The following is a 114332-nucleotide window of genomic DNA, read 5'->3' as shown; positions in this document are numbered from 1 at the left end:
TCGCGCTCCAGGTAACCCTCGCCGCGCAGCACCGCCACGCCGAGCGCCTGCGCACCCGGCGGCAGGCCGGCGGCGATCCCGGCCAGCGTCCCACCCGTGCCGACCGCGCAGCAGACCACGTCCCGGGCGCCCAAGCCAGGCAGTTGGTCGGCCAGTTCCGCGGCCACCACTGCGGCCCCGCGCACCGCGGCCGCGTTCGACCCGCCCTCGGGCACCACGAAGTGCCCTGCCCGCCGCTCCTGCCGCCCGGAGGCGATCTCCCGGTAGACGGAACGCTCGACGAACTCCAGCACCATCCCGTCCCGTTCGGCCCGGGCCAGCGACCAGTTCCGCGGCATCCCCGCCAGCTCGGCCCCGCGAATCACCCCGACGCTCGCCAACCCGAGCGCCCGCGCCGCCGCGGCCACCGCCCGCACGTGCGTGGAGTACGCCCCGCCGTAGGTGAGCAATGCCCGGCAGCCGTCCGCAACCGCCCGCTCCAGGTTCGGCGCGAGCTTGCGCCACTTGTTGCCAGGCACCGTCGGATGCGCCAGGTCGTCCCGCTTCAGCCACAGCTCGACCCCTGCGGCAGCGAGCTCCGGATCGTCGACCACCGTCAACGGCGTGGGCAGGTCAGCGGGCATGAGCATCCACTCACCCTAGCCGGGGCCCGGGCGCGAGAGCCGGGGCCGGAAGCCCAGGCCCGGGGCCCGGGCACGAGGACCGGGGCCGGAAGCCCAGGCCCGGGGCCCGGGGGCCCGAAAGCCCAGGCCGGGAGGCCGGGGGCCCGGAAGGCCGGGCATGGGCCTGGGGGGCGGGCCCCGGCGTGGGCGGGCCCGGGGGCAGGGAGGCCGGGGGCCAGGAGGCCCGGAAGCCCGGACAGAAGCCCGGACATGGGGGGTGGGGTCCCAGGCGTGGGCTGGCCCCGGGCCCCGGGGGCCGGCGGGCGTCCGTCGGTCCCTGGCCGTCCTGCCGCGCAGGCGTCCTGTCAGAGCGTGCCGGGCGTCTTGCGGGTGGTGACGTTCATCCGGTTCCACGCGTTGGCCGTGAACACCAGGGCGATCAGCTGCGCCATTTCGCGCTCCTCGAAGTGCTTCGCCGCCTCCTCGTACACCTCGTCCGAGACGCCGGAGGGCAGCAGCGTGACCGCCTCCGCGAGGGCCAGCGCCGCCCGCTCCTTCTCGGTGAACAGGCTGGACTCCTCCCACGCCGTCAGCTGGTAGATCCGCTCCTCGCTCTCCCCGGCCTTCCGGGCGTCCACGGTGTGGTACCCGATGCAGTACGCGCACTTGTTGACCTGCGCGACCCGGATCTGCACCAGCTCCAGCAACTCCGGGTCCAGCCCCTCGCGGGCGGCCGCGTCGAGGGCCAGGACGGCCTTGAACACCTTGGGGGCGACGGCGGAGAAGTTCATGCGCTGCGGTACCTGAAACGTTGTCATGACTCAACCGTAGGGCGCCGATCGACCGAGGATAGGGTGCATTTCCGTGGCAGAAGCATGGGTCAATTCCTCGGTCGGATCCCCCTCCGGATCCCCGGTCGAGTCGTCGGCCGACTTCCCGTCCGTCGCGCCCGCCGGGCCGCTCGGCACCGACCTGTTCCTGGAGCTCTCCGGCCGCGGCAGTCGACGTGCCCAACTGATGCAGGCGTTGCGCGAGGCCGTCGACTCCGGGCGGCTCGCCCCCGGCACCCGCCTGCCCCCGTACCGCAGCCTCGCCCGCGACCTGGGCATCGCCCGCAACACGGTGGCGGACGCGTACGCCGAACTCGTCGCCGAGGGGCGGCTGTCGGCCCGCCAGGGCTCCGGTACCCGGGTCGCCCACCGGGCCGCACCGCTGCCCATCGGCCGGGACGCCCTCGTTCGCCGGACGGCCGCCCGGCCGGTCGTCCACGACCTGATGCCGTCCTCGCCCGACGCCTCGGCGTTTCCGCGCGCCGACTGGCTGGCCTCCGCCCGCCGGGCCGTCTCCGCCGCGCCCAACGACGCCTTCGGTGTCGGCGACCCGCGCGGGCGGCCCGAACTGCGTACCGCACTGGCCGAGTACCTGGCCCGCTCCCGCGGCGTCCGCACCGACCCCGACCGGATCGTGGTCTGCGCCGGCTTCGCCCACGCCTTGCGCCTGCTGGGCGGCATCCTGGACGGGCCCGTCGCGGTCGAGGCGTACGGTCTGGCCTTCCACCGCGGCCTGCTGGCGGAGGCGGGCCGCCGCACCCTCCCGATCGGCGTCGACCGGGCCGGGGCCCGCACCGCCGAGCTGGCCGCCACCGACGCACGGGCCGCCCTGCTCACGCCCGCCCACCAGTTCCCCACCGGCGGTCCGCTGCACGCCGAGCGCCGAGCCCTGGCGGTCGACTGGGCCCGCGCGCACGGCGGACTGCTGCTGGAGGACGATTACGACGGCGAGTTCCGCTACGACCGCCAGCCGATCGGCGCCGTCCAGGGCCTCGACCCCGAGCACGTGGTCTACCTCGGCTCCACCAGCAAGAGCCTCTCCCCCGCGCTGCGGCTCGGCTGGATGGTGCTGCCCGCTGCGCTGGTCGAGCCGGTGCTCGCCGCCAAGGGCGCCCGCGAGCTGACCTCCGGGGTGATCGACCAACTCACCCTGGCCGACTTCCTCGCCCACGGTGCCTACGACCGCCACCTGCGCCGGATGCGCCGCCGCTACCGCCACCGCCGCGACCTGATGGTCCGCACTCTGGCCGACCGCACCCCGGACATCCGGGTCAGCGGCATCGCCGCCGGGCTGCACGCCGTCCTCGAACTCCCCGAACACACCGAGCCGTTGGCCCTCGGCACCGCTCGCCGAATCGGCCTGGCCCTGGAGGGGCTGCGTGCCTACCGCCACCCCGACAGCACCATGCCACTCCTCGACGGCCTGGTGATCGGCTACGCCACCCCGCCCGACCACGCCTTCCCTGCCGCTCTGGACGCCCTCTGTCAGGCCCTCACCGCACTCCCCCGCGGATGATCGGCGGGCAGGAAGCGGTGCGGTGTGCCATCGACGAACGATCACGAGGTTTCTCCCTTCCACGAATCGGATGTGGCTGCGCGCAGCAGGGCGGCGATGCCGTTGAAGCCGCGACGCTCGGCGTGCTGGAGCGCCGTCACGCCGTCGGCGTCGGCGAGCTGCGGGTCGGCGCCCGCTGCGAGCAGCAGGCGGACGATCTCGGTGTGCGGACGGCCGCCGTCGCCGAGGATCACGGCCTCCAGCAGGGCCGTCCACCCCAGGCGGTTGACGTGGTCGACATCGAGGTCGGTCTCCGCCAACACCGCCTGCACGTAGGCGACATGGCCGCGCTCGGCGGCCGGTATCAGGCTGACGCCGCCGAACCGGTTGGTCAGCCCGAAATCCGGCCCGGCGACCAGCAGGGCCCGCATCATGGCGACACTGCCGGTGACGCCGGTGACCAGCCATGGGCTGTCCTTCCGATCGTCCTGCGCATCCGGATCCGCTCCCGCCGCGACCAGGAACTCGGCGACGGCCACCTGGTCGGCGAGCGCGGCCGTCAGCAGCGCCGTCCGCCCCTGCGGATCGCGCGCCTCCAGATTCGCGCCGGCGGCCAGGGCGGCCCTGACGGCGGCGACGTCGCCGGTGTGGGCAGCACCGAGCAGACGCTGGTCGATTGCGGTCGTCATCACGGTCCTCCTGAGGGACGGCAGATACAGCACGGAATGCCTCGACAGACACGGTGTGGGGCGAAAACCCGGTCCACCTGATATTTGCCCCGTCCCCCACCTCGATTCGTCGGCGAACCGGCCAGTGCTGGCGAGCTTTTCGGCTGACCCCGGCATCATCCGATCGGTCGATGCCGGCCGGAGCGGGGAAGAACGCCAGCGGCTCCGCAGGCCGCCGGGAGGAAGCACCGGGCCGGGCCGAGGGTTGGCCGAGCACAGATCAGGAGGGGTCGCCCTACCGGGCGAAAGCTGTGCAGACGCCGTACAACGGCCGCGCAATGTCCCCCGAAGGGTGAATCTCGGCGTGGGAGCAGGCCGTCCAACGCGCCGGTGCTCTACAGTTTCCGTGGCAGCCTGGGCGTTTCACCAGGTCAAGGGCCCCACCGACTGACGGTCGGTCAGCGGCCGAGGTAGGGCGGGTGGGACTCGAACCCACGACCAAGGGATTATGAGTCCCCTGCTCTAACCGGCTGAGCTACCGCCCCCCGACTCGACCCGCCGGGGCCGACACGCGGCCCGGCAGCAGTAGACGGCCCCTCAGGGACGCCCCCGGCAGCATAGCCGGTCGGTCACCCCTGGTGCGCGCCGGGGGCGCATCCGGGTCCGCCCGCTCCCGACCCTTCCGCGCCGCCCATTCGTGGCCCCGGTCGCACCCGTCCGGTGGACACTCCGACGAGTAGACAGCAGCGGAGAGGCGGCGGCACCACGCCGCGCGTGACGCATGATCATCGGGTCGGCGGCGGGCGGGAGCGGGCACCCTCGCCCCGCCGAGCACGGCCGGAACCGGGGCCGGCCACGGACGGCACTCGGCAGTCGCGCCCGGGCGCCCCGTGCCATCGGCTGCCACTGAACAGCCGGGTGTGGCGGTGTTCGCGCACGCCCTGGACGGCGACCGCTTCCGCACCATCTACGCTGTCGGCATCCCCGAAACCCGATCGCAACGACGGCGCGTTGCGTGATCGGCTCCGCCATGACACCTCCCGCACGGATCTGGCGTTCGCGAGAGCCACCACGTCAATGACGCCCCGCCAGGCGCCCGGCGGCCCGGTCACGCCCTGCCGTCGCGTTCCACGCGCGGGCGTCCCAGCGTTCCTGGCACCCAGTCGGGCGGCCCGCCGCCGAGGCGGTTGCCGGTGTCGTGCGGCCCCTGGTAGATCTTGCTGCATCCTCCGCCCGGCACCCCCGGGCGGGCCCGTCGAGCGGAAGCGAGTGACGGTGCCGCGCACCTCTCCCCGAACCGGCAGCGGCCCGGCCGCCGCGGCCTGTGCGCTGCTGCTCCTGCTGGGGGCGGCCGCGACCGGCTGCGATTCCGCCGGGCCGGACCGCGACCGTCCGACCGCCCGGCCCGCCCCCGCTGGTCCGCTGGGCAACCGGATCGGGCCGTTGTTCGTGGACGACATCGACGGCATGCGGGCGTGCACAGCCGCCGTGGTGCACAGCCGGAGCCACAACCTGCTGATCACCGCCGCCCACTGCGCGGCCCCGCACGGCATCCCGCTGGACGGCCTGGTGTTCGCGCCCGGCTACCGCGACCAGCGCGCCCCGTACGGGAGTTGGCCGGTCAACGCGGTGCTGGTGGACCCGCGCTGGGGGCCGGACGAGAACGAAGGGTACGACGTGGCGTTCCTCACCCTCGACGCGGTGCACGGCCGACAGATCGAGGACGTGATGGGCGCCTACACCCTCGCCACCGGGCTCGGCTTCGGGCTGAACGTCACCGTCACCGGCTACCCCAACAACGCCGTGTCCCCGATTACCTGCGAGGGCCTCACCACCTCGCGCAGCAACACCCAGCAGCGCTTCGACTGCTCCGGATTCACCGACGGCACCAGCGGCAGCCCCTGGGTGACCGAGCAGGGTCAGGTGGTCGGTGTCATAGGGGGTTACCAGCAGGGCGGGAACAGCCCGGAGGTCTCCTACAGCGTCGCGTTCGGCGACCGCCTCGCCGACCTCTACCGGCAGGCCGGCGGCGGCTGATCACCCCCAGGGTCACCGGGCGCGCCCCCGGGGCCCTGGGAAGCGCGGGAAAACACGAAAGCCCCTCGGTATCACCGAAGGGCCTTCGCTCTGTACTGATCACCGTGAAATCCGGTGAAGCTCCCCCAATTGGACTCGAACCAATAACCTGCCGATTAACAGTCGGCTGCTCTGCCAATTGAGCTATGGGGGACCGCGCTCCTCCAATTGGACTCGAACCAATAACCTGCCGATTAACAGTCGGCTGCTCTGCCAATTGAGCTATGGAGGATCGTGCTTCCGCCTCGCCCACCCCGGTCTCCGGATCTCCCCGGGGCCCACGGTGCTCGCTGCGGGACATACATTAGCGCACTCAGGGGGGTGTTCCGCCAATCGCTTTCGGCAGCGGCCTCCCCCACCTCGGCCGCGGGCCGGTCCGGCGTGCCCCGCGCGCGCCGCACGGTGCGGACGGGGATGCTGGTGCACGGTGGCTCCGGCTGGCCCGGACCCGCCACCGGCAGGGCGGTTCACGGCCCGGCCGGACGGGTAGACGCGGCACACAATCGCGCGGCGACGAAGGGTGGAACCAGGGCATGTGGAAGGTGTCGTTGATCGTGGGCATCGGGATCGGGTACGTCCTCGGTACCCGGGCCGGGCGGGAACGGTACGACCAGCTGGCCGGTGCGGCCCGCCAGCTGCGGGAGAACCCGCGGGTGCAGGAAGCGGCCGGCAAGGCCAAGCAGCAGGCGGGCGCGGTGGCCGGGAAGGCCGCCGGGGCGGTGGCCGACAAGGTCGGGGAGAAGCTGCCGAACGCGCTGACCGAACGCGTCCCGTACTTCGCGAAGCACCAGGGTGAGGACGACGGCTGGGGCACCGTCCGCCCCTGAGCATCCTGATCACGTCGTCCTGATCGCAGTGAACGTCTCCGGTCGGCACGGAACGCCTCCGACCAGGCACGGAGGGTCGGCGGTGGGGCTGGTTCCGGTACCGACTGGGCAACACTTGCGGCAGTCGGGCCCGCCCCGGCCGCCGACTGCGGCATGATCTCGGCATGGCCATCGTCGCGGGCATCGACAGCTCCACCACTCGCACCCGGATCGTCGCGTGCGACGCCGACACCGGCGCCGTGCTGCGGCAGGGCCGGGCCCCCCATCCGCTGCCCGAGGGCGATGACGCCCGCTCCACCGAGGTCGATCCGCAGACCTGGCTGCACTCGCTCGGCGACGCCGCCGCCGGGGGCCTGCTGGAGGGCGTCCGGGCGATCGGGGTGTCCGCCCAGCAGCACGGGCTGATCGGCCTGGACGCCGGCGGCGTGCTGGTGCGGCCCGCGCTGCTGTGGAACGACCCGCGCTCGGCGGGCTCGGCGGCCGCGCTGCTGGACGCGCTCGGCGGGGCGGAGCCCTGGGTGGAGGCGATCGGCGCGGTGCCGGGCCCCACGTACACCATCGCCAAGCTGCGCTGGCTGGCCGAATTCGAGCCGGTGTCGGCGCAGCGGATCGCCGAGGTGCTGCTGCCGCACGACTGGCTGGTCTCCCAGTTGCTGGGCGGTGCCCGGCGGCGCACCACGGACCGCGGCGACGCCTCCGGCACCGGCTACTGGTCGCCGATCACCGGCGAGTACCGGCAGGACCTGATCAAACTGGCGTTCGGCCACGAGCTGAAGGTCCCGGACGTGCTCGGCCCGGCCGAGCCCGCCGGGCACACCCCCGAGGGGCTGCTGATCTCGGCCGGCACCGGCGAGAACATGGCGGCCTCGCTGGGCCTCGGGCTGGGCCCGGGCGACGCGGTGGTGTCGCTGGGCGGCAACGGCACGATCTTCGCAGTGCACGACCGGGCGGTGGTCGACCCCTCCGGCCTGGTGTCCTCGTTCGCGGACGCCACCGGCCGGCACCTGCCGATGGTGGCGACGCTGAACGCCGCGCAGGTGCTGCGCTCCACGGCCGCGATGCTCGGCACCGACCTGGAGGGTCTGTCGGAGCTGGCCCTGCAGTCCTCGCCGGGCGCGTACGGGATGGTCTTCCTGCCCTACCTGGACGGCGAGCGCACCCCGAAGCTGCCGCAGGCGGCGGGCACCCTGACCGGGCTGCGGGCCGAGTCGATGGCGCCGCAGCACGTGGCGCGGGCCGCCGTCGAAGGCATGCTGTGCAACCTGGCCGAGGCGCTGGACGTGCTGCGCGGGCACGGCGTCGCGGTGAACCGGGTGTTCCTGCTGGGGACGGCCGGCCGGTTGCCCGCCGTGCAGCAGATAGCCCCGCTGGTGTTCGGGCTGCCCGTGGTGGTGCCGCCGCGCGGCGACCACGCGGCGCGCGGCGCGGCCCGCCAGGCCGCCTGGGCGCTCGCCGGGACGGCCGAGCCCCCGCACTGGGAACTGCCGGACGTCACCCTGCTCAACCCCGATCAGGAGCACGACCTGGCGGTCGGCAACGCGGTGCGCCAGCAGTACGCGGCGGTGCGCGAGCAGTTCCACCCGGAGACCGCCGCTACTTCCTGACGGACCGTCCGCACCAGCCCGTCGAAGCGTCGCTGAGGATGCGTCAGGCCCGGCGGGGTGGCAACGTTGGGGGCTCCACGACTGGAGGGACGGTTCGTCATGGCATTGCACAAGGGGCAGGGACACGAGCACGACGACCGTCGGCTGCCGTTCAGTCCGCTGCACGTACTGACCGACCCGCTGGGCGCGATGCAAGTGGCCCCGCCGCTGCACCAGCTGCCCAAGATCCCGATCCCGCCTTCCGTCGCGTACCAGCTGATCCACGACGAACTGATGCTGGACGGCAACGCCAAGCTCAACCTGGCGACCTTCGTCACCACGCAGATGGACGAATACGCGGACCGGCTGATGGGCGAGTGCCGCGACAAGAACATGATCGACAAGGACGAGTACCCGCAGACCGCGGAACTGGAGCGGCGCTGCGTGGCGATCCTCGCCGATCTGTGGCACGCACCCGATCCCGGTGCGGCGGTGGGCTGCTCCACCACCGGCTCCAGCGAGGCCTGCATGCTCGCCGGAATGGCGCTCAAGCGGCGCTGGATGCGCCGCAACGCCGACCGGTACGCGGCCGGGGCGCGGCCCAACCTGGTGATGGGCGTCAACGTGCAGGTCTGCTGGGAGAAGTTCTGCAACTTCTGGGAGGTCGAGGCGCGGCTGGTCCCGATGGAGGGCGACCGCTTCCACCTGACCGCCGATCAGGCCGTGGCGCACTGCGACGAAAACACCATCGGCGTGGTCGGCATCCTCGGCTCCACCTTCGACGGCTCGTACGAGCCGATCGCCGAGATCTGCGCCGCGCTGGACGGCCTCCAGCAGCGCACCGGGCTCGACATCCCGGTGCACGTGGACGCCGCGTCCGGCGGCATGGTCGCGCCGTTCCTCGACCCGGACCTGAGGTGGGACTTCCGGCTTCCCCGGGTGGCCTCGATCAACACGAGCGGTCACAAGTACGGACTGGTGTACCCCGGGGTCGGCTGGGCGCTGTGGCGGGACGGCGAGGCGCTACCCGAGGAGTTGGTGTTCAAGGTCAACTACCTGGGCGGCGACATGCCGACCTTCGCACTGAACTTCTCCCGGCCGGGCTCGGAGGTGGTCGCCCAGTACTACACCTTCCTGCGGCTCGGGCGCGCCGGGTTCCACGCGGTGCAGCAGGCCTGCCGGGACGTCGCCGAGTACCTGGCCGGGCAGATCGAGAAGCTCGGCCCGTTCCGGCTGATCACCCGGGGCGACCAGCTGCCGGTGTTCGCCTTCACCACGAACGGGGACGCCCCGTTCGACGTCTTCGACGTGTCCCGGCGACTGCGCGAACGCGGCTGGCAGGTCCCCGCGTACACCTTCCCGGAGGGACGGACCGATCTGGCGGTGCTGCGCGTGGTGTGCCGCAACGGGTTCACCCGGGACCTGGCGGACCTGCTGCTCAGCGACCTGCGGCGGCTGCTGCCCGAGCTGGAGCGCCAGCCCGCGCCGCTCAGCGAGCTGGGCATGCCGCAGCGCAGCGGGTTCCACCACTGACGGACCGCCGGGAGTCCGGTCAGTCCAGGTAGCCGCGGAGCTGGTCGGCGGAGGCGTGCTCGCGAAGTTTGCGGAGGGTCTTCGCCTCGATCTGCCGGATCCGCTCCCTGGTCACGCCGAACAGGTGGCCGATCTCCTCCAGGGTGCGGGGGCGGCCGTCGTCGAGGCCGTAGCGGAGCTGGACCACCTGGCGTTCGCGTTCGCCGAGGATGGCCAGCACCGCCTCCAGGTGCTCGCGCAGCAGCAGGAAGGCCGCGCTCTCCGGCGGCGAGGCGGCGTCGGCGTCCTCGATCAGGTCGCCGAGGGCCACGTCGTCCTCCTCGCCGACCGGGGTGTGCAGCGAGACCGGTTCCTGGGCCAGCCTGAGGATCTCCCGGACCCGCTCCGGCGGCAGTTGGAGCACCAGCCCGACCTCGGCGGCGGTCGGCTCCACGCCCCGCTCCTGCAGCAAGGCGCGCTGCACCCGCAGCACCCGGTTGATCAGCTCGACCACGTGCACCGGCACCCGGATGGTGCGGGCCTGGTCGGCGAGGGCGCGGCTCATCGCCTGACGTATCCACCAGGTCGCGTAGGTGGAGAACTTGTAGCCGCGGGCGTAGTCGAACTTCTCCACCGCCCGGATCAGCCCGAGGTTGCCCTCCTGGACCAGGTCGAGCAGGGTCAGGCCGCGGCCGACGTAGCGCTTGGCGACCGAGACCACCAGCCGCAGGTTGGCCTCGATCAGGCGGCGCTTGGCGATCCGGCCGAGCACGACCAGCCGGTCCAGGTCGTCGGTGAGCCGCTCGTCCCCGCCCGGGGTGGTGCGGTCGAGCGCCTCCTCGGCGAACAGGCCGGCCTCGATCTGGCAGGCCAGCTCGACCTCCTCGGCGGCCGTCAGCAGCCGGATCCGGCCGATCTCGCGCAGGTACTGCCGCAGCAGGTCGGCGGCCGGGCCGGCGCCCTCGTCCAGGGCGGCTTCCGGGGGCTCGTCGGCGAGGTCCTCGGCGGTGGGCTCGGTGTCGGGCTCCTGCGCGGCCTCGGCCTCACGGGCGCTTTCGGCCCCGGGGACGGGCTCGGTCTCGGCTCCGGAATTCGCCGGCCCGGGCTGTGGCTCGCTGGTGGGGAGTTGCGGGCCGGCCGGGCCGGGCCGGCGTGGGATCGCGGTGTCCCGGGCGGGGGCGGTCCGGTGCGGGCGGGCGACTGAGAGCTCCACGGGCATCCCTCCAGGGGCCGCGCGCGGCCTGGGGGTGCCGCGCCACACCGGAGGGGATACCCAGCCCGGCGGGCCCGGGCACCTGCGGGCGGCCGCGAGCCGGGCGAACGGCACCCGGCGCACGCACCGATGCCCCCGGGCGGGCGGGGGTGAGAGGGGTCCCGGGTGGTCGGGCGACGGCCAGAGGGTGGCGGTCAGAGGGCGGCGGCGCCGCGGGAACGCAGCTGCTGGCCGTACTGCTGCAGCGCCCACAACTCGCTCTGCACCGGGTGCAGTTCCTCGGCGGTGGCACGGTCGCCCAGCCGCCGCAGGTGGGCGCGCACCTCGTCGACCCGCCGGTCCACGGCCTGCAGGCGGAGCTTGACCAGGAACTCCCCCGCATACACCTCGTCGGCCTTGCGGCGGGAGCGGATCGGCTCCACGGTCAGTTCGGTGACCAGGCCGCGGACCTGGTCGTCCGGGCTGGCCTCGCGAACGGTGGCGGTGAAGTCCGGCAGGCTCGCGCCGTACGCGGCGCCGCCGGCCTGGCCGATGGCGCGCCGGACGGCCCGGTACGGCGGGGTGGGGAACTCGTCCTCGCCGTACTGGTCGAAGGCCGGGCTGACCAGGTCGGGGTGCTGCAGTGCGAGTTTGAGCAGCTCGCGCTCGACGAACTGCGCCGGGTCGCGCGGGTTGAGCCGGAACACCGGGCGCTCCGGACGGGCCGGCTGCTGTCCGGCGGGCTCGGGGCGGTGCAGCGGCCGGCGCTGGCCGTTCTGCTGGTTCTCCCGCTGCCAGCGGGCGAGTTGGGAGATCCGGCGGACCACGAACTGCTCGTCCAGGATGCCGACCATGCCGGCCAGCTGGACGGCGTACTCGTGCTGGATCGAGCGGTCCTTGATCTTGACGATGATGCCGGCGGCCTCTTCGAGCGCGGCGGCGCGGCCCTCCGCGGTGTCCACCCGGTGCCTGGCGACCGCCGAGCGAAGCGCGAACTCGAACAGCGGGACGGGGTTCTCGACCAGGCTGCGGACCGCCTCGTCGCCCTGGGCGAGGCGCAGCTCGCACGGGTCCATTCCGCCCGGGGTGATGGCGATGGAGGTGCGGGCGGCGAACTTCTGGTCGTCCTCGAAGGCACGCAGGGCGGCCTTCTGCCCGGCGGCATCACCGTCGAAGGTGAAGACCGTCTCACCGCGGTAGGTGGAGGTGTCCATCAGCAGCCGACGGATGATCTTGATGTGGTCCTCGCCGAACGCGGTGCCACAGGTGGCCACCGCCGTGGTGACGCCCGCCAGGTGACAGGCCATCACATCGGTGTAGCCCTCGACCACCACCGCCCGGCCGGACTTGGCGATCTCCTTGCGGGCCAGGTCGATGCCGTACAGGACGTTCGACTTCTTGTAGATCGGCGTCTCGGGGGTGTTCAGGTACTTCGGACCGTTGTCGTCCTCGCGCAGCCGGCGGGCGCCGAAGCCGACCACGTCGCCCGAACTGTCCCTGATCGGCCAGACCAGGCGGCCCCGGAAGCGGTCGATCAGGCCGCCGCGCTGCCCCTGCGAGGCCAGGCCGCCGACCGAGATCTCCTTGTCGGTGAAGCCGCGGCCGCGCAGGAACCGCACCAGGTGCTCCCAGCCGACCGGGGCGTAGCCCACCCCGAAGTGCTTGGCGGCGGCCTCGTCAAAACCGCGCTCGGCGAGGAAACGACGGCCGATCTCCGCCTCGGGGGTGGCCAGCTGCTCCTGGAACCAGGCGGCGGCGACCTTGTGCGCCTCGATCAGCCTGGTCCGCTCGCCCTGCTGGTGTCGGGGGCTGTAGCCACCCTCCTCGTAGCGCAGGGTGATGCCCGCCTGGGCGGCCATCCGCTCGACCGCCTCCGCGAACGAGCAGTGCTCGATCTTCATCAGGAAGGTGATCGTGTCGCCGGACTCACCGCAGCCGAAGCAGTGGAAGACACCCTTGCCCGGGTGCACGTAGAACGACGCGGACTTCTCGTCGTGGAACGGGCACACGCCCTTCAGCTGGGCGCCGCCGCCGTTGGCCAACTGCACGTAGTCGCCGACCACGGCGTCGATCGGCAGGGCGGCACGCACCGCCTGCACATCCTCGTCCCTGATCCTCCCGGCCACTGGGAAAGTCTACGGGAGCGCTCGGACGAACCGGCCGCCCGAAGCGGTCGTCCGAAGCGCTCGTTCGGGGCCGGGCTCAGCCGGTCAGCTTGGCGTGCAGGGCCAGGGCGGACGCGTCGGTCAGGGTGGCGATCTGGTCGATCACGGTGCGCAGCGCGGCGCGGTCGTCCTCGGCCTCCGCGTACTGGGCGGCGAACACCGGGTCCAGCCCGTCCGGGGCGGTGCGCAGCAGGGCGTCGGCGAGTTCGGCGATCACCACGCGCTGGCGGGAGCGCAGCTGGGCCTGCTCGTCGCGCTGCATCACGTACCGGACGGCGACCGCCTTGAGTACCGCGCACTCCAACCGGACCTCGCGCGGGACGACCAGCTCGGCGGCGTACCGGGTGAGCGGGCCGGGGCCGTAGCGGGCCCGGGTGGCCTGCTCGGCGGCCAGGCAGAACCGGCCGATCAGCTGGCTGGTGAGATCCTTGAGGCCGGCCCGGGCGCGGGCGGTGCCGTCGTACGAGGTGGGCCACCAGTCCTCGGACTGCAGGCGGTCGAGGGCCGCGCCGAACTCCTCCGGCCCGGTCTGCGGAGCGAACCGCTCGGCGGCCTTGAACAGCTCGGCCCGCTCCTGCGGGGCGCGCAGTGCCGCCGGGTCGATGTGGCCGGCCTGCAGGCCGTCCTCCACGTCGTGGGTGGAGTACGCGACGTCGTCGGACCAGTCCATCACGGTGGCCTCGAAGCACCGGCGGCCGTCCGGCGCGCCGGTGCGCATCCAGCGGAAGACCGGCAGGTCGTCGCCGTACACGCCGTACTTGGTGGAGGCGCGGTCTGTGGGGTGGCCGCCGCGCGCCCACGGGTACTTGGTGGCGGCGTCCAGCGCGGCCCGGGTCAGGTTGAGGCCGACACTGCGCCCGGGCCACGGGGAGAGCCGGACCTCGGGCTCGTCGAGCGGGGCGAAGCGCTTGGGCTCCAGCCTGGTCAGGATGCGCAGCGACTGGGCGTTGCCCTCGAACCCGCCGCAGGCCGCGGCGGCCTGGTCGAGCGCCTCCTCGCCGGTGTGGCCGAACGGCGGGTGGCCGATGTCGTGGGCCAGGCAGGCGGTCTCCACCAGATCCGGATCGCAGCCGAGCGCCGCGCCCAGCTCCCGGCCGACCTGCGCGCACTCCAGCGAGTGGGTGAGCCGGGTACGCGGGAAGTCGCTGCGCATCGGCGCGACCACCTGGGTCGTCCCGGCCAGGCGGCGCAGCGCGGCCGAGTGCAGCACCCGGGCGCGGTCACGCTGGAAGGCTGTGCGGCCGGGCCGCTTGTCGGGCTCGGGCACCCAGCGGGCCTCGGACTGCGGATCGTACGGAGTGGTGGTCTTCATATGTCAGTCACCGTACGCCGGGTGACGGACATTCGGACCGGCGCCGCGCGAACACCGGGCGCCGCCCAGGCAAATTGCAGAGACTTCTCTGCAAAGAGGTCTATGCAGAGAAGTCTCTGCACTCTAGTGTTGCCGTCATGAACGAGCACCGCCCCGAAGAACACCCCGCCACCCCCGCGCCGAAGGACGAGCCCCCGCGACGTCGACTCGACGCCAACAGCCTGCGCGGACTGGCCCATCCGCTGCGGATGCAGTTGCTGGACGAGCTCCGGTTGCACGGCCCCTCGACGTCCGCGCGGCTCGCCGAGCGCACCGGCGAGTCCACCGGCACCATCAGCTGGCACCTGCGGCACCTCGCGGAACACGGGTTCATCGAGGAGGAGACCGGCCGCGGCACCAAGCGGGAGCGCTGGTGGCGCGCCGTGCGCGGCGCGATCACGCTGACCGCCACCGACTTCGAGCAGGACCCCGGCGCCAAGGCGGCGGTCTCCGTCTACCAGGCGGAGAACCTGCGCCGTCAGTACCAGCGGGTCGCGGACTCGCTGGCCGCCGAGTGGGAGGGCGACTGGCGCAACGCGGGCCTCGTGAGCGACTGGAGCAACCTCCGCCTGACGCCCGCCCAGCTCCAGGCTCTCGGCGACGAACTGGCCGCCGTCGTCGCCCGTCACACCCCCGACCGGGACGCCGCCCTCGACCCCGAGGCGCGACCGGCCATCGTCCAGATCCAGGTACTGCCCCGAAAGGAACCCGACCGGCCATGACCTCGACCGCCTCCACCGAGTCCCACCCAGCCGAGCCGGTCGCGGAGCCGGTCGCTGCCGGGTCCTGTCGCCCGGGGTCCGCCTTAGCCGACCCGACCGACCGCCGCCGCGTCGGGCTGCTGCGGCGCCACCGCGACTTCCGGCTACTGTGGATCGGCGAGACCGCCAACAAGTACGGCTCCGCCGTCACCGGCCTGGCCCTGCCGCTGATCGCGGTCAGCACCCTGCACGCCAGCACCTTCCAGGTCGGCCTGCTCGGCGCGGCGGGCTGGCTGCCCTGGCTGCTGATCGGCCTGCCCGCCGGGGTGTGGGTGGACCGGCTGCGCGCCCGCCCGATCATGCTCACCGCGACCGCCGTCTCGCTGGTCCTGTACGCCACCGTCCCGCTGGCCGCCCTCGCCGGGGCGCTCACCCTGTGGCACCTGCTGGCCGTGGCGCTGCTCGCCGGGGCCGCCGGGGTGTTCTTCCAAACCGCGTACACCGCGTACCTGCCGCAGCTGCTCGACCCTGCGGACCAGCCCGAGGGCAACGCCAAACTGCACGGCAGCGCCTCCGCGGCGGGCATCGTCGGACTCGGCAGCGGCGGCCTGATCGCCCAGCTCGCCGGACCGGTCAACGGACTGCTCGCCAACACCGCGACGTTCCTGCTCTCGCTCTGGTGCACCGCCCGGATCGGCCACCGCGAGACCGGTCGCGCCGACCGGCCGCGCCGGGCGCTGCGCAAGGAGATCGGCGAAGGACTGCGGCTCCTCGGCTCCGACGTCTGGTTCCGTACCTTCGCCCTGTTCGGCGCCACCTCCAACCTGGTGCTGACGGGCTACCAGTCCCTGCTGGTGGTCTTCCTGATCCGCGAGGTCGGCATCGCCGAGGGCACCGTCGGCCTGCTGGTCGGTCTGGCCTCCACCGGCGGCATCGTCGGTGCGGCCTTCGCCCGCCGGGTCGCCGCCCGGCTCGGCACCTCCCGCGCCATGCTGATACTCGAACTCGTCCTGCCCGCCCTGACCGTCCTCATCCCGCTCACCGGTCGGGGCCTCGGACTGGGCTGGTACCTGATCGGCGGCTTCGGCGCCTCCGCAGGCGTCGTCGCGGGCAACGTCATCAAGTCGACCTTCCAGCAGCGCTACTGCCCGCCGGAGCTGCTCGGTCGGCTCTCCGCCAGCAGCGCGGTGCTCAACTTCGGCTCCATCCCGCTCGGCGCCGTACTGGCCGGCTTCCTCGGCACCCAGCTGGGCGTGCGCCCCGCGATGTGGCTGATGACCATCGGCGTACCGCTGGCAGCGCTGATCCTCTGGTGCTCCCCGATGCGCCGCGTCCGCGAACTGCCCACCGAGCGCCGACCGCTGGACACCGCCGACCGGCCCGCAACACCCGCCTGCGCGGGCTGACCTTCCCTCACCTCCCCGCATCTCCTCGCAGCGACCTGACGGATCGACGGTGGCAGCTGGTCAGTTCTTTGCCCGACCGGAAGCGGTCGGCTGACGGGGGATACGCGCGCAGCGGGTGGTCGGCGCGGGTGCCGTGGGTGCGACCGGCGCGACCTCGGGACGGGGGCTGCCGGTCTCCCCCGGAAGCTGCCCCCGCTGGATGGGCACCGCCGGCACGGCAGGCCCGGCAGGCGTGGCGGGCCCGGCGGGCGTGGCGGGCAGCGCCTGCGGGTTCCGCCCGCTGCACCGCCGGGCGGCTTCCCCTTCGGCCCCGTCCTCCTGCTGGCGCAGCATCATCGCCTCACCGTGTGCCAACGGCACCCCCGCCTCCTCGGCCCGCCGGTACCACTCCAGGGCGCGCTCGGTCTGACGGCGATCGGCCAGCATGCGGGCGGCCGCCAGCAGGGCGTCCCGGTCGCCTACGTCGGCGGCCCTCGCGTACCAGTCGAGTGCCTCCTCGATCCGGCCCCGGTACTCCAGCATCTCGGCCGCTTCCGAGACGGCCTGCCGGTCTCCGGCGTCGGCGAACCTCTGCACCCACTCGATGGCCGCGTCCGTATTCACGGAACCGGACAGCATCCGGGACGCCTCACGCAACCTGGCCTGTACGGATCGCTCCGCCAAGCTCTGCAGCAGGTTCGCTTCGAAGTACCGGCCGCCGTCCTTCAACAGTTCCACCGCATCGAGCAACCGCGCGGCGCTCGCCTCGGCGTCTTCGGCCGGAGCGGGGAGCGGGTGGGTGCGGGGGTGGGAACGAGGCCGGTCGGAGGCCGTGGCCGACCGTCGGTCGAGCTGCTCCACCACGCGGACCGCCTCGGGCAGTACCCGCCTGTCGCCCGCCCTGGCGGCGGCGCGGTACCAGCTGACGGACCCCTGCCACCGGCCGAGTTCACCCAGCAGTCGGCCGAGTTCACGCATCGCGTAGGTGTCGCCCCGCTTGGCGGCGAGCTCGTACCAGTGCACCGCCCGGTCCCGGCCGCCGTTCCGTTCCAGCATGTCGGCCGCCTGGAACAGTGCCGCCTCGCTACCTGCCTCGGCAGACTGGCGGTACCAGTTCAGCGCCCCGGCCAGGTCACCCTCCCGCTCGCACTGTTCGCCGCGCTCGCGCAGCGCCTGATGGTCGCCGATGTTCGCGTACCAGGGCAGAACGCTGTACTGACCGTGTCCGGCGAACAGCGCTGCGGTCTCGTGCCGGGCCGTCTCGTCGCCGTCGGACGCGGCCCGTTCGTAGCAGGCGGCCGCCTCGTTGATCCGGCCCGCCGTCTCCCATACGTCTGCTGCCTCGTGCACCGTGGTGACCCCCTGTTCCCACGCGCGTTCCCACCAGGCGATCGCCTGGTCCGTTCTCCCGGTCGCCGCAAAGATTCCGGCGCGGGCTGCGGGTGCCTCGGGATGGCCGTCGGCCGCCGACCGGGCGTCCGGTGCCGCCTTCCGCCCGGATTGGCCCGGCCTCATCGCGCCCGAACTGTGCTGGGCCCGGTCGGCGTCCCGCAGGGCGGCCCAGTAGCGGGCCTGCCGTACCGGGCGGCCGGCGGCACGGGCCAACTCCCCTGCCACGATGGTCAGCCGGTCGATCTCGCGGGGCACGGAACGCCCGGACAGCCACCCGTTGAGGGTGGACGGGCCGATCCCGCCCAGCCGGGCCAGGTGTTTCTGAGTGATCGTCCGACCTCCGGCCCGGCGGGCCGCCTCCCAGAGCAGGAGCAGTTCGCGCAGCACCGCGGAGTGGGCGGCACGTCCCCTCACCCGCACGTCAACTGCCATGCCAGCTCCCCGGCCGGACTCGGAGCGGATCTTCGAATCCGTCCCTCTGCGTGCAGGGTACGCATTCCGACACCCCGTCGTACCGAGTTCTTCGGGAATCACCTGCGGGATCGGCGATCCTGCCCCCACTCAGGCCTGTGACCTGCTATGGGACCTTCGGGCCGCCTCACGATTCGGTGAGCAGTGGGCGCGTGCACGAAACGCGCGCCCGGTCGGTCCGCCGAGCAACTGGTCAGTGCCGCTGCTGCAGAGACGTCAGGACGGCATCAGCCATGCCCTGTTGGCCCTGCGCGTTCGGATGGATCGGGGCCAGACCGCCCGCCGCACCTAGGGGTTCGATCCAGCGGGTGCCCTCCGCCTCGCACATGTCGTGGCCGGTGGACGAGGTATAGGTGTCGACGAAGGTCACTCCGGCCGCCTCGGCCCGTTGGCGGAGCATGGCATTCAGCTGCTGCTCCTGCTCGGTGACGAATCCGATGTCGGCGGCCGCGATCCCGTCCCCCAGGGTCTTGGCGCACCGGGCCGGGTCCTGCGGCAGCAGCGCCGGATAGCCGATCAGGAGGACCTTGGCCTGCGGCGCCCGCCGCTTGACCTCGCCGAGGGCGGTCGTGAGCCGCTCGCCGGTGTCCTGTACCTTCCGCTGGACCTCGCCGCGCCCGCCGCCGGTGGTGTAGTAGCTGCGGCAGGGGGCGTCGCTACCGCCGCCGATCAGGCTGTGCCGGACGTTCTCCAGTGCGCAGCGACCCAGGACGTCGAGGAATCCGGCATCGTTCCCGCCCACGCCGAGCGTGACCAGGCGGGTCGTCGGGCCGAGAGCGTCCAGCTGTGGCGGGTTGACCCCGTTGTCGGTCTTCTGGGCGGCCGTCAGGTCTCCGGTCCGTGCGCCGCTGCAGCTGACGTCCGTGAAGTCCGGCAGGCCGAGCTGCCGGGCCACCAGGGAGGGGTAGTTGACGCCGGACCGGCCGCAGCCCAGCGGCGAGCCGCCCTGCGGGGGGATTCGCAGGCCGGAGGTGTAGGAATCCCCGAGTGCCACGTACGGCCCGGTGATGGGCTCGGCGGAAGGGCTGGGGGACGCTGCCCGGCCGAGGCCGGGTTTTGGGGAGGTCTCGGCGGCACTGCACGCTGCGGTGCTGATCAGCACCGCCGTGGTGGCGGCCAGTAGGCGGCGGCGCACCTACTCCGCGCCGCGCTCGTGCTCGGCGAGGAACTCCTCGAAGCGGCGGCCGAGCTCGTCGGCCGAGGGCAGGTCGGTGGTCTCGGCCAGCAGGCTCTCGCGATCGACCGCGCCGGAGACCGCGTCGTACTGGCTCTCCATGCCCTGGATCGCGGAGCGCAGCTCGCCGTCGCCCTGGGAGAGTTGGTCCTCGATCTCGGCGTAGACCTCGTTGACCCGCGCGCGCAGTTCACTGCCGGGCATGACCAGGCCGGTCGCGGACTGCACGGCCTCCAGGATCACCACTGCGGCGGCCGGGTAGGCGGAGCGGGCGATGTAGTGGGGGACGTGCGCGGCGAACCCGAGCACGTCGTGGCCGGACTCGGCGAGCCGGTACTCGACCAACGCCTGTGCGCTGCCCGGGACCTGCGCCTGGTCGAACCACTTGGGGTGGCCGGCCGCCAGGTCGACGCGGTTGCCGTGCGGGGTGAGGCTGACCGGCCGGGTGTGCGGCACACCCATCGGGATGCCGTGGAAGGAGACAGCCAGGCGGATCTCGAACCGCTCCACCAAATCCCGTACGGCGGCGGCGAACAGTTCCCACTCGGTGTCCGGCTCCGGGCCGGTGAGCACCAGGAACGGCGCGCCGACGGAGTCGCGCACCAACTGGAGGAGAATCTCCGGCGGGTCGTAGTCCGTCCAGCTCTCCTGGTCGAAGGTCATTGCGGGGCGACGGGCCCGGTAGTCGACCAGCCGGTCGTGGTCGAACCTGGCGACCACCTGCGGCGAACCATGTTCCAGCAGGTGCGCCACCACCTGGCCTCCGGCCTCGCCGGCGTCCATGAAGCCCTCGAAGTGGTACAGCAGCACCAGGCCGGTACCGGCCTCCGCGGCGGCGCGGGCCGCCGCCAGGGCGGTCACGCCCTGCGGTTCCAGCTCGTACAGCTCCTTGGGATCACGCACAGCGCACCCAGCCCCGTTCCGTCTCGTCGTCTCGGAATGTTTTCGGATCTGATCTGTCCAGCGTGCGACGGCCCGCCGGAATTCCCGTCCACGCGCGAGTCTTCACCCCGTCTCGGGAATCCTCTCACCTCCCGGCAAAGCCGCTGGTCATGGACGTGGCGAGCGGGCCGAGCGGTAATATGACGGGGCGTCTCGGCGTGCCGAAAGGACCCGCGCGCCCTCGTTGGCGCGCCGCGAAGTGACGCACCGCCTTCTGGCGGGTATCGTCCTCTCGCTGCCTCGCATCGTCGCGTCGTCGCGCCACGCCGTCTGTCACGTCGTGGGCCACGCCCCGGTCCGTTGCGCTGCCAGCCATCCATTGCGCACCTTGCCTTCACCTGGCCGCCTGCTTCGCTTCGTGATCTCGTTTCTCTCTCGGCCATCTCGCGGACGCACACTGTCCCGTCGCTCATCCCGCCGGATCGGTCCGTCGACCCGTGTCCGTACCGGCACCGCGCTGCCCGCCTCCGGGCTGCCGACCCGCCGCACGCCCGAGCCTCTGGCGTAGCGCACCCGGGCGGCCGCTGTCCGGGGCCGGGGCGAACGACCACTGCCCACGCGCCGCGAACCCGGCACGCGGGCCCCGACGACAGCCGAAGGACCGAAGGATCCGTGCCCGTACCCGTCACCCTCTACGGCCGCACCGTGCGGCTGGAGCCCCTCGCCGAGCACCACGCCGCGGCCCTGGCCGAGGCCGGCGCTGAGGACCGTACGACCTACGCCTTCACCCCTGTCCCGCACGGCTTGGAAGCCGCCCGGGAGTACATCGCGCGCGCCCTCGCCGACCAGGCGGCGGGCCGGTCGATGCCGTACGCCACCGTGAGTACGGCCGACAATCGGGTCGTGGGCTCGACCCGATTCCTGGAACTGGACTACTGGCAGGGGCCGCTGATCTGGCCGCCCGTGCCCGGAATCCCGTACGGCGATCCGCTGGAGGCGGTGCCGGACGCCGCAGAGATCGGGAACACCTGGCTGTCCCCGCGGGCGCAGGGCACCGGCATCAATACGGAGGCGAAGCTGCTGATGCTGCGGCATGCCTTCGAGGTCTGGGGCGTGCAGCGGATCTCGCTGCGTGCCGATGCCCGCAACGCCCGCTCCCGGATCGCCATCGAGCGGCTGGGGGCCACCTCCGAGGGGATCCGCCGGGCGCACTCGCGCGGTCTGGACGGCGTGGTCAGGTCGACCGCGTTCTACTCGATCCTGGACGAGGAGTGGCCGGCCGTCCGCGACATCATCGAGCTGCGGATTGCCGCGGCGACCTCGCCCAGTGCGCCGGATCCGGCGCCGCTCAACCAGGAGTGCCTTAGACACGGCGGCCCCCTGGCCGGCGAGCCTGTGAGCTCGCTGCTCCCGGCCGCCTGAGACGGCCTTCCGGCTCCCGCTCCGGCGGGAGCCGGCCCGTCCCGGGGTGGGGGCACGGCGGGGTCGGCCCCCGTACACCCACCCCGCACGGTTTTCTGCCGCGATGGGGGCTTCGACGCTCTGTCCAGTTGTCAAGGAGCGTGGGCCTCACGTGCGTTGGCTCCACCTCCGCTCCTGGGTGTGATCCTTCCGACACTTCACCAGGCCTGACCCGCCCGTCGTCTCAGCCCTCGCTCAAGCCGCCCTCGGTGTCGGACTCCGAGCCGGCCGCCTCGGCGGCGGCGGCCAACTGCTGGAGTGCGGCAAGGTGGGCGGCCAGCACGGCCCGGCCCTGCCGGGTCGCGGAGAGCCAGGTGCGTGGTCGCTTGCCCACGTAGCCCTTGCGGGCCCGCAGATAGCCGGTCGATTCCAGGCTCGCCGCGGTTTTGCTGAGCACCGAGTCCGAGACCTGGCAGTAGTCGCGGACCACGGAGAACTCCGCCTCCTGGCACCCGCTGAGGAAGGCCAGGACGGTGAGCTTGGTCGGCTGATGGAGGGCTGGGTCGAGCCCGTTCACTGCGCGCTGCTCATGCTCTGCTCCTTGACGTGACGGTTGATCAGAGCGATGCCGGCCCACAGCGTCAGCCCGCCGCCCGCACCGGCGGCCGCCCCGGTCCAGCCCGAGTCTCCGGTGACCAGCCAGCCGACGAGGCCGGACAGTGCCGCCGCCACGACGACCGCGCCGAGCGCCCGAAGGGCGTGCGGCGGGAGCCCGCGTTCGACGAGCCCGGCGACGCCACGAGCACGGGTGGCCGCCCGCACTATCGCGGCCTGCACCAGCACCAGCCCGAGCGGGCACAGCAGTATCAGCCACTGCGCCTGCTGCTCGAAGGACCTCCCCAATGCCGCCCCGTAGGCAGCGAACGAGAGCCCCACGCCTGGCCCGTACCACCAGGGCAGCGGCAGCGGCCGTCGCGCGGCAGCCTCGGCCCGCTCGGCAAGGACGAGGGCCTCGGCCGGCGTGAGGGTGTCTCCGGGCGGCAGCCCTTCGAGCTCTCCGTGTGTGAACTGCTTGTCCTCGGCCATCGAACCCCCGGGCAGCGTGACATCGGATCCGGCCTGCTGCCGGATCAAGTACTGCCACCCTGGCACATACTTTCCGCGATGGAAAGTAATTTACCGGCGGGTCGTCAGCAACCGTGTCAGCAGCGCGAGTCGATCTCCTGGAAGGAGGCGTAGTGGTCGGCCGTCCAGTACTGCTCACCGGCGCTTCCGGTCACCACCCGCCGGGTTCCGCGGTCGTCCGAACCCGGGGTGACCACGGTGAACTCGTGGTAGTAGCCGTTGTTCTGGCGCGGCAGGCGGCTCTCCCGGTTCTCGAAGACGATGCCGTCCGAGCGGTACGGGTAGGGTCCGCCCTTGACGATCAGCCCGAGGGTGTCGAGGGCCTGCGAGGGCAGCTTGCTGCGGCAGACGTCGGCCAGCGCGGTACTTGTGGGCACCCAGGTGGGCAGGTCGGCAGGTGACTTCGCCGGGGCGGACGGCTTGGGGGCGCTCGTGGTGCCGTTCCGGGAGGCCGTGGCGGCGGGCGCGGACGGCGACTTGGCGGCGCCCGGGCTGCCCGGGTCTCCCCCGCCGTTCAGCAGGGCGGTCACTGTGGCAACGAGGCCGGCGACGATCAGGACGGCGAGGCTGATCAGGCGATTGCGGCTGGTCATGGCCTCCAGCTTGCCGTACCGGCTCACTCGGACGGCGTAAGCGCGTACGTGCCGGGCGAGGTTCGCGTCCGCAGCGGTGGGCCGCAGAACGCCGGAGTCGGCCTGCGCGGCGCTGTGCGGTCGAACCGGGAAAACGCCGCCGGGGCGGGAACGGACGCCATTGTCCGTTCCCGCCCCGGCTGCTCCGTACGGCGGCTCTCCTGCGCCGAGCTCCGCCGTACGCCCCTCTTTCTACGGAGGGGTGCGGTCAGTGATCCGCGCTGCTTCGTGTCAGCGCGAGTCGCTTCCCGCCGTCTCGATGGCGGCGCGGCCTGCCTCCAGGCGCGCCACCGGGATCCGGAAGGGGGAGCAGGACACGTAGTCCAGCCCCACCTCGTGGAAGAAGTGGACCGAGTCGGGGTCGCCGCCGTGCTCGCCGCAGACGCCGAGCTTGAGGTCGGGACGGGTGGCCCGGCCGGCCTGCGCGGCGCTCCGGACCAGCGAGCCGACGCCGTCGCGGTCGATGGTCTCGAACGGGCTGACTCCGAAGATGCCCTTCTCCAGGTAGGCGGTGAAGAAGGAGGCCTCGACGTCGTCGCGGGAGAAGCCCCACACGGTCTGGGTCAGGTCGTTGGTGCCGAAGGAGAAGAAGTCGGCGGCCTCGGCGATCTGCCCGGCCGTCACGGCGGCGCGCGGCAGCTCGATCATGGTGCCGAGCTTGATGTCGAGGTTGACGCCGGTGGAGGCGGCGACCTCGGCGAGCACCCGCTCGCACTCGTCGCGAACCAGCTCCAGCTCCTGGACGGTGCCGACCAGCGGGATCATCACCTCGGGGCGCGGGTCGCCGCCGGCCAGCTTGCGCTCGGCCGCAGCCTCGGCGATCGCCCGGACCTGCATCCCGAACAGGCCGGGGATGACCAGGCCGAGACGGACGCCGCGCAGACCCAGCATCGGGTTGGCCTCGTGCAGGCGGTGGACGGCCTGCAGCAGACGCAGGTCGTTCTCGTTCGGGTCCTTGCGGGCCTCGGCAAGGGCGACGCGCACCGACAGCTCGGTGAAGTCGGGCAGGAACTCGTGCAGCGGCGGGTCGAGCAGGCGGACCGTCACCGGAAGCCCGTCCATCGACTGGAAGAGCTCCAGGAAGTCGCCCTTCTGCAGCGGCAGCAGGCTGGACAGCGCGGCCTCGCGGTCCTTGTCGTTGTCCGCCAGGATCAGGCGCTCGACCTCCTTGCGGCGCTCCTCGCCGAGGAACATGTGCTCGGTGCGGCACAGGCCGATGCCCTGGGCACCGTACCGGCGGGCGCGGTTCGCGTCCTCGGCGTTGTCGGCGTTGGCGCGGACCGCGAGGCGACGGCGGCCGTCGGCGTGCGACATCAGCCGGTGCACGGCCTGGACCAGTCCGCCCTGAACGTCGGCGCCGGCGTGCAGGGTGCCCTCGAAGTACTCGACCACCGGGGACGGCAGCACCGGGACCTCGCCCAGGTACACCTTGCCGTTGGCACCGTCGATGGACACCAGGTCGCCCTCCTGGACGACCTGGCCGTCGGAGGTGGTGAACTTGCGGTTCTTGGTGTCGACCTCCAGCTCCTCGGCGCCGCAGACACAGGTCTTGCCCATGCCGCGGGCGACCACGGCCGCGTGCGAGGTCTTGCCGCCGCGCGAGGTGAGGATGCCCTCGGCGGCGATCATGCCTTCCAGGTCGTCCGGGTTGGTCTCGCGGCGGACCAGGATGACCTTCTCGCCGGAACGCGACCACTTCACCGCGGTGTACGAGTCGAAGACCACCTTGCCGACCGCGGCGCCGGGCGAGGCCGCGATGCCGTAGGCGACCGGCCGGGTCTCGGCGGTGGGGGCGAAGCGCGGGAACATCAGCTGGGCGAGCTGGCCGCCGGTGACCCGGTGCAGCGCCTCGTCCAGGTCGATCAGGCCCTGGTCGACCAGCTGGACGGCGATCCGGAACGCGGCGGCGGCGGTGCGCTTGCCGACGCGGGTCTGCAGCATCCAGAGCTTGCCGCGTTCGATGGTGAACTCGATGTCGCACAGGTCCCGGTAGTGGTTCTCCAGGGTCTGCATGATGGACATCAGCTCGTCGTACGACTTCTTGTCGAGCTGTTCGAGGTCGGCCAGCTGGAGGGTGTTGCGGATGCCCGCCACCACGTCCTCGCCCTGGGCGTTCTGCAGGTAGTCGCCGTAGACGCCCTGGGTACCGGTGGAGGGGTCGCGGGTGAAGGCGACACCGGTGCCGGAGTCCTCGCCGAGGTTGCCGAAGACCATGGTGCAGACGTTGACGGCGGTGCCCAGGTCGTTCGGAATGCGCTCCTGGCGGCGGTACAGGCGGGCCCGGTCGCCGTTCCAGGAGTGGAAGACCGCGTGGATCGCCAGGTCCAGCTGCTCGCGCGGCTCCTGCGGGAACTCGCGGCCGGTCTCCCGGAGCACGATCGCCTTGAAGGTCTCGACCAGGGTCTTGAGGTCCTCGGCGGTGAGGTCCAGGTCGTTGACGGTGCCCTTGGCGTGCTTGGCTTCGTCCAGCGCCTCTTCGAACAGCTCGCCGTCGACGCCCAGCACGGTCTTGCCGAACATCTGAACCAGGCGGCGGTAGGAGTCCCAGGCGAAGCGCTCGTTGCCGGACTGGGCGGCGAGCCCGGTCACCGAGGCATCGGAGAGGCCGATGTTCAGGACGGTGTCCATCATGCCGGGCATGGAGAACTTGGCTCCGGACCGCACCGAGACCAGCAGCGGGTTGTCCGCCTGGCCGAGCTGCTTGCCCATCTGGCCCTCGAGGGCGACCAGGTGGCCGGTGATCTCCTCGTTCAGCGAGGCCGGCTCGCTGCCGGTCTCGAGGAACACCTTGCAGGCGTCAGTGGTGATGGTGAACCCCGGAGGGACGGGGAGGCCCAGGTTGGTCATCTCGGCGAGGTTCGCACCCTTCCCGCCGAGAAGATCCTTGAGGTCCTTGTTTCCTTCGGTGAAGGAGTAAACAAACTTCTGCTGCGCCGCCACGGGTCGTTCTCCTCGCACACGGTTGCCCTGACGCCGGAGAACATACCCATTTCGAAGGCTGCTTAGGGGAGCGAATAGGTCGTACGAGCTGCGAAGCAGGCCGTTGACCAGCAGATCGAATGCCTGAATGGACGTTTGCCTGCGTTGCTGAAATCGTCCGGGTGACGTTAGTGAACCTTCAAGAAGTGAAGGCATCACCACGCGAAGCTCATACCAACCGGACATACAGTGACGGCATCGATCCCATCGCGTTTCCCCGGCTTGATTTCCTGCAACCAGCCGCAGCCATCCACCCGGAGCCCGTTCGGGAAGCGATCCGGACTTGTACACCTTGGCGAAGTCCGCTGACTGGTCGTCACCCGCCACGATATGTGGCCAGCGTCACGGGCGCATCTCAGCTGTCGAGCCCAGGCTCTCTACGCCAGGCGTCGCTTTCCGTCGAGCATTCGATCACTCCACGTCGCCGAATTTCGCCTTTGAGGAGCCCTACTGTCCATCTTGGACAACTCGGCTGGGCCAGTTCGGCCAGCCGATAGAGGTGACCATTTCTGCCGAACAGTACAGATCACCCGCCAGAGGTATCCGATTCGGCATCTTCGCCGAGTCGGGCGCACTCGTACGGATCGTCCAACCACCCCTCGGGCAGGACCACCCGGTTGTTGCCGCTGGTTCGACCGCGCGGACCATCGGCGCCGATCGGCCAGCTCTGTTCCTGGTCGACCAGAGCCAGGGTTTCGGCGAGTTCGGTGAGCGAGCTGGAATTGGCGAGCTTCACCCGCAGCTCGGAGCCGACCGAGAAACCCTTGGTGTACCAGGCGACGTGCTTGCGGAAGTCGATGACGCCGCGGGCCTCGTCCCCGAGCCACTCCCCCAGCAGCTGGGCGTGCCGAACCATGGCACGGGCCACGTACGCGAAGGTGGGTCGGGCGTAATCGACGTCGCCCTCGAAGATCGAGACCAGGTCCTTGAACAGCCACGGCCGGCCGAGGCAGCCACGGCCGACCACCACGCCGTCGCAGCCGGTCTCGCGCATCATCCGCACGGCGTCGCCGGCGGACCAGATGTCGCCGTTGCCGAGCACCGGGATGTCGGTCGGTACGGACTCGCGCAGCCGGGCGATGGCCGACCAGTCGGCGGTGCCGCCGTAGTGCTGGGCGGCGGTGCGGCCGTGCAGGGCGATCGCGGCCACGCCCTCCTCGGCACCGATCCGGCCGGCGTCGAGATAGGTGAGGTGGTCGTCGTCGATGCCCTTGCGCATCTTCATGGTGACCGGGAGGTCGCCCGCGTTGCCGACCGCCTGACGCAGGATGTCCCGCAGCAGGTTGCGCTTGTACGGCAGCGCGGAGCCGCCGCCCTTGCGGGTCACCTTCGGGACGGGGCAGCCGAAGTTGAGGTCGATGTGATCGGCGAGGCCCTCCTCGGAGATCATCCGCGCCGCCTTGCCGACGGTCTCCGGGTCCACGCCGTACAGCTGGATCGAGCGGGGCTTCTCACTCGGGTCGAACTTGATCAACTGCATGGTCTTGGCATTGCGCTCGACCAGGGCCCGGGTCGTGATCATCTCGGAGACGTACAGGCCGCGGCCGCCGCTCTGCTCCCGGCACAGGGTGCGGAACGGGGCATTGGTGATGCCGGCCATCGGAGCCAGCACCACTGGAGGCCACACCTGCATCGGCCCGATGTTCAGCGGGGCGAACTCCGGCGCTTCGGGCGCTGCCGGAGTTGCCTGGGCGAAGTCGGGGGTGATGGTCATGCGCGGCAGATCCTCAAACGGGTAGGGCCCCAACGGCGGGAGTTCCGGACTCTCCATTCTCCCCCACCGGCCGAGCGGGCCGCCCCGCGCTGCTGGACGGCCCCGGTCGGGCGCGGGCTCGGTGTTCGGTCAGTGCTGGTTGCCGATCCTGTTGATGGTGACGTCGCCGGAGGCGGTGACGATGTCCAGCACCCGGGAGGAAGCCGAGTTCTGCAGGGACGGGTCCATCACCAGGGCGGTGCCTGCGCTGCTGAGGTCGATCCGGTACTGACTGCGGTCGTCGGGGACTTGCAGCACGAGACTGCCGGAGGCCAGCCGGGCCGTCACCGAGGCCGGCGGCCGGTCGTACTGCAGGGTGACCTGGCCCGAGGAGGAGAAGGCCCTGGTCTCCGCAGACGTCAGCCCGGTGCCGACGATCTGACCGGAGCCGCTCTTGGCCCAGATGGCGCCACTGACCCGGCTCAGCTCGATCTGCCCGGAACCGGTCTCCGCCGAGGTGTCCCCGGAGATGTCGAGGATCTCCGTCCGGCCCGAACCGCTGCGGGACTTGACCGCGGTCGCCGCCGGGACCTGTATCTCCAAGGCGACGGCGCAGCCGAACAGCATGCTCGCCTCGGGGCAGTCGACGGATATCGCCAGCGTGTCCGCTTCGACCTGCTCGCTCACTGCGGGCCTGCGCAAGGACCAGCCGACGCGTTCGGTGACGATCACCCGATCGGTGCCACCGGCGCGTACGGTGACCATGGCCGGGCCGGAGTCGATGTCGAGCCGGTCGATCGCTTCGAAGAACGTCCTCTCGTAGACGCTGTCGCGCTGGACCAGGGCGGCACCGGTGGTTGCCGCTCCGCCCACCAGAGTGCAGGCGAGCACCAGCACCCCGATGATCCGCCAGACGCGGCGCTCCCCCGCGCGCAGTTCGGCGGCCGGGACGTCCGCACCGGGTTTCGGCAGCCATCGGACGAAGCGGCCCTTGCCGGCGGGCCGCCGCTCCGCCTCCGGCTCCGACCCCGTGGTCGATCGTCGTGTCATTGGCTGATCTCCAGGAAGCGGAGTACCGCGAGTACCCGCCGGTGGGTGTCTTCGGCGGGCGGAAGGTCGAGCTTGGTGAGGATCGAGTTGATGTGCTTGGAGACCGCGCTGTCGCTGACCACCAGGGATTCGGCGATCGCGGTGTTGGAGCGCCCTTCGGCCATCAGCGCCAGTACGTCCCGCTCGCGGGGCGTCAGCCGGTGCAGCGGATCCTTGTCACGGCGCAGCAGCAGCTGCGCGACCACTTCCGGGTCGAGGGCCGTGCCGCCCTCGACCACTCGCTGGAGCGCCTCCACGAACTCGTCGACATTGGCCACCCGCTGCTTGAGCAGGTAGCCGACGCCGCTGGTGTTCTTGGCCAGCAGATCGGCCGCGTAACGCTCCTCGACGAACTGGGAGAGCAGCACGACTGCGGTGTCCGGCCACTGCTGGCGGATCATCAGGGCGGCGCGGACGCCCTCGTCGGTGAAGCCGGGTGGCATCCGGACGTCCGCGACGACGATCTGGGGGCGGTGTTCCTCCACGGCGGCGAGCAACGCCTCGGCGTCCTCCACGGCGGCGGCCACCTCGTAGCCTTCGCTCTCCAGGACCTTGACAATGCCGATCCGCAGCAGGACGGAGTCCTCGGCGATCACAGCTCGCATGGCAGCTCCATGGTGATAGTGGTGGGGCCCCCGCGGGGGCTGGTGATGGCAAGTGATCCGTCCACGGACGCGGCCCGTTTGCGCAGGCCGGTGAGCCCGCTGCCGCGGGTGGCGTCCGCCCCGCCGATGCCGTCGTCGGTGATGGTGATGAACAGCCGGTCGGAGACCCGGCGCAGGGCGAGATCGACCCGGGAGGCCTTGGCGTGCTTGGCGGCATTGGCCAGTGCCTCGGAGACCGTGAAGTACGCGACCGCCTCCACGGTGGGGGCTATCCGGCCCGGCAGGTCGACCGCGAGGTGCACGGGGACGGGGCTGCGCGCGGCGATGCCGGAGAGCGCCGCATCGAGCCCGCGGTCCTCCAGTACGGCGGGGTGCAGGCCGCGGACCAAGTCGTGGAGTTCCTTGATGGCGGCCTGGGCCTCCTCGTGCGCGGTGACGATGACCTCCATCGCCTCGGGCGGAATGTTCTTGAGGGTGCGCCGGGCGAGGCCGAGGTTCATCGCGAGCGACACCAGCCGCTGCTGTGCGCCGTCGTGCAAGTCCCGTTCGATCCGGCGGCGTTCGGCATCGGCGGCGTCCACCACGTCCACCCGGCTCTGGGCGAGGTGTTCGACGCGGCGTTCCAGCACCTCCGCGCGGTTGGGGCCGAGCAGAGCGCGGACGGTCCAGAGGTCGAGCGCGGCGAGCAGGGCGACCAGCCACGGGGTGAGGAACAGCAGGAGCAGGCCGCCGAGAGTGGCCACCGCGCCGTCGGTCGTCCAACCGAAGCCGGAACGCAGGGGGTTGTTCATCGGGAGCAGCCAGACCCAGCCGAAGAAGGTGAGCAGTATCAGGGCGGTGCCCCAGAGGCTGAGGACGAGGCCGGCGCAGAAGGTCTGGATCGGGGCCACGACGAGGTGGTGCACGGCCTGGCGCCATGTCAGCCCGGCGCGGAGGCGGGGCAGCCAGCCGGCGTCCGGCGCCAGTCGGCTGGGGATCTCCAGGCCGCGCAGGCTGCGGACCCGGCTTCGCTGGACGGTGGTCATCAGGTCGAGCAGGACCACCAGGAGAAGCAGCCCGATCATCAGCGCCCTCCCGGGGAGGGTGAGGACGATGATGCAGGGCAGGCCGAGCGGGAGGCCGGCTGCCAGGAACAGCGAATCCCGTCGAGTGCCCGTGGACCACGGGGCATGCTCCAGCGCAGCGCGGAGCGCTGCGGGGCGGGCCGTTGCGGAACCGGCCGCCCGGACGGGGCGCGACTGGATCTTCGACTGGAACATGCGGCACAGCGTAGGGCCGCGCCGATCTCGGCTTCCATGGCGTGGGCCTCCGTCTTTGGGGTGTACCTGGCTACACCCCAAAGACGGAGCCGCACGCTACCGACAAGATCTTTGCTGCGGACGATTCTTGACGGCATGACGAATACGAACGTGATGCGTTGTGGCCGTAGCCCGCTCGGTGTCGCCCCCGGCGCCGCCCTGGAGTTCCCGATGGCCGGGTCCGAACTCCTCGACGGCGCAGGCGCGGTGGGCCTGCTCGCCGCGGTCGGCCCTTGGTCGGTGCGCCTGCGCGCCGGCCGCCGCCCGGCCGTGGAGGTGTACGAGTACGGCGAGTTGCTCGATGTGGTGGTCGAGTCCTCGCTCGGTGATGCCCAGTTGCGCGGCGCACGGCGCGGCCGGGCCGATGGGGCGGGAGAAGGGCCGGTCTCCTGCGCGTGGGGCCGATGGCCACCAGGCAGCGCGCCCCGGCCGGTGCTCTTCCGCCCGGGCGGGCTGCGCCGCCGCACGGTGCGGGCCGATGCGGTGCGGACGGCGGGCCGCTTCTGGTTCGCCTCGGCGGCCGGGGAGTTCCGCTGGGCGCAGGTGTGCTGGTCGTCGGGCTGCGCGGAGCACCCGGAGTCGGGGAGGGCGGCATGAGCGTGCTCGCTTCGTCCCTCGTCCGGGTGGGAGGCGGTGTGCGTCCGGTCCGGTCCGGGCGCCCGGGCCTTCGGATCGGGCCGGTACCGGTGGAACTGCTGTTCCTGGGCTGCGGGATGGTCCTGCTGCCCTGGGCTTCGCTGCTGGCCACGCTGCCCGGCGGGCAGGCCTGGGCCGTGCTCGATGTGGTCGAGTCGGCTGCGCTGTCGGCCAGTGCCGTGTTGCTGCGGCAGGGCAGGAGTCCGCGTTGGGCGGCCGGGTTGGCTGCCGTGCTGCTGGTGGCCGATGCCGGGTGCGACGTGGCAACGGCGGCGCATGGGTCCGAGCTGGCGGTGGCCCTGCTGATGGCCCTCTGCGCGGAGCTTCCGCTCGCCGCACTCTGCTGGTCGGTGGCGCTCGGGCGGTCCGCTCAAGGTGCGGCCGGCTCGCCGTCCGCACGCCGGCGCTCGCTCAACGGTCAGGTGGCAACGGCCAGTTGGTGGAGCCGGTCCAGGGTGTCCCGGTCGTGGGGCACGTACCCGATCAGCCGGGTGCCGCTCCTGGGGCCCAGCCACAGGTTCGTGTATTCGAAGCGCAGCAGGCCGACTTCGGGCAGCACGAACTGTTTGAACCCGTTGACCATCCCCGACACCTCGTGTCTTTCCCAAGCCTCCTCGAAGTCCGGAGAGGCCATGCGCAGCCGGGCGACCAGCGCCTTCCACCCAGGTTCCGCCGCGTGGTCGGCCATCACGGTCCGGAAGCGCGCCACCACCCCTGCTCTGGCGGCCGCCAGGTCCGCCAGGTTCCTCGCGATTGGAGTGTCAGTGAAGATCATCCACATGATGTTGCGGTCCTCTTCGGGGATCATGTCCAAGTCCCCGACGAGCCAGGTGTACGCCCGGTTGTACGCGAGGATGTCGAACCGACTGCTGATCACCACGGCCGGAAACGGGTCGAGTTGGTCGACCATGGCCGCGATCGCCGAAGAGACGGTGGGGCACTCCTTCACCGGCGTCGGGTCCTCGGAACCGGCCAGTGTGAACAGGTGTGACCGCTCGTTGCGATCGAGCAGCAGAGCCCGGGCCACCGCGTCCAGGACTTGGGCCGACACCTGGATGTCCCGCCCCTGTTCCAGCCAGGTGTACCAGGTGACGCCGACCGCGGCGAGGCCGGCGACCTCCTCGCGGCGCAGCCCCGGGGTACGACGGCGTCCGACGGCAGGCAGGCCGACCTGTTCGGGCGAGATGCGCTCCCGGCGGCTGCGCAAGAACGTGGCCAGTTCGCGCCGTCGATCGTCGGCGGGGGTGTGAAGGTCCGTGGAGGTAGCCATAGCACCAGGGTGGACCACCGCAGATCCTGTTGCCAGGTACTCCTTATACCTGGATAAACACCGCCTGGTACCAGGCTGAGAGGAGCCTCATCGTAGTACCCGTGACTCAGCAGACAGTGCTACGGCAGATCTCGTCGCCGGTCCGGCCCGCGGCTCCCGCACTGGGTGCCGCCGGCCTGATCACCGTCCTTCTGGGCGCCTTCCTTCCGATGCTTGACTTCTTCATAGTGAATGTCGCGCTGCCGACCATCGACCACGATCTGGTCGCCGGCCCCGCCGTCCTGGAACTCGTGGCGGCGGGCTACGGCATCGCCTTCGCCGTCCTGCTCGTCCTGGGCGGGCGGCTGGGCGACGCCTTCGGCCGACGGCGGCTGTTCATCGCCGGAGCCGTCGCCTTCACCCTCACCTCTCTCGCCTGCGGTGCCGCCCCCACCGCCTGGACCCTGGTCGCCGCCCGGGTCGCCCAGGGAGCCTCCGCCGCTCTGCTGCTCCCCCAGGTTCTCGCCACCATCACCGCCACCACCAGCGGTCAGCAGCGCGCCCGAGCCCTCGGCATCTACGGAGCAGTCGGCGGCATCTCGGTGGTGATCGGCCAGGTACTCGGCGGGCTCCTGGTCTCGGCGGACCTCTTCGGCACCGGCTGGCGCGCCGTCTTCCTGCTGAACGTCCCCTTCGCGCTGCTCACCGCGGTCCTGGCGGCGCGTCATGTCCCGGAGAGCCGGGCGGAGCGGGCCGCGGGCGTGGATCTCCCCGGCACCGTACTGCTCACGGCGACTCTGTTGGCCCTGTTCGTTCCCCTGATGGAGGGCCGGGCAATCAACTGGCCGCTCTGGACCTGGGTGTCCCTGGCAGCGTTCCCCGCCCTCGCGGCGGCGTTCGTGGCGGCGGAACGAAAGGCCGAGCGGGAAGGACGAGTTCCCCTCGTCCCGCTCTCGCTCCTGCGGATTCCGGAGATGCGGCGCGGCCTCGGCGTGGCAGTGCCCTACTTCACCGGATTCGGCGGATTCATGTTCGTGATCGCCCTGCTGCTGCAGAACGGGCTGCACCGGGGCCCGGTCGCCGCGGGTTGGGCCCTGGTGCCGATGGCGGTCGGCTACTTCGGTGCCTCGCTGGCCGGGCCGCGGCTGGTCGGTCTCTTCGGCAGTCGGGTCATCACGGTCGGCGCGGTGGTCCAGGGGGCCGGCCTGATCACCCTGATCATCACGGCGCTGTGCGACTGGTCGCACTTCTCCCCGCTCCGCATGCTCCCCGGCGTCGCGCTCGCCGGCATCGGCCAGGGGCTGGTGGGCATGCCCCTGTTCAGGGTGGTGCTCTCCCGGGTTCCCGCCGAACGCGCGGGGGTCGGCAGCGGCGTGCTGGCGACCACCCAGCAGTCCAGCCTGGCCCTGGGAGTGGCCACGCTCGGCACCCTCTTCATCGGGCTCGTCCCCACCCTGGGAATGGCGAACGCGCTGGCTCTGGTGCTCGGCATCCAGACGCTCGGTTCCCTGATCATCTGCTGGTTGAGCATCCGGCTGCCGCGCTCGGTCGGATGACGACCCCTCCCCGCCGGCCGGGGCCGGAGCGGGCGCAGTGTCTGCGACGGGTCGGCGTGGAGCAGTCCTCGGCCCGCGAAAAATGACGGGCCCGGCCTCCAGGACCACTGGCAGGATGGCGCCATGACCTATCCGACCGGCCTTCCGAGCGACGCACGTACCCGTGAGCAGCTGGTGGCCGCCATCGCGTCCGGGAGCCGCCCCAAGTACCTGCACTTCTGGGGCCACAAACCCGAGCGGGACGGGCGGATCGGGTCCGGCTCGCTCAGCCAGTGGTGGCCGTCGTCGTTCACCGTCGACGGGGTCGAATACTCCACCGCCGAGCACTGGATGATGGCCGGCAAGGCGCGACTGTTCGGCGACGAGGAGATCGTCCCGCGCATCCTCCGGGCCCGAACGCCCGGCGAGGCAAAGAAGTTGGGCCGCCTGGTCAAGGACTTCGACCAGGACACCTGGGTGGCGCACCGCTTCGGCCTGGTGGTGGCGGGCAACGTGGCCAAGTTCGGGCAGGACGAGCGGCTTTGCGACTACCTGCTCCGTACCGGGAAGCGCGTTCTGGTGGAAGCCAGCCCGCTCGACCGCGTCTGGGGCATCGGGCTGGCAGCCGACAACGAAAGGGTGAACTCGCCAACGCAGTGGCGCGGGCTGAACCTGCTCGGCTTCGCACTGATGGAAGCGCGGGCCCAACTCGCAGATTGACGTTCCATCAGTTCGCCGCACGGGGAATGAACGCCCCGTACCCTCACAAGTGGGGCGAGTCGGACGGGAATTGGCCGACGTCCGCAAAACCGGTCGGTCTCCCGCCGCGTCGGCACTCGCATTTCCGTCTCGAAAACGTTATGACTTACTCCCGTAACGTGGCCGCCGCACGGCAGCACCAGGATGGCCACCAGTCGTAGTGTCGGGGGCCAATCGGGGGACCCCGTGGAGAAATCAGGGCGGGGCGCGATGACCGTACGCGATCGGGGGCCGGAGCCGGCCGATATCCAGACACTCAGAGCAGAGTTGGACGAACTGCTCAGGGCCCGGCAATTCGCCGCACAGCGCGAACGCCGACTCAGCGAAGAGCTTCGGGCCGGCCAGGAACCCCACCACGCCCCCGGGTCCGGCCGTCAGACCCGGCAGCCCGATCCCGAACTGCTCCGGCAACTCGCCCAGGCCCAGAACCTGCGCGAGGGCCTCGGCGCACGGTGCCTCGAACTGAGCGACCGACTGCTGGCCGCCGAAGACCGCCTGCTGTCCGGCCGCCCGGCCGCCGAGCCTCCCCGCCACCCGGGCCACACCCCGGCGGGCTCCGCAGGGAGAGCACGCATGGAACCCCCGGCCGGCTGGGATGCCGCCCCGATCCCGCCGCAGCGACCGCGCTCGACCGCTTCCGGCTTCGACACGCCCCATCGCGGGACACCCGCCGGAAATGGCACGCCCATAGGACGCGGTACGCCCATGGGCCGGCCGGGCCGGGCGTCCACCGACCGGCCCACCGAGCCGACCGCCGGTCCCTTGCCCACCCGGCCCCGCTCCGACGCCGGCCGTCCCGGCGCCGCACCGGGACAGACCGCCTGGGCCAGGACAGATATACCGAGCCAGCCCGCCGGCGGCCCCCGGCCCACCGGTGCGGGGCGCCCCGGCACCGGGCTCCCCCGCACAGAGCGCCCCCACGCGGAGCGCCCCGGGCCGCACCAGGGCACTACCGGCGCCTGGAACGCCCGACCCGGCACCGCCGCACCGGGCGACAGGACGTCAGCCCCGGCCGCGCAGGCCCCTCAGGCCCTGCAGTCCCCTCAGGCCGCGCAGGCTGTCGGCCCCAACGGCGATCGCTTCCGCTCCGCCGCTCCGGGGCGCGGCCCGGCCACGCCGGGCCGGGGCGGGTCGCTCGGCGCCGAGGACGCGGCGCAGCCGCCCGGTCAGATCCGGGCGCGGACGACGGTGGAGCTGGTGGCCCTGGTGCAGCGCATCAGCGGGCTGCACCAGCAGGGCGCGACACACGAGTCGGCGGCCATCGTGCGCCAGGTGGCCGTGATGATCACGCCGGAGGACGTGGCCCGGCTGGCCGCGATGCTGCGGGAGAACGGTCCGGCGGGCTCCTCCACCTACCTGGCCCGCTCGGTCTCCACCGGGGCCCCGGAGCACGCGGCGGCCACACTCGCGGTACTGCGCCGCGAGGGGATGATCGACGAGGCGGCCGACCTCTTCCACACGCTGTGGTCGGTGAGTTCGGCGGCCCTGCCGCCGCTGCTGGCCGCCCTGGAGCAGTCCGGCCAGTCGGCCGACGGTCAGACCCTGCTGTGGGAACGCGCCTCCGCACCGGCCGAGGAACTCGCCGAGCTGGCACAGCACTTGAAGGCCGCCGGACGGACCGGCGACGTGCGCCACCTGCTGCGGCAGGCGGCCGGCCGGCCGATCAACGAAGTCGCCGCGATCGCGGGCGCGTTGAACGAGGAGACCGCGGCAGAGCTGATCGGCGAACTGGCGCGGATTCGGTCCGCGAGCGACATCAGCCGGTTCGGTGCCGCGATCCAGGGTTCGGCCGAGCTGTACGACACCCTGCTGTTCGCCGCGGACGACCTGGAGGAGAGCCGGGCCCGCAGCGTGTTCGCGGCGCTGCGCACCGGCGGGCTGCCGACCGAGCCGACGCCACGCCGCCGGTCCCGCTCCCGTCAACGCCGCTGAACCACGCGGCAAGCCGGCCGAACTCCGACCCGAACCCCGACCCGAACGCCGGCCCGAACGCCGACAGGGGAACCACCGGCCGCCGGAAACCCGCGGCTCCCGGCTCACGAACTCGAATTCGCGGGCCGGGAGCCGGGGGTGAAACTCAGCCGGTGAGGTTCAGGTGTTACGGCGTCAGCAGCCGATCAGGCGGGCACCCAGGTAGGACTTCACCTGGTCGAGCGACACCCGCTCCTGCGCCATGGTGTCACGCTCGCGGACGGTCACCGCGTTGTCCTCAAGGGTGTCGAAGTCGACGGTGACGCAGAACGGCGTGCCGATCTCGTCCTGGCGACGGTAGCGCTTGCCGATCGCACCGGCGTCGTCGAACTCGACGTTCCAGGCGGACCGCAGGTCGGCGGCCAGGCCGCGGGCCTTCGGGGAGAGGTCGGCGTTGCGGGACAGCGGGAGCACCGCGACCTTGACCGGGGCCAGGCGCGGGTCGAGCCGCATGCCGACGCGCTTCTCCATGACGCCCTTGGCGTTCGGCGCCTCGTCCTCGAAGTAGGCGTCGATCAGGAAGGCCAGCATGGCGCGGTTGAGACCGGCGGCGGGCTCGATGACGTACGGGTAGTACCGCTCGTTCGCGTCCTGGTCGAAGTACTTCAGGTCCTGGCCGGAGGCCTCGCTGTGCACCGTCAGGTCGTAGTCGGTGCGGTTGGCGACGCCCTCGAGCTCGGAGAACTCGCTGCCACCGAAGTTGAAGCGGTACTCGATGTCCACCGTGCGCTTGGCGTAGTGGGACAGCTTCTCCTTGGGGTGCTCGAAGAAGCGCATGTTCTCGGTGCGCAGACCGAGGTCCACGTACCAGTTCCAGCGCTGCTCGAGCCAGTACTCGTGCCAGGTCTCGTCCTCGCCGGGCTTGACGAAGAACTCCATCTCCATCTGCTCGAACTCGCGGGTGCGGAAGATGAAGTTGCCGGGCGTGATCTCGTTGCGGAAGCTCTTGCCGACCTGGGCGATGCCGAACGGCGGCTTCTTGCGCGAAGTGGTCTGAACGGCCCGGAAGTTGGTGAAGATGCCCTGCGCGGTCTCCGGGCGGAGGTAGGCCAGGCCGGACGCGTCCTCGGTGACACCGAGGTGCGTCTTCAGCATGCCCGAGAACTCCTTGGGCTCCGTGAAGGCGCCCTTGTTGCCGCAGTTCGGGCAGTTGATGTCGGCGAGGCCGTTGGCCGGGAGCTTCTTGTGCTTGGCCTCGTAGGCCTCTTCCAGGTGGTCGGCGCGGAAGCGCTTGTGGCAGGAGAGGCACTCGGTCAGCGGGTCGTTGAAGGTCGCGACGTGGCCGGAGGCCTCCCAGACCTCGCGGGCGAGGATCACCGAGGAGTCGATACCGACGACGTCCTCCCGAGCGGTGACCATCGCACGCCACCACTGGCGCTTGATGTTCTCCTTCAGCTCGACTCCCAGCGGACCGTAGTCCCAGGCGGCGCGAGTACCGCCGTAGATCTCGCTGCAGGGGTAGACGAAGCCACGGCGCTTGCTCAGGCTGACGATCGTGTCGATCTTGTCGGCGGCCACAGTGCTCTCTTCAGTACGACGGCACGGTCAGGGCACGGCTGGTTGCGCGCGCCCGAAGAAACTCAGAGTACCGGGGATGCAGGGGCGGGATTCAACTCGATAGTGGCTCGGGCAGGCGGCCGGGCGGCCGCGCGGGAATGAACGGGCGTACACGTCCCGGCGTGTTGACGCCTGGCCCAACGCCCGGCCCGGCGGCCGGCCCGACGCCCGTCGGGGCCACCAGGACCCACCGTGACCCGACCCCCTCCCCGTCACCCTCCCGTCGCCCTCCCCGCCCCTTCCGCGACCCGGCGCGCGGCCGGCGGACAGCGGCGCACGGGGCTGCCGACCCCCGCTCGCGGGAGGTCGCCGGAGGCCGCAGTGTGACCCCGATCCCCCCGAAAGCAAGTTGACAATCATTTCCAGATAAGATGAGAATGGTTGTCATGAAGATTCGCCGCCTGTCGACCTCCATAGCCTTCGCCGCCACGGCCACGGCCGGCGCGCTCCTGCTCACCGCCTGTGGCGGCACCAGCAGCGCGACCGGCAAGGACGGCGGAAAGCTGAACGTGGTGGCGTCCTTCTACCCGATGGAATTCCTGGCCCAGCAGATCGGCGGCGAGCACGTCAAGGTCACCGACCTGACCGCCGCCGGCGTCGAACCGCACGACCTGGAGCTGACGGCCAAGCAGGTCGCGGCAGTGCAGCGGGCCGACACGGTGATCTACCTCAAGGGCCTGCAGCCGACGGTGGACAAGGCGGTGGCGCAGACCCACCCCAAGCACGTGGTGGACGCCACCGCCACCTCCCCGCTGGTGGACCACCACCTGGACGAGGGCACCACCGAGCCCGACGGCCACGGCGCCGAGCACGACCACGAGCACACCGATGCCGCCGGCGACCCGCACATCTGGCTGGACCCGACCCGGTACGCGGCGGTCGCGAAGAGCGTCGGCGCGGAGCTGGCCGAGGTCGACCCGGCGAACGCCGCCGACTACCAGCGCAACACCGACGCCCTGGTCACCCAACTGGCCACCCTGGACCAGGAGTTCCGGGACGGCCTGCAGAACGTCAAGACCCGGACCTTCATCACCAGCCACGCCGCGTTCGGCTACCTCGCCGACCACTACGGCCTGAACCAGGTGGCGATCAACGGCGTTGACCCGGAGGCCGAGCCCACCCCGTCCCGGCTGGCCGCGATCCAGCGTGCCGCAAAGGACAACGGCGCCACCACCGTGTTCTTCGAGGCCCTGGTCAGTCCCAAGCTGGCCAACACCGTGGCCTCCGACCTCGGGCTGAAGACCGCCGTGCTCGACCCCCTGGAGGGGGTCAAGGAGAAGGACAAGAACGACTACTTCTCCGTCATGCGGCAGAACCTCGACAACCTGAAGGCCGCCCTCGGCGCGAGCTGAGCAGCCCGCCCTGCACCGTCACCCGACCACCCGGGCCAGCCACCCAAGCCGACCACCCGATAACAACAGCCCCAACCCAACCGGCGCGAGCCGAGCGAGGAAACAGCGAGGAACACCATGAGTGCTGTCATCTCCACGGCAGACTCCGACCGGCTGCGGTCGTCCTCCGGCGAGGATGCCGGGCCGGCGGTCGTCAGCCTCCGGGGCGCGGTCGCCACCGTCGGTGGACGGCCGGTGCTGCGCGGCGTCGATCTCACCGTCCGGCCGGGCGAGGTGGTGGCGCTGCTGGGCGCCAACGGGTCCGGCAAGTCCACCACCGTGAAGAGCGTCATCGGGTCGGTGCCGTTGGAGCAGGGCAGCCTGGAGCTGTTCGGACAGCCGTTGCGCAAGTTCCGCGCCTGGCACCGGATCGGGTACGTGCCGCAGCGCACCACCGCGGCCGGCGGGGTGCCGGCCACGGTGCGCGAGGTGGTCTCCACCGGGCGGCTGCCGCAGCACGGGCTGCTGCCGTTCCGGCGCAAGGACCGCGCCGCGGTGGACCGGGCGCTGACCGCCGTCGGCATGCTGGACCGGGCCGGCGACGGGGTGACCAACCTGTCCGGCGGGCAGCACCAGCGGGTGCTGATCGCCCGAGCCCTGGTCGGACTGCCCGACCTGCTGATCATGGACGAGCCGATGGCCGGCGTCGACATCGACAGCCAGCAGGTGCTCGCCGACATCCTGCGCACCGAGGTGGAGCGCGGCTGCGCGGTGCTCCTGGTGCTGCACGAACTCGGGCCGCTGGAGCCGCTGATCGACCGGGCCGTGGTGCTGCGCGACGGCTGCGTCGCGCACGACGGGCCGCCACCGCGCGGCGTCGGTCAGCACGCCCTGCCCGGCCACGACCACGTCCACCCGCACGCGGACGACCACCACCGCACCACCCAGGGGCTGCTGGCATGATCGAGATGTTCCAACCCGACTTCATGCAGCGGGCGTTCCTCGCCGCCGTGCTGGTCGGCATCACCGCCCCCTCGGTCGGCATCTACCTGGTGCAGCGTCGCCAGGCGCTGATGGGCGACGGCATCGGACACGTCGCGCTGACCGGTGTCGGCCTCGGCTTCCTGTTCCAGGCCAACCCGATCTGGATGGCCGTGCTGGTCTGCGTACTCGGCGCGATCGTGATGGAACTGGTCCGTGCGCGCGGCAACCAACGCGGCGACATCGCGCTGGCGATGCTGTTCTACGGCGGTATGGCCGGCGGCAAGCTGCTGGTCTCGATGAGCAGCCAGGCCGGTTCCGGCAGCCTGGAGAGCTACCTGTGGGGCTCCATCCTCACCGTCTCCCCCGGCGACCTGGCGGTGATCGGCGGGCTGGCGGCGGTCGTCGTCGCGGTCACCGCGGGCCTGCGCCGCCAGCTGTTCGCGGTCTGCCAGGACGAGGAGTTCGCCCGGGTCACCGGCCTGCCGGTGCGGGTGCTCAACCTGCTGCTGGCGGTGATGGCCGCGGTCACCGTGACGGTCGCCATGCGGGTGGTCGGCCTGCTGCTGGTCAGCGCGCTGATGGTGGTTCCGGTCGCGGCGGCCCAGCAGCTGACCCGTTCCTTCGCGGCCACCCAGGCCGCCGCGGTGAGCGTCGGCGTGGTGACGGCCCTGCTCGGCGTCGGTACCTCGTACCAGGCCGACCTGCCCTCCGGCCCCACCATCGTGATCCTGGCCATCCTGGCCTTCGCCCTGTTCAGCGCGATCGCCGCACCACTGGCCAGGCGTCGGCACCGGGTCGCCACCGAACACGGCCCGGCGGTGTGCGACGTCGCACTGCCCGGCCAGGGTCCGACCGCCCAAGGCCCGAACACCCAGGGTCCGAACGCCCAAGGCCCGAACGCCCAGGGCCCGAGCACGGCAGGCGCGGCGGCGGAAACCCCGCTGCCGAAGGCGCCGCTGTCGGGGGAGACGCTGTCAAGTCGGGGGCTGGCACAATGATGTGCGAAACCCAGCCGATCAGCAGGAGGACCCCGGTGACCACCGCAGGCCCGTCGCCGCGCGCGCGATCGACTCGGCAGCGCACCGCCGTCTCGGCGGTTCTGGACGAGGTCGAGGATTTCCGCAGCGCGCAGGAACTGCACGACATGCTCAAGCACCGGGGCGACTCGGTGGGTCTGACCACCGTCTACCGGACGCTCCAGTCCCTCGCCGAGGCCGGTGAGGTGGACGTGCTGCGCACCGCCGAGGGCGAGGCGGTCTACCGCCGGTGCAGCAGCGGGCACCACCACCACCTGGTGTGCCGGCACTGCGGGGCGACGGTCGAGGTCGAGGGTCCGGCGGTCGAACGCTGGGCCAACGCGGTCGCCGCCGAGCACGGGTTCAGCGACATCGCACACACCCTGGAGATCTTCGGCACCTGCGGCGAGTGCGCCGCGAAGCAGCAGCAGGCGCAGTAGCGCTCCGGGCCGCCCGGCCCACCGCATGCACGAGGCCCGGATCGGAACACGGCGGTTTCTAGGGGTCGTTGCAACACGTGGTTGGTTGTCTAGGCCGCGAGGAGTTTGGCGAGACGCTCGGCTGGGGTTTCCCAGTCGAGCGTTTTGCGTGGGCGGCCGTTGAGTTCGGCAGCGACGGCGGCGAGGTGCTCGGGCCTGTGAAGGCTCAGGTCGGTGCCCTTGGGGAAGTACTGCCGCAGCAGGCCGTTGGTGTTCTCGTTGGAGCCGCGTTGCCAGGGGCTGGCCGGGTCGCAGAAGTAGACCGGGATGTCGGTGGCCAGGGTGAACGAGCCGTGCGCGGCCATCTCCGCGCCCTGGTCCCAGGTCAGCGAGCGCACCAGGTGCGTCGGCAGGGTCTGCACGGTTTCCACGAGGGCGTCGCGGACCTGCTCGGCGGTGCGGCCGCCCGGCAGGTGCAGGAGCATGACGTAGCGGGTGGCGCGCTCAACGAGCGTGCCGATGGCGGAGGCACCGTCCTTGCCGATGATCAGGTCGCCCTCCCAGTGCCCTGGGACTGCCCGGTCCTCGACCTCCGCGGGCCGTTCGCTGATCATGACCATCGGATGGGCGAACCTGGGCCTGAGGCGGGCGTCAGCGCGGGCCTGGGCCGCGTGCGGGCGGTAGGTGCCGCTGTCGGGGTGGCGGTTGCGGCGAATCTCCCGGCTGATCGTGGAGGGGCTGCGACCGAGCTCGCCGGCGATCGCACGCACGGTGGCCTTCTCGCGAAGTCGGTCCGCGATGTGGATCCGATCGGCTTCGCCCAGGTAGCGGGACGGACCGGAAGACGGCACCACCATGCGTACTGGTGGTGCCGCCTTCTGCCGGCTGTCGGCACTGCGGCCATTGCGCCAACGCCGCCCGGTCTTGGAGTTGATGCCGACAATCCGGCATGCCTCCTCATTGGTCACGCCCTGCTGCATGAGCTGGAAGTATGCCTCCCGCTCACGCCTCAGCGGCCTGCGGCCCTGCGCCACCGTCCGGACCTTGCGGATCTCGAAGTTCATTGCACTCCCCAGCTGGGGTGTTGCAACGATCCCTAGAACCTAAGCACTCCGATCCGGGCCTCCGCGTCAGCGGGCGTCGGCGTCCCGGCAAGCACCCGCGTCAGCCCGGGCGCAGCCCCGCCTCAGCCCCGTGTCACCGCTGCGGCGGCACCTCGGCCGCGGCGGCAGCGTTGTTGGGGATGGCCCCGCCGAAGCGGCGGTCGCGGCGGGCGTACTGCTCGCAGGCGCGCCACAGGTCGCGGCGGTCGAAGTCGGGCCAGAGCACGTCCTGGAACACGAGCTCGGCGTACGCGGACTGCCAGGCCAGGAAGTTGGAGGTGCGCTGCTCGCCGCTGGGCCGCAGGAACAGGTCCACGTCCGGCATGTCCGGGTAGTACAGGTACTTCGCGAACAGCTTCTCGTTGACCTTCTCCGGGTTGAGCTTCCCGGCGGCCACGTCACGGGCGATGGCGAGGGCGGCGTCGGCGATCTCGGCCCGGCCGCCGTAGTTGACGCAGAAGTACAGCGTCATCGCGTCGTTGTTCTTGGTCTGCTCCTGGGCGACCTGGAGTTCCTGGACGACGCTCTTCCACATCTTCGGCATCCGGCCGACCCAGCGGATCCGGATGCCCATGGCGTCCATCTCGTCGCGGCGGCGGCGGATCACGTCCCGGTTGAAGTTCATCAGGAACTTCACTTCTTCGGGGGAGCGCTTCCAGTTCTCGGTGGAGAAGGCGTACAGCGAGAGGTTCTTGACGCCGATCTCCAGGCAGCCGCGCAGCACGTCGAGGACGACGCCCTCGCCGACCTTGTGGCCCTCGGTGCGGGGCAGGCCACGCTCCTTGGCCCAGCGGCCGTTGCCGTCCATGACCACCGCGACGTGGTTCGGGACCAGTTCGCCGGGGATCTTCGGCGGCTTCGCGCCGCTCGGGTGCGGGGCCGGGACTTCGTACGTCCGCTGCTTGCTGCCGAACAGGCGTCGCGCGACCATGTTCACTTCTCCACGTATCTCATCGAGCGGATGCCCCGCTCCAAGTGCCACTGCAGGTAGGCGGCCACCAGCCCGCTGCCCTCGCGCCAGTACCGCGGCTCGCAGGCGTCGGCGGTCTGCCAGTCCCCGGACAGCAGCGCGCCGAGCAGTACCAGTGTCTCAGGGGAGGGTACGGCACTTCCGGGTACCCGGCAGTCGCCGCACAGCACTCCGCCGGCCTGGAGGGAGAAGAACCGGTTGGGGCCGGGCAGTCCGCAGCGGGCGCAGTCGGTGAAGCTCGCCCCGTAGCCGTTGACGGCGAGCGAGCGCAGCAGGAAGGCGTCCAGCACCAGGTGCGACTGGTGGGTGCCGCCGGCCAGCGTGCGCAGGCCGCCGACCAGCAGCAGGTATTGCTGGACGGCGGGCTGGCCCTCGTTCTCGGCGAAGCGTTCGGCGGTCTCCAGCATCGCGGTGCCGGCGGTGTAGCGGGTGTAGTCGTCGACGATCCGGGCGCCGTAGGGGGCGAGTGTCTCCACCTGGGTGCACAGCGGCAGGGTGCGGCCGACGAGTTCGCTGCCCCGGCTGAAGAACTGGATGTCGACGTGCGAGAACGGTTCGAGACGCGCACCGAACTTCGACTTGGTCCGGCGTACGCCGCGCGCCACCGCCCGGACCTTGCCGTGCTGGCGGGTCAGGAAGGTGATGATCCGGTCGGCCTCGCCGAGCTTCTGGGTGCGCAGCACGATGCCGTCGTCGCGGAAGAGACTCATGGTGGTTCCCATTGTCCCGTACCCCACCGACAGTGCGGCGGTGGACGACGGAAGCGGCGGCGCGCAGCCGTGAGCCCGCACCGGGGCGGTGGGGCTCCCACCCGTGCGGTGCGGGACACGGCGGGCCCGGGAGGGGGGAGTTCGGGCCCGGCTCGAAGGGAACGGCGATCCAGCGGAACGGCGTCAGTGCGGGGCGCGGGTGGCCGCCTCCAGCAGCCGGTTGACCTGCGCGGCGGTGAGGTCGAGGCAGCGGCCGACCACGGTCAGCGCGGCCCGCTCCTGCGGGAGGTAGCGGCCGTCGGCGAGGGCGACCAGGGCGCCGAGGGTGACCAGGCGTTCGCGGCCCTGGACGAGCAGGTGCGGGGCGAGCGGTTCGAGCGCGGCGTGCAGTTCGACGGCCAGGCCGCCGCCTTCGACGTCCACGTCGAGGGGTTCGCCGCCGCTGTGCCCGGAGAGTGCGGCGAGCGAGGCCAGCACCTGGGCCTCGCCGCAGTCCTCGAAGCCGGCTTCCTTGATGACGGTGCAGGCGGCTTCGCGGCCGCTGCGGCTGCCGGTGCCGCCGGCGGCGAGCGCGGCCAGGGCGATGGTGTACTGGGCGTCGCGGAGCATCGCGCCGAGCCGGACCGAGGTCAACTCCTCCAGCACGTCGGTACTGTGGCGGCCGCGGCAGGAGGTGCACTGGACGCTGCGGACCACCCCGCCGATCGGCAGGACCGGGGTGCCGAGCAGCCGCAGCCACCGACGGCCGTGCTGCCGACGGTAGTTGCGGTCCCCACCGCAGCCCGGGCAGAAGAATTCACCGAGGACATCCGTCCGCCAGCGAGGGCGGACACCCCACAACCCTGTCACGGCGCCACTCCCCAGACATGGCAGGCGGCCTGCGCATCAATGGGCAGGTCACGCGACCGGACGTCGAGGCCGTCCCACCGACCCCGGTTCCGGTCCGTCGATGTTGCCACGGTTACCGGCCCGTGTCAGCACCCTGAACGGGTGCCGAGGGGAAAATTTGTGACCAGGGCCACACTCCACGGAGGTGGCCCCGCACGTTACTTGACGGTACGTGGGGCCACCGGCCGGACGGACCGCCGGAAGGCTCGACGGACCGCCGGTCAACGGCCGGGCGGGCCACCAAAGAGGCGGCCCGCCCATCAGCAACCGGGCGGGCCACCGAAAAGCCGGCCCGCCGACCCCATCAGCCGCGCTGCGCGGCCCGGTTGACGGCACTGACCAGCGCCTTCAGCGAGGCCAGCACGGTGTTGCCGTCGATGCCCACGCCCCACAGCACCTTGTCGCCCACGGCGCACTCGACGTACGCGGCGGCCTGCGCGTCGCCGCCCTCGCTCAGCGCGTGCTCGGCGTAGTCCAGTACCCGTACGTCGATGCCGATCGAGGCCAGCGCGTTGACGAAGGCGGAGACCGGGCCGTTGCCGGTGCCGGTCAGGGTGGCGGGGGTTCCGTCGACGACCGCCTCGGTGGTCAGCGCGTCGCGGCCGTCCTCGGTGGTCAGGCTGCGCGAGCCGCTCAGCGAGATCCGGCCCCACGGGTTGGCGGGGGTGGGCAGGTACTCGTCCTGGAAGACCGCCCAGATGTCGCCGGGGGTGACCTCGCCGCCCTCGGCGTCGGTCTTGGCCTGGATGATCTTCGAGAACTCGATCTGCATCCGGCGCGGCAGGTCCAGCTTGTGGTCGTTCTTCAGCACGTAGGCGATGCCGCCCTTGCCGGACTGCGAGTTGACCCGGATGACCGCCTCGTAGCTGCGGCCGACGTCCTTGGGGTCGATCGGCAGGTAGGGCACGCCCCAGGTGTGGTCGCCGACCGGGACGCCCGCGGCGGCGGCGTCGGCCTCCAGGACGTCGAAGCCCTTCTTGATGGCGTCCTGGTGCGAGCCGGAGAAGGAGGTGAAGACCAGGTCACCGGCGTAGGGGTGGCGCTCGGGCACCGGCATCTGGTTGCAGTACTCGGCGGTGCGGCGGATCTCGTCGATGTCGGAGAAGTCGATCATCGGGTCGACGCCCTGGGAGAACAGGTTCATCCCGACGTTGACCAGGTCCAGGTTGCCGGTGCGCTCGCCCTGGCCGAACAGGCAGCCCTCGACCCGGTCGGCGCCGGCCATCACGGCCAGCTCGGCGGAGGCGACGCCGGTGCCGCGGTCGTTGTGCGGGTGCGCGGAGACGCAGACGAACTCGCGGCGCGACAGGTTGCGCGACATCCACTCGATCTTGTCGGCGTACACGTTCGGGGTGGACCGCTCGACGGTGGTCGGCAGGTTCAGGATGATCTCGCGGCCCTCGCCGGGCTGCCAGACGTCCATCACCGCCTCGCAGACCTCCAGCGCGTAGTCCAGTTCGGTGTCGATGAAGATCTCCGGCGAGTACTCGTAGCCGAAGACGGTCCGGTCGCCCAGGATCTTCTCGGCGTACTCCATCACCAGCCGGGTGCCGTCCGTCGCGATGGCCTTGATCTCGTCCTTGCTCGCCTTGAACACCACCCGGCGGAACATCGGCGAGGTGGCGTTGTACAGGTGGACGGTGGCCCGCGGCGCGCCCTTCAGTGACTCGACGGTCCGCTCGATCAGGTCCTCGCGGGCCTGGGTCAGCACCGAGATGGTGACGTCCTCGGGGATCGCGTCCTCTTCGATCAGCGAGCGGACGAAGTTGAAGTCGGTGGCGCCGGAGGACGGGAAGCCGACCTCGATCTCCTTGTAGCCCAGCTTCACCAGCAGGTCGAACATCTTGCGCTTGCGGGCCGGCGACATCGGGTCGATCAGCGCCTGGTTGCCGTCGCGCAGGTCGGTGGACAGCCAGCGCGGGGCCTGGGTGATCACCTTGCTCGGCCAGGTGCGGTCCGGCAGGTCCACGGTGCCGAAGGGTACGTACCGGTGGAACGGCATCCCCGAGGTCTTCTGCTGGACGCTCGCGGCGGTGATCGGGGTGGGACGGTCGACGAACGCGCGGGCGACGGAGGACTGTTCGGTCATGGCTGGGGCTCTCGGCTTCCCTTGTCGAAGGCGGTCTGCGGTCGGGGGCAGGACACCCGACTCGGCCGACTGGATGCGCCCCTGCGGATCACGCTGGGCGCAACACGACTCCCCGCGGCGAGGGGGCCGGCCTTCACTGGACTACAGGCCCTCGCCGCGGCAGCTAAGAAGAAGCAGCCGGATACGCATGATGCCGTCACTGTAACCCGGGCGGCGACCCGGCCGCAGTGAGCCCCGCCACGATCCCACCCAGTGAGACGGGGTCCGGCTGCCGGGCGGGCGCGGCAAGTTGGTGAAAGCCTCGGCAAACCCCTTCGCCGCCCTGCACACTGGCATCCATGCGTATCCAGGTCACCCGCACCGGCGGGTTCGCCGGCCTGCTCCGGTATGCCGAGTTGGACACCGAGGAGCGCCCGGACGCCCCGCACGTGCACGCGCTGGCCCGCGAGGCGATGGTCGGCGGGCTGCGCACGCCCGCGTACGGCGTGCCCGACGGCTTCCACTACGAGATCACCGTGGACGGCCGCACCGTCCACTGCGCCGACCCCAAACTGTCCGACTCCCAGCGCGAGTTGGTCAGCCTGGTGCTCCGCGAAGGCGCCTGACGGCCGGGCCGCTCAGAGCCAGCCGTCCAGCGAGGCCAGGAACCCGGCCGGGTCGTCCCGGTGGATGCAGTGCCCGGCGCCGGGGACGGTGCGCACCTCGAAGCCGCGGCGGCGCAGCTCGGCGGCCTCCTCGGGCGTCACCAGGACGCTGGGGTCGGCGAGTTGGACCAGCGAGGGGACGGCCGGGGCGCCCGGCAGCACGGACAGTTCGGGGTGCGCCCAGAGGCCGATGGCGGTGTCGCTGTCCCAGGCGGCGAGGCCGGCCAGTTCGGTGTCCACGTCCTCCTCGGCCCAGTCGGGGTGCATGGTGGTGATGAACTGCCGGGTGCCGAAGCGCTTGAAGCCGACGAACGGTTCCGGTCCGATCCCGGGCCGGTCGTAGACGAACGCGGGGTCGCTGTAGACGGCGCGGTCGGGCTTGAGCAGGTCCACGGCGCGCCACAGCGCGATCGCGCCCATCGAGTGGCCGATGGCCAGCGCGGCCCCGGCGGGCAGCGTGTCGACGAGGTCCTCGGCGAACTGTTCGGGCCCGTACCGGTCGGCGGGGGTGGTGCCCTCACCGGCCGGTGAGGCGCCGTGGCCGCGCAGGTCCACGGCGATCACCCGGTAGCCACGTTCGGCGAGGACGGGACCGATCACCCGCCAGGTGCGGTGGTCGGACTGGATGCCGTGGATCAGCAGGGCGGTCCGGTCGCCCCCGCCCCACTCGTGGGTGTGCAGCTTCACGACCGGCCCTCCCCTGTCTGCCTGTTCGACGCCCCGTCAGAAACCGAGCTTACGCAGCTGCTTGGGGTCGCGCTGCCAGTCCTTGGCGACCTTGACGTGCAGGTCGAGGTAGACCGGGGTGCCGAGCAGCGCCTCGATCTGCTTGCGGGCGGTGGTGCCGACGTGCTTGAGCCGGGAGCCCTTGGCGCCGATCACGATGGCCTTCTGGCTCTGCCGCTCGATGTACACGTTGGCGTGGATGTCCAGCAGCGGACGGTCGGCGGGCCGGTCCTCGCGCGGGATCATCTCCTCGACCACCACGGCCAGCGAGTGCGGCAGTTCGTCGCGCACGCCCTCCAGCGCGGCCTCCCGGATCAGCTCGGCGACCATGATCTGCTCGGGCTCGTCGGTGAGGTCGCCGTCCGGGTACAGCGGCATGCCCTCGGGCAGCAGCTTGGTCAGCAGGTCCGCGACCAGCTCCACCTGCTTGTCGCCGACGGCGGACACCGGGATGATCTCGGCCCACTCGATGCCGAGCTCGGCGCCCAGCTGCTGGACGGCGATCAGCTGCTCGGCGAGCCGCTTGGAGTCCACCAGGTCGGTCTTGGTGACCAGCGCCACCTTCGGGGTGGACTTCTTGATCTCGGCGAGCTCCTTGGCGATGAACTTGTCGCCGGGGCCGAGCTTCTGGTCGGCGGGCACGCAGAAGCCGATCACGTCGACCTCCGCCCAGGTGGTGCGGACCAGGTCGTTGAGGCGCTCGCCGAGCAGCGTGCGGGGCTTGTGCAGCCCGGGGGTGTCCACCAGCACGAGCTGGGCGTCGGGGCGGTGCACGATGCCGCGCACGGTGTGCCGGGTGGTCTGCGGACGGTCGGAGGTGATCGCGACCTTCGTCCCGACCAGGGCGTTGGTCAGGGTCGACTTGCCCGCGTTGGGACGGCCGACGAAGCACGCGAACCCGGAGCGGTACGGGGAGGAAGGGGCATTCATGGCACCCATTGTCCCCGATCGGCCGGGCCGACCCGGCCAGTGGGGTTTCAGCCCGCCTTCTTCTTCCCGCCGCCCATGATGCCGCCGACCAGAACCAGGGCCAGCAGCACCAGGGTGCCCATCAGCCACCACACGGAGCCGGTCTCGTGCCAGCGGCCGAAGCCCATGACGCACAGCAGCAGTCCGCAGAAGAACGCGGCGATCCCCATGACCCCTCCCCCACCGGAAAGACCCCCGGCCGCTGCGATTATCGCATCGGCCGGGGGATTGTCGAGGAGTACGCGCAGCGCCTCACCGCGCCTCGGCGGCCACCTTCAGCGCCCCGTCGAGCCCGGCCAGCAGCACCGGCGTCCCGGCCCCGCCCAGGTCCCGCACCGCCGCCAGGTCGGCCGCCGCCGGCTCGTCCGCCGCCGAGACCACGGCCGCCGCCTCCAGGCTCTTCGCCCCGCTGGCCACCGCCATCGCCACCGCCGTCTGCAGGGCGCTCAGCCGGAGCGACTCCAGCGCGACCGTCCCGGCCACATAGGTGCGGCCGGTCTCGTCGCGGACCGCGGCCCCCTCGGCCACGCCGTTGCGGGCGCGGGCCGAACGGGCCAGCGTGATGATCTTCTTGTCCTCGGGGTCCAGCTCGGAAATCTCGGTCATGGCCCGAGCATAGGCGGGCCACCCCCGGCGCAGCTCGGGCGTCCGGCCCTCGGCCATTCACCGGCTCAGCCCTTGAACAGCGCCCCTCCTCGGCGGCCCAGTCCTTGAACAGCGCCCCTCCTCGGCGGCCCAGTCCTTGAACAGCACCACTCCCCGGCGGCTCAGTCCTTGAGCAGCGCTCCCTCCCCGGCCGGCACGAACTCCGCCAGCGCGGCGTCGATCCGGGCCAGCACGGCGTCGTCCAGCGCCAGCTCGGCGGCGGCCTGGTTCTCCGCGATGTGCGCCGGGGTGCGGCTGCCCGGGATCGGCACCACGCGGTCGTCCTGCCGCAGCAGCCAGGCCAGCGCCAACTGGCCGGGGGTGACGCCCAGTTCGGCGGCGATCGCGCGCAGCGGGGCGTACCGGTCGTTGTTCGCGGCCAGGTTCTCGGCGGAGAACCGGGCGATGTTCTGCCGGAAGTCGCCCTCGGCCACCTGCCGCACCGTGCCGGTCAGGAAGCCGCCACCGAGCGGGCTCCAGGCGACCACGCCGACGCCCAGTTCGCGGGTGGCGGCCAGCAGTTCCGGGGCGATCGGCTGCCACATCGACCACTGCACCTGCACCGCCGCCACCGGGTGCACCGCGTGCGCGGCGCGCAGCTGCGCGGCCGTCACGTTGGAGAGCCCGAGGTGCCGCACCAGCCCGTCGGCGATCAGTTCGGCGACGGCGCCGACGGTGTCCTCGAACGGCACCTGCGGGTCCGGGAAGTGCGGGTAGTACAGGTCGATCACGTCGGTGCCGAGGTTGCGCAGCGACTGCTCCGCGTAGCCGCGGACGTACTTGGGCTCGCAGTTCACCGCCAGCTCCTCGAACGCGAAGTGCACCGGGAAGCGGTGCGCCTCGGCGCCCTCCGGGACCCGGAAGCCGAACTTGGTGGCCAGCACCACCTCGTCGCGCCGGCCGCGCACGGCACGGCCGATCAGCTGCTCGTTGTGCCCGTCCGCGCCGTAGCCGTCCGCGGTGTCGATCATTCGGGCGCCCGCGTCGATCGCGGCACGCAGCGCGTCCTGGCCGCGCTGCTCGTCGGTCTCGCCGTACATGCCGGGCGAGAGCACCATCGCCCCGAACCCGATCGGCGAACTGGCCAACGCCCCGAGCATGCGCTCCGTCATCATGTCTCCCCGTCCAAGCAGCCTGCGGCCCAACGCATCTGACGATGCGTCGGGCCATGTGTGGCTCACTCTACGGCGGGAGGATCAGTGTCCGGTCGGGTTCGGCGGACCAGGACGCAGCACCTTCACCAGCACCGGCGGGCCGTCCGGCCGCTCGGCGTCGTGCTCGTGCCGCCGTTTCCAGTACGGGTTGTCCTGCGGCAGGTGGCTGCTGACCCGGCCGTACATGCCGAAGGTCAGGATCACGAAGCCGAAGACGAAGCTGAAGATGACGTTGCCGATGTGGAAGGCGAGCCGGTTGGCGCTGGAGTCCAGCACCATCAGGCCGACGAAGCCGGCCAGCACGAACAGCACGCCCATGATCATGTTGATGTCGGAGGCGATGTTGCCGCCGATGATCGCGCCCAGGATCAGGATTCCGCCGGCCACCAGCGACAGCACGCTCAGCGCGCCGTTGCTGGACATGCCCAGCACCTGCTTGCCCGTGGTGTCGATGAAGCCGGGGCTGCCGCCGGTGAGTCCGAGGATGCCGAACGCCACCAGGAACAGCCCGCCCAGTCCGGCGCCGAAGCGGTACACCTGGCCCAGCCGGTGGTCGACCGGCAGTTCGTCGTGGAGTCTCATCAGTTCCTCCCCGCGTGGTCGGAGCGGAGGAACGGCACCTCGTGCAGGTACAGCGACCCGCACTGCTGGCAGCAGTGCAGCCCGGTGCCCCAGGCCTCCTCCGGCTTGCTCTCGGCGTCCGAGGCGATCTCGGCGCCGCACATGCCGTGCGAGAGGTCGGTGTCACGGACCACATGCCACCTGGCCACCCCGCCGGCCGGCCCGGTGGGGCCGTATTCCGCGCGCAGTAGATGTGCCATGTCTCCCATGGTCCGCGCCCGGGGCGGTCAGGCAAACGGGCCCCGGGCCGAACCGTCCGACCCGGCAAGCCGGTTGGGACGGCCCGTCCAGGGCCCGCTGCGCGTCCGGGGAACTACGGTGCGTGCTCCTCGGCCGGCTCCTCGGCGTGCTTCGCGTGCTCCTCGACCCACACCGGCGCGGCCACCACGGTGCCGATCCGGTTGCGGCGGCCCGCGGAGCTCTCCGCGGTCAGGCTGATCGCGGCCAGCCCGCTGCCCTCCGGCACCGGCACCTCGCAGGACGACCCGGGGATCGGCACCCGGCCCAGGCACTTGGCCAGCAGGCCGCCGACGGTCTCCACGTCCTCGTCGTCCAGTTCGATGCCGAACAGTTCGCCGAGGTCCTCCACGGTGAGCCGGGCGGTGATCCGGTACGAGCCGTCGCCGAGGTCCTCGACCGGGGCGATCTCCCGGTCGTACTCGTCGGTGATCTCGCCGACGATCTCCTCCAGGATGTCCTCGATGGTGACCAGGCCGGCGGTGCCGCCGTACTCGTCGATCACGATCGCCACGTGCGAGCGCATCTGCTGCATCTCGCGCAGCAGGTCCGCGGCCGGCTTGGAGTCCGGCACGAACACCGCCGGGCGCATCACCGAGTCCACCTGCTCCGACTCGGCGTCCCGGTTGATGTGGGTGCGCCGCACCAGGTCCTTGAGGTAGACGATGCCGACCACGTCGTCCTCGTTGTCGCCGACCACCGGGATCCGCGAGAAGCCCGAGCGCAGCGCCAGCGTCAGCGTCTGGCGGACGGTCTTGTGCCGCTCGATCATCACCAGGTCGGTGCGCGGCACCATCACCTCGCGCACGATGGTGTCGCCGAGTTCGAAGACCGAGTGCACCATCCGGCGTTCCTCGTCCTCGATCAGGTCGTCCTTCTCCGCGAGGTCGACCAGCGCCCGCAGCTCCGCCTCGGAGGCGAACGGGCCCTCCCGGTAGCCCTTGCCGGGCGTCAGCGCGTTGCCCAGCAGGATCAGCAGCCGCGGGATCGGCCCGAGGATCCGGGCCAGCGGCAGCAGCACGTAGGACGCCGCGGTGACGGTGCTCAGCGGGTGCTGGCGGCCGATCGTGCGCGGGGAGACCCCGACCGCCACGAACGACACCAGCACCATCACGCCGAACGCCACCAGCACGGCCAGCCAGGTCTGCTGGAAGCTGCGCACGCACACCACGGTGACCAGCACCGAGGCGGCCATCTCGGCGGCCACCCGGATCAGCGTCGCCAGATTCAGGTAGCGGATGTTGTCGGAGGCCAGCGTCAGCAGCCGATCCGAGCCGCGGCGGCCCGAACGGACCGCCTCCTCGGCGCGGAACCGGGACATCCGGGAGATCCCCGCCTCGGCGCAGGCGGCCAGCCAGCCGAGCACCACCAGCAGCAGCGCCCCGACCAGGAAGCTCGTACTCTCACCACTCACAGACGGCCGGCCCTCAGTGGACGGTCGGCGCGGGCGACAGCCCGGTCAGCCCGCGACCGGCCCGCCAGTCGTCCAGGATCCGCTTCTGCAGCGCGAACATCTCGCGCTCCTCGTCGGGCTCCTCGTGGTCGTAGCCCAGCACGTGCAGCACCCCGTGGACGGTGAGCAGCTGCAGCTCCTCGTCCATCGAGTGCTTGGTCGGCGCGGCCAGGCCCTGCTGCTTCGCCACCTCGGGGCAGAGCACGATGTCGCCGAGCAGGCCCTCCGGCAGGTCCTCGCCCTCCTTGCCGGGCCGCAGCTCGTCCATCGGGAAGGACATCACGTCGGTCGGACCGGGCAGGTCCATCCACTGGACGTGCAGCTCCGCCATCGACTCGCTGTCGTAGAGGATCACGGAGAGCTCGGACTGCGGGTGAATCCGCATCTTGTCGAGGGCGTAGCGGGCGACGTCGAGGATGGAATCCTCGTCGACGTCCCACCCGGACTCGTTGGCGATGTCGATCGACATGGAGGGCTCAGTACTCAGCTTTCGGTGCGATGGGACTGCCGGGGCGCCCGGGCGCCCCGCCGTTGGACGGGTTTGCGGTCGCCGGACTCCTCGGCCTCCTGCCGGGCGTCCCAGCGTTCGTACGCGTCCACGATGCGGCCGACCAGCTTGTGCCGCACCACGTCGGTGCTGGTCAGCACCGAGAAGTGGATGTCGGGCACGTCGGCCAGGATCTCCTGGACCACCTTCAGACCGCTGCGGGTGCCGCCCGGCAGGTCGATCTGGCTGGTGTCGCCGGTGACCACCACCCGGGAGTTGAAACCGAGGCGGGTCAGGAACATCTTCATCTGCTCGGGCGAGGTGTTCTGCGCCTCGTCGAGGATGATGAACGCGTCGTTCAGGGTGCGGCCTCGCATGTACGCCAGCGGAGCCACCTCGATCGTGCCGGCGGCCATCAGCCGCGGGATCGAGTCCGGGTCCATCATGTCGTGCAGCGCGTCGTACAGCGGGCGCAGGTAGGGGTCGATCTTCTCGTAGAGGGTGCCCGGCAGGAAGCCCAGCCGCTCCCCCGCCTCGACGGCCGGCCGGGTCAGGATGATCCGGTTGACCTCCTTGGCCTGCAGCGCCTGCACGGCCTTGGCCATCGCCAGGTAGGTCTTGCCGGTACCGGCCGGGCCGAGGCCGAAGACGATGGTGTGCTTGTCGATCGCCTCGACGTAGCGCTGCTGGTTGAGCGTCTTGGGGCGGATGGTGCGGCCCCGGTTGGACAGGATGTTCGCCGTGAACACCTCGGACGGGGCCGGGTGGGCCGGGTCCTCCGCGGCGCTCCTGAGCATCGTGATGGAGCGCTCCACGGCGTCCTCCGTCAGTGGCTGGCCGGTGCGCAGCACCAGCATCATCTCGGTGAAGAGCTGCTTGACGAGCGCGACCTCGGCCGGAGAGCCGGTGGCCGTCACCTCGTTTCCTCGGACGTGGATGTCGGCGTCCGGGAAGCCGCCCTCGATCACTCGCAGGAGCGAGTCGGCCGCACCCAGCAGGGTGACCATCGGGTGCTTCTCCGGAATGACTATCCGGGTGCTGGCGGCCGCCGCGTGGGCGGGCCGCTGTCCGTCGGTTCGGGTCTGCGGTGTGTCAGTCATGGGTCGGCGCTACGGCCTGCCTCATCCCAATCCGTCGTGTCGTGTGGCCAGGGCTCTCCAGGCCACCAGGGTACGCCGCGCAGATGTTCGCCGGAGCGGCACGGCGGCTTCGATGGTGGGGTCTGTCGCCCCGATGTGCGAGCGGTTTTTCGTCACCGCGCGCCCCGGGGGGCGCTCAACGGCGCGGCGGGACGGGGACCCTGGCCAGGTCCTCGGCGATCACGACCTCGCCGTCGAAGTGCTTCTCGGCCTCCGCGCGGTGCGCCTCCAGGTCCGGGTAGCGCTGCGAGAAGTGGGTCAGCACCAGTCGGCGCACCCCCGCCTCGGCGGCCACCCGGGCGGCCTGCGCGGCGGTCAGGTGGCCGTGCTCCTCGGCGAGTGCGGCGTCCGCCTCCAGGAAGGTCGCCTCGATCGCCAACAGGTCGGCGCCCTCGGCGAGTTCAGCCACCCCGTCGCACAGCCGGGTGTCCATCACGAAGGCGAACCGCTGCCCGGACCGCTTCTCCGCGACCTCCGCCAGCAGCACCGTCCGCCCGTCCAGCTCGACCCGGCCGTCGCGCTGCAGCTGCCCCACCATCGGTCCGCGCAGGCCGAGTTCGCGCAGCCGCTCGGGGCGCAGCCGGACGCCGTCCGGTTCGGTCAACCGGTAGCCGAACGACTCCACCGGGTGCGACAGCCGCACCGCCGCCAGCTCGAACGGCGCGCCCGGAGCCTCCAGCGGGCCCGGCCCGGCGATCGGGCGCTCCCGCAGCTCGGCGGTGGCGTGGTAGATGCTGGCGTGCCGCAGCCGGTCGAAGAACACCTGGCCGGACGCCGGGTAGTAGGCGTCCACCGGGTGCGGCACCCGGTCCAGGTTGATCCGCTGCAGGACTCCCGGCAGGCCCAGGCAGTGGTCGCCGTGGAAGTGCGACACCGCGATCCGGGTGATCCCGGTGGCGGTCACGCCCGCCTGCAGCATCTGCCGCTGGGTGCCCTCCCCGGGGTCGAACAGCAGCCCCTCGCCGTCCCAGCGCAGCAGGTATCCGTTGTGGTTCCGGTGCCGGGTCGGCACCTGGCTGGCCGTGCCGAGGACGACGAGTTCACGCTGCGACAACGCTCAGACCAGCCCCTCGGCAAGCTTGCGCCCGCCCAGCACGTGCACGTGCGCGTGGAACACCGTCTGGCCGGAGTCCGCACCGGTGTTGAAGATCAGCCGGTACGACTCCAGGCCCTCGCCCTTCGCGGCCTCGCCCGCCTCGACCAGCAGTTCCGCCGCGATCTCCGGCTCCGCGGCGGCCAGTTCGGCCGCGTTGGCGTAGTGCACGTGCGGAATCACCAGCAGGTGGGTGGGCGCCTGCGGGTTTATGTCCCGGAACGCAAGCGTCCGGTCGCTCCTGCGCACCACCGTCGCCGGGATGTCCCCCGACGCGATCTTGCAGAACACACAGTCCGCCTGCGGCTCCCCGGCCATCTCCCGCGCTCCTTCTGAACGTCCGTCACTGGTGACGACGACCATACAGGGGAGGGGGCGCGGGCCAACGCCCCCTCGGGCTGTCAGTCGATCGGCGGCGCGGCCTTGGCCGGGTTCGCGGCCAGCGCCTCCAGGGCCACCCGCACCGCGGTCTCCAACTGCGGGTCGCGGCCGGCCGCCCAGTCGTGCGGGGCGACGGCGACCTCGATGTCGGGGGTGACACCGCCGTTCTCCAGGCCCCAGCCGTAACCCTCCAGCCAGCTGGAGTACTTGGGCTGGGTGACCACCGTGCCGTCCACCAGGTCGTACTTGTTGTCGATGCCGATCACGCCACCCCAGGTGCGGGTGCCCACCACCGGGCCGATGCCGAGCGCCTGGATCGCGGCGTTGACGATGTCGCCGTCCGAACCGGAGAACTCGTTGGCCACCGCCACCACCGGGCCGCGCGGGGCGTCCGCCGGGTAGGGCTCGGGGCGGTCCAGGTCGCGGCCGCGGTTCCAGCCGACGATCCGGCGGGCCAGCTTCTCCACGATCAGCTGCGAGGTGTGGCCGCCGCGGTTCTCCCGCAGGTCGACCACCACGCCCTCGCGGGCCATCTCGATCCGCAGGTCGCGGTGGAGCTGCGCCCAGCCGGCGCTCTGCATGTCGGGCACGTGCAGGTAGCCGAGCCGCCCGCCGGACAGCTCGTGGACGGCGGCCCGCCGCCCGGCCACCCAGTCGTGGTAGCGCAGCGCCTCCTCGTCGTCCAGCGGCACCACCACGGGGTGACGCTCGCCGCCGTCCTTGCCGCTGACGGTCAGCTCGACGGGCTGATCGGCGGTGCCGGCCAGCAGCGGGCCGGGGCCGGTCACCGGATCGACCAGGCGGCCGTTGACGGCGAGGATCGCGTCACCGGGGCGGATCGCCACGCCGGGCGCGGCCAGCGGCGAGCGGGCCCGCGGGTCGGAGGACTCTCCGGGCACCACCCGGGCCACCCGCCACACCTCGCCGTCACGGACCAGGTCCGCGCCGAGCAGGCCCTGCCGGCGAGCCGCCTCGGTCCCCCGGCCGGGCGGGATCACGTAGGCGTGCGAGGTGCCGAGCTCGGCGACCGTCTCCCACAGCAGGTCCACCAGGTCGGAGTGGCAGCCCGCCCGGTCCACCAGCGGCCGGTAGCGCGCCAGCGCGCCCGCCCAGTCGAAGCCGCCGAGGTCGGCGCGCCAGAAGTTGTCGCGCATCAGCCGGCCGTTCTCGTCGAACATCTGCCGCCACTCGGCGGCCGGGTCCACGCTGATCCGGATCCGGTCGAGATCGACGTCGGTGTCCTCGCTGTCGTCGGCCTTCTGGTCGGCGGGGACGATCCGCACGCTGCCGTCCTCCAGCACCGCCACCCGGGCGCCGTCCCCGGAGACCGCGAACGTGTCCACGCCGGTGAGCAGTTCCTCCACCTTGCGCTTCTTCAGGTCGTAGCGCTCCAGCGCCGTCCCGGCCGGGGCGTCGTCCAACGAGGCGGCGCTGTCGCCGAGTTCACCGCTGAACGGGATCCGGCCCCACAGCACGCCGTCCTTCGCCGCGCGCAGCGCCCCGAACCGCCCGGCGGCCACCGGGAACGCCACGATCCGGTCGGCCAGGCCCTCCAGATCGACCTTGGTGCCGGGCACCGCGGACTCGCTCTTGTCGCCGTCCTTGCCGTCCTCGTCCTCCCCGCCCACCGGCCGCCCGGCCCGCTGCGGCCCGAACGGCGACGGGATGTCGGCGGCCAGCGTCAGCAGGTACGGGCGGGTGCCGCCGGGGAACGACAGGTCGAAGACGTGCTCGTCGTACACCGGGTCGAAGGTGCGCACCGACAGGAACGCCAGGTGCTTGCCGTCCGAGGTGAAGGCCGGCGAGTAGTCGTGGAACCGCTGCGGTGTCGCCTCGCTGACGGTCCGTGAGGTGAGGTCGGCCAGCATGATCTGCCGCAGCGACCACGGCCCGAGCACCGGCTGCGACCAGGCCAGCCAACCCGAGTCCGGGCTGAACACCGGCCCGCTGACCTCGCCCTCGCCGCTGCGCGCCAGCTCGTGCACCGCGCCGTCGCTGAGCGCCACCAGCAGCAGCCGGCCGTCGTGCGAGGCCACAGCGAGCTGCCGGCCGTCCGGCGAGACGGTCAGCGACAGCACCCGGCCGAGCTGCCCGACCGCCAGCCGGCGACGCTCCGCGCCGAGCACCGCGGGCGCGTACTCGATCGCGTCCTCGCCCTCGGCGTCCGTCACCCACACCGCGCCCTGCGCGCCGTCCTCGCCGGGGACGACCCGCACCAGGCGGTTGCGCACCCCCGGCGTCTCGTCCAGCACCCGGGACGGGCCCTCCCGGTGGGTCACCCAGTGCACGGTGCCGCGCACCACCACGGCCGCAGCCCGGCCGGTGCGGTCGACGGCGACGGTCTCCACCTGCCCCTCGGCCCGGGTCGGATGCGGACGGCGGCTGCTGCGCGGGCCCGCCAGGTCGATCTCCAGCCGGCGCGCCTCCGCGCCCACCAGGTCGTCCAGCAGCCACAGGTCGCCGGCGCTCTGCCAGATCACCCGGGTGCCGTCGGTGGACGCCTGCCGGGCGTAGAACCCGGTGTCCGCCGGGCCGTGCGCCCGCAGGTCGCTGCCGTCCGGGAGGCTGGAGTACAGCCGGCCGACACCCTCGTGGTCGGACAGGAACGCCACCCGGTCGCCCACCCACAGCGGGCACTCCAACTGGCCGTCCAACTCGGCGTGCAGGCGCTCGAACTCGGCCGCCCCGATCCACAACTTGCCGGCCCGACCGCCCCGGTAGCGCTTCCAGTGCGCCGCCTCCCGGTTGTGCGTCCCCAGCAGCACCCGCCCTCCGGTCGCCCCGGGCGGGACCGGCTCGAACGCCAGCGCCCCGATCGGCCCGTACGGCAAGCGCTCCGGCTCACCGCCGTCCAACGGCACCGCGAACGCCCACGTCCGACGGATCGTCTCCTGCCCCGCCGTGGTGATCGCGATCGGCCGGCCGTCGGCACTCCACCCCACCAGCGCCGTGAACGGGCTCCCCCAGTACGTCAACCGCCGCGCCTGCCCACCGGCCGCCGGCGCGACATGCACCTCCGGCGCCCCGTCCCGCTGCGAGGTCCACGCCACCGTCCGCCCGTCCGGCGAGAACCGCACGGCGCCCACCGGCACCTGATCCGCCGTCAACCGCCAGGCCCGGCCGCCCTCGACGGGGGCCAGCCAGACATCGTCCTCAGCAACGAAAGCGACAAGGTCGCCGTGCAGGTGGGGGTGGCGCAGGTATCCGCGCGTCGAATCGGTCACCCGGCCACCATAGGGGGTGCGAAAACAGGGGCGCGGGGAACTGCGCGAAACGGAAGAAGCCTGACCGCAAGATCGCGACGCAGGACCATGACTTGCACGTGCTCGCGACCCGGCCGTCGCATCGGCGCTTGTCGCGCAGTTCCCTACGCCCAGCGCCCCGTGCGCCCCAGCAGCAGCGCCCCCGCCGCAACCCCCGCCGTGGAGGTCCGCAGCACCGACGGCCCCAACCGGTACGGCTTCGCTCCGGCCTCGGCGAACGCCGCGATCTCCTCCGGCGAGACCCCGCCCTCCGGCCCCACGATCAGCACGATCTCGCCGGAGGCAGGAAGCTCCGCCGTGGCCAGCGGCAGCGAGCCCTCCTCGTGCAGGACGGCGGCGAAGGAGGCCTTGGACAACAGCGGGAGCAACTGCCGGGTGGTCATCAGCTCTTGCACCTCGGGAAAGCGCAGCCGCCGGGCCTGTTTGCCCGCCTCGCGGGCAGTCGCCCGCCACTTGGCGAGAGCCTTCGCGCCGCGTTCGCCCTTCCACTGGGTGATGCACCGGGAGGCCGCCCACGGCACCACCGCGTCGATGCCGACCTCGGTCATGGTCTCGACGGCGAGTTCGCCCCGGTCGCCCTTGGGCAGTGCCTGGACCACGGTGATCCGGGGCGCCGGCGCCGCCTCCTCGCGGACGGCGGCCACCAGCACGTCCAGCGCATCCTTGCCGTGCACCGCCGCGACGGTGCCATCCGCACCGCGGCCATGCCCGTCGGCGAGCGTGACGGCCTCACCGGGCTCCAGGCGCTTGACGGCGACGGCGTGCCGTCCCTCGGGGCCGTCCAGGCGGACGGTGGCGCCAGGGGTGGCACCCGCCAGGTCGTCGACGACGAACACCGGTGCGGTCATCGGAACAGGAACCCTCTCACGTCTCAGGCAACAAAAAACCCGGGCCGGAAGCGGTGGCGTGCACCACTCCCGGCCCGGAAGGAACAGGTCTCACCGACCGTTGAAGGCGTCCTTCAGCCGGGAGAACAGGCCCTGCTGGCCGGGCGCGAACTGGCCCGACGGCCGCTCCTCGCCGCGGATCATGGCGAGCCGCCGCAGCAGCTCCTCCTGCTCCGGGTCGAGCTTGGTGGGCGTCTGCACCTCGACATGCACTATCAGGTCGCCCCGGCCGCCGCCGCGCAGGTGGGTGATGCCGCGGCCGTGCAGCGGGATCGACTGGCCGGACTGGGTGCCGGGCCGGATGTCGACCTCTTCCAGACCGTCCAGGGTCTGCAGCGGCACCTGGGTGCCGAGCGCGGCGGCCGTCATCGGGATGGTGACCGTGCAGTGCAGGTCGTCGCCGCGGCGCTGGAAGACGGAGTGGCTGGTCTCGGCGATCTCCACGTACAGGTCGCCGGCCGGGCCGCCGCCGGGGCCGACCTCGCCCTCGCCGGCCAGCTGGATCCGGGTGCCGTTGTCGACACCGGCGGGGATCTTCACCGTGAGGGTGCGGCGGGCCCGGACCCGGCCGTCGCCCGCGCACTCGGGGCACGGGGTCGGGACGACGGTGCCGAAGCCCTGGCACTGCGGGCAGGGGCGGGAGGTCATGACCTGGCCCAGGAAGGACCGGGTGACCTGGGAGACCTCGCCCTTGCCGCGACACATGTCGCAGGTCTGCGCGGAGGTGCCGGGCGCGGCACCCTCGCCGTTGCAGGTGGTGCAGGTGACGGCGGTGTCGACCTGGAGTTCCTTGGTGGTGCCGAACGCGGCCTCCTCCAGGGTGATCTCCAGCCGGATCATCGCGTCCTGCCCGCGGCGGGTGCGCGAACGCGGGCCGCGCTGGCCGGTCGCGGCGCCGAAGAAGGCGTCCATGATGTCGGAGAAGCCGAATCCGGCCGCCCCGGCGCCGAAGCCGCCCGCGCCACCGCCGTTCGGCGACAGCGGGTCGCCGCCGAGGTCGTAGACCTGACGCTTCTGCGGATCGGAGAGCACCTCGTAGGCGGCGTTGATCTCCTTGAACCGCTCCTGCGTCTTCGGGTCCGGGTTGACGTCCGGGTGCAGTTCACGGGCGAGGCGCCGGAACGCCTTCTTGATCTCGTCCTGCCCCGCGTCGCGTCGGACGCCGAGTACCGCGTAGTAGTCCGTGGCCACCAAATGCTCCGGTTTGTTCCGCCTCTAGAAGTGCTTGCGAGTGCTGCGTGACGGTCTCACGCAGCCTTGTTATGACTCGTCCAGGATCTGGCCGACGTATCGCGCCACCGCTCGCACCGCCCCCATTGTGCCCGGGTAATCCATCCGGGTCGGACCGATCACACCCAGCTTCGCCACGCTCTGGTCGCCCGAACCGTAACCGACGGAGACCACCGACGTGGAATTCAGGCCCTCGTAGGCGTTCTCGTGCCCGATCCGGACCGTCATCGCGGAGTCTCCGGTCTCACCCAGCAGGCGCAGCAGCACCACCTGCTCCTCCAGTGCCTCCAGCACCGGACGGATGGACAGCGGGAAGTCGTGGCCGAACCGGGTCAGGTTGGCGGTGCCCGCCAGCATGATCCGTTCCTCGTTCTGTTCGGCGAGTGTTTCGAACAGCACGGTCAGCACGGTGCTGACCGAGGGCCGGTCGGCCGGTTCGAAACCGGCCGGCAGGTCCTCCAGCAGGGTCGGCACCTCGGGCAGCCGGCAGCCGCCCGCCATGCCGTTCAGCCTGGCCCGCAGGTCTCCCAGCACGCTCTCGCCGACCGGGCCGGGGCAGTCCACCATCCGCTGCTCGACCCGGCCGGTGTTGGTGATCAGCACCAGCATCAGCTTGGTCGCGGTGAGCGGGACGAGTTCGATGTGCCGCACCGTGGAACGCGTCAGCGACGGGTACTGGACCACCGCGACCTGCCGGGTCAGCTGCGCCAGCAGCCGCACCGTGCGGGCCACCACGTCGTCCAGGTCGACCGCGCCCTCCAGGAAGTGCCGGATCGCCCGGCGCTCCGGAGCCGTCATCGGCTTCACCTCGGCGAGGCGGTCGACGAACAGCCGGTAGCCCTTGTCGGTGGGGATCCGGCCCGCGCTGGTGTGCGGCTGGTGGATGAACCCGTCCTCCTCCAGCGCGGCCATGTCGTTGCGCACCGTCGCGGGCGACACGCCCAGGTTGTGGCGCTCCACCAGGGCCTTGGAGCCGACCGGCTCCTCGGTGCCCACGTAGTCCTGGACGATCGCGCGGAGCACTGCCAGCCGGCGCTCGTCCAGCGGGCGCACGGACGGGCGCGTGTCGATCCGGCGGCCGTCGGGCTTGCCGTCGTCCGGCATGAGCACGCACCTCCGTCGTCGTCCGTTGAACCGGTGGTCGATCCACTCTGGCACTCAACTGGGCAGAGTGCCAGAACCGTACCTGCCAGTGTACGGCCCGGGCCTGATGGCAGGAACGGTCCGCCGACGTGATCCTCGACCGAAAACCGCGCCGCCGGGCACCGGCGGGCCGACACGGCCGCATTCCCATCGGATTCCCATCGTTCCGGATGGTGCCTGCGGGCCCCGCCGGTGGCAGCATCGAAGGCGAAGACGGCGAAGGAGAAGCAGCGATGTCGGCCTCACGGCAGCACTCCCGGTTCACCCCCGACCGCGGCCTGACCGGCCGGATGGTCACCACCATGTTCCTGATCGGCCTGCTCTACGTCGGCTTCACCGGGGTGCTGATCGTGCTGCTGCGCGGCGCCTGGCCCCTGGTGGTGCTGATCTCCGGCGGCCTGTTCGTCGCACAGTTCTGGTTCTCCGACAAGATCACCGAACGGGCGATGGGCGCCCACCAGGTCAGCCCCGAGGAATTCCCGCAGCTGCACGGCGCGGTGGACCGGCTGTGCGCGCTCGCCGACATGCCCAAACCGCGGGTCGCGGTCGCCCACAACGACATGCCCAACGCCTTCGCCACCGGCCGCAACCCGGAGAACGCGGTGATCTGCGTGACCACCGGCCTGCTGCGCCGACTGGAACCGGAGGAACTGGAGGGCGTCCTCGCCCACGAGCTCTCGCACGTCGCCCACCGCGACGTGGCGGTGATGACAGTGGCCGGCTTCCTCGGCGTGCTGGCCGGCGCGATGACCCGGATCGCGCTGTACGGCGGAATGATGGGCGGCGGCAACCGGAACAGCAACGACTCCAACGCCGCCATCGCGGTGATCATCATCCCGCTTGTCTCGATGGCGGTGTACGCGATCAGCTTCCTGCTGACCCGGCTGCTCTCCCGCTACCGCGAGCTCGCCGCCGACCGGGCCGCCGCCCAACTGACCGGGCGGCCGAGCGCGCTGGCCTCCGCGCTGACCAAGGTGACCGGGCAGATCGCCGCCATCCCGACCGAGGACCTGCGCAAGGCCCAGCCGTACAACGCCTTCTACTTCGCGCCCGCGCTGAGCGCCAAGGAGACCGCCGCGCAGCTGTTCTCCACCCACCCCTCGCTGGAGCAGCGCCTCGCCCAGCTGTCGAAGATCTCCTCCCAGCTCGGGCAGTGACCGCCCTCCACCCCTGATCAAGGAGCTCGCCCCGTGGGATTCCTGGACGCCCTGTTCGGCCGCAGCAAGCCGGTGAAGCCGGACCTCGACCAGCTGTTCGGCATCCCGTCGGCCGCGCTCACCCTGCAGGCGGCCACCGGCTTCCTCCCCACCGGCCTCGGCTCGGTGTGCTTCGCCGCCGTCGAGGGCGGCGCGTTCGCCGAGGTCCAGTCCCAGGTCCGGGCCCTGCTCGACGCCGACACCGAGCGCGGCGGCACCCCCGTCGAAGCCTCCCGCGACGACTACGGCTACTCCTGGCTGCTCGCCCGCCACACTCCCGACGAACTCCCCGACCTGGTCAACGACCTGCACGCGGTCAACAGCGAACTGGAGGCCCACGGCTTCGGCCCCCAACTGCTCTGTTCCATCGTCGCCTTCCGCGACCCCGAGGGCCGCTCCCTGGGCCTGGTCTACCTCTACAAACGCGGCACCTTCTACCCCCTGTGCAAGCTCCCCGGCCAGGAGAAGCGCAACAACCCCCTGGAAATCGAAATCTCCAACCTCCTGCGCAACGACCTCCGCATCGAACCCGACCTCTCCCGCTGGTTCCCGGTCTGGGGCGCCCCCGGCCTGGACGACTGAGGGTCCGGCGGCTGACGGGCCGTCGGGGGTGGTTTCGTAGACTGCGGGGCATGCGCAGCAGGGAGTACGGGCCGGATCTGACCCCGCCGTGGAAGCGGCAGCAGCCCGCGCCGGAGGTGGCGGCGGAGCGGGATCTGGTGGTGGAGGAGGCCGCGACCGGGTTCTGCGGGGCGGTGGTGCGGTGCGAACGGACCGCCGAGGGGTTCACCGTCACGCTGGAGGACCGGTTCGGCAAGCACCGGGTGTTTCCGCTGGTGCCGCGCGGATTCCTGCTGGAAGGACGGGTGGTGACGCTGGTCCGGCCGACCGGACCGGCCCCGCAGCGCGGGCCGGGGCGGACGGCGTCCGGGTCGGTCGCGGTGCCCGGGGCCCGCGCCCGGGTGGCCCGCGAGTCGCGGATCTACGTCGAGGGCCGGCACGACGCCGAACTGGTCGAGCGGGTCTGGGGCGACGACCTGCGGATCGAGGGCGTGGTGGTCGAGTACCTGGAGGGTGTGGACGACCTGCCCGCGATCGTCGCCGAGTTCGCCCCCGGCCCGGGCCGTCGGCTGGGCGTGCTGGTCGACCACCTGCTGCCCGGCACCAAGGAGCACCGGATCGCCGCGCAGGTGACCGGCGACCAGGTGCTGGTCGTCGGCCACCCGTACGTCGACATCTGGCAGGCCGTCAAACCGGCCGCCCTCGGCTTCGCGGCCTGGCCCGAGGTGCCTCGCGGCGAGGTGTGGAAGGAGGGCGTCTGCCGCCGTCTCGGCTGGCCGGTGGACACCCCCGCCGCCTGGAAGCGGATCCTCGCCTCGGTCGACGGCTGGAAGGACCTGGAGCCGGAACTGCTCGGCCGGGTCGAGGAGTTGATCGACTTCGTCACCCAGCCCGGCAGCGGCTGACGGCCGTCAGGGGGTGGGGGTCGACGGGGCGGGTTCCACCCGGACGCCCGGGGGCACGCAGGACGGCACGGTGTCCACCACCCGGGCGCCGAAGGTCGACACGCTCTGCTGTCCGCCGACCGGGATGTGACCGGCGGTCAGCAGCACCGTCGAACCGGCCGGCACCAGCCGGGGGTCGATCCTGACCGTGCCTGGGCCGTCACCGGGCAGCACCCGGTCGTACTGCGCCCTGGCCCCCACCGGGTACAGCAGCGGGCAGTCGTCCGCACTGCTGGCCTCCTCCAGCCACGCCGCACGCACCCCGTACCGCTGCAGGGTGGCGACCATGCCCGGCAGGCCCGCCGGATCGCGCAGTTGCAGCGCGATGGTGCCGTCCGGCTCCCGGGTCACCGCGTACGCGGCGGTGCCGCCGTGCTCGCCGCCGAGCGCCACGGGCAGGACCAGCGCGGTGGCCACGGCGGCCGCGCCGACCGCGAGGGCGGCCAGCACCGGGCGGCGGCGCAGCACCCCGGGGCGGCGGGCGGGCTCGCGTTCGGCGGCGAGGGCGGCCAGTTCCTCGCCGAGCCTGCGCTCGAAGTTGCTGGTGGACGGGGTGCGGTCGGTGCTGGTCACGAGGTCACCTCGATCATCGGATCGGCGGGGGCGGCGGGGCGGGGCAGCAGCGGGCCCGGCCTCGGCAGGTCCTTGCGGGCGGGGCGGCGTTCGGCGCCGAGCAGCCGCCGGGCACGGTGCATGCGCACCCTGACGGTGGCCGTCGAGATGCCGAGCACCTGCGCGGTCTCGGCGGTGGTCAGGCCGTCCATGACGACCAGGTCGAGCACCTCCCGCAGCGGGGCGCTGAGGCCCGCGTGCCGCTGTGCGAGGTCGCGCACGGCGCGCTGGGCGTCGATCCGTTCCTCCAGGGCGAGGATGTCCTCCTCGTCGAGCAGCCGGCGGCCGGACAGCCGGCCGATCGCCCGGCGTTCCCGGTCGTCGCCGCGCCGGTAGCCCGCGATGACGTACCGGGCGATGCCGTACAGCCAGCCGATCGCGGTGCCGCGCTCGGGCCGGTAGCTGCCGGCGGCCTCCAGCGCGGCGACGAAGATGTCCGCGGTGAGGTCGGCCGCCAGGTGCGGATCGCTGACCCGGCGGGTGACGAAGTCGAGTATGGCGTTGACGTGCAGACGGTAGAACGCGCCGAAGCCGTCCGGAGTGGTCAGCTCCGCTGGACGGCCCTCGGGTCGCGCTTCGTGGCGTGGATGCTCACGGATGCGCATGCGTCCCTCCTCGGTCGGGGGACCCGGTGGGTCCCTTCACCGAGTACTTGGCCGCAGCCCCTCGGAACGTTTCACGCCCGTCCCGCCCCGTTGACGCCCGCCGCCGACCGGCGCCGACTCAGTCGACCAGGTCGCGGACCACCGCGTCGGCCAGCAGCCGCCCGCGCAGCGTCAGCGCCGCCCGGCCGCGGGCGTACGGGCCGGACTCCAGCAGACCGTCGGCGAGGGCCCGGTCGGCGGCCTTGCGGCCCGTGTCGGTGAGCAGGTCGAGCGGGCAGCCCTCGACCAGGCGCAACTCCAACAGGATCCGCTCCACTCGGCGGTCCTCGCCGGCCAGCACCTCGCGGCCGAGCGCGGGCGTGCGGCCCTCGGCGAGCGCCTGCGCGTACCCGGCCGGGTGCTTGGCGTTCCACCAGCGGACCCCGCCGACGTGGCTGTGCGCGCCCGGGCCGGCGCCCCACCAGTCGGCGCCCGTCCAGTACAGCTCGTTGTGGCGGCAGCGGCCCTCGGGGGTGGCAGCCCAGTTGGAGACCTCGTACCAGGTGTATCCGGCGGCGGCGAGCGCCTGCTCGGCCATCAGGTAGCGGTCGGCGTGCACGTCGTCGTCGATCATCGGCAGTTCGCCGCGCCGGACCCTCGCGGCCAGCCGGGTGCCGTCCTCGACGATCAGCGAGTACGCGGAGACGTGGTCGGGGCGGGCGCCGATCGCGGCGTCCAGCGAGGCCTGCCAGTCCTGGTCGGTCTCGCCGGGGGTGCCGTAGATCAGGTCCAGGTTGACGTGCTCGAAGCCGGCCGCGCGGGCCTCGGCGACGCACGCCTCCGGGCGCCCCGGGGTGTGGTGGCGGTCCAGGATCTGCAGGACGTGCGGGCGGGCGCTCTGCATGCCGAAGGAGATCCGGTTGTAGCCGCCCTCGCGCAGCTCGGTCAGGTACGCCGGGTCCACCGACTCCGGGTTGGCCTCGGTGGTGACCTCCGCGCCCTCCGCGAGGCCGAACTCCTCGCGCAGCGCGGCCAGCATCCGCACCAGGTCGCGGGCGGGCAGCAGGGTGGGGGTGCCGCCGCCGAGGAACACCGTCTGCACCGGCAGCTCGGTGTCACCCAGGACGCGCCGCGCCAGCCGGATCTCGGCGATCACGTTGTCGGCGTAGGTGTCCTGCGAGGCGACCGTGCCCGAGGAGCGCAGTTCGGTGGCGGTGTAGGTGTTGAAGTCGCAGTAGCCGCAGCGGCTGGCGCAGTACGGCACGTGCAGGTAGAAACCGAACGGCCGGGCGCCGAGTCCGTCCAGGGCGTGGGCGGGCAGCGAGCCGTCGGACGGCACCGGTTCGCCGTCGGGAAGTGCGGAGGGCATGCGCCCATTGTCCGGTACGGCCCGCGAAAGTCCGAAGGCCGTACCGGAACCGTGGGTGCTCAGGCCTCGTTGGCACCCGCGTACATCTCGGTCACCCGGTCGGCGTAGTGCTTCTCCACCACCGGGCGCTTGATCTTCAGGCTGGGGGTGAGTTCACCGTGCTCGATGTCCAGGTCACGCGGGAGCAGAGCGAACTTCTTGATCGTCTGCCAGCGCTGCAACTCGCCGTTGAGCCGCTTCACATAGCCGTCGATCAGCTCCACGGTGGCCGGGGCCGCCACCACCTCGGCGTACGGCTTCCCGGCCAGGCCGTGCTCGGCCGCCCACGGCATGATCACCGTCTCGTCCAGACCGATCAGCGCGGTGCAGTAGTTGCGGCCGTTGCCGATCACCAGGATGTTGCTGACGAACGGGCAGATCGCCTTGAACTTGCCCTCGACCTCGCTCGGCGCGACGTACTTGCCGCCGGAGGTCTTGAACATGTCCTTCTTGCGGTCGGTGATCCGCAGGTAGCCGCCCGCGCCGAGCTCGCCGATGTCGCCGGTGTGGAACCAGCCGTCCGACTCCAGCACCTCCGCGGTCTGCTCGGGCAGCTCGTGGTAGCCGCGCATGACGCCCGGACCGCGCAGCAGGATCTCGCCGTCCTCGGCGATCCGTACCTCGGTGCCGGGCAGCGGGAGGCCGACCGTGCCGACCCGGAAGTCCTCCGCCCGGTTCACCGTGGAGCCGGCCGAGGTCTCGGTCAGGCCGTAGCCCTCCAGCACCGGGACGCCCGCGCCCTTGAAGAAGTAGCCGATCTCCGGGGCGAGCGCCGCGCTGCCGGACACCGCGCCGCGCAGCCGGCCGCCGAACGCCGCCCGGATCTTGGTGTACACCAGCTTGTCGGCCAGCGCGTGCTGCAGCCGCAGGCCCAGCGGGGCGCTCTCGTGGCCGTGCGCGACCTTGTTGGCCTGGATGGTCTGCGCGTAGTCGCGGGCCACCTTCGCCGCCCACAGGAAGATCTTGTACTTGGCGCCGCCCTCGGCCCGGGCCTTGCCGGCGATGCCGTTGTAGACCTTCTCGAAGATCCGCGGCGCGGACGCCATCAGGGTCGGGCGGATCACCGGCAGGTTGTGGATGATCCGGTCCACCCGGCCGTCCACCGCCATCACGTGGCCGGTGGCGATCTGGCCGGAGATCAGCGTCTTGCCGAACACGTGCGACAGCGGCAGCCACATGAACTGCACGTCGTCGGAGCGCAGCAGCCCGCTCTCCTCCTGCGCCACACCCTCGTACGACCAGCAGTCGTGCACCAGGCGCACGCCCTTGGGGCGGCCGGTGGTGCCGGAGGTGTAGATCAGGGTGGCGAGCTGCTCCTTGTCCAGCGAGTCGATCGCCTTGTCGACCGCGTCCGGGTTCTCCTCCAGGTACGCGGCGCCGCGCTGCTCCAGCTCGGCCAGCGTCAGCACGGTCAGGCCCTCGGCCTGCGCCGCGTCCTCGCCCGCCGGGTCGAACAGGATCACGTACTCCAGCGCGGGCAGCTCGGCCTTCTGCTGGGCGGCCTTGCGCAGCTGGCCCGCGTTCTCGGCGAACAGCGCGCGGCTGCCGGAGTTGGCCAGGATGAACGCCGTCTCGTCGGCGTTGGTGCTCGGGTAGACCGTGGTGGTGGCCGCACCGGCGCACATGTTGCCCAGGTCGGCGAGGATCCACTCGATCCGGGTCGCGGAGGCGATCGCCACCCGGTCCTCGGCCCGGATGCCCAGTGCCATCAGGCCGGCCGCGACCGCGCGGATCCGCTCGTTCGCCTGGGCCCAGGTCAGCGACCGCCACTGCTCCGCACCCGGCGCACTGTCCGCGGCCTGCTCGTCCACCGGGACCGGGTACCGGTACGCCTCACCGTTCGGCGTGGCCTTTACCCTGCTGAGCAGAAGGTGCGCCACGGAGGGCGGACGCCGCTCGATCATGGACTGCGCGGAACTCAACGAGGACCTCCGGGGACGGGTGGACCGAGAGTGGGTGAGCGACGGCCGTGGGGGCGGCCGACCAACCGACTTAACCGGTGAGTAACAAGAGGGCAATCAGCAGCCTAGGGGGTGAAAAGCCGTTCCGTAAGGGGGTGACGTGAGCTGGCACACTCACGGGGCGGCAGTGCAGGCACAGTGCAGGCACAGAGTGACAGGCCCGGTCCACGGGTGAACGTTTTTCGCAAGTACCCGAATTTGGGATGCGCGCGTCCCACTCGAAGACGAGAGTGTCACGGTGCTTTTCAGACTTCTACGGGCCCACCTCGGCCCCTACTCCCGAGACATCACCGTGCTGGTGGTGCTCCAACTGATCTCCACCATCGGCATGCTCTACCTGCCGACACTGAACGCCGACATCATCGACAGCGGCGTCCTCAAGGGCGACACCGGGTACATCCTGCGGGTCGGCGGCGTGATGGTCGGCGTCTCGCTCGCCCAGGCCGTCTGCTCGATCGGCGCCGTCTACTACGGTGCCCGCACCGCGATGGCTGTCGGCCGCGACCTGCGCGCCGGGGTGTTCCGCCAGGTGCAGGAGTTCTCCGCCCGCGAGCTCAACCAGTTCGGCGCGCCCTCGCTGATCACCCGCACCACCAACGACGTCCAGCAGGTCCAGATGCTGGCGATGATGTCCTTCACGCTGATGGTCGCCGCGCCGATCATGTGCGTCGGCGGCATCATCATGGCGCTCAACCAGGACGTGCCGCTGTCCGGCCTGCTGCTGGCCGTGGTGCCGGCGCTGGGCGCCGTGGTCACCGTTCTGGTCGGCAGGATGCGGCCGCAGTTCCGCGGCATGCAGGACCGCATCGACACAGTCAACCGGATCATGCGCGAGCAGATCACCGGCATCCGGGTCATCCGCGCCTTCGTCAAGGACGACCACGAGAAGCAGCGCTTCACCGGCGCCAACGGCGAACTCGCCGACTACTCGCTGCGGGTCGGCCGGCTGATGTCGCTGATGTTCCCCATCGTCATGGGCGTGGTGAACATCTCCAGCGTCGCCGTGTTCTGGTTCGGTGCGCAACGCATCGACAGCGGCAGCATGCAGATCGGCGCGCTCACCGCTTTCCTCTCCTACCTGATGCAGATTCTGATGAGCGTCATGATGGCCACCTTCATGTTCATGATGGTGCCGCGCGCCGAGGTCTGCGCCGAGCGCATCCAGGAAGTGCTGAGCACCCCCTCCAGCGTCGTCCCGCCGCTCGCCCCCGTCACCGAACTGCGCGCACACGGCACGCTGGAACTGCGCGGCGTCGACTTCCGCTACCCCGGCGCCGAGGTGCCCGTACTGCGCGGCATCGACCTGACCGCCCGGCCCGGCGAGACCACCGCCGTGATCGGTTCCACCGGCGCCGGCAAGACCACGCTGCTCGGGCTTGTCCCCCGGCTCTTCGACGCCACCGGCGGCGAGGTACTGATCGACGGCGTGGACGTCCGCGAAATCGACCCGCAGAAGCTCGCCGAGGTCATCGGCTTCGTCCCGCAGAAGCCGTACCTGTTCTCCGGCACCGTCGCCTCGAACCTGCGCTACGGCCGGCCCGAGGCCACCGACGAGGAACTCTGGCACGCCCTGGAGATCGCCCAGGCCAAGGACTTCGTGGAGAAGTTCTCCGAGGGCCTGGACGCCCCGATCGCGCAGGGCGGCACCAACGTCTCCGGCGGCCAGCGGCAGCGTCTGGCGATCGCCCGCGCCCTGGTCCGCAAGCCCGAGATCTACCTGTTCGACGACTCCTTCTCGGCCCTCGACTACGCCACCGACGCCCGACTGCGCTCCGCACTCGCCGGCGAGACCGAGGACGCCACCGTGGTGATCGTCGCCCAGCGCGTCTCCACCATCCGCGACGCCGACCGGATCATCGTCCTCGACGAGGGCGCCGTCGTCGGCACCGGCACCCACCAGGAGCTGATGGCCGACAATCCGACATACCGGGAGATCGTGCTCTCCCAGCTCACCGAGCAGGAGGCGGCCGCGTGACCACCCCCGACACCCCCGACGTGACCGAGCCCACCGCCCCCGGCACGGCCAAGTCCGAAGCGGAAGCGACCCGGCCCGCATCCGACCCGACCCGGCCCGCAGTGGACACGCCTGCGGTGAACACGCCCGACCTGGCCAAGGCCGGTGCCGGTGCCGGTGCCGGTGCCGAAGCGGGCGAGGAGGAGCAGGAGACGGTCTCCACCTCGCAGGAGGCGGCCGCCCGCCGTGGCGGGCCCGGCCCCGCGCGGTTCATGGGCGCCCAGGGCACCGAGAAGGCCAAGGACCTCGGCGGCTCCGCGAAGCGCCTGCTCGGCCTGCTGAAGCCCGAACGCAAGCTGCTGTTCAGCGTGTTCGGGTTCGGCGCGCTCTCCGTCGCCTCCGCGGTGGCCGGCCCCTGGGTGCTCGGCAAGGCGACCGACCTGATCGTCGCCGGAGCCACCGGACCGCGCTTCGCCGGTGCCCCGAGCAAGCAGGCCGTGCTCGACAACCTGCGCGCCAGGGGCGAAGGCAACATCGCCGACCTGCTCGCCTCGATCGACTTCACCCCCGGCCAGGGCATGGACTTCGGCGCCATCGGCACCATCCTGCTCTGGGTGCTGGGCATCTACCTGGCCGCCGTGGTGTTCGGTGTGGTCCAGGGCCGGCTGGCCGCGCTGGCGATCAACCGCACGGTGTTCCGGCTGCGCGAGGAGACCGAGGCGAAGCTGACCCGACTGCCGCTCAGCTATTTCGACCGCCAGCCGCGCGGCGAGGTGCTGAGCCGGGTCACCAACGACATCGACAACATCCAGCAGTCGATGCAGCAGACCATGGGACAGGTCGTCAACTCCCTGCTGACCATCGTCGGCGTGCTGGTGATGATGTTCTGGATCTCCCCTCTGCTGGCCCTGATCGCGCTGATCTCCGTCCCCGTCTCGGTAGTGGTCGCCGCCAAGGTCGGCAAGCGTGCCCAGCCTCAGTTCATCAAGCAGTGGGGCTCCACCGGCAAGCTGAACGCCCACATCGAGGAGATGTTCACCGGGCACAGCCTGGTGAAGGTCTTCGGCCGTCAGCAGGAGGCCACGGAACTCTTCCAGCAGGAGAACCAGGCACTCTACGAAGCCTCCTTCCGTGCGCAGTTCATCTCGGGCATCATCCAGCCCGCGATGATGCTGGTCGGCAACATCAACTACGTGCTGGTCGCGGTGGTCGGCGGTCTGCGAGTGGCCAGCGGCGCGCTGTCCATCGGTGACGTTCAGGCGTTCATCCAGTACTCCCGTCAGTTCAGCCAGCCGCTCAGCCAGGTCGCCTCGATGGCCAACCTCGTGCAGTCCGGTGTCGCCTCCGCCGAGCGGGTCTTCGAACTGCTCGACGCCGACGAGCAGTCCCCCGAGCCGCAGCGCCCCGAGCGCCCCGCCGAGGTGCACGGCCGCGTCGCCTTCGAGGACGTCTCCTTCCGCTACGACCCGGAGAAGCCGCTCATCGAGGGCCTCTCCCTGAAGGTCGAACCCGGCCAAACCGTGGCCATCGTCGGCCCGACCGGCGCCGGCAAGACCACCATGGTCAACCTCCTGATGCGGTTCTACGAGGTCAGCAGCGGCCGGATCACCCTCGACGGTGTGGACATCGCCGCGATGTCCCGCGAGGAGCTGCGCTCCGGCATCGGCATGGTGCTCCAGGACACCTGGCTGTTCGGTGGCACCATCGCCGAGAACATCGCCTACGGCGCCGAATCCGCCACCCGCGAGCAGGTGATCGCGGCGGCGAAGGCCGCGCACGTGGACCGCTTCGTGCGCACCCTCCCCGACGGCTACGACACCGTCCTGGACGACGAGGGCACCGGCGTCAGCGCGGGCGAGAAGCAGCTGATCACCATCGCCCGGGCCTTCCTGGCCCAGCCCTCGATCCTGGTGCTGGACGAAGCGACCAGCTCCGTCGACACCCGCACCGAGGTACTGATCCAGCGGGCGATGGCGGAGCTGCGCACCGGCCGCACCAGCTTCGTGATCGCCCACCGCCTCTCCACCATCCGGGACGCCGACGTGATCCTGGTGATGGAGAACGGTTCGATCGTCGAGCAGGGCAACCACGACCAGCTGATCGCTGCCGACGGCGCCTACGCCCGGCTGTACCAGGCGCAGTTCGCTCAGGCGGTGGCCGAGGTCGACTGACATTGCGTCAGCCCGCTGCCCGGACCGGCTCGACCGGTCCGCCACCCCGGGGGAGGTCCGCACTGCGGGCCTCCCCCTCGCGTATCGCGGCGAGGGCGAGAGCGGGGGCGGGGGCGGCTGGGGCCGGGACGGTCGCGGCGATCGGGGTGGTCGCGGCAGTCCTGGTGGTCGGGGCGATCGGGACGGTAGCGGTCGGAGCGGCCGGGTCAACGGTGGAGGCGGCGACCACGGCGGTGGCGGGTCGGCCGACCGGGCGCTGGCCGAGCAGGGTGGAGCTCAGGGCGAGGGCCATGCCCAGCAGCTGCACCGCGTTGAGGGACTGGCCGAGGGCGGCCCAGCCGATCACTGCCGCCGACACCGGGCTGAGCAGGCCCAGGAAGGCGACCGAGGTGGCGGGCAGGCGGCCGATGCCGCGGAACCAGACCCAGTACGCCAGCGCGGTGTTGGCCACCGCGAGGTAGCCGTACCCGAGCAGGTTGCTGCCACTGAGCGCGGGCGGGGCACCCTCGACCAGGGCAGCCACCGGGAGCAGCAGCAGACCGCCCGCGGCGAGCTGCCAGCCCGTCAGCGCGAGTGGGCCGACCCCCTCGGGACGCCCCCAGCGCTTGGTGAGCACCGTGCCGGCGGCCATCGCCCCGGCCCCGGCGAGTCCGGCCAGCACGCCGATGGCGTCCAGCCGGGCGGTGGCGCGCAGCACCACCAGGGCCACGCCAAACACACCGACGGTGCCGGCCAGCAGGGCCCGCCGCCCGAACCGCTCCCCCAGCAGGGGCACGGCCAGCCCGGCGGCCAGTAGCGGCTGTATCGCGCCGAGGACGGCGGCCACGCCGCCGGGCAGACGGTAGGCGGCGACGAAGAGCAGGGCGAAGAAGACGCCGATGTTGAGCGCGCCCAGCACGGCCGAGCGCCACCACCAGGAGCCGCTGGGCAGTCGTCGGGTGACGGCCAGCAGCACCAGGCCGGCGGGCAGGGCACGCAGAGTCGCGGTGAGCAACGGCCGGTCTGCGGGGAGCAGTTGGGTCGTCACGGCATAGGTGGAGCCCCACGCGAGCGGGGCGAGCGCGGTGAGAGCTACGGTTCGCATGGGAGATAGCTTAGCGCCAAGCTACTTGCTGTCGAGTCAATTAACGAAAGAAATCTCGGCTCTCACCCGCTCACTCCCGAGCGACCCTGTGCCACACTGGCGAAATGGACCGAGTTGACCTTCGCAGCACTGCGCACGACCCTGTGGACGCGATCGCCGACCAGTGGCGGCACGAGCGCCCGGACCTCGCCGACCGTACGGAGGCGATGGCCGCGTTCGGCCGCGTGCACCGGGTCTCCCGCGCGGTCAGCGACCTGATGGAGCAGGCCTACGCGCCGTTCGGCATCGGCCTCGGCGAGTTCGACGTCCTGGCCACGCTGCGCCGCGCCGGGGAGCCGTTCTCGCTGTCGCCACGCGAGCTGACCGCCACTTTGATGCTCACCACCGGCGGCATGACCGGCCGGCTGGACAAGCTGGAGCGGGCCGGTCTGGTCACCCGCTCCCCCGACCCGAACGACCGCCGCGGCCTGCGAATCACCCTCACCGACTTCGGCCGCGAGACGGTCGACCGGGCGGTGGCGGCGGGCACCGCCGTCCAGCAGCGGATCATCGACCGGCTGGGCGAGCAGCGACTGTCCGAGCTGAACACGCTGCTCCGGGATCTACTGCACAGCGTGGAGACCACCCCGCACCCCGCAGCGGCCCGCTTCTGACGCCTGCACCGCCGCCGGGCCGAACACCCGCGCGGCCGTGCCACCCGACACCGCGCAACCGTCGCGCCCGGCGCTCGGGCAGCCGTCCCGCCCGACACCCGCACAGCCGTCGCGCCTGACGCCAGCTCAGCACCACCCGCCGCTCAGACCGTTCGGCGCGCTACGGTTGGCGGATGCCCGATCCGACCGCCGTGGACACCGCACCCTCCGGCCCCGTGGACGCCTTCCAGGCCGAGCGCCGCTACCTTGGCGCGGTGGCATACCGCCTGCTGGGCTCGGTCGCCGATGCCGAGGACGTGCTGCAGGAGGCCTGGCTGCGCTGGCAGTCGGCCGACCGGTCGGACATCTCCGAGCCGCGCGCCTACCTGACCACGGTGGTGACCAGGCTCTGCTACGACCAGCTGGGTTCGGCCCGGGCCCGCCGGGAGGCGTACTTCGGCGAGTGGCTGCCGGAGCCGTTGCTGAGCACCGCGGAGTCCCCCGCCGAGCTGGCCGAGGTCGGTGAGGCGGTGTCGGTGGCGATGCTGGCGGTGATGGAGCAGCTGACTCCGGCCGAGCGGGCGGCGTTCGTGCTGCACGACGTGTTCGCGGTGGGTTTCGAGGAGATCGCCTCGGCGCTGGACCGCTCCCCCGAGGCCACCCGGCAGCTCGCCTCGCGGGCCCGCCGCCGGGTCCGGGACGGCGGCCGCCGCAGCACGATTGACCCGGCCGAGCACCGCCAGGTGGTGACGGCGTTCATCGCCGCGGCGACCGGTGGCGACCTGATGACGCTGATGGAGGTGCTCGACCCCGAGGTGGTCTGGCACGCCGACGGCGGCGGCATCGTCAGCGCGGGCCGCCGTCCGCTGCTCGGCGCGCTCCACGTGGGCCGGCTGGTGCGCAAGCTCGCCGAGCGCTCGGTGGATGTGGAGCGCCCGCTGGTGCCGATGCTGGTCAACGGCGAGCTGGGCGCGGTCTGGTACTCCGGGCCGGGCGTGATCGGCGGCGTGCTCGCGTTCACCGTCGCGGACGGCCGGATCACCTCCGCGTACGTGATGGTGAACCCCGAGAAGCTCACCCACCTCGGGAAGGCGTGACGCAGCTCACGGTCACACTCCCGCAGGCCGTCCCGTCCCCCTTCCGTATCCGCCAGCTGGCGGGGTTCGTGAAGGAGGACGAGATGACCGGCAAGCACATCGTGGTGATCGGCGCGGGCTACGCGGGGCTGTCTGCCGCCGCCGGGATCGGCCGCGGGCCGAACCGGGTCACCCTGATCGCCCCGGAGCGGCGCTTTGCCCACCGGGTGCGCCAGCACGAGATCGCCGTCGGCCGCCGGGTCTCCCGGCCCGACATCGCCCACGTACTGCGCGGCCGCAAGGTCGACCACCTGCCCACCCGGGTCGTCGAACTCGACCTGGCCGGACGGAAGGTGGTCACCGAAGACGGCAAGCGGATCCCGTACGACACCCTGGTGTACGCACTCGGCAGCCAGGTCGCCTGGAGCGACGTGCCCGGCGCCGCGGAGCACGCGTACTCGGCGGAGCAGGCCGAGGAACTGCACCGCCGGATCACCGACGCACCGGCGCCCGGAACGATCGCGGTGGTCGGCGGTGGCGCGACCGGCATCGAACTGGCCACCGAACTCGCCGAGGCCCACCCGTCCTGGCAGGTCCGGCTGGTCGCGTCCGGCCCGGTCGGCGGCTGGCTGTCGGCACGCGGGCGGGCGCACATCCTGGCGGTGCTCCACCGGCTCCGGGTCCAGGTGGACGAGGCGCGCCAGGTCACCGCCGTCACCGCCACCGGGCTGCAGACGCCGGCCGGCCCGATCCCCGCCGACGTGGTGGTGTGGGCCGGCTCGCTGGAGCCGCACCCGCTGGCCGCCGACTCCGGTCTGGCCGTCACCGAACGCGGTCAGGCCGTGGTGGACGACCACCTGCGCTCGGTGTCGCACCCCGACGTGTACGTGGCCGGGGACGCCGCCGCCACCACGGTGCCCGGCATCGGACAGCTGCGGATGGGTTGCGCCACCGCCCAGCCGCAGGGCCGCTACCTGGGCAAGCTGCTCAGCGGACGCACCGACAAGCCGTTCGCGTTCCGCTACCTCACCCAGTGCCTGAGCCTGGGTCGCGGCGAGGCGCTGGTGCAGCTGATCCACGGCGACGACTCGATGAAGCCCCGGGTGGTGACCGGCGCGGCCGGTCGGCTGGTCAAGTCGGCGATCGTCCACGCGCTACCGCTGTCGCTGCGCTGACCGGCCGCCGGCCCACCGAGAGTGCTGCCGGTTCGCCGTCCGGAACGGCAACGGGCCGGGGCCCCCGTGCGGGGACCCCGGCCCGTCGGGCCGACCGTGGGAGCTACTTCTTCTCCTTCGGCGGCTCCGCGTCCGTCGACAGCGCGGCGATGAAGGCCTCCTGCGGGACCTCCACCCGGCCGACCATCTTCATCCGCTTCTTGCCTTCCTTCTGCTTCTCCAGCAGCTTGCGCTTACGCGAGATGTCACCGCCGTAGCACTTGGCGAGAACGTCCTTGCGGATCGCGCGGACCGTCTCACGGGCGATCACCCGGGAACCGATCGCGGCCTGGATCGGCACCTCGAACTGCTGGCGCGGGATCAGCTTCTGCAGCTTGCCGGCCATCATCACGCCGTAGTTGTAGGCCTTGTCCTTGTGCACGATCGCGGAGAACGCGTCCACCGCGTCGCCGTGCAGCAGGATGTCGACCTTGACCAGGTTGGCGGACTGCTCGCCGATGGGCTCGTAGTCCAGCGAGGCGTAACCGCGGGTCTTGGACTTCAGCTGGTCGAAGAAGTCGAAGACGATTTCGGCCAGCGGCAGGGTGTAGCGCAGCTCCACCCGGTCCTCGGAGAGGTAGTCCATGCCCTGCAGGTTGCCGCGGCGGGACTGGCAGAGCTCCATGATCGCGCCAACGAACTCGTTGGGCGCCAGGATGGTGCCGCGCACGACCGGCTCGTACACCTCGGCGATCTTGCCGGTGGGGAACTCGCTCGGGTTGGTGACGGTGTGCTCGGTGCCATCCTCCATGATCACCCGGTAGATCACGTTCGGGGCGGTGGAGATCAGGTCGAGGTTGAACTCGCGCTCCAGGCGCTCCCGGATGATCTCCAGGTGCAGCAGGCCGAGGAAGCCACAGCGGTAGCCGAAGCCGAGGGCGACCGAGGTCTCCGGCTCGTAGACCAGTGCGGCATCGTTCAGGCGCAGCTTGTCGAGGGCGTCGCGGAGCAGCGGGTAGTCCGAACCGTCCAGCGGGTACAGGCCGGAGAACACCATCGGGCGCGGGTCCTTGTAGCCGCCGAGCGGCTCGGTGGCGCCCTTGTTCTGCGAGGTGATGGTGTCACCGACCTTGGACTGCCGGACGTCCTTCACACCGGTGATGATGTAGCCCACCTCGCCGACGCCGAGGCCGTCGGCGACCTTCGGCTCCGGCGAGATGACGCCGATCTCCAGCAGCTCGTGGGTCGCGCCGGTGGACATCATGGCGATCCGCTCACGCTTGGTGAGCTGGCCGTCGACCACTCGCACGTAGGTGACCACGCCGCGATAGGCGTCGTACACCGAGTCGAAGATCATCGCGCGGGCCGGGGCCTCCTTGATGCCGACCGGGGCGGGGATCTTCTCGACCACGTGGTCGAGCAGGTCCTCGACGCCGAGGCCGGTCTTCGCGGAGACCTTCAACACGTCGTCCGGGTCGCAGCCGATGATGTGCGCGATCTCGGCCGCGTACTTCTCGGGCTGGGCGGCCGGCAGGTCGATCTTGTTGAGCACCGGGATGATCGTGAGGTCGTTCTCCAGCGCCAGGTACAGGTTGGCGAGGGTCTGCGCCTCGATGCCCTGGGCCGCGTCGACCACCAGGATGGTTCCCTCGCAGGCCGCGAGGGAGCGGGACACCTCGTACGTGAAGTCCACGTGGCCGGGGGTGTCGATCATGTTGAGGATGTGCGTCTTGCCCGCGTTCTCACCGGTCCGCGGCGCCCACGGAAGGCGGACGGCCTGCGACTTGATGGTGATGCCGCGCTCGCGCTCGATGTCCATCCGGTCGAGGTACTGGGCGCGCATCTGCCGGGGGTCCACCACGCCGGTGATCTGCAGCATCCGGTCGGCGAGCGTCGACTTGCCGTGGTCGATGTGGGCGATGATGCAGAAGTTGCGAATCACCGCCGGGTCAGTACGGCTGGGCTCTGGCACGTTGCTGGGGGTCGCGGGCACCTTGGTCCGATTTCTGATCCGATCAATATGGTTCCGCCCATCCTCCCATGCCCGAGGGCCGACCGGTCTTTCCGCCCGTGCTGGCATGCGGCACGATCTCCGCATGATCTTGGAAAGCGCCCTGCTCGATGTCCGCCCCGGCCAGGAGGACGGCTTCCTCGCCGCCTTCGCCGAGGCCCGCCCGCTGATCGCCGCCCAGCGGGGTTTCCGCTCCCTCGAACTGCGCCGCTGCCTGGACGACGGCCGCACCTCGCGCTTCCTGTTGCAGGTCGGGTGGGAGACCCTGGAGGACCACACCGAGGGCTTCCGCCGCTCCCCCGAGTACGGGCGCTGGTGCGAACTGCTCCACCACTATTACGACCCGTTCCCCGCGGTCGAGCACTACAGCGAGCCGCTGATCAGCGGCTGACGGGGCGCCGGTCGCGATCGCGCCCCCGGTCCGGTTTGGGCGGCGCGGGGCGGCCCTGGTAGCGTGGGCGGCTGCACTCCGCCCTCGGCATGCCCTCTCGGCTGGTACCGGCGGCGGGCAGTGCGACCCGTTGAACTGCCGATTCACACAGACTGAGGCTCTTTCGTGGCGAACATCAAGTCCCAGATCAAGCGCAACAAGACCAACGAGAAGGCGCGCCTGCGCAACAAGGCCGTCAAGTCCTCGCTGAAGACCGCTCTGCGCAAGGCCCGCGAGGCCGCTGCCGCCGGTGAGAACGAGAAGGCCGTCGAGCTGGCTCGCGCCGCCTCCAAGGCCCTCGACAAGGCCGTCAGCAAGGGCATCATCCACAAGAACCAGGCCGCCAACAAGAAGTCGGCGATCACCAAGCGCGTCAACGTCGCTGCCTGATCCTGGTTCTTCCCGTACGGCCCGGCCGTACGACCCGGTGCTCCGGCACCACCTCGGACGGCGTGAATCCGCGGCCCTCTACCCGCCACCGCCGACCGTCCACTCCCGGGAATCCGGCCCTCTACCCGGATTTCCGACGAGCTGTACAACCCGTACCGCACGCGGCCTGCGTTCGCCACGCGGGTGCGGTACCTGATGAACCACGGGAGTCTCCCCTCAGGGAGCTTCCCCCGACTGCCCGCCCGGTCCCCACCGGACGGGCAGTTCGCGTTTCCGGGCCCCGTCGGACTCTGTTCGCCCGGCGGACATGATGGTCGACCACCGCCAGCCGTGGTGTTCAACCACCGTGCGCAGAAAGGGGATCGGCGCGAACGATGCGGCGAGGTAGGGTGCGTGGGTGCCTGACACTGCCCGTGCGTGACCAACTACTCGGGGGAACGATGCCGACTCCGCCGCCGCATCCGCTCCAGGGCCACAGCTCCACCAGCAGCTTCTCGCGCAGCCCCCGCACCTCACCGACAACAGGCGTCAGAGCCGGCACGGTCACCACCATCGGCCCCGACGGGCCCTCCACTGGCGGCGGCCGCCCGAACGGAACGGGCACGGACCGGCCGAGCCCCAGCCGTCCGAGGCACGGACTGCGGTGGGGCATCGGCGGCGCCCTGGTCGCCTCGGCGGTATGGGCGGCCACCATCCTGACCGTCCCCTCCCTGGTCAACGGCGATTCGACGCCGCACACCCCGAATGTGGCCGGCTACCGGATGGTCGACAACCTGTGCACCACCGCCCGCCTGACCACCTTCAGCCAGCTCTACCCGGCCCCGTCGGGCACCCCCTACCACTACACAACGCACCACCGGGCGCTGGACGAGATGTACTGCAGCCAGTACCGCAAGAAGGTCGGCGGCGACCAGGACTACTACACCCTCTACCTGCAGGTGCAGCTCCACCACGAGGTGGACCCGCGCCCGGAGTTCGACGCACAGCGCGAGGGACTGGCCCAACGCCGCTACCAGATCAGCCCGGTACCCGGCCTCGGCGACGCGGCCTACATCGGCTACCTCGACGATCCCGACCGCAGCAACCCGGGCCAGCACTACCTCACCCAAGTCGTGTACGTCCGCCGGGGCGGCATGACCTGCTACACCAGCTGGTCCGCCTCCTACCAGGACGGCAAGACCGCCGCCCCCGACCGCGAGCAGATCCGCACCGCGCTCCTGTCCGACACCCGCGAACTCCTGCGCACTCTCGGCGGACCCGCCTGACCCACTCCGGCGATCCGCCTGACCGGTTCAGGGAGCTGCCTGACCCACCTCGACGATCCGTTCGACCGGTTCGGGGAGCCGCTCGACCCGATTCGGCGAGCCCGCCAGGAGCGTTGCCGGGCGCGGCACAAGACGGGCGTGGCTCAGTACGGGCGGGAGCCGGCCCGGGAGGCGCGGGCCACGGCAACCACGGCGCGCTCCAGGGCGTACGCGGGGTCGTCGGAGCCACCCTTGACGGCAGCGTCGGCCTCGGCGACGGCAGTAAGAGCGGCGGCCACGCCGTCGCCCGTCCAGCCGCGCATCTGCTGGCGGACCCGGTCCACCTTCCACGGCGGCATACCCAGCTCGCGGGCCAAGTCGCCGGGGCGCAGGTTCCGGCCGGCGGTGGCAAGCCGGCCGATGCTGCGCACCCCGGAGGCGAGCGCGTAGGTGATACCCGTGGGTGGCTGGCCGACAGCCAGCGCCCAACGCAGCCGCTCCAGCGCTTCGGCGGCCCGGCCGGTGACGGCGAGGTCGGCCACCTCGAAGCCCGTCGCCTCGGCCCGGCCGCTGTAGTACTTCGCGACCGCGATCTCGTCGATCGGGCCCTCGATGTCCGCCGTCAACTGGCTGCACGCGGCCGACAGTTCGCGCAGGTCGCTGCCCAGCGAGTCGAGCAGCGCCTGGCACGCCTCCGGGCTGGCGGCCCGCCCCAGGGTGCGGAACTCGTTGCGGATGAACGCCAGCTTCTCGCTCGCCTTGGTGAGCTTGGCGCACAGGACCTCCCGTGCGCCCGCTTTCTTCGCCGCGTCCAGCAGGCCTTTGCCCTTGGCGCCGCCCGCGTGCACCAGCACCATGATCACTTCTTCGGCCGGAGCCTCCAGGTACGCCTTGACCTCCTTGACCGCGTCGGCCGCGAGGTCCTGCGCCGCCCGGACCACGATCACCTTCCGCTCCGCGAAGAGCGAGGGCGTGGTGAGTTCGGCCAACTGCCCGGCCTGCAGCGCTCCCGGCGCGAGATCGCGCACATCCGTCTCCGGATCCGCCGCTTTCGCCGCCGCCACCACTTCGGCGACCGCACGGTCCAGCAGCAGCTCCTCCTGGCCGACCGCAACGGTCAGCGGGGCGAGCAGGTCGTCGGGTGCACTCTTCCTGGCCATCGCCTACCAGGATCGCACGCCGTGCCGACAGGCTTGCCCCGGCACGTCCCGTCAGGCCGGACACCCGGAACGGAACCTGGGGCGGGGCCGCCGCCGTCCCGCCTACGGGGCTGGGGAGAATGATGGCGTGATCAAGAACAATGACCGTCAATTGCTCGTCCTTTCTGACCGCGACGCTGCGGATGAGATTGCCGAGGAGTTGAGTGCGCGCTGGCCCGACCTGGGCGACGTGGAGGTGGTCCGGGACTCCCTCGCCGGGGAGGACGATGCCGAGGACGCCCAGTGGATCGTGGTCGTCGAGGCCCCCGAGGACGAGGGCTGGACGCCGCAGCTGCTGACCGAACTCGACCGGCTCGTCGCCGAGCAGGACGGGTGGCGCGAGCAGGACTGACCCACCGCCCCGACCCGCTGGGCCCGTCTTGGTACCCGCCCGAGCGAGGTGACCCCACCCGCTCGGACGGGCGCTGTGTCTGCACTGCTCGGCTCGCCGGTTCGAGCTGCCGCCGCCATCGGCAGGCCGAGGCGCCCGGCATCAGCCGTGAGCAGCGCGCTGGTGGGATGCCACTGCCAGGGAGCTCGCGTCCCCCAGCACCGCGATGTCCCCCACCCGGTCGGTGCGGACCACCGTCGCCCCCAGCGCTCTGAGCCCCGCCACCGTCTGCGGCGCCGGATGCCCGTACGGGTTGCCGGTACCGCAGGAGATCAGGGCCAGCCTCGGACGGAGCCCGGCCATCAACGCCCAGTCCTGGTATGCCGATCCGTGGTGCGCCACTTTCAGAACGTCCACCTGGCCCAGCCCCGGAGGACCAGCGCCGCCGTAGCTCCCGACCGAGCCGCTTCCGCTCACCGTCTCCGCTTGGCCGTCGGACACTTGGCCCATACCGCGCACCGCTGCTGACGCCGTCCCCGTAGGAAGGGGTGGAGCCCGCTCGGCCGGTCGGACCGCTGGCGGCAGGCCGAGGGCGAGCAGGGCCGCTTGGGCTGGGGGTTCCAGGTCACCCAGCAGGGCTACCCGGATCGGCGCGCCGGGTGGGCCGAGGGTGGCGAGGATCGCGATGCTGGAGTTGTTGGGACCGGTCGCGTCCACGGCCAATGGCGAGGCCGGCCACAGTACTTGCCAGGCGAGTTGGGCGCCGGCCGTTCGACGCTCGCCCCGCTGGGCCCGCAGCACCGGCACTCGGCTGTCGGCTGCCCAGTGCAGTACCCTGCTCCGCTCCCCTTCGGGCTCGTCCGAGGTGGTCACCTCGATCGCGCCGACGGACCGGCCGCGCAGAACCCCGGGAATTCCCTCGACGTGATCGGCGTGGAAGTGAGTGAGGATCAGGACCGGCACCCTGGTCACCCCGAGATCCCTCAGACAGGCGTCGGCCGACTTGGGATCTGGCCCGGCGTCCACCACTACCGCACTGCCGGGCTCGACCGGCAGGACAGTCATGTCGCCCTGCCCGATGTCGCACATCGCCAGCCGCCAGCCCCCGGCGGGCCAACCGGTCGCCAGCCGCGTCACGACGGGCGGGCGCAGCAGTACCACCGGAAGCACGACGGCAATCGCGAGCACGAGCCACACCCTGGGTCGCCGGCGCCTTGGCCGACGCCCGCCCAGCAGCGGCGGCAGCGCCCAGGTCAAGGCGACGATGACCACCACCAACAGTGCCGAGCCGAACAGTCCACTGGGCCAGGCGAGTTCGGCACCGGGCAGCTCGGCACCCCGCCTGGCCACGGTGGCCAGCCACCCGACGGGCAGCGCGGCGAGGTCCACCAGGAACTCCGCCGCCCCTTTCGACAAGGGGGCCACCGCGAGCGCGCCGAACCCGAGCAGGGTGGCCGGCGCGACTGCGATCTCCGCCAGTAGGTTGCACGGGATTCCGACCAGACTGACCCGGGGTGCCAGCAGGACAGTAACGGGAGAACAGAAGGCCTGCGCCGCCGCGGTGGCTCCGACCGCCGATGCGAGGTGGTGCGGCCAGCTACGCGCGCGCAGCGCGGCCGTCCACCTCGGGCCGAGAATCAGCAGCCCTGCTGTGGCAAGTGCCGAGAGCAGGAACCCGAAGGAACGAGCCAAGTAAGGGTCCACCAGAACCAGAATCAGTACAGCGCCGGCCAGTGTGGGCAATCCTCGTCTCGGTCTGCCAGTGGCGAGGGCCAACAGTCCGATCAGGCCGGTGGCGGCTGCTCTGAGCACGCTCGGGTCGGGTCTGCAGATGGTGACGAACGCCAGCGTCAGGCCCGTTCCGAGCAATGCTGTCGTACGGAAGGAGAACCCGAGCAACCCAGCCAGCCCGCCTCGTCCGGGCATTTCCGAGTCGGTCGACGCACCCCCGACCAGGACTGCCAGGATGATCGCCAGGTTGGCCCCGCTCACCGCCACCAAGTGCCCGAGGTCGGTCGATCGGAATGCATCTGCCAGATCGTCCGGAAGCCTCGTCACATCACCCACCACCAGCCCGGGGAGCAGTCCGCGAACGTCGGGCGACAAGTGATCGCAGGCATCGCGAAGCCCGCTGCGGAGCTGGGCGGCAAGGCGTTGCGGGAGGTTGGGCGGAGCAAGGATTCTGGGTGGTCCTTGCGGGGCGAGCAGGGCCGCCGAATCCGTCCGGGGTCGCGCTGCCGAGCCCCCGCCTGTGGACGGGCTCGCCTGCCGATCCGGCAGCACCTCTGCCTGGACCTCAAGTCGGGTGGAGGGAATCAGCTGCTGCCACTGCTCCGAGTCCTGAGTCCGGATGAGGAGCGTGACGGGTGTTCTGGTCACGGTGGGCACCGCGCCTGCCTGCTCGGCACCGGCGACTGGGCGGACACGGGTGACGAGGGCGGAGACGGTGAGGGTCGGTTGGGAGAGGACGCTGCCCTGGGTGTGTGACCCGTGCTGCTTGGGGTCGCCAGTGATGGTCGCCTCAACGGTGACCTCCGGGTTGGCAGTTCGGCCGCCCTTGGAGTGGGACGGGGCGGCCTGTTCGTCCGCGTCCGGGGGCTTCTCCGGACCGCCCGGGGAGTCCGGCTCCCCCCGGGCGGGCGTCGGCGTCGGATGGGCCAGGACAGGAAGCGGGCCGCGGTGCAGGTCGGCGGTATGGAGGACGGTGGTGGTCGCCGCAGCTGCTGCGGTGAGCAGGACAGCGGCCACGAGTCGGTGAATCGAGCGGCGAGGTCCTTTCGAGGTGAGGAGGCTGATAGCAGTCACGCCGCCCATCAAGGCGCTCAGGAGCAGCGCCGGGTGGTGTCTCGTGTCCAGGTCGAGGACGGCGGCGGTGACCAGCCATGCGGTGATGGCCGGGAGGAGGAGCCGGTAGTCGGTTCGGTCGGGGACAGTGGGGGGCAGAGCCGGCATCGGGCACCTCCTCTCGGTGTGTTCGTTGGTCGACTTGTTGATTTGGCGGCTGATGGCGCAGCGGAACGGCCGTGCCACACCAACCAGAGCTGTACGAGGGGCGAGGGGCAGCTCCATATCTGGCAGGCGGGTGCAGAGAGGCAGCGGGTGGGCTCGGACAGAGCGTCGTGCGAGCGGCCGCGCCTTCCTCAGTCGGTGGGGACGGGGACGCGGGGCTTCGCTCAGCAACTGGGGAGCTAGCTCATGGGCAACCTCCAGGCAGGGGAAGGTTCGTAGGGGTCACAGCGTCAGGAGCGGCTTGAGGTCCTCGTACTTTCGGGGGCCGATGCCGGGGACGTGACGCAGTTGGTCGAGGGACTGAAACGGGCCGTGTGTCAGGCGGTACTGGAGAATGCGCTGGGCCAGAGCCGGCCCTACGCCTGGCAGTGAGTCGAGCTGTTCGGCGCTGGAGTGGTTGAGGCTGACTGGTCCGGCTGGAGCGGCAGGGGCACCGCCGGGGGCGTTTTCGACACCTACGAGGATCTGTTCTCCATCAGTGAGCGGGCGGGCAAGGTTGAGCAGGCTGGTGTCCGTCCCGGGGATCGGGCCACCTGCGGCGGCCAGGGCATCCGCGACCCGTGAACCTGCGGGGAAGGTTCGTAGGCCGGGATCCTGGACCTTGCCGGCGATGTGGACGACCAGCGACGGTCCGACTGGTTGGTGCGTGGGTACTCCTTCCGTTGCGCGGTCGGCGGTGGATTCGGCGATGGCAGTGGCGGGGACGGCGACGGGGTGCGGCCGTCCCAACCAGAAGTGCTGTGCGGCGTAGCCGATGGCGAGGACAAGCAGGACGGTGAGGCCGAGAACGGCACGGCGGTCGAAGGCGAAGGCCCCGAGGAACCGGAACCGCAGCGGTAGTCGCGGGTGGTCGGTGTGGTGGGACATGGCGGTCGGTGCGGGAACTGACGGTGCGTCGATCTGGGGTGGCGGATCCGGATCCGACTGGAGGTCGGCCCAGTTGCCCAGCGGGGTGTCAGGAACGGGTGGCGGCAGCGACTCGGCACCGGACGTGGAGGCAGGCGGGTCTCGCTCCGGGATCGCACCAGGCTGAACTCCGGGCAGTCCGACCGCCGGATCCGTGAAGCTCGGAGTGGCCGCGCCTGCCGAGCGCGCGGACGCTCCGTACAGCGCCAGAACGCGCGGCGACGACAGTGCGCGTAGCGGATCTGGAGCGGTCGTCGCACGTGCCACTGCCCACTCCGGCTCGGGAGCAGCACTGGCCGCCACACGAACCGTGGGCACTGACGAGTCGCCACTGCTCAGTTCTGCCGCCCCTGTGGGCTCCGAAGCCCCGGACACTGACTCGGCAGCCGGCCCGGAGGGCGGCCCGGAAGGGCGAAGGTCAGAGGGCTGGAGGGGCGGGAACAGCAGGCCGAGGCGGGCTCGGGCAGCGGCGTTGGTCTGGCGACGACGGGCTTGGGGTGTGGTGATGGTCCTCATGGCGAGGACAGTAGGACCGGCCTGGCATGCCGTCAGGAAATTGGGCCGACCCTGTGGATAACTCGGGCCTGTGGATAACTCTCGTCGCTCGGACGAGTGAGTTTGGTACTGCTCAGCGCGGGGATGCGACGAGCGGTGCCACGACGACGGCCAGCAGGCCGGGGCCGACGTGTGCGCCGATGACGGCGCCGACTTCGCTGACGTAGAGCTCGTTCACCGTCGGCACCCGCTCCCGCAGCCGCTCGGCCAGCGCCTCGGCCCGTTGCTCTGCGGCCAGATGATGGACGGTGATGTCCACCGGCTGTGCACCCGCGTGCTCGACGGCGATCTCCTCGAGCCGGGCGATGGCCCGGGAGGCGGTGCGGACCTTCTCCAGCGGCTCGATCCGGCCGCCTGCCAGATGGAGCAGGGGCTTTACGGCGAGCGCCGAGCCGACCAGCGCCTGGGCGGTTCCGATCCGACCTCCGCGCCGCAGGTGCTCCAAGGTGTCGACATAGAAGAATCCGCTGGTGACGTCGGCCCGCCGCTCGGCAGCGGAGACGACCTGGTCCAGGTCCGTTTCGGTGCTGCGGCGGTCCGCTTCGATGTCGGAGCGAACTGCTGCCACCTCAGCCCGGGTGGCGTCGAGGGCCTCGGCCAGTGCGGCAGCGGCCAGCACACAGCTTCCCAGTGCCATGCCGACCAGCCGACTGTCGACCACCCTGACCGGGATCGGTGCCGTGGCGGCGGCCAGCTGGGCTGCCTCCGCCGTACCGGAAAGCTCGGCGGACAGGTGGACGGAGACGACTCCCCGCGCGCCGGCCTCGGCGGCTGCCCGGTAGGCAGCCGTGAACGTTTCGGGACTGGGCCGGGAAGTGGTCACCCGGCGCTTGGCTCGCAGGGCCTCGGCGACGTCGTTAGGGGAGATCTCGACGCCTTCCGCGAAGACCTCGTCACCGACCGCGACACTGAGCGGTACCACCTCGATGCGGTGCCGGTCCACCGCTTCTTGGGGCAGATACGCAGTGGAATCCGTGACAAGTGCGAGGTGGCCGAGCATGAGGCGGAGGTTACCCTCCGCAGGGCCAGGATGACAGTGCCCGTCCTGTGGCGGTTTGACCTTCGCAGCAGCGGGTAACCCTCAGCGCACGGACAGCAACCGCCTCCAGGCGCGGGGTCAGGGGTGGTTAGGTCCGGCCGGGTTCGGCTTGCGCAGGCGGTCGGCGAGGCGGGAGAGCGGCTCGGCAGCCAGTCCGAGAAGCTCCTCGGCACTGGTCTGGCGACCGGAAGCTATCCCCTTCCGGCGGTCGGCGGGGTGATCGGCGGAGGCAGCAGCAGCCCGGGCACCGGCAGTGGGGGCAGCGCCGGCAGCGAATTCGGAGTCACGGTCGGCGGCGGGCTCGGCAGGGGTCCAGTGCCGCAGCGCACCGGCCTCATCCTGGCATTCCTTGCTGAGTCGGGCGAGCTCGTCATCCGCGAAGCGGCGCATGCGGTCCTGGGCGGCCCATCGCAGGGAGTCCGCGGAGTGCGTGATCCGTTCGGCACGCTCACGCAGTTCGGGGAGCTTGGCGGTGACGCGGCTGCTCATCGGCTCGCGCTCCAGCAGGCGCAGTTCCGCATCGAGTTCGGCGGCGTGCGAGTCGAGCCGGGCAAGGAGCTGGAGTGAGTCGCTGAGCTGGCCATCCTGCGGGAGGCCGCCCTGCAGGACCTGGCGGGTCGAGTCCAGCGCGGTGCGCAGGGAAAGACGGAGGCCGGCGATCTTTCCGTGGTCGCCAGGCTTGGTCATGCTCTTCGCCCTGAGGGCGGCGTTCTCCATCGCCCTCTGAGCGTTGGAGCTGTGCCGATCGATCTTGGCGGCCACCGCCTTCGCCGCCTTGACCGTCCCGACCACTGCCATCACCAACAGCGTCACACCGAGCAGCGCGACCAGCGCTACGACGACACCGAGCGCTTCCATCGGGAGCCCACCTTCCGCCCGTGACCGGCGGCGGTCCACCGAGTGCGGCCCGCCCTGTCCACCGGTCTCCACCGTAGCTCGGCCCGGCAGGAGACAGCAGATGTTCAACCGCTTGGAGAACGGAGATCAGGGACAGCTCAGGGATTTCCCCCAAGCGATCACCCGGAGACCGCCAGTACACACTGCCCGGTCAGACCACCCACGAAGAACGGAGCCACCTTGTTCGAGGCCTTCCACCGCTTCCAGCACATTCGAGCAGTCCGCCGCACTCAAGGAACCCAAGGATCCCGAAGAACCCGACGCATCCCACACGTCTGGCGCGCCCTGCTACTCCCCATCCCCCGGGAATCGGTCTTCCCGTGCCCGTGGACGGCGAAGGGCCGGCCACCCCGAATCCGGGGCGACCGGCCCTGCCGATCTGGCGATGCTTCAGCAGAGGTGGCGTCAGCCGGTGACGATGTTCACCAGCTTCGGGGCGCGGGCGATGACCTTGCGCACCTCCGCGCCGCCGATGGCCGCGACCACGGTGGGGTCGGCCAGGGCCAGCGCCTCCAGCTCGGCGTCCGAGATGGACGGCGAGACCTCCAGGCGGGCCTTGACCTTGCCCTTGATCTGCACAACACAGGTCACGGTCTCGTCGACCACGTAGGCCGGGTCGGCCACCGGGTAGTCGGCGAACGCCAGCGACTGCTCGTGGCCCAGGCGGCGCCACAGCTCCTCGGCGATGTGCGGGGCCAGCGGGGCGATCAGCAGGACGATCTGCTCGGCGACCGAACGCGGGGTGGAGCCGCGCTTCACCAGGAAGTTGTTCAGCTCGATGGCCTTGGCCACGGCGGTGTTGAACCGCAGGCCCGCCATGTCACCCCGAATGCCGTCGATCGTCTTGTGCAGCGCGCGCAGCGTCGCCTCGTCCGGCTCCTCGTCCGTCACCACCAGCTCACCGGTGACCTCCGAGACGATGTTGCGCCACAGCCGCTGCAGGAAGCGGTAGGAGCCGACCACGGCACGGGTGTCCCACGGGCGGGAGACGTCCAGCGGGCCCATCGCCATCTCGTACAGGCGCAGGGTGTCCGCACCGTACTCGTCAGAGATCTCGTCAGGGGCGACGGCGTTCTTCAGCGACTTGCCCATCTTGCCCGCCTCGCGGCGGACCTGCTCGCCCTGCCAGTAGTACTGGCCGTCGCGCTCCTCGACCTCCGCTGCGGGAACCGGGAAGCCACGGGCGTCGCGGTACACGTCGGCGGTGATCATGCCCTGGTTGAACAGCTTGTGGAAGGGCTCGACCGAGGAGACGTGCCCCAGGTCGTGCAGCACCTTGTGCCAGAAGCGGGCGTACAGCAGGTGCAGCACGGCGTGCTCGGCACCGCCGACGTACAGGTCGACGCCACCGGCCGGCTTGTCGGCCGTCGGGCCCATCCAGTACGCCTCGTTGGCGGGGTCGACGACCGAGGTGGAGTTGACCGGATCGACGTAGCGCAGCTCGTACCAGCAGGAACCCGCCCAGTTGGGCATGGTGTTGGTCTCGCGGCGGTAGGTCTTCACGCCGTCGCCCAGGTCCAGCTCGACGTTGACCCATGCCTCGTTGCGGGACAGCGGGGTCTTCGGCGAGGACGCGGCGTCGTCGGGGTCGTAGGTGTGCGGCGAGTAGTCGTCCACCTCGGGGACCTCGACCGGCAGCATCGACTCGGGCAGCGCGTGCATCGCGCCGCTCTCGTCGTAGACGATCGGGAACGGCTCGCCCCAGTACCGCTGGCGGCTGAACAGCCAGTCGCGCAGACGGAAGTTGACGGTCCCTTCGCCGATGCCCTGCTCGGCCAGCCAGGCCGTCACCCGGGCCTTGGCGTCGATCACGGACAGGCCGTTCAGCGACAGGCCGTCACGCTCGGAGTTGATCAGCACCGAGTCGTAGGTGTCGAAGGCATCGTCCCAGGCGTGCGGGTCCTCGCCGCGGCCATCGGTGGGCTGGACGACGCAGCGCATCGGCAGGTTGAACGCCTGCGCGAACGCGAAGTCGCGGCTGTCGTGCGCGGGGACAGCCATGATCGCGCCGGTGCCGTAGCCCATCAGCACGTAGTCGGCGATGAACACCGGGATCTGCTCGCCGCTGACCGGGTTGGTCGCGAACGCACCGGTGAACACACCGGTCTTCACCTTGGCGTCGGCCTGGCGCTCCACGTCGGACTTGGCAGCGGCGGCTGCGCGGTACGCGGCAACGGCCTCGGCCGGGCCCGCGGCACCGCCGGTCCACTCCTCGCGGGTACCGGTCGGCCACTCGGCCGGGACGATGCTGTCGACCAGGGCGTGCTCGGGGGCCAGCACCATGTACGTGGCGCCGAACAGCGTGTCAGGGCGGGTGGTGAAGACCGTGACGGTGTCGCCGCCGACACCGAAGTCCACCCGCGCGCCCTCGGAGCGGCCGATCCAGTTGCGCTGCTGCAGCTTGATCGCCTCGGGCCAGTCCAGCAGGTCCAGGTCGCTGATCAGACGGTCCGCGTAGGCGGTGATCCGCATCATCCACTGGCGCAGGTTGGACTTGAACACCGGGAAGTTGCCGCGCTCGGAGCGGCCGTCCGCGGTGACCTCCTCGTTGGCCAGCACGGTGCCCAGCCCGGGGCACCAGTTCACCGGCACCTCCTTGGAGTAGGCCAGCCGGTACTCACCCAGCACCTCGTCACGCTCGACACCGGTCAGCTCGGCCCAGGCGCGACCGCCCGGCACCTCGCGCTCGCCGGACTCGAACTGAGCGACCAGCTCGGAGATCGGCCGGGCCTTGGCGGCGTCCTCGTCGTACCAGGCGTTGAAGATCTGCAGGAAGATCCACTGGGTCCAGCGGTAGTACTCGGGGTCGATCGTAGAGATCGAGCGGCGAGAGTCGTGGCCCAGGCCCAGCCGGCGCAGCTGCCGGCGCATGTTGGCGATGTTGTCCTCGGTGGACACCCGCGGGTGCACGCCGTGCTGCACCGCGTACTGCTCGGCGGGCAGGCCGAAGGCGTCGTAGCCCAGGGTGTGCAGGACGTTGTGCCCGTTCATCCGCTGGAAGCGGGCGTACACGTCGGTGGCGATGTAGCCCAGCGGGTGGCCGACGTGCAGGCCGGCACCCGACGGGTACGGGAACATGTCCATGATGAAGCTGTGGGGCTTCGCGGCGACGGCCGACCCATCGGCCAGCGGACCGGTCGGGTTGGGGGCGTTGAACGTCCCTTCCTTCTCCCACAGGTCCTGCCAGCGGGACTCGATCTCGGCGGCCAGCGCGGCGCCGTAGCGGAAAGGCTCGGTGGCGGCTTCGGCCGCGCCGGAAGCGGGGGTCGTCTCGCTCATGGTCCTTCAGGCTCCATCGTCATCAGTCAGCGAACAGGCCGTAGAAAGCAGAAAACCCCTCCGCAGGAGGGGACGCCACGCCGACTCCGGCACCCAAGCCGGTCCTGGTCAGCGCGGCCGGCTAAGAAGCAGGCGCACAGTTCGCATGGGCTCAGGGTACCGCACCCCCTCAACACCCTTTCGCGTCACCGCGTCAATCCCCCAACCACGCCCACAATCACGCCCCGGCCGGCTCCCCCATCCACGAGCGAAGTCGCCTTCCCGCCTGGGCCTGCACCCGTGCCAACGCCTGCACCCGCACCCGCTACCCCGCCCACTCCCCCGGCTCCGCCGAACCGTCCAGCCGCTGCGTCGGTCCGGCCGCCCGCTCCACCACCCTGGCTGCCCGGGCTCGTGCTACGCCTCCGCACGCATCGCGGTGTCGAACTCGCGCAGGGCCCGTGCCACGCGGGCGGACTGCATGCCGGCGGCGAGTTGGCGGGCCCGGTCGGCGGTGTGCTCGGCCTCCGTGCGTTCGCCAGTGCGGCGGTAGGAGTCGGCAAGGCGCACCATCAACAACGCCTTGACCCGGGCGCGTTCCGGGGTGAACGTCTCGATCGCGCCCTGCAGCAGGCCGCGGGCCTGCTCGTGCTCGCCGAGCAGCAGGAAGCCCTCGCCGATCATGCCTTCCAGGTCGGCGCGTTCCTGGTCGTGCCCGTCCAGCCCCTCCAGCACCCGGAACGCCCGCTCGGCCACCGCCTCGGCGCTGATCTGCTCGCCCTTGCGACCGTGCGCGCGGGCGATCCGGCCGAGTTGCAGCGCCCGCTCACAAGGTGTCAGCACGTCGTCGGCGGCGCGGAGCGCGGTGGACAGCATCGCCACCGGGTCCAAGCCCCGGCCACCGGAGTTGTAGGTCGCCTGGACGGCGAGGCAGCCGACCACGCCGACACCGAGCCGGGAGTCGCCGGAGACGTGGGCGGCACGCAGAGCGGCGACGAAGGCGCGCTGCGCGGCGGCGTCGTTGCCCATGTCGTAGTTCGCCCAGCCGACCAGCCTGGCCAGCTTGCTGGCGGCCCCGTACAGCTCCCGGCCGAGCGGCTCGTCGTAGCTGCCGAGCTCCAGCAGCTTTCCCACCATCGCGAGTTCGGCCTTGGCCAGGTCGAGGATCAGTCCGCCGCCGTAGGCGCGCTCCAGGCGCTGCTTGGACTCATAGGACAGCCGCAGGTCGGCCAGTTGCTCAGGGGCGATCCGCAGCGCGCCCTCGCCACCGGTGACGGGCGGCGGCGGGGAGGCCCAGTGCCGGGCCGCCTGCTCCAGTTCGTCGCCGCGGAACAGGTCGGTGAGCCGCACCGGTGCGCCGTCCGCGCCGGCCTCGCGGAGCGCGGTCTGCGCGGTGTCGGCGGTCCACGGGTCGGTCAGCAGTCGGGGCGACAGCATCTTGGCGCCCCGGTTGGAGCCCATCTGCCCCCACAGCTGCTCGTACGTGACGGCGATGCCGACACTGCGGCCGAGGACTTCGCAGACGGTCTGGTCGTGCGGCGAGCGCGGCACCATGCCCCGGTCGCGCCACTTGTAGGGCGCGGTCGAACTGATCGCCATGCTGGGCGGCAGCACCGCGTTCACCTCGCGGGCCAGCCGCTCCGGGCTCCATCCCAGCTGGTGGAGTATCCGGGCGAGCTCGTCGTTCCGTTTTCGCGCCAGATCGGCCATGGCACGACGGTAGCCGCCCCGCGCCCCGGGCGGCAGAGGAGGCGACGGAACGACCGAAGGCCGCCCCTTGCGGGACGGCCTTCTGTCTACTGTGGAGCTAAGGAGAATCGAACTCCTGACCTATTGCATGCCATGCAATCGCTCTACCAACTGAGCTATAGCCCCATGCTGTTACTGCTACTACTGCTGTCACCTGCGGTTTTCCTTGCGGTCCCCCTTGGCGACACCGATAACTGTACACGGTCGACGGTCCAGGCCCTAATCCGTTCCGGGCGCACCATGGGCCGCCCCAGGAACGCCGAAGGCCGCCACCCGTCTCGGGTAGCGGCCTCGCGGAACTGCTGTGGAGCTAAGGAGAATCGAACTCCTGACCTATTGCATGCCATGCAATCGCTCTACCAACTGAGCTATAGCCCCGCAACACTGATGACCACTCACGGACCATCGGTGCGGAGTGGAGCTAAGGAGAATCGAACTCCTGACCTATTGCATGCCATGCAATCGCTCTACCAACTGAGCTATAGCCCCGCAGTTCCGCGACTCTCGCCCCCGGTTTCCCGTCTGCGTTCCTCGCTGCGAACGAGGAAGACTCTAGCTGGTCAGAGCCGGAACTGTGAAATCCGGGTCGGGAGACCCTCAGGTCCCGTCGCCGATACCGCCTCAGGTCGTGCCTCAGGTCTCGTCGCCGATGACCGGCTGCGGGAGCGTGCCCGCGTTGTGCTCCTGAAGCCGCCAGCCGCGTGCGTCCTGCCCGAGCACCGACCAGCAGCAGTTCGAGAGACCGCCGAAGCGCTCCCACAACTGCGGATCCATGCCCAGCAGCCGGCCGATCATGGTGCGGATGGTGCCGCCGTGGCTCACCACCACCAGGGTGCCGCCCTCGGGCAGCTTGCCGACGGAGTCCAGCACCACCGGGACGGCCCGATCGGCCACCTCGGTGGAGAGTTCGCCGCCGCCGCGCCGGACCGGCTCGCCACGGACCCAGGCCTCGAACTGCTCCGGATACCGCGCCCGGATCTCGGAGTTGGTGAGCCCCTGCCACTCCCCCGCGTAGGTCTCACGGAGACCCTCGTGGTGCTGCACCTCCAGGCCAGTGAGCGAGGCCAGCTCGGCAGCAGTGCGCCGGGCCCGCGTCAGGTCGGAGGAGATCAGCACGTCGGGGCGGAGCGCAGCGAGCAGCCGGGCGGCCCGCTGTGCCTGGAACAGCCCCTGTTCGGTGAGGTCGACGTCAGTGGTGCCCTGGAACCGCGATTCGAGGTTCCAGGGCGTCTGGCCGTGCCGCCAGAGGACGATGCGCGGCCACACCCCCGAGCGGCTCAGAGGTCGCCCCCGGAGACAGCGTTGCCGGCGGCGTCGGTGACGGCGTTCTCGGGCCGGTTGCGGGTCGCCAGCGCGTCCTCGGGGAGCGGCAGTTCGGGGCAGTCCTTCCACAGGCGGTCGAGCGAGTAGAAGGAGCGCTCCTCGGAGTGCTGGACGTGCACCACGATGTCCAGGTAGTCGAGCAGGATCCAGCGGCCCTCGCGCTCGCCCTCGCGGCGCACCGGCTTGGTGTCGAGCTTCTCGCGCAGCTGCTCCTCGATCTCCTCGGCGATCGCCCGGACCTGGCGGTCGTTGGCGGCGGAGGCGATCAGGAAGGCGTCGGTGATCGACAGCACCTCGCTGACGTCGAAGGCGATGATGTCGTGCGCCAGCTTGTCGGCCGCCGCCTGCGCGGCGACGGTGATCAGTTCCTGGCTTCGGTCGGTGACGGTCACGATGCTCTTCCGGATCGGCTGTGGGGATACCTTCCCAGGATCTCACGAACGCGCCGGGGCCCCGGAGTGATTTCCACCCCGGGGCCCCGACCGCACAACCGGACCGCACAACCGGACCGCACAACCGAACCACACAACCGAACCGCCCGACCGGTCAGCACAACCAGGACTCACAGTCGCGCCTCACAGCGGGGCCAGGCCTTGCCCTGGCACTACGGCGAAGACGGCTGCGGCGGCTGGTAGTCCTTGCCGAGCATCAGCACCAGGTCCGCGTTCTGCGAATCGGTGACCTTCTTCACCACCGACTCCGGCAGCCCCAGGCTGATTGCCAGGGTGCGCGCCGCCTCCTTCTTGGCGTCGTCGGTGTAGCGGATCTCGGAGGTCGCCTGCGCGGAGGCCTTCGCGGTGGACGGGAGCGCTTCCATACCCGAGTTGGTGACGATCACCTTGGCGGCGGTCGCCGCGTTGTCATTGCCGGAGGCGTTGACCACGGTGACGCGGGTGGTGCCGCCGGTGCCCTTGGCCTGGCCGAGGGTGCCGCCGAGGATGTCCTTCACCTGCTTGCCTGCGGTGGCGTCGTCCAGGGTGCCGTCCGGCTTGACGGTGAGCTGGGTGGTGGTCAGGTGTCCGGCCTTCGCCTGCTTGGAGAGGTTGACCAGGACGCCGGCGAGCGCCTTTTCCGGCAGCGACGGGTCGGCGACGGACATCATCCGGTGCACGTCATCGGTGGCGTCCGCCAAGTTGACCGGCATCGTGTTGATCACCCCCGCCATCACCTGCCCGAAGCGGGCGAGTTGGGCCTCCCGGGCTTCGCCGGGGGCCTGCAGGGTGGCGTAGGCGACGGCAGCGGGGCCGCTCAGCAGAACGTCCTTGCCGGCGGCGGCGAGCACCTTGCCGTCCGGCTTGTTCTTCTCGCGTACCTCGGCGTTGGTGTCCACCTTGATGCCGCCGAGCTGAGAGACCAGTATCTGCAGGTAGGGGGTGTCCAGCCGCCAGGTGCCGGCCACCTTGGCGCCGAGCACGGTGGACAGGCCGTCGCGGGTGGCGGAGGGACCGATGGCGTCCATGGACTGGCCGACGGTAACGCTGGCGGTCTCGCCGTTGCTGGGCAGTTGGAGGGTGTCGGGGAGCAGCAGCACGGTCGCCTTCTGCCCGCCCTGGTCGTCGACCAGCAGCGCGGTGGTGACCTTGCCTCCCTCTTCACGCAGGTGCAGAACGTTGACGTACCGTCCGCCGGCCGCCTTGGTCGAGTCGTTGGAGTCGTCGAAGGCGCCGGACCACCACAGGTAGCCCACCGCGCCGGCCGCGAGTACCGCCAGCACCACCAGCAGGGCGATCAGCCGGTTGCGCAGCCGTCGCCGCCGCTCGGCCCGGACTTCACTGCGGGACTCGGCGAACTTCAGCCAGTCGATGGCGTCCTCGGAGTCCTCCGTCACCTCGTCGACGAAGTTGAACTCGCCCGTGGTGTACGAGTCGTTCGCCGCGCCCTTGGCCCGGGCGGCAGCCGCAGCCGCCCGTCCGCCGACCAGTTCGGACGGCTCGGACAGCCCCTCGGCCTCCGGCGCCGCTGCCGACGCTGCCGCAGCCGCCCGCGCCCGGGGCGGCATCCCCGCACCGGCCGGCGCCCCGGCCACCCCGGCCTGCGACGGCACCCGCCCTGCGGTCCCCTGCCCTGCGGCCCCTTGCCTCTCGGTCACCCGGCCGTCGAGCACCTGCCCACCCGGTGCCTGCGCACCCAACGCCTGAACGCCCGGCGTCTGTCCCGGCACCTGCGGCTGCTGCTGGTAGAACCCCTGCGCGGGCTGCTGCTGTCCGTAGTACAGGTCCTGGGCCTCCTGCTGCCCGTAGGCGTCCCCGACCGTCCCCCCGGCCCCCTGCTGGCCACCGAACTGCTGCGCGTAGCCACGCTGTTCGAACCCCTGGGCCGCGTGGCCCCGCTGCGCATACCCGGCCTGCTGCCCGTACCCGGCCTGCTGACCGTGCCCGGACTGGTCGCCGCCGTACGGGTCCTGTCCGTATGCCCCGTGCTGCCCGACCTGCTGCGCACCCTGCGGGTCGTACCGACCGTAGGAATCGGCCTGCCCGTACGGCGGCTGCTGCTGCCCGTGGCCCGTCTGCTGCTCGTACCCCTGCTGCTCGAACCCGGACCGCCCCTGTCCGGGCTGCTCGTACCCGGACGACTCGTACTCGCCCTGGCCGTACCCACCCTGGCCGTATCCGCCCTGGCCGTACCCACCCTGGCCGTATCCGGCCTGCCCGTACCCGGACGACTCGTACCCGCCCTGCTCGAACGCCTGCTGCTCGTAAGGCTGTTGTTCATACAGCGACTGCTCATACGGCGGCGTCTGCTGTTCGTATCCCTGCGGGGGGTAGTGCCCGGGCTGCTGCTGGTAGGGCGATTGGGGCTGGCGGCCGTACCACTGCTCGTCGTCGGACGTTCCGGTCATGCGGTCCCTCCCAGGGATCAAGGCCGGGCCGACGCGTACAGCGCCCGCTTGTGGATGTAACGGACCACGCCGTCCGGCACCAGGTACCAGATGGGTTCGCCCTTGGCGACCCGCATCCGGCAGTCGGTGGAGGAGATGGCGAGGGCGGGCACCTCTACCAGCGAGACGCCTCCGACCGGCAGGCCGGTGTCGGAGAGAGTATGGCCCGGCCTGGTGCAGCCGATGAAGTGTGCGAGGTCGAAGAGTTCCTCGGAGGAGCGCCAGGAAATGATCTGGGCGAGGGCGTCGGCGCCGGTGATGAAGAAGAGTTCGGCGTCGGGGTGCAGGGCCTGCAGCTCGCGGAGGGTGTCGACGGTGTAGGTGGGGCCGTTGCGGTCGATGTCGATCCGGCTGACCGAGAACTGGGGGTTCTCGGCGGTGGCGATCACCGTCATCAGGTAGCGGTCCTCGGCCGGCGAGACCTGCCGGTCGGACTTCTGCCAGGGTTGCCCGGTCGGGACGAAGATCACCTCGTCCAGGTGGAAGGCGCTGGCCACCTCACTGGCGGCGACCAGGTGCCCGTGGTGGATGGGGTCGAAGGTGCCGCCCATCACTCCCAGCCGGCGTCGCCCGCGCGGCGTACTGGCCGGCGCGGAGGTGCCCGGCGCGGTGTCCGTCCCGGGGGTGTCGACCTGCTCTCTCATGGCGCCACACCTTACGCGACCGGGGTGTCCCGGGGATTCCGCCCGTTTGCGGGCCCGGGGCACTCCGTGTCCACCACCGCGACAGGCGGCGGCGCGGCCGGTCAGCGGTCGCGGTTGAAGCGGGTGGTGACGAAGAGCAGCAGCAGCAGGATGGCCAGCGCCGCCCCGCCCGTCAGGAACGGGTTGAGGCTTTCGTGGTTTCCGCCCTCCTCGGCGAGGACGGCGAGGGTGGGCAGGGCAGCAGAGGTCATGATCGGCGGGACCTTCTCGGCTCGGTGAGGACCAGGCGGTCACGGACCGTGCGGCCCGCGGGGCTCATCGTACGGGGGCCTGACACGCAACCGCGCGGCGGCCCACCGCGTCTGACCACCGGTGAGCGGTCCCTGGCCACCACCCGGTCGCCGGGCTCACGACCTGGAGCAACACCGGCCCCCGGGGCTCAGCCCCGCTCGGCCGCCTCGGCGCGGGCCCGCTCGCGCTCGGCGTCGCGCTTGGCACCGTCACGGCCGGCCCGGGCGATCGCCCACACCAGCAGGCCGACTCCGACGAAGGAGGCGATCAGGATGATCCTCAGGAACAGGCCGGGGCCGTTCTCGCTGGAGATCGGTCCGGCGAGCTGGACCAGGTCGGCAGGGGACATCACGGGGCTCCTTTTCGGTACGGCACAGCCAGGGTAGACCCGTTTATCGCCCGTCCCGCCCCACACCCCGCCCCACCCGCACCGCCAGGGCCACCCGTGTGCCCGAGCACACAGGCACACGGACGCCCGGGCACAAGGGCACACGAACACGCGAACGCCCGGGCACACGGACGCCCGGGCGCATGGGTGACAGACACCGACGGCGTACCGTGGCGCCCGGGGACGAGTGCGGACACAGCGACGTTAAGAGGAAAGCAGCGGGGGCCGGCCACGGGAGCCGGTGCCGGCGTCGATCCAGGAGAGGTACTCAATGACCGACATGACCAAGGGCAACGCGCCGAGCCGCCGCCGCCAGCGGTTCCCGGAGATCTCCACCCGTGCCTGGGAGCACCCGGCGGACCGTTCGGGGCTGGTGGCCCTGCGCAAGCTGAGCGGTTTCGACGAGATCCTGAAGAAGCTGGCCGGCCTGGTGTCCGAGCGCAGCGTCCGGCTGCTGTTCCTGGCCACGGCGGTCAAGACGTCGGAGCGTCAGTTCCCGGAGCTGTACGACATGGTGCGGGACGCCGCGTACGTGCTGGACCTGGAGAAGGTCCCGGACCTGTACGTGACCCAGGACCCGAAGGTCAACGCGTACTGCATCGGCATGGACACGCCGGTGATCGTGGTGACCACCGGCCTGATCGACCTGATGGACGAGGAAGAGCTGCGCGCGGTGATCGGCCACGAGGTCGGTCACGCGATGTCGGGGCACGCGGTGTACCAGACGATGCTGCTGATCCTCACCAACCTGGCGGCCCGGATCGGCTGGCTGCCGCTGGGCAACCTGGCGATCACCGCGGTCATCACCGCGCTCAAGGAGTGGTTCCGCAAGGCCGAGCTCTCCAGCGACCGGGCCGGTCTACTGGCCGGCCAGGACCTGCAGGCGTCGATGCGCGGCCTGATGAAGCTGGCCGGCGGCGCGAACATGGCCGAAATGAACGTGGACGCGTTCCTGGAGCAGGCCGCGGAGTACGACAAGGCGGGCGACCTGCGCGACAGCGTGCTGAAGCTGCTGCAGGTGCTGCCGCAGACCCACCCGTTCGCGGTGGTGCGGGTGGCGCAGCTGAAGAAGTGGGCGGAGAGCGAGGAATACCGCTCGATCATGGCGGGCGCGTACCCGCGCCGCGGTGACGACCCGGACACCTCGATCGGCGCGCAGTGGAAGGCCGCCGCCGACTCGTACTCGCAGTCGGTGAAGGAGAGCAAGGACCCGCTGATGGGCCTGCTGCGCGACCTCACCAACGGCGTCGGCACGGTCGGCGGCAAGCTCCGCGACACCTTCACCGGCGCCGGCCGCACCAACGGCAACGGAAGCAGCGGCGAGAAGCAGGACTGACCCTGTCGGGCAAGCGGCTCAACCGGCTCAGCCGGTGATCGGCCCGAGCACCCCGCAACTCTGCCAGGCCGGCCGGCTGTGGTCGGCCGGATTCACGGCGGGCGGGGTGTTCGGGTGCACGCCCGCCGCGGTGGCCAGCGTCGGCTGCAGGTAGTCGCTCTGCACGGTGCCGCAGCCGGTGGGCCCGGCCTGGACGGTGGAGTCGACCACCCGGACGCGCCCGGCGTCCAGGTCGGCCCGGTCGATGTCGATCCGCACCACGCGGCGCACCGAGTACAGGGTCACCGAGGAGTCGCTGGTGGTGCCGGCCGGGCGCAGCGCGTAGATCAGGGTGTGGTCGGCGGTGATCTCCAGCGTGCCGGGGTCGAGTTCGCCGACCTGGACGCCGCCGTTGACCTTCACGGTGTTGGTGGCCAGGGCGACCTGTCCGGGGTCGAAGCGCACCATCCAGCCGGTGGCGGCGTGGTGCTGGTCGTCACGCGGTGCGTTGATGCTGTCGTCGTACTGGGCGAGTTCGCCGGTCGTGAGCAGCTCGCGGACCTGGCCGGTCTCATTGGCGGTCAGGGTGGCGGGGGTCAGCTCGGAGACCACCAGGTAGTGCTGCACGGAGTCCAGGGCGCGCTGCACGTCCGTCCCACCGAAGTGCGCGGTGGACGAGGCGGGCGGCATGCCGAAGCCGCCCTGGCCGTCCGCGTAGCCGCTCGGCAGTGCGGCGAACGGGTGGGCGGGGTCGGGAACGGCACCGACCGTGCCGGACGGGCTGAGCGGGGTGACGGCGGCGGTCAGCTGGGCGCCGCTGGGCGGGACGGCCTGGCCGTGCGGGGAGCTGACACCGAAGTACACGGCCGCGGCGAACGCCATCGCCACCAGCAGCAGCAGGATCACGGCCTGCCGCGGCAGCGACCCGAACCAGCCCCAGCCACGCGTCCTGGTGGCCCGGCCGAACGCGCCGGCCAGCCGTTCCTGCGCGGAAAGCTCCTGGATCCGGGCAGCTTTCACGAACGATTCGTCGAAGACGACGGACCGGAACTCGTCATCATTGGAACCACCCTCGGGCGTGCCCTCGGGAGGCTCGCGCGGGTCACCCATGAGACCAGGGTAGGCTCGCCCGCCGCGCGCGACGAGAGGGGCGCGGGTAACGAGACCGCCACAGCAGGTGATCTGTGAAGCGGCCCGCTCAGCCTGCCGGGACGGCCGCCGTCACGGGCGCTTGCACCGAGGGCGTCGTACCGGGGCTGCTGGTCCCGCTGGACGGCCGGGCCGGCGACTCGGGGGCGTTGCCGACGCCCCGGTACACGGCGGCGACGGCCAGCGCGACCACACCGATGCCCATCACCAGGGCCAGTACCCAGGCCACCGGCCGGTGCCAGCGCTGCTGGGCGACCGAACCGCCGCGCAGCGGGTCGAAGGCGCGCAGCCGCGAACGGCGGGTGCGCCGGTGCTGCCGGTCACCGCCCGACCACGGGTCGGGGTAGAAGCGGTCCTCGTCCAGGCCGCCGGGCAGCGGGCGCAGCTCCAGCGGCAGCACCTCGTTCCCGGAGGTGAACTCGTAGCTCCGGGCCGCACCGGCCTGTTCCGGCTCGAACCTGGTCTCGGCGGCGGCGAGTTGCCGCTCCCGGGCACTCGGCTCGTGCACGGCGGCGGAGCGGACGAAGCTCTCGTCGAAGACCACGGTGGCGAACTCGTCGTCCGCACCACCGTGGTCGGCGCCGTCGGAATACGGCGAGCCCCCCACATCCTCAGCCACGGATTCAATGTATTACCGGCCGGGGCTTTTGTCTGTGGGTCGGGCCGATCGGGTATCCGACGCCCGCAGCATCCAGCCGCCGAGGCCGCCGGGGACGCCGGGGACGCCGAGGCCGTCAAGACCCGCCGACGGTCTGCCGGGCCTCGCCGCGCACATGCCCGTCGCCGGTGACGATGTACTTGGTGCTGGTCAGCTCCGGCAGGCCCATCGGGCCGCGGGCGTGCAGCTTCTGGGTGGAGATGCCGATCTCCGCGCCGAAGCCGAACTCGCCTCCGTCGGTGAACCGGGTCGAGGCGTTGACGGCCACCGTGGTGGAGTCGACGAGCTGGGTGAAGCGGCGGGCGGCGGCCTGCGAGGTGGTGACGATCGCCTCGGTGTGGCCGGAGGACCAGCGGCGGATGTGCTCCACGGCGGCCTCCAGCGAGGGCACCACGGCGGCGGCCAGGTCCAGCGACAGGTACTCGGTCCCCCAGTCCTCCTCGGTCGCCGGGACGACCGTCGCACCGGTGCCCTCGGCGGCCTTCAGCACCGCGTCGTCGCCGTGCACGGTGACGCCCGCCTCGGCAAGCGCGGTCAGGGCGAGCGGCAGGAAGGCGTCCGCGACGTCCTGGTGCACCAGCAGGGTCTCGGCGGCATTGCAGACGCTGACCCGCTGGGCCTTGGAATTCAGCAGCACGCCGACGGCCATCGCCAGGTCGGTCCGGGCGTCCACGTACACGTGGCAGTTGCCGGTGCCGGTCTCGATCACGGGGACGGTGGAGCCCTCCACCACGGTGCGGATCAGCGAGGCGCCGCCACGCGGGATCAGCACGTCGACCAGTCCGCGGGCGCGCATCAGCTGCTGCACCGACTCGCGGCTCTCCCCCGGCACCAGCTGGATCACGTCGGCCGGCAGGCCCGCCCCGGCGACCGCCGTACGCAGCACCTCCACCAGCGCCGTGTTGGAGCGGTAGGCGGAGCCGGAGCCGCGCAGCAGCACCGCGTTGCCGGACTTCAGGCAGAGCGCGGCGGCGTCCACCGTGACGTTCGGCCGGGCCTCGTAGATGATGCCGACCACGCCCAGCGGCACCCGTACCTGGCGCACGTCCAGCCCGTTCGGCAGGGTGTAGCCGCGCACCACCTCGCCCACCGGGTCGGGCAGGCCGACCACGCTGCGCACGTCGGCGGCGATCGCGGCGATCCGCTCCTCGGTGAGCGTCAGCCGGTCGATCACCGACTCGGCGGTGCCCGCCGCCCGGGCCCGCTCGACGTCCTCGGCGTTGGCGGCGGTGATCTCCCCGGCCCGGGCGACCAGTGCGTCCGCGATCGCCAGCAGCGCGGTGTCCTTCACCGAACGCGGCACTGGCGCCAGGGCGGCGGCCGCCTCCCTGGCACGGCGCGCGGCGGCGAGGACGGGGCTGTCGGAGGTGGCGGTGAGGTCGCTCATGGAGCCAAGCCTAGCGAGACACCCACCCCGCCCCGGCGGACATTTCGCCCGCTGAGACGCGGCCCCCCGAGCCCGTCAGTACGGGTGCACCCCGCCCAGTTGCGGCAGCGGTCCGCCGAAGCCCTCCGCGACCCGCTTGTGGTACGTCGGACGGTCCACCACCTCCAGGCCGACGATCTCCCACGCCGGGAGCTTCGCGCTGGCCTTGTGCTCGCCCCACAGCCGCAGCGCGATCGCCGCCGCGTCGTGCAGGTCCCGCGCCTCTTCCCAGTACCTGACCTCGGCGTGGTCGGCGGCATAACGGGCCGTCAGGAAGAAGGAATGGTCGTGCGCCAGCTTCTCCAGCGCCGCCCGCAGCTCCGGCAGCGGAGTCGCCGCCCCGGCCACACTCAGCACCACGTGCCACAGCCGGCCCTGCTCCGGCTCCCGCACGCCCTCCTGCTCCTCGACGCCCCGGCCGCCCTCGATGCTGGTGAGCCGCCGCTCGGACCTCTGCCCCGGCAGCGCTTCCTCCCGCCTGCGAACCACCGGCGGCCTCCCATTCAGCGTGTCGCGCGGGCCCCCCGGCCCGCTGCTGCCACCCCCCGTACCGGCCCCGCCGCCCGCGCTCAGCCGCGCAGCACGACCAGGTCGTCGCGGTGGACGACCTCGCGTTCGTACGCGGCGCCGAGCTCCTGGGCCAGTTCTCGGGTGGACCGGCCGAGCAGACGGGGCAACTCCCTCGCATCAAAGTTGACCAGTCCGCGGGCGACGATGTGACCGTTTTCGCCAAGAAGGTCGACCGGATCACCCGCGGCGAACTCCCCGTCCACCCCGGTCACCCCGGCCGGGAGCAGCGACTTCCCACCGTGCACCACCGCCGCCACCGCCCCCTCGTCCAGGGTCAGCGTGCCGCGCGGCGTGGACGCGTGCTCCAACCACAGCAGGCGGTCCGCGGAACGGCTGCCGGTCCGCAGGAACAGCGTGCCGGTGGGCCGGCCGGCCAGCGCGTCGGCCGCCTGGCTGGCCGCCGTCAGCACCACCGGGATGCCCGCGCCGGTGGCGATCCGGGCCGCCTCCACCTTCGTCACCATGCCGCCGGTGCCGACGCCCGCCTTGCCGGCGCTGCCGACCTCCACGCCGGCCAGGTCCGCCGGGCCGCGCACCACGTCGAGCCGGCTGCTGCCGGGCTTCGCCGGGTCACCGTCGTACAGGCCGTCCACATCGGACAGCAGCACCAGCAGGTCGGCCCGCACCAGGTGCGCCACCAGCGCCGCCAGCCGGTCGTTGTCGCCGAACTTGATCTCGGCGGTGGCCACCGTGTCGTTCTCGTTGACGATCGGCATCGCGCCCATCGTCAACAGCTGCTCCAGCGTCCGGAACGCGTTGCGGTAGTGCGCCCGCCGGCTGGCGTCCTCGGCGGTCAGCAGCACCTGCCCGACCCGCACCCCGTACCGCGCGAACGACGCCGTGTAACGCGCCACCAGCAGGCCCTGCCCGACACTGGCCGCCGCCTGCTGCCGGGCCAGGTCCTTGGGCCTCTTCTCCAGCCCGAGCGGCGCCAGGCCGGCAGCGATCGCACCGGACGAGACCAGCACGATCTCCGGCGCGTCCTTCCCCGTCCGCGCCCTCGCCAGCGCGTTCACCAGGGCGTCCACCCGGTCCGCGTCCAGCCCGCCGGCGGCGGTGGTCAGCGATGACGACCCGACCTTCACCACGATCCGCCGCGCCGAAACGACCTCCTCGCGGAGCAACTGATCCACCATCAGTCCGACCCTTCCGACACGACGTCCTGTACGCCCGCAATGTAGCCATTCGGCAGACACGGTACGAAATCGGCGCAAGGCGTGAGACAACGCAGGCGGGCACGAAACCAGGGGCGCGGGGAACTGCGCGAAGCGGAAGGCACCACGTCCGCAAGATCGCGACGCAGGACAATGACCTGCACTTGATCGCGACTTTGCGGACGTGACTTGCGCTTGTCGCGCAGTTCCCCGCGCCCCTGTTTTCGCGCCCAACCGCTCGCGCGAGTCTCCTCGCGCCCCCGGTTTCGCTCCCGCTTACTGCTCCAGCTGCTCCCGGCCGGAGCTGAGCGCCTCGAAGTCCAGGTACTCCTGCTCCGCCGCGTCGCGCCCGCGCTGCTTCTCGCGGCGGCGGTCGACCGCAGGCCGCTGGGTCTCGAAGCGGTGGTCCTCGCCGCGGCGGCCGAGCATCTCCGCGCCGGCGGCCATGGTGGGCTCCCAGTCGAAGACCACGGCGTTCTCGTCGGGGCCGATGATGACGGTGTCGCCCTCCTTGGCGCCGACCTTCCAGAGTTCCTGTTCGACGCCGAGCCGGGCGAGCCGGTCGGCGAGGTAGCCGACGGCCTCGTCGTTGGCGAAGTCGGTCTGGCGGACCCAGCGTTCGGGCTTGCCGCCGCGGATGCGGTACGCGCCGTCCTCTTCCTCGATGGTGAAGCCGGCGTCGTCCACGGCGGTCGGGCGGATGACGATCCGGGTGTTCTCCTGGGCCGGCTTGGCGGCGCGCGCGGCGGAGACGATCTCGGCCAGCGCGAAGGAGAGTTCACGCAGGCCCTTGTGGGCGAGCGCGGAGACCTCGAAGACCCGGTAGCCGCGTTCCTCCAGCGAGGCGCGGGTGAGGTCGGCGATGTCCTGGCCGTCCGGGACGTCGATCTTGTTGAGGGCGACCAGTCGCGGCCGGTCCTCCAGGCCGCCGTACTGGGCGAGTTCGGCCTCGATGGTCTCCAGGTCGGTGAGCGGGTCGCGGCCCGGCTCCAGGGTGGCGCAGTCGAGGACGTGGACGAGCACCTCGCAGCGCTCGACGTGCCGCAGGAACTCCAGGCCGAGGCCCTTGCCCTGGCTGGCGCCGGGGATCAGGCCGGGCACGTCGGCGATCGTGTAAACGGTTGAACCGGCCGTCACCACACCGAGGTTGGGGACGAGGGTGGTGAACGGGTAGTCGGCGATCTTCGGCTTGGCCGCGGAGAGCACCGAGATCAGCGAGGACTTGCCGGCGCTCGGGTAGCCGACCAGCGCGACGTCGGCGACGGACTTGAGCTCCATCACGATGTCGCGGGCCTCGCCGGGCTCGCCGAGCAGCGCGAAGCCGGGGGCCTTGCGGCGGGCGGAGGCCAGCGCGGCGTTGCCGAGGCCGCCGCGGCCGCCCTGGGCGGCGACGAAGGTGGTGCCGTGGCCGACCAGGTCGGCCAGCACGTTGCCCTTGCGGTCGAGGACGACGGTGCCGTCCGGGACGGGCAGGATCAGGTCCTGGCCTTCCGCGCCGGTGCGGTGACCGCCCGCGCCGGGCTTGCCGTTGGTGGCCTTGCGCTTGGGCGAGTGGTGGTACTCGAGCAGCGTGGTGACCTGCGAGTCCACCACCAGGGTCACCGAGCCGCCCTCGCCGCCGTTGCCCCCGTCGGGGCCGCCGAGCGGCTTGAACTTCTCGCGGTGCACGGAGGCGCAGCCGTGGCCCCCGTTACCCGCGGCGACGTGCAGTTCGACGCGGTCCACGAAGGTGGTCATGTGTCTGCCTCCAGTGCGAAGAGAAAAGGGTTCCTGCTGGTAAAGCACGAAGGGTGGGCCCGGATAGTCCCGGCCCACCCTTCACAGCGAGTCTGTACAGACTCAGGCCTCGACGGCCACGATGTTGACGACCTTGCGGCCGCGACGGTTGCCGAACTGAACGGCACCGGCGGTCAGGGCGAACAGGGTGTCGTCGCCGCCACGGCCGACGTTCGCACCCGGGTGGAAGTGGGTGCCACGCTGGCGGACGATGATCTCGCCGGCGGAGACGACCTGACCGCCGAAGCGCTTCACGCCGAGGCGCTGGGCGTTCGAGTCACGACCGTTGCGAGTGGAACTCGCACCCTTCTTGTGTGCCATCTGGCTATCCCCTTTCTAGGAAGACCGCAGTAAGTGTGATTACTTGCTGACCGAGTCGATGCTGGTGATGCGCACCGCGGTGTACTTCTGGCGGTGGCCCTGACGACGGCGGTAGCCGGTCTTGTTCTTGTAGCGCAGGATGACGATCTTGTCGCCCTTGGTCTGGTCGACGACCTCGGCGTGAGCCTTCACGCCACCGAGCACCCACGGGTCGGAGGTGACGGACTCACCGTCGACGACGAGGATGGTCGAGAGCTCGACCGAGTCACCCGGCTTGGCTTCGATACGGTCGATCTCCAGCACGTCGCCCACGGCGACCTTGTGCTGGCGGCCGCCGGCGCGAACGATCGCGTACATGCGGTACCTACTTTCCTAACTCGGTCGGAACTCCGGATGCCAGCCGCCTGGGTATGGACACAGGCTGCCTCCCCCGGAAAAAGCCGAAATCGGCTCCCACCCGGGAGGTGAGATGCTCAGGAGCATGGCGTCAACACGCCGAGGGTCAAGAATACGGACCTGTCCATCCGAAGACAAACCGGGCCGTGCGAAGGGCCGGGACCGAGGTCCCGGCCCTTCGTGGCCTCACTCTGCGGCGCCGTCACCTTCGGCGGCCGCGGCCTTCTTGGCCGCCGCGCTGGTCCGCTTGGTGGCGGTCTTGCGGGCGGTGGTCTTCTTGGCGGCCGCGGCGGTGGTCTTCTTCGCCGCGGTCTTCTTTGCGGTGGTGGTCTTCTTCGCCGCAGTGGTCTTGGCGGCCGTCTTGCGGGCGGCCCGCTTCTTCGGCGCCGGCTCCTCGGTCTCGACCGCCGCGGCGACCTCGGCCTCGGGCTCCACCGCGGCGACGGCCTCGGCCGTCACCTCGGCAGCGGTCTCGGCGACCGGCTGCTCGACGGCGGACTTCTCCGCGGCGCTCAGCGCGGCCTCCATCGCGGCCTCGGCGCGGGCCTGCAGCACCACGATCTCGGCCTCGCCGGACGCCCCGGCCGGAGCGGTGGCCTTGCGCACCGCACGGCGCCGGGTACGGCCCGCCGGGGCAGCGGCCGGCGGGATCTCCACCAGGCTCGGCTTCTCCTCGGCGACCGGCTCCTCGGCCGCGGGCTCCTCGACCACGACGGTCTCCACGACCTCGACCGGCGCCTCGACGGCCTCCACCGCGGCGACGGCCTCCACCGGCTCGGCGCTCTCGACCGTCTCGACGGCCTCCGCCTCGGCCTGCCCGGCCCCGCCGCGGCCCCGGCGACGGCGCTTGCCGCCGCCCTCGCCCGCACCGGTGACGGTGGCAGCCGCAGCGGCACCGCCGCCGTGGCTGTGCGGCTGGTCCATGTGGACGATCACGCCACGGCCGTTGCAGTGCACGCAGGGCTCGGAGAAGGACTCCAGCAGGCCCTGGCCCACCCGCTTGCGGGTCATCTGCACCAGGCCGAGCGAGGTGACCTCGGCCACCTGGTGCTTGGTGCGGTCGCGGCCCAGGCACTCCAACAGGCGGCGCAGCACCAGGTCGCGGTTGGACTCCAGCACCATGTCGATGAAGTCGATCACGATGATGCCGCCGAGGTCGCGCAGCCGCAGCTGGCGGACGATCTCCTCGGCCGCCTCGATGTTGTTGCGGGTGACGGTCTCCTCGAGGTTGCCGCCCTGGCCGACGAACTTGCCGGTGTTGACGTCGATGACGACCATCGCCTCGGTCCGGTCGATCACCAGCGAACCGCCGGAGGGCAGCCAGACCTTGCGGTCCAGCGCCTTCATCAGCTGCTCGTCGATCCGGTACGTGGCGAACACATCGACGTCCGAGGTCCACTTCTGCAGGCGCTCGGTGAGGTCGGGGGCGACGTTCGAGACGTAGTCGTGGATGGTGTTCCAGGCGTCCGTGCCGCTGACGATGACCTTGGTGAAGTCCTCGTTGAAGATGTCGCGGACCACGCGCACCGTCATGTCGGGCTCGCCGTAGAGCAGCGCCGGGGCGTTGCCGGAGGCGGCCTTCTTCTGGATCTCCTCCCACTGCGTCTGCAGGCGCTGGACGTCGCGGGTCAGCTCCTCCTCGGAGGCGCCCTCGGCGGCGGTGCGGACGATCACGCCCGCGTCGTCCGGGACGATCTTCTTGAGGATCTGCTTGAGGCGGGCCCGCTCGTTCTCCGGCAGCTTGCGGGAGATACCGGTCATCGAGCCCTCGGGCACGTACACCAGGTAGCGGCCGGGCAGCGAGATCTGGCTGGTCAGGCGGGCGCCCTTGTGGCCGATCGGGTCCTTGGAGACCTGGACCAGCACGGACTGGCCGGACTTCAGCACCGACTCGATCCGGCGCGGGCCGCTGTGGCCGCCCAGCGCACCGAAGTTGACCTCGCCGGCGTACAGCACGGCGTTGCGGCCCTTGCCGATGTCGACGAACGCGGCCTCCATCGACGGCAGCACGTTCTGCACCTTGCCCAGGTACACGTTGCCGACGTAGCTGGTGGCCTGCTCCTTGTTGACGTAGTGCTCGACCAGCACGCCGTCCTCGAGCACGCCGATCTGGGTGCGGGTACCGCTCTGGCGCACCACCATGACCCGCTCGACGGACTCGCGGCGGGCCAAGAACTCGGCCTCGGTGATGATCGGCACCCGGCGGCGGCCCAGCTCGCGGCCCTCGCGGCGGCGCTGCTTCTTGGCCTCCAGGCGGGTGGAGCCCTTGATGGACTGCACCTCGTCCGGGTCGAACGCGGGCTCGGTGGAGCGGCGGCGCGGCTCGCGGACCTTCACCACGGTGCGCACGCCGTCCTCGGTGGTCTCCGCCGCGTCGGCACCGCCCTCACCGCTGCGGCGGCGACGGCGACGGCGACGGCGCGAGGAGGACAGGCCGGCGGCCAGGTCGTCCTCGTGGTCCTCGTCCTCGTCGTGGCCTTCCTGGGCCTCGGGCTCCTCGTGGGTGTCCTCGGTCTCGGTCTCGACGGTCTCGGTGCCCTCGGCCGGCTCGCCCGCGTCCTCGGCCTCACCACGACGGCGACGACGGCCGCCCCGACGGCGACGGCGGGACGGACGGCCGTCCTCCTCCCACTCCGACTCCTGCTCCGGGCCGGTGGCGGGCGCCTCGACCTCGGCCGGGGCCTCGGCCTTCACCGGCTGCGCGGCCTTGGCGGGCTGGGCGGCCTTGGCGGCCTTGGCCCCCTTCGCGGGCTGCTGGACGCGCACCTGGGTGCGCACCCGGCGGCGGCGGCCGACGCCGCTGTACTCGAACTCGTCGTCGGTCTCGGCCTCGTCCTGCGGCGCGGCGGCCGGGGCCGGCTCGGCCTTGGCGGCGGGCGCGGCGGCGGGCGCGGCCGCGGGCTCCTGGAAGACCGGCGCCTGGAAGATCGCGGTGGAGGGGCGGACGGCACGGCGGCGGGCGCGCGGCGGCTCGGCCGGGGTCTCGACGACCGGCTCGGCGACCGGCTCCTCGGCGACCGGCTCGGCCTCGGGCTCCTCCTCGACGGCCGGCTCCTCGGCCGGCACGGGGCTCTGGGCGGGCGCGGAGACGCGCTTGCGCGCCCGGCGGGCGCGAGCGGGCTTCTCCTCCGCGGCCGGCTCGGCCACCGGCTCCTGGGCCGCGGGCTCCTCGACAGCCGGCTCCTCGGCCGGCACGGGGCTCTGGGCGGGCGCGGAGACGCGCTTGCGCGCCCGGCGGGCGCGAGCGGGCTTCTCCTCCGCGGCCGGCTCG

The 114332-nt window shown here is 71.5% G+C and carries 99 protein-coding genes and 6 tRNA genes (1 of these 105 running past the window's edge); 30 read left to right on the top strand and 75 right to left on the bottom strand.

Annotated elements, in window-relative coordinates:
- Together ACZ6R9_RS21120 and ACZ6R9_RS21115 are read right to left on the bottom strand one after the other, a co-directional pair.
- A protein-coding gene (locus ACZ6R9_RS21120; RefSeq protein ID WP_465539576.1) for a 1-aminocyclopropane-1-carboxylate deaminase/D-cysteine desulfhydrase crosses the window boundary here: on the bottom strand, positions 1–629 show its 5' portion. The gene continues 337 nt to the left of window position 1, outside the view; only the first 629 of its 966 coding nucleotides appear in the window; it begins with the start codon at positions 627–629; the stop codon falls past the left edge of the window.
- Positions 630–967: 338 nt separating this feature from the next.
- Positions 968–1420, bottom strand: coding sequence for a carboxymuconolactone decarboxylase family protein (locus tag ACZ6R9_RS21115; protein ID WP_380483199.1), 453 nt, complete (start codon positions 1418–1420; stop codon positions 968–970).
- A 46-nt stretch (positions 1421–1466) separates the two neighbouring features.
- On the opposite strand from ACZ6R9_RS21115, the gene pdxR reads away from it, so the two are divergent.
- Positions 1467–2948, top strand: a complete 1482-nt coding sequence (gene pdxR / locus ACZ6R9_RS21110; RefSeq protein ID WP_465539574.1) for a MocR-like pyridoxine biosynthesis transcription factor PdxR — start codon at positions 1467–1469, stop codon at positions 2946–2948.
- Positions 2949–2989: 41 nt separating this feature from the next.
- On the opposite strand, the gene ACZ6R9_RS21105 is transcribed toward pdxR, so the two are convergent.
- On the bottom strand, positions 2990–3616 hold the full coding sequence (locus ACZ6R9_RS21105) for an ankyrin repeat domain-containing protein (RefSeq protein ID WP_465539572.1): 627 nt from the start codon (positions 3614–3616) through the stop codon (positions 2990–2992).
- A 450-nt stretch (positions 3617–4066) separates the two neighbouring features.
- Positions 4067–4140: transfer RNA gene (locus tag ACZ6R9_RS21100), tRNA-Ile, on the bottom strand.
- A 730-nt stretch (positions 4141–4870) separates the two neighbouring features.
- On the opposite strand from ACZ6R9_RS21100, the gene ACZ6R9_RS21095 reads away from it, so the two are divergent.
- Positions 4871–5632 (top strand): trypsin-like serine peptidase, encoded by a 762-nt coding sequence (locus ACZ6R9_RS21095; RefSeq protein WP_465539570.1) that lies wholly within the window; start codon positions 4871–4873, stop codon positions 5630–5632.
- Between the two features lie 120 nt (positions 5633–5752).
- Here the strand turns inward: ACZ6R9_RS21095 and ACZ6R9_RS21090 are convergent.
- Positions 5753–5825, bottom strand: a tRNA-Asn gene (locus tag ACZ6R9_RS21090).
- A gap of 5 nt (positions 5826–5830) precedes the next feature.
- Positions 5831–5903: transfer RNA gene (locus ACZ6R9_RS21085), tRNA-Asn, on the bottom strand.
- Between the two features lie 322 nt (positions 5904–6225).
- On the opposite strand from ACZ6R9_RS21085, the gene ACZ6R9_RS21080 reads away from it, so the two are divergent.
- From ACZ6R9_RS21080 to ACZ6R9_RS21070, 3 genes are all read left to right on the top strand, one after another.
- A complete protein-coding gene (locus tag ACZ6R9_RS21080; RefSeq protein WP_380483206.1) occupies positions 6226–6498 on the top strand; it encodes a hypothetical protein in 273 nt (90 codons plus the stop codon).
- A 164-nt stretch (positions 6499–6662) separates the two neighbouring features.
- Positions 6663–8102, top strand: a complete 1440-nt coding sequence (locus ACZ6R9_RS21075) for an FGGY family carbohydrate kinase (RefSeq protein ID WP_380483208.1) — start codon at positions 6663–6665, stop codon at positions 8100–8102.
- A 99-nt stretch (positions 8103–8201) separates the two neighbouring features.
- Complete coding sequence (locus ACZ6R9_RS21070) at positions 8202–9614, top strand: glutamate decarboxylase (protein WP_380483210.1); 1413 nt, start codon at positions 8202–8204, stop codon at positions 9612–9614.
- A 19-nt stretch (positions 9615–9633) separates the two neighbouring features.
- Here the strand turns inward: ACZ6R9_RS21070 and ACZ6R9_RS21065 are convergent, their stop codons facing one another.
- The 3 genes from ACZ6R9_RS21065 to ACZ6R9_RS21055 all read right to left on the bottom strand — a co-directional run bounded on the left by ACZ6R9_RS21065 (position 9634) and on the right by ACZ6R9_RS21055 (position 14262).
- Positions 9634–10812: an RNA polymerase sigma factor gene (locus tag ACZ6R9_RS21065; RefSeq protein ID WP_465539568.1), complete on the bottom strand. Its 1179-nt coding sequence runs from the start codon at positions 10810–10812 to the stop codon at positions 9634–9636.
- A 188-nt stretch (positions 10813–11000) separates the two neighbouring features.
- Positions 11001–12911 (bottom strand): DNA primase, encoded by a 1911-nt coding sequence (gene dnaG / locus ACZ6R9_RS21060; protein ID WP_465539566.1) that lies wholly within the window; start codon positions 12909–12911, stop codon positions 11001–11003.
- A 76-nt stretch (positions 12912–12987) separates the two neighbouring features.
- Complete coding sequence (locus tag ACZ6R9_RS21055) at positions 12988–14262, bottom strand: deoxyguanosinetriphosphate triphosphohydrolase (RefSeq protein WP_465539564.1); 1275 nt, start codon at positions 14260–14262, stop codon at positions 12988–12990.
- Positions 14263–14399: 137 nt separating this feature from the next.
- On the opposite strand from ACZ6R9_RS21055, the gene ACZ6R9_RS21050 reads away from it, so the two are divergent.
- Positions 14400–15023 (top strand): helix-turn-helix domain-containing protein, encoded by a 624-nt coding sequence (locus ACZ6R9_RS21050; RefSeq protein ID WP_465539562.1) that lies wholly within the window; start codon positions 14400–14402, stop codon positions 15021–15023.
- Positions 15020–16408: an MFS transporter gene (locus ACZ6R9_RS21045; RefSeq protein ID WP_465539560.1), complete on the top strand. Its 1389-nt coding sequence runs from the start codon at positions 15020–15022 to the stop codon at positions 16406–16408. The genes ACZ6R9_RS21050 and ACZ6R9_RS21045 overlap by 4 nt, the downstream gene beginning before the upstream one ends.
- A 60-nt stretch (positions 16409–16468) precedes the next feature.
- Here the strand turns inward: ACZ6R9_RS21045 and ACZ6R9_RS21040 are convergent, their stop codons facing one another.
- From ACZ6R9_RS21040 to ACZ6R9_RS21030, 3 genes are all read right to left on the bottom strand, one after another.
- Positions 16469–18211 (bottom strand): hypothetical protein, encoded by a 1743-nt coding sequence (locus ACZ6R9_RS21040; RefSeq protein WP_465539559.1) that lies wholly within the window; start codon positions 18209–18211, stop codon positions 16469–16471.
- 232 nt (positions 18212–18443) lie between these two features.
- Positions 18444–19385 (bottom strand): SGNH/GDSL hydrolase family protein, encoded by a 942-nt coding sequence (locus tag ACZ6R9_RS21035; protein ID WP_465539557.1) that lies wholly within the window; start codon positions 19383–19385, stop codon positions 18444–18446.
- A complete protein-coding gene (locus tag ACZ6R9_RS21030; RefSeq protein ID WP_380483223.1) occupies positions 19386–20327 on the bottom strand; it encodes a PAC2 family protein in 942 nt (313 codons plus the stop codon). It abuts the gene before it with no gap.
- 651 nt (positions 20328–20978) lie between these two features.
- Between ACZ6R9_RS21030 and ACZ6R9_RS21025 the strand changes: the two genes are divergently transcribed.
- Entirely contained in the window at positions 20979–21728 is a 750-nt protein-coding gene (locus tag ACZ6R9_RS21025) for a GNAT family N-acetyltransferase (RefSeq protein WP_380483224.1), read from the top strand.
- 223 nt (positions 21729–21951) lie between these two features.
- Here ACZ6R9_RS21025 and ACZ6R9_RS21020 read toward each other — a convergent pair whose 3' ends face one another.
- The 8 genes from ACZ6R9_RS21020 to ACZ6R9_RS20985 all read right to left on the bottom strand — a co-directional run bounded on the left by ACZ6R9_RS21020 (position 21952) and on the right by ACZ6R9_RS20985 (position 31089).
- On the bottom strand, positions 21952–22284 hold the full coding sequence (locus tag ACZ6R9_RS21020; protein ID WP_380483226.1) for a transcriptional regulator: 333 nt from the start codon (positions 22282–22284) through the stop codon (positions 21952–21954).
- The gene (locus ACZ6R9_RS21015; RefSeq protein WP_465539554.1) at positions 22281–22793 is read right to left on the bottom strand and encodes a hypothetical protein; all 513 of its coding nucleotides are present in this window, start codon (positions 22791–22793) and stop codon (positions 22281–22283) included. Before ACZ6R9_RS21015 ends, ACZ6R9_RS21020 begins: the two co-directional genes overlap by 4 nt.
- Before the next feature lie 116 nt (positions 22794–22909).
- Positions 22910–23425, bottom strand: a complete 516-nt coding sequence (locus tag ACZ6R9_RS21010; RefSeq protein WP_465539552.1) for a ribonuclease — start codon at positions 23423–23425, stop codon at positions 22910–22912.
- A 270-nt stretch (positions 23426–23695) separates the two neighbouring features.
- Positions 23696–26404, bottom strand: a complete 2709-nt coding sequence (ppdK, locus tag ACZ6R9_RS21005) for a pyruvate, phosphate dikinase (RefSeq protein ID WP_380483231.1) — start codon at positions 26402–26404, stop codon at positions 23696–23698.
- Positions 26405–26969: 565 nt separating this feature from the next.
- Complete coding sequence (gene dusB / locus ACZ6R9_RS21000) at positions 26970–28076, bottom strand: tRNA dihydrouridine synthase DusB (protein ID WP_465539762.1); 1107 nt, start codon at positions 28074–28076, stop codon at positions 26970–26972.
- Positions 28077–28286: 210 nt separating this feature from the next.
- Positions 28287–29186, bottom strand: coding sequence for a DUF4097 family beta strand repeat-containing protein (locus tag ACZ6R9_RS20995; protein WP_465539550.1), 900 nt, complete (start codon positions 29184–29186; stop codon positions 28287–28289).
- Complete coding sequence (locus ACZ6R9_RS20990) at positions 29183–29830, bottom strand: response regulator (protein WP_380483234.1); 648 nt, start codon at positions 29828–29830, stop codon at positions 29183–29185. The genes ACZ6R9_RS20995 and ACZ6R9_RS20990 overlap by 4 nt, the downstream gene beginning before the upstream one ends.
- Entirely contained in the window at positions 29818–31089 is a 1272-nt protein-coding gene (locus ACZ6R9_RS20985; protein ID WP_380483236.1) for a sensor histidine kinase, read from the bottom strand. The genes ACZ6R9_RS20990 and ACZ6R9_RS20985 overlap by 13 nt, the downstream gene beginning before the upstream one ends.
- A gap of 135 nt (positions 31090–31224) precedes the next feature.
- Here ACZ6R9_RS20985 and ACZ6R9_RS20980 point away from each other — a divergent pair, with 135 nt between their 5' ends.
- Positions 31225–31725: a hypothetical protein gene (locus ACZ6R9_RS20980; RefSeq protein ID WP_465539547.1), complete on the top strand. Its 501-nt coding sequence runs from the start codon at positions 31225–31227 to the stop codon at positions 31723–31725.
- A gap of 457 nt (positions 31726–32182) precedes the next feature.
- On the opposite strand, the gene ACZ6R9_RS20975 is transcribed toward ACZ6R9_RS20980, so the two are convergent.
- Positions 32183–33034 carry a helix-turn-helix transcriptional regulator gene (locus tag ACZ6R9_RS20975; protein ID WP_465539545.1) on the bottom strand — a complete coding sequence of 284 codons (852 nt, stop codon included), beginning with the start codon at positions 33032–33034 and terminating at the stop codon, positions 32183–32185.
- Positions 33035–33135: 101 nt separating this feature from the next.
- Between ACZ6R9_RS20975 and ACZ6R9_RS20970 the strand changes: the two genes are divergently transcribed.
- Complete coding sequence (locus ACZ6R9_RS20970) at positions 33136–34569, top strand: MFS transporter (RefSeq protein ID WP_465539543.1); 1434 nt, start codon at positions 33136–33138, stop codon at positions 34567–34569.
- A 123-nt stretch (positions 34570–34692) separates the two neighbouring features.
- Complete coding sequence (locus ACZ6R9_RS20965; protein WP_465539542.1) at positions 34693–35268, top strand: NADAR family protein; 576 nt, start codon at positions 34693–34695, stop codon at positions 35266–35268.
- A 234-nt stretch (positions 35269–35502) separates the two neighbouring features.
- Here ACZ6R9_RS20965 and ACZ6R9_RS20960 read toward each other — a convergent pair whose 3' ends face one another.
- Entirely contained in the window at positions 35503–35841 is a 339-nt protein-coding gene (locus ACZ6R9_RS20960) for a hypothetical protein (RefSeq protein ID WP_465539540.1), read from the bottom strand.
- 663 nt (positions 35842–36504) lie between these two features.
- Here ACZ6R9_RS20960 and ACZ6R9_RS20955 point away from each other — a divergent pair.
- Positions 36505–37239 (top strand): hypothetical protein, encoded by a 735-nt coding sequence (locus ACZ6R9_RS20955; protein WP_465539538.1) that lies wholly within the window; start codon positions 36505–36507, stop codon positions 37237–37239.
- Between the two features lie 174 nt (positions 37240–37413).
- On the opposite strand, the gene ACZ6R9_RS20950 is transcribed toward ACZ6R9_RS20955, so the two are convergent.
- Entirely contained in the window at positions 37414–38796 is a 1383-nt protein-coding gene (locus ACZ6R9_RS20950; RefSeq protein WP_380483249.1) for a glycine--tRNA ligase, read from the bottom strand.
- Between the two features lie 425 nt (positions 38797–39221).
- On the opposite strand from ACZ6R9_RS20950, the gene ACZ6R9_RS20945 reads away from it, so the two are divergent.
- The 4 genes from ACZ6R9_RS20945 (at position 39222) to ACZ6R9_RS20930 (ending at position 42606) form a co-directional block, all read left to right on the top strand.
- Positions 39222–40187, top strand: a complete 966-nt coding sequence (locus ACZ6R9_RS20945) for a metal ABC transporter substrate-binding protein (RefSeq protein WP_465539536.1) — start codon at positions 39222–39224, stop codon at positions 40185–40187.
- A 117-nt stretch (positions 40188–40304) separates the two neighbouring features.
- Positions 40305–41129 (top strand): metal ABC transporter ATP-binding protein, encoded by an 825-nt coding sequence (locus ACZ6R9_RS20940; protein WP_465539534.1) that lies wholly within the window; start codon positions 40305–40307, stop codon positions 41127–41129.
- Positions 41126–42148 (top strand): metal ABC transporter permease, encoded by a 1023-nt coding sequence (locus ACZ6R9_RS20935; RefSeq protein ID WP_465539533.1) that lies wholly within the window; start codon positions 41126–41128, stop codon positions 42146–42148. The genes ACZ6R9_RS20940 and ACZ6R9_RS20935 overlap by 4 nt, the downstream gene beginning before the upstream one ends.
- A gap of 35 nt (positions 42149–42183) precedes the next feature.
- Positions 42184–42606, top strand: a complete 423-nt coding sequence (locus ACZ6R9_RS20930) for a Fur family transcriptional regulator (protein WP_380483254.1) — start codon at positions 42184–42186, stop codon at positions 42604–42606.
- Between the two features lie 89 nt (positions 42607–42695).
- Here the strand turns inward: ACZ6R9_RS20930 and ACZ6R9_RS20925 are convergent, their stop codons facing one another.
- From ACZ6R9_RS20925 to leuA, 5 genes are all read right to left on the bottom strand, one after another.
- A complete protein-coding gene (locus ACZ6R9_RS20925; RefSeq protein ID WP_465539531.1) occupies positions 42696–43649 on the bottom strand; it encodes an IS30 family transposase in 954 nt (317 codons plus the stop codon).
- A 133-nt stretch (positions 43650–43782) separates the two neighbouring features.
- Positions 43783–44619, bottom strand: a complete 837-nt coding sequence (locus tag ACZ6R9_RS20920; protein ID WP_380483256.1) for an isoprenyl transferase — start codon at positions 44617–44619, stop codon at positions 43783–43785.
- Between the two features lie 2 nt (positions 44620–44621).
- Entirely contained in the window at positions 44622–45368 is a 747-nt protein-coding gene (recO, locus tag ACZ6R9_RS20915) for a DNA repair protein RecO (protein WP_380483258.1), read from the bottom strand.
- Between the two features lie 183 nt (positions 45369–45551).
- Positions 45552–46217, bottom strand: coding sequence for a TerB family tellurite resistance protein (locus ACZ6R9_RS20910; RefSeq protein ID WP_380483260.1), 666 nt, complete (start codon positions 46215–46217; stop codon positions 45552–45554).
- Between the two features lie 343 nt (positions 46218–46560).
- Entirely contained in the window at positions 46561–48345 is a 1785-nt protein-coding gene (gene leuA / locus ACZ6R9_RS20905) for a 2-isopropylmalate synthase (protein ID WP_380483262.1), read from the bottom strand.
- Positions 48346–48683: 338 nt separating this feature from the next.
- Between leuA and ACZ6R9_RS20900 the strand changes: the two genes are divergently transcribed.
- Positions 48684–48950: a protealysin inhibitor emfourin gene (locus tag ACZ6R9_RS20900; protein WP_380483264.1), complete on the top strand. Its 267-nt coding sequence runs from the start codon at positions 48684–48686 to the stop codon at positions 48948–48950.
- Between the two features lie 12 nt (positions 48951–48962).
- Here the strand turns inward: ACZ6R9_RS20900 and ACZ6R9_RS20895 are convergent, their stop codons facing one another.
- The 16 genes from ACZ6R9_RS20895 to hrcA form a co-directional block, all read right to left on the bottom strand.
- Positions 48963–49676 (bottom strand): alpha/beta fold hydrolase, encoded by a 714-nt coding sequence (locus ACZ6R9_RS20895; protein WP_465539527.1) that lies wholly within the window; start codon positions 49674–49676, stop codon positions 48963–48965.
- A gap of 36 nt (positions 49677–49712) precedes the next feature.
- Positions 49713–50645, bottom strand: coding sequence for a GTPase Era (gene era, locus ACZ6R9_RS20890; protein ID WP_380483267.1), 933 nt, complete (start codon positions 50643–50645; stop codon positions 49713–49715).
- 47 nt (positions 50646–50692) lie between these two features.
- Complete coding sequence (locus tag ACZ6R9_RS20885) at positions 50693–50854, bottom strand: hypothetical protein (RefSeq protein ID WP_380483269.1); 162 nt, start codon at positions 50852–50854, stop codon at positions 50693–50695.
- A gap of 82 nt (positions 50855–50936) precedes the next feature.
- Positions 50937–51290: a cytidine deaminase gene (locus tag ACZ6R9_RS20880; protein WP_465539524.1), complete on the bottom strand. Its 354-nt coding sequence runs from the start codon at positions 51288–51290 to the stop codon at positions 50937–50939.
- 161 nt (positions 51291–51451) lie between these two features.
- Entirely contained in the window at positions 51452–52441 is a 990-nt protein-coding gene (locus tag ACZ6R9_RS20875; RefSeq protein ID WP_465539522.1) for an aldo/keto reductase, read from the bottom strand.
- An 84-nt stretch (positions 52442–52525) separates the two neighbouring features.
- Positions 52526–53065 carry a DUF4383 domain-containing protein gene (locus ACZ6R9_RS20870; protein ID WP_465539521.1) on the bottom strand — a complete coding sequence of 180 codons (540 nt, stop codon included), beginning with the start codon at positions 53063–53065 and terminating at the stop codon, positions 52526–52528.
- Positions 53065–53304 (bottom strand): hypothetical protein, encoded by a 240-nt coding sequence (locus ACZ6R9_RS20865; RefSeq protein ID WP_380483275.1) that lies wholly within the window; start codon positions 53302–53304, stop codon positions 53065–53067. The genes ACZ6R9_RS20870 and ACZ6R9_RS20865 overlap by 1 nt, the downstream gene beginning before the upstream one ends.
- A 113-nt stretch (positions 53305–53417) precedes the next feature.
- Entirely contained in the window at positions 53418–54755 is a 1338-nt protein-coding gene (locus ACZ6R9_RS20860; protein ID WP_380483277.1) for a hemolysin family protein, read from the bottom strand.
- Between the two features lie 13 nt (positions 54756–54768).
- Positions 54769–55263, bottom strand: coding sequence for an rRNA maturation RNase YbeY (gene ybeY, locus ACZ6R9_RS20855; protein ID WP_380483279.1), 495 nt, complete (start codon positions 55261–55263; stop codon positions 54769–54771).
- A 14-nt stretch (positions 55264–55277) separates the two neighbouring features.
- The gene (locus ACZ6R9_RS20850) at positions 55278–56381 is read right to left on the bottom strand and encodes a PhoH family protein (RefSeq protein WP_380483281.1); all 1104 of its coding nucleotides are present in this window, start codon (positions 56379–56381) and stop codon (positions 55278–55280) included.
- Positions 56382–56556: 175 nt separating this feature from the next.
- Positions 56557–57474, bottom strand: a complete 918-nt coding sequence (locus ACZ6R9_RS20845) for a ribonuclease Z (protein WP_465539518.1) — start codon at positions 57472–57474, stop codon at positions 56557–56559.
- A 3-nt stretch (positions 57475–57477) separates the two neighbouring features.
- A complete protein-coding gene (locus ACZ6R9_RS20840; protein WP_380483285.1) occupies positions 57478–57831 on the bottom strand; it encodes an HIT domain-containing protein in 354 nt (117 codons plus the stop codon).
- 83 nt (positions 57832–57914) lie between these two features.
- A complete protein-coding gene (locus tag ACZ6R9_RS20835) occupies positions 57915–61118 on the bottom strand; it encodes a S41 family peptidase (protein ID WP_465539516.1) in 3204 nt (1067 codons plus the stop codon).
- Between the two features lie 143 nt (positions 61119–61261).
- Positions 61262–62005 (bottom strand): 16S rRNA (uracil(1498)-N(3))-methyltransferase, encoded by a 744-nt coding sequence (locus tag ACZ6R9_RS20830; protein WP_465539514.1) that lies wholly within the window; start codon positions 62003–62005, stop codon positions 61262–61264.
- A gap of 90 nt (positions 62006–62095) precedes the next feature.
- Positions 62096–63235 (bottom strand): molecular chaperone DnaJ, encoded by a 1140-nt coding sequence (gene dnaJ / locus ACZ6R9_RS20825; RefSeq protein ID WP_380483291.1) that lies wholly within the window; start codon positions 63233–63235, stop codon positions 62096–62098.
- A gap of 69 nt (positions 63236–63304) precedes the next feature.
- A complete protein-coding gene (gene hrcA / locus ACZ6R9_RS20820; RefSeq protein WP_380483293.1) occupies positions 63305–64378 on the bottom strand; it encodes a heat-inducible transcriptional repressor HrcA in 1074 nt (357 codons plus the stop codon).
- A gap of 272 nt (positions 64379–64650) precedes the next feature.
- Here hrcA and htpX point away from each other — a divergent pair, with 272 nt between their 5' ends.
- From htpX to ACZ6R9_RS20805, 3 genes are read left to right on the top strand one after another with little or no spacing between them, the layout of a single operon-like run.
- A complete protein-coding gene (gene htpX / locus ACZ6R9_RS20815; RefSeq protein WP_465539511.1) occupies positions 64651–65574 on the top strand; it encodes a zinc metalloprotease HtpX in 924 nt (307 codons plus the stop codon).
- 33 nt (positions 65575–65607) lie between these two features.
- Entirely contained in the window at positions 65608–66195 is a 588-nt protein-coding gene (pspAB, locus tag ACZ6R9_RS20810) for a PspA-associated protein PspAB (RefSeq protein ID WP_380483297.1), read from the top strand.
- A 50-nt stretch (positions 66196–66245) separates the two neighbouring features.
- A complete protein-coding gene (locus ACZ6R9_RS20805) occupies positions 66246–67079 on the top strand; it encodes a DUF3097 domain-containing protein (protein WP_465539509.1) in 834 nt (277 codons plus the stop codon).
- 6 nt (positions 67080–67085) lie between these two features.
- Here the strand turns inward: ACZ6R9_RS20805 and ACZ6R9_RS20800 are convergent, their stop codons facing one another.
- From ACZ6R9_RS20800 to ACZ6R9_RS20785, 4 genes are all read right to left on the bottom strand, one after another.
- The gene (locus tag ACZ6R9_RS20800) at positions 67086–67691 is read right to left on the bottom strand and encodes a hypothetical protein (protein ID WP_380483301.1); all 606 of its coding nucleotides are present in this window, start codon (positions 67689–67691) and stop codon (positions 67086–67088) included.
- Positions 67688–68335, bottom strand: a complete 648-nt coding sequence (locus ACZ6R9_RS20795) for an RNA polymerase sigma factor (protein WP_380483303.1) — start codon at positions 68333–68335, stop codon at positions 67688–67690. Before ACZ6R9_RS20795 ends, ACZ6R9_RS20800 begins: the two co-directional genes overlap by 4 nt.
- A gap of 118 nt (positions 68336–68453) precedes the next feature.
- A complete protein-coding gene (gene hemW / locus ACZ6R9_RS20790) occupies positions 68454–69683 on the bottom strand; it encodes a radical SAM family heme chaperone HemW (RefSeq protein WP_465539507.1) in 1230 nt (409 codons plus the stop codon).
- A 59-nt stretch (positions 69684–69742) separates the two neighbouring features.
- The gene (locus ACZ6R9_RS20785) at positions 69743–71644 is read right to left on the bottom strand and encodes an AMP-dependent synthetase/ligase (protein ID WP_465539505.1); all 1902 of its coding nucleotides are present in this window, start codon (positions 71642–71644) and stop codon (positions 69743–69745) included.
- A gap of 277 nt (positions 71645–71921) precedes the next feature.
- Here ACZ6R9_RS20785 and ACZ6R9_RS20780 point away from each other — a divergent pair, with 277 nt between their 5' ends.
- Both ACZ6R9_RS20780 and ACZ6R9_RS20775 read left to right on the top strand, forming a co-directional pair.
- Positions 71922–73658 (top strand): ABC transporter ATP-binding protein, encoded by a 1737-nt coding sequence (locus tag ACZ6R9_RS20780; RefSeq protein ID WP_380483309.1) that lies wholly within the window; start codon positions 71922–71924, stop codon positions 73656–73658.
- Between the two features lie 251 nt (positions 73659–73909).
- On the top strand, positions 73910–75808 hold the full coding sequence (locus tag ACZ6R9_RS20775) for an ABC transporter ATP-binding protein (protein WP_380483467.1): 1899 nt from the start codon (positions 73910–73912) through the stop codon (positions 75806–75808).
- A gap of 7 nt (positions 75809–75815) precedes the next feature.
- Here the strand turns inward: ACZ6R9_RS20775 and ACZ6R9_RS20770 are convergent, their stop codons facing one another.
- A complete protein-coding gene (locus tag ACZ6R9_RS20770; RefSeq protein WP_465539503.1) occupies positions 75816–76892 on the bottom strand; it encodes an EamA family transporter in 1077 nt (358 codons plus the stop codon).
- A gap of 104 nt (positions 76893–76996) precedes the next feature.
- On the opposite strand from ACZ6R9_RS20770, the gene ACZ6R9_RS20765 reads away from it, so the two are divergent.
- The 3 genes from ACZ6R9_RS20765 (at position 76997) to ACZ6R9_RS20755 (ending at position 79775) form a co-directional block, all read left to right on the top strand.
- Positions 76997–77545: a MarR family winged helix-turn-helix transcriptional regulator gene (locus ACZ6R9_RS20765; RefSeq protein ID WP_465539501.1), complete on the top strand. Its 549-nt coding sequence runs from the start codon at positions 76997–76999 to the stop codon at positions 77543–77545.
- 173 nt (positions 77546–77718) lie between these two features.
- Positions 77719–78621 carry an RNA polymerase sigma factor SigJ gene (sigJ, locus tag ACZ6R9_RS20760; protein ID WP_465539499.1) on the top strand — a complete coding sequence of 301 codons (903 nt, stop codon included), beginning with the start codon at positions 77719–77721 and terminating at the stop codon, positions 78619–78621.
- Entirely contained in the window at positions 78618–79775 is a 1158-nt protein-coding gene (locus ACZ6R9_RS20755; RefSeq protein ID WP_465539497.1) for an NAD(P)/FAD-dependent oxidoreductase, read from the top strand. The genes sigJ and ACZ6R9_RS20755 overlap by 4 nt, the downstream gene beginning before the upstream one ends.
- A 103-nt stretch (positions 79776–79878) precedes the next feature.
- Here ACZ6R9_RS20755 and lepA read toward each other — a convergent pair whose 3' ends face one another.
- Positions 79879–81747, bottom strand: a complete 1869-nt coding sequence (gene lepA / locus ACZ6R9_RS20750) for a translation elongation factor 4 (protein WP_380483319.1) — start codon at positions 81745–81747, stop codon at positions 79879–79881.
- A gap of 103 nt (positions 81748–81850) precedes the next feature.
- On the opposite strand from lepA, the gene ACZ6R9_RS20745 reads away from it, so the two are divergent.
- The 3 genes from ACZ6R9_RS20745 (at position 81851) to ACZ6R9_RS20735 (ending at position 83850) form a co-directional block, all read left to right on the top strand.
- On the top strand, positions 81851–82156 hold the full coding sequence (locus tag ACZ6R9_RS20745) for an antibiotic biosynthesis monooxygenase family protein (protein WP_465539495.1): 306 nt from the start codon (positions 81851–81853) through the stop codon (positions 82154–82156).
- A gap of 165 nt (positions 82157–82321) precedes the next feature.
- On the top strand, positions 82322–82585 hold the full coding sequence (rpsT, locus tag ACZ6R9_RS20740) for a 30S ribosomal protein S20 (protein WP_035862702.1): 264 nt from the start codon (positions 82322–82324) through the stop codon (positions 82583–82585).
- Positions 82586–83025: 440 nt separating this feature from the next.
- Positions 83026–83850, top strand: a complete 825-nt coding sequence (locus ACZ6R9_RS20735) for a hypothetical protein (protein ID WP_465539493.1) — start codon at positions 83026–83028, stop codon at positions 83848–83850.
- Positions 83851–83993: 143 nt separating this feature from the next.
- On the opposite strand, the gene holA is transcribed toward ACZ6R9_RS20735, so the two are convergent.
- Entirely contained in the window at positions 83994–84989 is a 996-nt protein-coding gene (gene holA, locus ACZ6R9_RS20730; RefSeq protein WP_465539491.1) for a DNA polymerase III subunit delta, read from the bottom strand.
- Positions 84990–85116: 127 nt separating this feature from the next.
- On the opposite strand from holA, the gene ACZ6R9_RS20725 reads away from it, so the two are divergent.
- Positions 85117–85380: a hypothetical protein gene (locus ACZ6R9_RS20725; RefSeq protein WP_465539489.1), complete on the top strand. Its 264-nt coding sequence runs from the start codon at positions 85117–85119 to the stop codon at positions 85378–85380.
- 141 nt (positions 85381–85521) lie between these two features.
- Here the strand turns inward: ACZ6R9_RS20725 and ACZ6R9_RS20720 are convergent, their stop codons facing one another.
- From ACZ6R9_RS20720 to ACZ6R9_RS20650, 15 genes are all read right to left on the bottom strand, one after another.
- The gene (locus ACZ6R9_RS20720) at positions 85522–88311 is read right to left on the bottom strand and encodes a ComEC/Rec2 family competence protein (RefSeq protein WP_465539487.1); all 2790 of its coding nucleotides are present in this window, start codon (positions 88309–88311) and stop codon (positions 85522–85524) included.
- Between the two features lie 279 nt (positions 88312–88590).
- Positions 88591–89235, bottom strand: coding sequence for a ComEA family DNA-binding protein (locus ACZ6R9_RS20715; protein WP_465539485.1), 645 nt, complete (start codon positions 89233–89235; stop codon positions 88591–88593).
- Between the two features lie 667 nt (positions 89236–89902).
- Positions 89903–90829 (bottom strand): DegV family protein, encoded by a 927-nt coding sequence (locus ACZ6R9_RS20710; protein ID WP_380483333.1) that lies wholly within the window; start codon positions 90827–90829, stop codon positions 89903–89905.
- Positions 90830–90946: 117 nt separating this feature from the next.
- Positions 90947–91726 (bottom strand): hypothetical protein, encoded by a 780-nt coding sequence (locus tag ACZ6R9_RS20705; protein WP_465539483.1) that lies wholly within the window; start codon positions 91724–91726, stop codon positions 90947–90949.
- 444 nt (positions 91727–92170) lie between these two features.
- Positions 92171–95044, bottom strand: coding sequence for a leucine--tRNA ligase (gene leuS / locus ACZ6R9_RS20700; protein WP_465539481.1), 2874 nt, complete (start codon positions 95042–95044; stop codon positions 92171–92173).
- 396 nt (positions 95045–95440) lie between these two features.
- Positions 95441–96733: a tetratricopeptide repeat protein gene (locus tag ACZ6R9_RS20695; RefSeq protein WP_465539479.1), complete on the bottom strand. Its 1293-nt coding sequence runs from the start codon at positions 96731–96733 to the stop codon at positions 95441–95443.
- A 92-nt stretch (positions 96734–96825) separates the two neighbouring features.
- Positions 96826–96898 (bottom strand) — tRNA-Ala (locus ACZ6R9_RS20690).
- 179 nt (positions 96899–97077) lie between these two features.
- Positions 97078–97150, bottom strand: a tRNA-Ala gene (locus ACZ6R9_RS20685).
- Positions 97151–97188: 38 nt separating this feature from the next.
- Positions 97189–97261, bottom strand: a tRNA-Ala gene (locus ACZ6R9_RS20680).
- A 144-nt stretch (positions 97262–97405) separates the two neighbouring features.
- Positions 97406–98038: a histidine phosphatase family protein gene (locus tag ACZ6R9_RS20675; RefSeq protein ID WP_465539477.1), complete on the bottom strand. Its 633-nt coding sequence runs from the start codon at positions 98036–98038 to the stop codon at positions 97406–97408.
- Between the two features lie 11 nt (positions 98039–98049).
- Complete coding sequence (gene rsfS, locus ACZ6R9_RS20670; RefSeq protein WP_465539475.1) at positions 98050–98487, bottom strand: ribosome silencing factor; 438 nt, start codon at positions 98485–98487, stop codon at positions 98050–98052.
- Positions 98488–98699: 212 nt separating this feature from the next.
- On the bottom strand, positions 98700–100934 hold the full coding sequence (locus ACZ6R9_RS20665) for an LCP family protein (RefSeq protein ID WP_465539473.1): 2235 nt from the start codon (positions 100932–100934) through the stop codon (positions 98700–98702).
- A 17-nt stretch (positions 100935–100951) separates the two neighbouring features.
- Positions 100952–101617, bottom strand: coding sequence for a nicotinate-nucleotide adenylyltransferase (gene nadD / locus ACZ6R9_RS20660; RefSeq protein WP_380483347.1), 666 nt, complete (start codon positions 101615–101617; stop codon positions 100952–100954).
- 101 nt (positions 101618–101718) lie between these two features.
- Complete coding sequence (locus tag ACZ6R9_RS20655; protein WP_380483349.1) at positions 101719–101868, bottom strand: hypothetical protein; 150 nt, start codon at positions 101866–101868, stop codon at positions 101719–101721.
- A 188-nt stretch (positions 101869–102056) separates the two neighbouring features.
- Positions 102057–102257: a hypothetical protein gene (locus ACZ6R9_RS20650; protein WP_380483351.1), complete on the bottom strand. Its 201-nt coding sequence runs from the start codon at positions 102255–102257 to the stop codon at positions 102057–102059.
- A 310-nt stretch (positions 102258–102567) separates the two neighbouring features.
- Between ACZ6R9_RS20650 and ACZ6R9_RS20645 the strand changes: the two genes are divergently transcribed.
- Entirely contained in the window at positions 102568–103632 is a 1065-nt protein-coding gene (locus ACZ6R9_RS20645; protein WP_380483353.1) for a M48 family metallopeptidase, read from the top strand.
- A 27-nt stretch (positions 103633–103659) separates the two neighbouring features.
- On the opposite strand, the gene ACZ6R9_RS20640 is transcribed toward ACZ6R9_RS20645, so the two are convergent.
- The 9 genes from ACZ6R9_RS20640 to ACZ6R9_RS20600 all read right to left on the bottom strand — a co-directional run.
- Positions 103660–104721, bottom strand: coding sequence for an SCO2583 family membrane protein (locus ACZ6R9_RS20640; protein WP_465539470.1), 1062 nt, complete (start codon positions 104719–104721; stop codon positions 103660–103662).
- Positions 104722–104809: 88 nt separating this feature from the next.
- Positions 104810–105379, bottom strand: a complete 570-nt coding sequence (locus ACZ6R9_RS20635; RefSeq protein WP_380483357.1) for an SCO2584 family spore wall biosynthesis protein — start codon at positions 105377–105379, stop codon at positions 104810–104812.
- A 115-nt stretch (positions 105380–105494) separates the two neighbouring features.
- A complete protein-coding gene (locus tag ACZ6R9_RS20630) occupies positions 105495–106805 on the bottom strand; it encodes a glutamate-5-semialdehyde dehydrogenase (RefSeq protein WP_465539468.1) in 1311 nt (436 codons plus the stop codon).
- 75 nt (positions 106806–106880) lie between these two features.
- A complete protein-coding gene (locus tag ACZ6R9_RS20625) occupies positions 106881–107333 on the bottom strand; it encodes a hypothetical protein (protein WP_380483361.1) in 453 nt (150 codons plus the stop codon).
- An 80-nt stretch (positions 107334–107413) separates the two neighbouring features.
- Complete coding sequence (gene proB, locus ACZ6R9_RS20620; RefSeq protein WP_380483363.1) at positions 107414–108550, bottom strand: glutamate 5-kinase; 1137 nt, start codon at positions 108548–108550, stop codon at positions 107414–107416.
- Positions 108551–108844: 294 nt separating this feature from the next.
- Positions 108845–110305: a GTPase ObgE gene (gene obgE, locus ACZ6R9_RS20615; protein ID WP_380483365.1), complete on the bottom strand. Its 1461-nt coding sequence runs from the start codon at positions 110303–110305 to the stop codon at positions 108845–108847.
- Positions 110306–110407: 102 nt separating this feature from the next.
- On the bottom strand, positions 110408–110665 hold the full coding sequence (rpmA, locus tag ACZ6R9_RS20610) for a 50S ribosomal protein L27 (RefSeq protein ID WP_014135732.1): 258 nt from the start codon (positions 110663–110665) through the stop codon (positions 110408–110410).
- A 39-nt stretch (positions 110666–110704) separates the two neighbouring features.
- On the bottom strand, positions 110705–111022 hold the full coding sequence (gene rplU, locus ACZ6R9_RS20605; protein ID WP_035862741.1) for a 50S ribosomal protein L21: 318 nt from the start codon (positions 111020–111022) through the stop codon (positions 110705–110707).
- 225 nt (positions 111023–111247) lie between these two features.
- The coding region (locus ACZ6R9_RS20600; RefSeq protein WP_465539464.1) for an Rne/Rng family ribonuclease at positions 111248–114332 on the bottom strand (3085 nt) is incomplete at its 5' end.

This window comes from Kitasatospora sp. NPDC048662 (genome assembly GCF_055587065.1).
The sequence above is the reverse complement of the archived record's forward strand: the minus strand, read 5'-3'. Positions and strand labels throughout refer to the sequence as shown.

Coding starts and splice junctions, on each gene's coding strand:
- ACZ6R9_RS21115 (WP_380483199.1), bottom strand. CDS start 1,420: ATGACAACGTTTCAGGTACCGCAGCGCATGAACTTCTCCGCCGTCGCC.
- ACZ6R9_RS21105 (WP_465539572.1), bottom strand. CDS start 3,616: ATGACGACCGCAATCGACCAGCGTCTGCTCGGTGCTGCCCACACCGGC.
- ACZ6R9_RS21075 (WP_380483208.1), top strand. CDS start 6,663: ATGGCCATCGTCGCGGGCATCGACAGCTCCACCACTCGCACCCGGATC.
- ACZ6R9_RS21070 (WP_380483210.1), top strand. CDS start 8,202: ATGGCATTGCACAAGGGGCAGGGACACGAGCACGACGACCGTCGGCTG.
- ACZ6R9_RS21065 (WP_465539568.1), bottom strand. CDS start 10,812: ATGCCCGTGGAGCTCTCAGTCGCCCGCCCGCACCGGACCGCCCCCGCC.
- ACZ6R9_RS21055 (WP_465539564.1), bottom strand. CDS start 14,262: ATGAAGACCACCACTCCGTACGATCCGCAGTCCGAGGCCCGCTGGGTG.
- ACZ6R9_RS21050 (WP_465539562.1), top strand. CDS start 14,400: ATGAACGAGCACCGCCCCGAAGAACACCCCGCCACCCCCGCGCCGAAG.
- ACZ6R9_RS21045 (WP_465539560.1), top strand. CDS start 15,020: ATGACCTCGACCGCCTCCACCGAGTCCCACCCAGCCGAGCCGGTCGCG.
- ACZ6R9_RS21040 (WP_465539559.1), bottom strand. CDS start 18,211: ATGGCAGTTGACGTGCGGGTGAGGGGACGTGCCGCCCACTCCGCGGTG.
- ACZ6R9_RS21015 (WP_465539554.1), bottom strand. CDS start 22,793: ATGGCCGAGGACAAGCAGTTCACACACGGAGAGCTCGAAGGGCTGCCG.
- ACZ6R9_RS21010 (WP_465539552.1), bottom strand. CDS start 23,425: ATGACCAGCCGCAATCGCCTGATCAGCCTCGCCGTCCTGATCGTCGCC.
- dusB (WP_465539762.1), bottom strand. CDS start 28,076: ATGCAGGTGTGGCCTCCAGTGGTGCTGGCTCCGATGGCCGGCATCACC.
- ACZ6R9_RS20995 (WP_465539550.1), bottom strand. CDS start 29,186: ATGACACGACGATCGACCACGGGGTCGGAGCCGGAGGCGGAGCGGCGG.
- ACZ6R9_RS20990 (WP_380483234.1), bottom strand. CDS start 29,830: ATGCGAGCTGTGATCGCCGAGGACTCCGTCCTGCTGCGGATCGGCATT.
- ACZ6R9_RS20985 (WP_380483236.1), bottom strand. CDS start 31,089: ATGTTCCAGTCGAAGATCCAGTCGCGCCCCGTCCGGGCGGCCGGTTCC.
- ACZ6R9_RS20980 (WP_465539547.1), top strand. CDS start 31,225: ATGACGAATACGAACGTGATGCGTTGTGGCCGTAGCCCGCTCGGTGTC.
- ACZ6R9_RS20975 (WP_465539545.1), bottom strand. CDS start 33,034: ATGGCTACCTCCACGGACCTTCACACCCCCGCCGACGATCGACGGCGC.
- ACZ6R9_RS20965 (WP_465539542.1), top strand. CDS start 34,693: ATGACCTATCCGACCGGCCTTCCGAGCGACGCACGTACCCGTGAGCAG.
- ACZ6R9_RS20945 (WP_465539536.1), top strand. CDS start 39,222: ATGAAGATTCGCCGCCTGTCGACCTCCATAGCCTTCGCCGCCACGGCC.
- ACZ6R9_RS20940 (WP_465539534.1), top strand. CDS start 40,305: ATGAGTGCTGTCATCTCCACGGCAGACTCCGACCGGCTGCGGTCGTCC.
- ACZ6R9_RS20935 (WP_465539533.1), top strand. CDS start 41,126: ATGATCGAGATGTTCCAACCCGACTTCATGCAGCGGGCGTTCCTCGCC.
- ACZ6R9_RS20925 (WP_465539531.1), bottom strand. CDS start 43,649: ATGAACTTCGAGATCCGCAAGGTCCGGACGGTGGCGCAGGGCCGCAGG.
- ACZ6R9_RS20920 (WP_380483256.1), bottom strand. CDS start 44,619: ATGGTCGCGCGACGCCTGTTCGGCAGCAAGCAGCGGACGTACGAAGTC.
- recO (WP_380483258.1), bottom strand. CDS start 45,368: ATGAGTCTCTTCCGCGACGACGGCATCGTGCTGCGCACCCAGAAGCTC.
- leuA (WP_380483262.1), bottom strand. CDS start 48,345: ATGACCGAACAGTCCTCCGTCGCCCGCGCGTTCGTCGACCGTCCCACC.
- ACZ6R9_RS20900 (WP_380483264.1), top strand. CDS start 48,684: ATGCGTATCCAGGTCACCCGCACCGGCGGGTTCGCCGGCCTGCTCCGG.
- era (WP_380483267.1), bottom strand. CDS start 50,645: ATGAATGCCCCTTCCTCCCCGTACCGCTCCGGGTTCGCGTGCTTCGTC.
- ACZ6R9_RS20885 (WP_380483269.1), bottom strand. CDS start 50,854: ATGGGGATCGCCGCGTTCTTCTGCGGACTGCTGCTGTGCGTCATGGGC.
- ACZ6R9_RS20880 (WP_465539524.1), bottom strand. CDS start 51,290: ATGACCGAGATTTCCGAGCTGGACCCCGAGGACAAGAAGATCATCACG.
- ACZ6R9_RS20875 (WP_465539522.1), bottom strand. CDS start 52,441: ATGACGGAGCGCATGCTCGGGGCGTTGGCCAGTTCGCCGATCGGGTTC.
- ACZ6R9_RS20870 (WP_465539521.1), bottom strand. CDS start 53,065: ATGAGACTCCACGACGAACTGCCGGTCGACCACCGGCTGGGCCAGGTG.
- ACZ6R9_RS20865 (WP_380483275.1), bottom strand. CDS start 53,304: ATGGCACATCTACTGCGCGCGGAATACGGCCCCACCGGGCCGGCCGGC.
- ybeY (WP_380483279.1), bottom strand. CDS start 55,263: ATGTCGATCGACATCGCCAACGAGTCCGGGTGGGACGTCGACGAGGAT.
- ACZ6R9_RS20850 (WP_380483281.1), bottom strand. CDS start 56,381: ATGACTGACACACCGCAGACCCGAACCGACGGACAGCGGCCCGCCCAC.
- ACZ6R9_RS20840 (WP_380483285.1), bottom strand. CDS start 57,831: ATGGCCGGGGAGCCGCAGGCGGACTGTGTGTTCTGCAAGATCGCGTCG.
- ACZ6R9_RS20830 (WP_465539514.1), bottom strand. CDS start 62,005: ATGACCGCACCGGTGTTCGTCGTCGACGACCTGGCGGGTGCCACCCCT.
- hrcA (WP_380483293.1), bottom strand. CDS start 64,378: ATGCCGGACGACGGCAAGCCCGACGGCCGCCGGATCGACACGCGCCCG.
- htpX (WP_465539511.1), top strand. CDS start 64,651: ATGTCGGCCTCACGGCAGCACTCCCGGTTCACCCCCGACCGCGGCCTG.
- ACZ6R9_RS20805 (WP_465539509.1), top strand. CDS start 66,246: ATGCGCAGCAGGGAGTACGGGCCGGATCTGACCCCGCCGTGGAAGCGG.
- ACZ6R9_RS20795 (WP_380483303.1), bottom strand. CDS start 68,335: ATGCGCATCCGTGAGCATCCACGCCACGAAGCGCGACCCGAGGGCCGT.
- hemW (WP_465539507.1), bottom strand. CDS start 69,683: ATGCCCTCCGCACTTCCCGACGGCGAACCGGTGCCGTCCGACGGCTCG.
- ACZ6R9_RS20775 (WP_380483467.1), top strand. CDS start 73,910: ATGGGCGCCCAGGGCACCGAGAAGGCCAAGGACCTCGGCGGCTCCGCG.
- ACZ6R9_RS20770 (WP_465539503.1), bottom strand. CDS start 76,892: ATGCGAACCGTAGCTCTCACCGCGCTCGCCCCGCTCGCGTGGGGCTCC.
- ACZ6R9_RS20765 (WP_465539501.1), top strand. CDS start 76,997: ATGGACCGAGTTGACCTTCGCAGCACTGCGCACGACCCTGTGGACGCG.
- sigJ (WP_465539499.1), top strand. CDS start 77,719: ATGCCCGATCCGACCGCCGTGGACACCGCACCCTCCGGCCCCGTGGAC.
- ACZ6R9_RS20745 (WP_465539495.1), top strand. CDS start 81,851: ATGATCTTGGAAAGCGCCCTGCTCGATGTCCGCCCCGGCCAGGAGGAC.
- ACZ6R9_RS20735 (WP_465539493.1), top strand. CDS start 83,026: ATGCCGACTCCGCCGCCGCATCCGCTCCAGGGCCACAGCTCCACCAGC.
- holA (WP_465539491.1), bottom strand. CDS start 84,989: ATGGCCAGGAAGAGTGCACCCGACGACCTGCTCGCCCCGCTGACCGTT.
- ACZ6R9_RS20720 (WP_465539487.1), bottom strand. CDS start 88,311: ATGCCGGCTCTGCCCCCCACTGTCCCCGACCGAACCGACTACCGGCTC.
- ACZ6R9_RS20715 (WP_465539485.1), bottom strand. CDS start 89,235: ATGTCCCACCACACCGACCACCCGCGACTACCGCTGCGGTTCCGGTTC.
- ACZ6R9_RS20710 (WP_380483333.1), bottom strand. CDS start 90,829: ATGCTCGGCCACCTCGCACTTGTCACGGATTCCACTGCGTATCTGCCC.
- ACZ6R9_RS20705 (WP_465539483.1), bottom strand. CDS start 91,726: ATGGAAGCGCTCGGTGTCGTCGTAGCGCTGGTCGCGCTGCTCGGTGTG.
- leuS (WP_465539481.1), bottom strand. CDS start 95,044: ATGAGCGAGACGACCCCCGCTTCCGGCGCGGCCGAAGCCGCCACCGAG.
- ACZ6R9_RS20695 (WP_465539479.1), bottom strand. CDS start 96,733: ATGGCCGATCTGGCGCGAAAACGGAACGACGAGCTCGCCCGGATACTC.
- ACZ6R9_RS20665 (WP_465539473.1), bottom strand. CDS start 100,934: ATGACCGGAACGTCCGACGACGAGCAGTGGTACGGCCGCCAGCCCCAA.
- nadD (WP_380483347.1), bottom strand. CDS start 101,617: ATGAGAGAGCAGGTCGACACCCCCGGGACGGACACCGCGCCGGGCACC.
- ACZ6R9_RS20655 (WP_380483349.1), bottom strand. CDS start 101,868: ATGACCTCTGCTGCCCTGCCCACCCTCGCCGTCCTCGCCGAGGAGGGC.
- ACZ6R9_RS20650 (WP_380483351.1), bottom strand. CDS start 102,257: ATGTCCCCTGCCGACCTGGTCCAGCTCGCCGGACCGATCTCCAGCGAG.
- ACZ6R9_RS20645 (WP_380483353.1), top strand. CDS start 102,568: ATGACCGACATGACCAAGGGCAACGCGCCGAGCCGCCGCCGCCAGCGG.
- ACZ6R9_RS20640 (WP_465539470.1), bottom strand. CDS start 104,721: ATGGGTGACCCGCGCGAGCCTCCCGAGGGCACGCCCGAGGGTGGTTCC.
- ACZ6R9_RS20630 (WP_465539468.1), bottom strand. CDS start 106,805: ATGAGCGACCTCACCGCCACCTCCGACAGCCCCGTCCTCGCCGCCGCG.
- proB (WP_380483363.1), bottom strand. CDS start 108,550: ATGGTGGATCAGTTGCTCCGCGAGGAGGTCGTTTCGGCGCGGCGGATC.
- obgE (WP_380483365.1), bottom strand. CDS start 110,305: ATGACCACCTTCGTGGACCGCGTCGAACTGCACGTCGCCGCGGGTAAC.
- rpmA (WP_014135732.1), bottom strand. CDS start 110,665: ATGGCACACAAGAAGGGTGCGAGTTCCACTCGCAACGGTCGTGACTCG.
- rplU (WP_035862741.1), bottom strand. CDS start 111,022: ATGTACGCGATCGTTCGCGCCGGCGGCCGCCAGCACAAGGTCGCCGTG.